Source organism: Thermodesulfitimonas autotrophica (assembly GCF_003815015.1).
GTDB classification, from domain to species: Bacteria; Bacillota; Desulfotomaculia; order Desulfotomaculales; family Ammonificaceae; genus Thermodesulfitimonas; species Thermodesulfitimonas autotrophica.
Genome location: NZ_RKRE01000002.1, coordinates 460,391 through 574,878 on the forward strand (window position 1 = coordinate 460,391; position 114,488 = coordinate 574,878).

Here is a 114,488-nt window from a genome sequence, read left to right on the forward strand (position 1 = left end):
CAGGCCAGCATCGCGATCGCCAGTTCCGGGATCATCGGCAGGTAAATCGCCACCCGGTCGCCAGCTCCGACCCCGAGCTCCTTCAGCACGTTAGCGAACTGGGTAACTTCCCGGTAAAGGTCCCAATAGGTGAGAACACGACTGTCTCCCGGTTCCCCTTCGAAGATGATCGCCGCCTTGTTCCGGCGCCAGCTTTTCAAGTGCCGGTCAACGCAGTTGTAGCAAGCGTTGAGCTTGCCGCCCACAAACCACTTGGCGAACGGTGGATTCCACTCCAGCACCCGGTCCCACTTGCGGAACCAGTCGAGCCGTTCGGCCTGCATGGCCCAATAGAGTTGGGGATTGGCCCGCGCTTCGGCGTAAATCTCTTTGCTCTTTACGTTCGCCTGGCGGGTGAACTCTTCGGGCGGGTAAAAGATTCTTTCTTCTTCAAGCAGAGTGTCGATGGTTGCCTCCTTAGCCATCCTGTTCTCCCTCCCAAGATTGCGTATCACATTACGGAACGGTGTGCTGAAATTATAGAATCTAAAGGGGAAGAACGGAAATGTTTAGCGGTTTAAAGGCAACAAATACGCGGCGAAAGGTCGGAAATGCGACTTAAACAGATGCTTGCGGGGAGGTAAAAGGTTAGATAACAAAGCTTGCTTATAGATTTCAAAATTGTTCCACAATATGAAACATTAGTTGAGCAACTCAGGAGCTAACGGCTACTCTAACACCGGTGGAGGCGGCACGCTCACGAGTCGATGGTTTCACCCTCCGGCAGGCCAAGTTCCCAGGCCTTAAGCGCCCGGCGGATTAGCTTACCCGTCCTGGTGTGGGGCAACGCCGGCCGGACTTCGAACTCTTGGGGTACCATATGTTCCGCCAAGCTGTTACGCACGAAACGCTGCAACTCCGTCCGGAGCTTCGGCGACCACTGGTAGCCGGGCCGCAGGACCAGAAAAGCTTTGACTACCTCACCCATCAAGAGATCGGGTTTTCCTATAACGCCCGCCTCAAGCACTGCCGGGTGTTCCATGAGCTTGGCTTCCACCTCTACCGGACCGACACGCCGCTCCCCTACCTTGATCACGTCGTCGGTCCGGCCCTGGTACCAGTAATACCCGTCTCGGTCGCGGTAAACAAGGTCACCGGTCAGGTACCAAGGCGAATAGCGGAAGTACTCCAAGTACTTTTTGCGGTCGTTCCAGATGTCCCGCATCATCGCCGGCCAAGGGCTCTTAATCGCGAGCTGCCCGATTTGCATCGGGCCGAGTTCCTGCCCGTTTGCGTCTAGCACCGTCACCTGTACCCCGGGGATCGGCTTCCCCATCGAACCGGGCTTCACGGGCAGGCAGCGGAAGTTAGCAATGATATGGCCCCCCGTTTCGGTCATGAACCAGGTATCGTACACATCGACGCCGAAGACCGCCCGCGTCCAGCGGAGAACGGCGGGATTTAAAGCGTCGCCTACACTCAGGATGTGGCGAACACTGTGGAGAATGAACCGGTAGGCTATATCCTCACCCGCCGCCATTAGCAGCCGCAGGGCTGTCGGCGTCGTGTACCAAACTCTAACTCCGAAGCGCTGGATAACCTCATACCACCGTTCCGGACTGAAAGAACCCGAATAGACGACTGTGGTTACGCCGTTAAGCAAAGGGGCCAGGAGCCCGTAAGCCATACCGGTAACCCAGCCGAGGTCGGCAGTGCACCAGTAAACATCCCCGGGCTGGAGATCTAACACCCACAGACCCGTATAGTAGTAGTGAATAAGCGCACTGTGAGGAAGTACAACCCCTTTCGGTGCGCCAGTTGAACCGGAGGTGTAGAGAAGGACAAAGGGCGCCTCGCGGTCAAGCTCGGCCACCGTCAGGGTGCCGCGCGCCGTCGCGACCGCCTCGTACCAGCTTCGTTCGTCCGCCTCCGCCCCAGCCCCCGCCAACCCCACGACAAAGACCTCTTTCAAGTGGGGAAAGCGGCGGCGATTAAAGCGCGACCGCAGCGCCGCCGTAGTGACCAAGGCTACCGCCCCGGAATCCTCAAGGATGCCGCCGAGCGCCTCGGTCATGTAGCCTTCAAAAACAGGAACGGCGACTGCCCCAACTTTGACACAGCCTAAAAAGCTCGCGTAAAACTCCGGCGCGGACGGTCCAAAAAGGACCACCCGGTCACCGATGCCGATGCCGGCAGCCTGGAGGGCCAAGGCAAATTTATCGGAAAGCTCCTTTAACTCCCCGTAAGTAACCCTTTGTTCCGCCACGCCGTTCCAGAAGGTAAAGGCGACGCGGTCGCGAAGTCCCCGCGCGCACTGGTTATCCACCGCCATTCCGGCAATATTGAACCGCTGCGCCGGCCCAATACCGAGCGCAACCGCCGCTTCTTCCCAGGTAAATTTCCGGTACGCAGCATCATAGTCACGCAGGTTTGGTTCCCTCATTTAGTAGCTACCACCCTTCGCCGAACGGCTCTTTTGCTCCTCACGCAACGGTTCCTCAACCTTGCCCCGCTGGTACCCCAGACGCAGCGAAATGGAGTAACAAGATTCCTGAAGGGCGCCAATCAAGCGATTTATCCGCTCTAGAGTCAGACGGCTCGCAGGACCAGCGATGCCGAGAGCCGCCACGGCCCGCCCGTGGCGATCGAAAACCGGGGCCGCTACCCCGCGCAGGCTGTCCGCGTACTCCTCGGCGCTTACCGCAAACCCCTGCATCCGGACCCGTTCGACGTGGAGGCGAAGCTGCTCAGGGTTAACGATAGTATTAATGGTGAACTGCCTGAATTGGTGGTTCTCAAGATATTTTCGCAGCCGTTCTTCTGGCAGGCACGCCAGGAGAACCTTTCCCTCCGCCGTGCAGTAGGCTGGAACCCGCAGGCCGAGATTTACCGTGATCGCTTCCTGAGAGTGACAGCGCTCAAGGTAAAGCACCTCACCACCTTCAAGAACGGCAAGCTGGGTGGTTTCACCCGTAACCTCCGCCAGTTCTCTAAGGTAAGGGAGGACCTCGCGGCGAAAATCAAGCTGGTTGAGAAAATTAAGGGCGAGCGAAACAAACTTCATCCCCAACCGGTAGCCCTCAGTAGCCTCATCCTGCTCCACAAACCCGTACTTGGCGAGCGTGGCCAACAGCCGGTGCACCGTGCTCTTATGCAAACCAACATCTTTGCCAAGCTTCGTAACACCCACGCCGCCGGGGTTCTGCCCCAGCGCTTCTAAAATGGCGAGTGCCCGTTCCACGGAGTGAACAGCGTAAAGCTTCTCTTCTCTGGACATCCCCCAACCCCGTTTTAAAAGCGCTTTTTAGGAGATTATAACACTTGAAAGAGCCCGTTGGGGAATAAACCTATCCGGAGGTAGGCGCGAAATGGAGATAATAGACCTGGGCAGCGCGGTAACCCGCGAAGATATCGGGCACGTGAGACGCCTGTTAGCGGAGGTTAAACCCGGCGAAGAAGTAAGGATTATCCTCGAAGCAGCCGACGCCCACGAGGCGGACGACCTTTTTACCCTCCTGCGCCACGAAGGATTCGACTACCAGCCGAAAGGAAGCGGCAACGGGCGGCGCTACTACGTCACCGCCCGCCGCCTGCCCCCGCGTTAACCCTTCGGGAAAACAACCACGCTCACCCGCTGGTCACCAAGTGTGGTGCCAACGGTTACGGAGTAAACTTTACCGCCGATTTTCTTTTCGAAGCAAAGGGTCTTGATCGCATTTTGCGAACCGTCCAGTACCAACTTGTAGCCCTGCGCTTCCAATTTCTTTTGAAGGGCACTCACATCTTCAATCCTGGTTTGCCGCTTCACAGCGTACGTAAAATGGCTGCCGCCACCACCACCCATCTGGGAACCCATCTGCCCCCCCATTTCAAAGAAAAGGAATAGCTTCGCTCCCCCAAAGACCTTCTCTAACACCGGCTGCATATCCCCGTGCAGCGCCGTAGCCAGTTCCCCGGCCGGTTTAACCTCCGCCACCTTATTATAATCCAGGGACTGAGGCTCGATAGGACGCGCCATCCCGGCGCCAGGGGATACCGGTTGGGGCGTCTCCTTTTTTCCACACCCGGAGAATACTAACAGCGCCAGAGATACCAGGACCAACCCCAAGAACCGCATTCTTCTTCCTCCTCCATGATCAAGGGTAGCTTAGCATTGGAATTCTTTGCGGTAACGGCAAATCCTTTTAAACCCCCCAAAAATTTTTTCGCGCGCAGGAGCACCCGCACAAACTTGTTTTTTCCGGGGCAAAATGGTAGGATGAGTCTTAGGTCATAAAAGGGAGGCTACGGTTATGCTACGCGCCGAACGCGGCCCGGCAGACATCCGGCCGGTCCGCATTATTCCAAACTATAACAAATACGCGGAAGGCTCAGCACTCATTGAAATGGGCGATACGCGGATCATCTGCACCGCCTCCGTAGACGACAAGGTACCGCCCTTTTTAAAGGGGACGGGCAAAGGCTGGGTAACCGCGGAGTACGGCATGATCCCGCGCGCCACCGAAGCGCGGGGCATTCGTGAGGCCGTAAAAGGCCGCCCAGGCGGCCGCACCCTCGAGATTCAGCGGCTCATCGGGCGGTCCCTACGGGCCGTCGTGGACCTGGAAGCGCTCGGCGAGCGGACCATCATCGTCGACTGCGACGTGCTCCAGGCCGATGGCGGCACCCGGACAGCATCGATTACCGGCGGTTTCGTGGCGCTTGTTTATGCCCTTGAGTGGCTCCGCAACGAAGGGGTCATCCCCTTTCTTCCCGTTACCGATTTCGTTGCCGCCATCAGCGTAGGCCGGGTCGGCGCGGACCTGCTTCTCGACCTTTCGTTCGCCGAAGATTCCCAGGCCGGTGTGGACCTCAACGTGGTGATGACGGGAAGCGGCCGCCTGGTAGAAGTTCAGGGAACCGGCGAAGAAGAAACCTTCTCCCGGGAAGAGCTCGACGCCATGCTCGACCTAGCCACCAAGGGCATTACCCGGCTCATCGAAAAACAGCGGGAGGCGCTCGGCAACCTGGCCACTTTCATCGGGGGGATCAGCTTTGAAGCGGATAGTGGTGGCAACCACCAACCAAGGGAAGCTTAAGGAGATCGAAGAGATCCTCGCCCCTCTGGGCTTAAGCGTTACTTCCCTCGCGGCATACCCTGGCTTTCCCGAAATCGAAGAAGACGGGGCCACCTTTAAAGAAAACGCCGTCAAAAAGGCCCAGTTCACAGCTACTTTTACCGGTGAAATCGCTCTCGCCGACGATTCCGGTCTCGAAGTAGATTACTTGGGCGGCGCACCGGGTGTCCGTTCCGCCCGCTTCGCGGGCGAACCCAAAAACGACGCGGCCAACAACGCCAAGCTCCTCCGGTTGCTCGCCAGCGTTCCCTGGGAAAAGCGAACCGCTCGCTTCCGCTGCGTCATTGCCGTAGCCACTCCCAACGGGGAAGTAGCCACCGCCGAAGGCACAGCCGAAGGATACATCTTGACCGCACCCCGGGGCACGGGCGGCTTCGGCTACGATCCCCTATTTTACTTTCCCGAATACGGCAAAACGTTCGCCGAACTCCCCCCGGAAGTAAAAAACCAGGTTAGCCACCGGGGCCGGGCGCTGGCAAAGCTTAAGGAAGTCCTGGCCACCTTGTTGGCAGGTGAAAAATAGCTACCCAAGCTAAAACCCTTCTCAGTTTTGACTTTCACCCGCTTATAGGCTATAATTTTGGATGTAACCGCTGACATCTCACCACCGAAATACGCGGGTGTAGCTCAGTGGCAGAGCACCGGCCTTCCAAGCCGGCTACGTGGGTTCGATTCCCATCACCCGCTCCACGTCCCGGTAGCTCAGCGGACAGAGCAGCGGCCTTCTAAGCCGCGGGTCGGGGGTTCGAATCCCTCCCGGGACGCCATTACTCGATCAACAGTTTCTAATTCCTACCGGGCATACTTTAGCCAGGAGGTGAATCTTATGGCTCATTTTATCGTTTATCTCCAACCAGCAGAAGAAGGAGGATATATCGCTTCTGTTCCCGCCCTACCGGGTTGCGTTACGCAGGGGGAAACACGGGAAGAAGCCCTCCAGATGGCACAGGACGCCATCCGAGGCTACATCGAAAGCTTAAAAAAACACGGGGAACCGCTACCGTTCGGCCTCGAGAAAGCGGAAGTGCAGACGGTCACTGTGGACGTGGCATAGGGTATAGGTTATATGGTTAAACTCCCGTATATGCTCCTGCTGCACCGGCAGCTCACCTTCGGCGCCCTCAACTATGAACCACTAACCGCCATCTGGGAAAACAAAAGCTACCGGGAGTTCCGCCACGCTTTCCTATCTGGCCACCTACCGGAAGCCTGCGCAATTTGTCCAAAGCTTTACGGCGAGAGCGTTTAGCAAATAATATTTTAAGTGGGGATAAGCGTCAGCCGGCAAAGGAGAGAAGAAACTTGGCCTTTACCGCCGCTTACCGCCGCCTGGGACCCGAAGAGCTGCGCCGGCGCGTTGCCGCGGCCTACCGGCGGCTTAAAAGCTGCGATCTTTGCCCCCGTCGTTGCGGGGTCAACCGCCTCAAAGGCGAGCGGGGCGCCTGCCGCGGCGGCCGGGAAGCCGTGGTTTCGAGCTACGGGCCGCACTTCGGCGAAGAAGCACCCCTCGTTGGCACCCGCGGCTCCGGAACCATCTTCTTCGCCTACTGCACCCTGCACTGCGTCTTTTGCCAGAACTACGAACTCAGCCACCACGGCGAAGGAGAACCAGTTAGTGTTACCCGCCTGGCCCGCATGATGCTAGCTCTCGAACTGATGGGCTGCCATAACATCAACCTGGTAAGTCCCACCCACTTCGTCCCCCAGATCTTGGCCGCGCTGGCGAAAGCAGCCGCCGAAGGGCTCAACCTCCCCATCGTCTACAACACCGGGGGTTACGAAAGTCTCGAAACCCTCAAGCTGCTCGACGGCATAATCGACATCTACATGCCCGACTTTAAATATACCGACCCCGAAAGCGCCGCTAAATACTCCGGCGCTCGCGATTATCCCCAGGTTGTAAAAGAGGCGCTAAAGGAAATGCAGCGGCAGGTCGGCGACCTCACGCTCAACGAGCAAGGGGTCGCCCTCCGGGGGCTCCTGGTGCGCCACCTCGTCCTCCCGGAAAACTTGGCCGGAACCAAAGAAGTCGTCGCGTTTCTCGCCCGCGAAGTTTCGCCGCGTTGCTTTATCAACGTGATGGCCCAGTACTACCCCGCCTACCGCGCCCGGGAATTTCCCCCGCTTAACCGGCGCATCACCCCCGCAGAATACGAGGCCGCCGTAAAGCTTGCGCGGGACGCCGGCCTCCGTGTCTACCGGGATTAGAGGTCGGATGCTTTACCCTGTTCACCCCGTCAGTCCCAGCGCCCGGCGGTAACAGTCGACTGCTTCTCCCTCCCGGCCCAGTTCCGCCATAATACTCGCCTTAAGACTCCACACCCGCTCGTCTTGAGGCGCAACCTCTTCCAGCCGCTCGATAATCTTCTGGGCCTCTTCAAACCGCCCCATCCCCGCAAGGCAAGCCGCCTGGTTGACAAGGAAAGTGTTGCGCTCCGGCCCCCCAATGGCCGCCGCCTTTTTATAGAGGGCAAGCGCTTCGTGGTGCTTCTCAGCCGCCTCCAGACACAGGGCCAGGTTATTCAGGAGCACCGGGTCCTCAGGATTCTTCTCCACTAACTCCTTCAGGAGCTGAATCGCCCTGCCAACCCGGCCGGTTTTGAAGTAGCAAAGCGCAAGGTTGGCTCTAACGGTATCCTGCGGCTCCATCGCTTGCGCCAACTCAAAGCAAGCGGTGGCTTCGTCGTACCGGCGCAGAAAAAAAAGGCTGAAACCTTTATTATTAAAAAGCTCTACCCCTCCGGCTCCCAGGCGCTGCGCCTCTTCGTAACAGCGGAGCGCTTCCGCGTAGCGCCCAAGCCGGTTCAAGGCTATCCCCATGTTGACCAGCAGACCGGCGCTGCGCCCCCCTGCCGCACGGGCGTCCTGGAAAGCTTTCAGCGCTTCTTCTGTCTGCCCTAACCGCAACAGACAGAGGCCTTTGAGGTTTAACACCGAGCTGTGGGTTAATCCGGCAGCGATGGCCCGGTTTATGTAGGAAAGCGCACGCCCCGGCTCGTGCGCGCCAAGCAGGTGGCTTCCGATGGCCGCCAGGATCCAAGCCCGCTCTTTAAAAAATGCGGGCGCCGCGCCGCGTAAAGGACCGGCTTCAAAGTCGAACACGCCCCGTTCAGCGCGGGAGCCCGGCCAGAGATGCCTGACGTGCTCCACCGCCCGGTCCATCCGGCCTAGTTTAAAGGATAACTCTCCCGCCTGAAGGTGCAGCTCCACGCGATGCGGCTCCTCACCGAGCGCCCGCTCAACCAGCGAAAGAGCGATTTCCTCGAACCCGAATCTGGCACACAACCGGGCACCGGCACTTAAAAGGCGGGCTTTCTTAAAACACGACCTGAGCTTCGGCACCGGGTTTCGGACCAAGATCAGCACAAGACCTCACCCCTTGTTACTTATTAGTGTTAAATACTAAACAGCCACCGGCAGCTGCAAGAGGAATTAGACGCCTGGTATGGTTTTTCCTCCCAGCGCTCCCAAAAATTTGCTGACAAATTTCTCCTTCATTTGACCACTGAAAAACTTGCCTCCGGCAAAAGTCACAGCTATCCTTTTAGTGAAGGGGGAATAGCAAGCGTGGTGCTAACGGGTTGAACACTGAACAAGCGCTCCGGGGAAAGGTGGCCATCGTCACCGGCAGCAGCCGGGGAATTGGGGCGGCCATCGCGCGGGAACTTGCCCGCTACGGTGCCAGCGTAGCCGTGAACTATCGCTCCTCCGCGGCCGCGGCGGCAAGAGTAGCAGCCGCCTGCCGGGAATACGGCGCCCGGGCGCTGGCCTTCCAAGCCGACATTGCCGACCCGGAAGCGGTGGAAAAGCTCTTTGCAGCGGTGGAGGAAAGCTTGGGACCGGTAGAGATTCTGGTCAACAACGCCGGCACGGGGCTCAGACGCCTGGTGGTCGAAACAACCGACGCGGAGTGGCATCAGCTCATCGCCGTAAACCTCTCCGGTGCCTTTTATTGTTCCCGCCGGGCGCTGGGCAGCATGATCCGCCGCCGCTGGGGGCGGATCATCAATATCGCCTCGGTCTTCGGCCTTACCGGCGCCGCCTACGAAGCCGCTTACGCCGCCGCCAAAGGAGGGCTCATCGCCTTCACCAAGTCGCTCGCCCGGGAAGTGGGCAGTGCGGGAATCACGGTCAATGCCGTCGCTCCCGGCCCGGTCGAAAGCGATATGCTCCGCGAAGGTCTCTCTCCGGAGGAGCTGGCGGCGCTGGCTGCGGAAATCCCCTCCGGCCGGCTTGGGAAACCAGAAGATATTGCAAGAGCCTGCGTCTTTCTCGCCTCGCCGGCCGCCAGCTTCATCAACGGCCAGGTCCTTTGCCTTGACGGCGGCTGGCTCCCGTAAGTCTCACTATTTTCTCTTGTCCAGCAAGGACGCATTATAAAGCCACGTGGTGCCGGAAGGTAACCCGCGCAATATGGCGTAACGCTTCATGCCAGGCTGGTCCCCGGTCAAAGACCATGCTGGCGACAAGAATCCCGATGAGCGCCCCGGCCAGAACCTCGTAAGGGGTATGACCTACGGGATGCTCGGGTAAATCCACAGGGTTTGCAGGGTTATCTTTTTCCCGGAGTAAGGATTTAAGCAGCCGGGAATGTTTTCCCGCCAACCGTCGCACACCCATCGCGTCGTGCAAGACAATAAGGGCAAAAACCAACGCCAAGGCAAACTCTTCCGAATCGTAGCCCAGAGAAAAACCGATCGCGGCTACCATTGCCGTAACCATCGCGCTGTGGGCACTGGGCATACCGCCATCGCTAATGAGCCACGACCAGCGCCAGCAGCGCTCTTTCAAGTACATGTGAACCCCTTTTACGAACTGGGCTACCCCGCAGGCAGTCAGCGGCGCGGTAATAAGCTTATGGTCGGCTAACCACCCTTTCAGGAGGTCCCAGAGCATAACTCTACCTCCAAAACAAAGCCGTTTTTTTTAGATAATCTTTCAGATAAATTATAACTTAGAAAGATGGCCCAAGCTACCAGGAAATAAGGTCGGTAGCGCCACCGCGGACCATCCCCTCGCCTTCAGTCCTTCCAGTACCCCCGGCAGAGCAGATAAGAGCACCCGCGGCCGGTGGGGGATGAAGCTTCCGTCGTGGCAGAGAACGATCCCCCCATCAAGGTCCGGACAGCGTAGCACCCGCTTTGTGACCTCTGAGGGTTTCACGCCCCACAGCCAGTCAAGGCTATCGCACGACCACAAGACAACCTCCATCCCCAGTTCCCGGGCTACCGCCAACGTCCACCGGTTTAAAAGCCCCCAGGGTGGCCGGAAGTAACGGGGCGGTTCTCCCGTAACGTCAGTCAGAATTTCTACCGCCAGCCTCATCTCGTAGCGCGTGGCCCGGTAGTTTAACAGGGGCTGGGGCCGGTGCGCAAAACCGTGGCTGGCGACGTGGTGCCCATCGCGCACAACAGCCCGTACCACTTCCGGATACCGCCGGGCTTCTTGGCCAAGAAGAAAAAGGTGGCCTTTGCTTCGTACCGGCGCAGCAGCGCTAATACTTTAGGCGTGTAGAAGGGGTCGGGGCCGTCGTCAAAGGTGAGCGCAACTTTGCCCGTACCCCTTGGACCGCGCCGCAACACCAGGCCTTCCGGAGAAAAACCTGGCGCAAAGCTCACCCGGCTACCCACTCCCGGCCCGTTCCCCCTTTTTCCGCCAAACCGGCGAGCAAAGCGGCAGCGGCTTTAGCCGCTTCCGGTCGCGCCAATTGCTTTATGCCCTGGCGCAGGGAACTCCCCACGCCGTCCTCGTCGCGCAGCACTTTCGTAACCCAGCACACCAGCTCTTCTAGGCTTTTCACCCATAAAGCACCGCCAGAGCGGACATAATAAAGGGCGTTCGCCTCCTCCTGCCCGGGGAGACACCGGTAAATGATAACCGGAAGGCCGGCCGCCGCCGCTTCTGCCAGCGTGAGCGCCCCCGCCTTTCCGACCAGAAGGTCCGCAGCGGCCATAAACTCCACCACGTTTTCCACAAACCCGTAAAAACGGAAACGGGGATCCTGGCCAAACCGCCCCGTCAACCGCCTCCAGACGACTTTATCTCTGCCCGTGACCACTAATACCTGGAGGGGAAGCGTGAGGTGGCGCAAGGCCGCACACATTTCTTCGATGGCGGCCACCCGGCTAAAACCACCGCCCATTACCAAAATCACCGGCTGGCCTCCGGCTAGGCCCAAACGCTGCCGGGCTACCTGCCGGTCGGGAACCGCCGCAAAGCACGGGTGGATGGGCACCCCAATGACTTCTATCTTCCCCGGGCTTACCCCGCGCCGGATGAGCGTTTGCCGCACACCCCCATCGGGAACAAGGTATAAGTCCACCCCCGGGTGGACCCACTCCGCGTGGGCCGTATGGTCCGTAAGCACCATCGCCACGGGGACCTTCAACTCGCCCCGCAGCCGCAGCGTGGCGGCCACCCGCCCCGGCGTAGGAAAAGTTGCCACCAGCAGGTGCGGCTGAACCTCCGCCAAGAGCCCCTTCAGAGCACTGCGACCGAGGGAATCCAAAACATAACCCTGCTCCCGCAAATGTTTGTCCGTTTGCCGGTAAAACCAACCGTAACAGCGGGGGAAACGCCGCACTAAAGAAAGATAGAAGTAGCGGGAAACAAGGTCGAAGAATGGGCTAACTAATTCGATAAAGTTATAAACGTGCGTTTCCCACGCCGGCCTGGTAATGGATATAGCGGCCTCAAGGGCCCGCGCCGCCTGCAGGTGACCGGCACCGTAGCCGGCACTCAAGATTAAGATGCGCGGCGAACCAGTCATTTACCTTCCCCTCCTATCTCTCCCTTACCCCTAGAAGCGGGGCAAGAAGGTTCGAAGGCCGCCGGTAAAAAGACCGTAAATTCACACCCGCCGCGGGGGCGGTTACGCACGCTAATCGTCCCCCCGTGCTCCTCTACCAAAAGCTTGCTAATCGCGAGCCCCAGCCCCGTCCCGGGGGATTCCCGGGCCGAAAGGCTTCCCGTATAGAAGCGGTCGAAGATGTAGGGGATATCCCCCGGCGGGATACCCGGACCTTCATCCCCTATCGTCACCCGCCATCCCTGCGCATCCCAGCAAGCGTTAACTTCGACTTTCCCGCCTTCCGGCGAAAATTTTACCGCGTTATCCAGGATATTCGTGAAAATCTGGGCCAACCGCCCCCGGTCTGCCCAAAGTTCCCGCTGGTCCCCCACCGCCGCAAAATCAATTTTCACCTTTTTCTCCGCGGCCAGAGGAGTGAGCATCTCCACAACTGCATCCAGCACTGCCGTAGGGTTTAGCCTCTCCCAGTGAAAGCGGAGGCGCCCGCCCCGAAGGCGCGCCAAAGTAAGCAGTTCGTCAACGATACCGCTAAGCCGGCCCACCTCTCCAAAGACGCGGGCCAAGTAAGCAGGCTGGTCTGGTGGGGCGATGGTTCCGTCCAGGATTCCCTGGATGAAACCCCGGATCGAAGTCAAGGGGGTACGCAGTTCGTGGGAAACATTAGCGAGAAAAGCCTGGCGCTCCTTATCCAGACTTTCAAGTTGCTGCGCCATCGCGTTAAACGCCGCCGCAAGGTCACCGATTTCATCCCGCCGCTTAAGCTCGACCCGGGCACCAAAGTCTCCCTGCCCCATACGCCGAGCGACCCGGCTCAACAATACCAAGGGATAACTGAAGTGGCGCGCGACAAAGTAAGTAGGCACAGCTCCCAACGCAAAAGCTCCCACCGCTGCCAACCAGACGAGCCCGATGCTCTCTTTGAGCGGTTCCTTCACGTCCGCAACCGGAAAAAATCCTACCAGCGCCCCCTCAGGCAAAGAAGTAGCGGCAACCATAAGGTCAAGGGAAGGATCCTTAGGATCGGTCAGGACGCGAGCGTACATACGCCCTTGTCTCAGGCAGGCAATCACTTGGTCCGCAAACCCCGGCTTGGGGAAGATCTCGAGATCGGGCGCGGTAGTAAAGAGTAACCTCCCCTGGGGGTCGAGAAGCCAAAAATGAACCCCTTCCAACCGGTCAATAAGTTTCAGCCCCCGCTCAAAGCCCGAACGGGACGTCCTCCCTGCAAAATGTTTCGCGGCCAGGACCGTCGCCTCCTGCAAGGCTTCCTCCAGGTTACGCCCGTATTCCCGGTAAAAGTAGCGCGTAAACAGGAAGGAAAGGAGGAGGCTTAGCGCCAGCGCAGTAAAAAGAACAATCGCCAGGTTTAATACCATCATTTTACTAAAAATCCGGTTCATTTTTGTCCCCCAGGACAAACTTATACCCTACACCCCATACCGTTTTGATTTGCCAGGAGTGCGCTAAACCCTCAAGCTTCTCCCGTAGCCGGTTAATGTGGACATCGACCGTTCTTGTATTCCCGGGAAACTCGAATCCCCACACCCTCTGCAAGAGTAATTCCCTGGTAAGTACCCGCCCGGGTTGCGAAGCTAAAAAATAAAGAAGCTCTGTTTCCCGCGGGGTCAGGTCCACCAGTTGACCGGCCACGGTCACGGTATAACTATCAAGGTCCACCACCAGATCGGGCAACTCAACCCGGCGGGACAAGCTCTTTGCCCGGCGGAGCACCGCCTTCACCCTGGCTACAAGCTCTAAAGGATCGAAAGGCTTGACCACGTAATCGTCCGCCCCAAGGTCAAAACCGCGGAGCTTGTCGGACAGCTCACCCTTCGCCGTAAGAATGATAATGGGCAGCGGTGACCCGCGGCGGATCTGGCGGCATACCTCCCAACCGTCGATTCCGGGTAGCATTAGATCTAAGATTACGGCCTGCAGGTCATTCACTTCTTTTTCCAATAGCCGCAGGGCATCGGCACCACTACCGGAAAGCACAACCCGGTATCCCTGATTCTCCAGGTACAACCGGATGAGCTCGGCAACATTCTGGTCATCCTCAACCACCAGAATGACCCCGCCCGTCTCAAGCCGCACTTTTCTCAACTCCCCGACGCCAATTATAACATACCGGAGAAACTCAGCGCCCCATAAAGGCGGAAACGGGGAGGGCGTCCGGCCTCTCCCCGTTTCTCCGCGATAGCGGAAGCTATTTCTTCGTTGCTGCTTTCTGCGGTGCTACCGGTACCTTGGTAGCGGAAACGCCCCGCACTTTCTTCGGAACATAGTGCTTCTTAGCTACGACTCTTTTCTTCGGAACATAGCGCTTCTTAGCCACGACGTGCTTCTTTTTCGCAGCAACAGTCTTCTTTGCGCTTGCCTTTGCCGGCGGAACAGCTGGTGTAGCTCGCTTAACGCCCGCCTTGGGCTGAGCGGGCCGGGCCGGTACGGCACCTTGCTTTGTTGTAGTAGTTGCCGGGCTGGGCGCAGTTGCTGCCGTGGCCGCCGCCAGCGGTCCGGTGACCAGGAAAGCGGCGAGGGACAAGGCCGTTGCCCCTTTGAGGAGTTTTTCCTTGAAACGCACACCACTTCACCTCCTTTCCCTTTCCTCCAGGATAGCCGGGAATTTTAAACGGGGTTTTGCGTTCTTGTAAATAAAATGTAAAACCACCCGGAACACTCTTTAAAATAGGTGCTAGCGCGATAAAATTTCAGAGAGGAAACTCCGGCATACCTGGACTTTGAGGATGCGGGGGGTAAACGTGAGCGAATTCCTGAAGGGAAGAAAAATGGTCGCTGGTACGGCTCTAGCCGCGCTTGTTATCCTTTACCTTCTGGCACCGGTGCTTATGGCCGCGTCAAAGGAAAAGCCGGGCTTGGCGTCACTACCAGCAAAAACGGTAGGTGCAGCGCATCCGGCTCCCCCTATCCCGTCGCGCCAAATAGATACAGCCGCGCGGGTCTATTACCACGGCAAAGTAGTCGTGTTGATGTACCATAACATAAGCCCTACTTACCACGGGCGCGGCACCATAACGCCGGAAACCTTCGCGGCCGAAATTTCCGCTTTGGTGCAGAGCGGCTACCATATTATCCCGGTGCAGGAGCTTGCCGCCTTTCTTCAGAAGCAAGCCCAGGTGCCGCCGAACGCGGTGGCCATCACCTTCGACGACGGCTATGAAGGCGTCTACCGCTACGCCTATCCCGTTTTAAAAGAGTTCCGGGCACCCGCAACGGTTTTCCTGATCGGCAGTTACATCGGGAAGAAGGATGGTTTTCTTACTTGGCCGCAAGTGCGGGAGATGGCGGCTTCGGGGCTTTTCACCTTTGGCGGGCACACCTTCAACGCCCATTACGGTGCCCCCACGGGACCCCACACCACCGCACCCGCCACCGTAGCCCGCATTTATGATTTTGCATCCGGACGTAAAGAAACGGCGGCCGCGTACCGGACGCGGCTGTTTGCTGACTCCCGGCAGGCACAGGCGCTCTTTATCCAGGAACTTGGCGCCCCCACCCCCTACTTCGCCTACCCTTACGGGGCCTTCACCCCGGCCCTCGACGAAATTCTCCGCACTGCCGGCTACCGCTATTTCTTTACCACTTTGGGCGGCGCTAACCAGCCCGGTCAGGACCCCTATCACATTTACCGCATAAACGCCGGCGCCCCCTGGGTTACGCCGGAACGTTTAGTCTATACGGTGCGCTACGTAGCCTGGCTCTATAATCTCCCCCACCGGATGCCCCACATGTGGCTGCCCCGCTGGGCCAAAGACCCAGCGCTTAACTTGCTCAGGACTGAACGTTCCGCCTTCCCACCAACGGGAATCACAACGAAAACTGGTAAATTTTAACTTGCAGCACGCGCGAATCCCAGACCGCGTCTCTCCGCCTGCCGCCACCATAAAGCAGTAAGAATTCCCAGAAAAAGCGCAGCCCCGCCGCCAACAGCAAAGGCTGCCGGGACGCCCCAGCGGTGCGCTATTGTCCCCACCAGGAAATTACCCACCGGCGTGGTGCCCACAAAAAAGATAACGTAAAGACTCATTACCCGGCCCCGAAACTCGTCCGCCACGGCAAGCTGAACCAGAGTGTTGGCGGTACTCGCAAAGGTAGTCATACCTAAACCGGCGAGAAAAAGAAGCCACACGGCCTGATGGTAGCCCGGCCAGCACCCAAGAACTACCTGCGCACCGGCAAGAGTGAGGGCGCCTACCCCCAGCCACCAGCGCCTGGGACCGCGGCGGCTCGCCACGGCAAGGATAAGGCCTCCGGCAACCGCACCCAAACCTTGCACGGCGAGCACGAAGCCGTAATCACCAACATTTTTGCCTAAGGTTAAGCGAATAAAAGCCGGCACCAGCACGTTGAAGTTTATGGCGAGGAGACTCAGCTCGGCCAGCAGCAAAAGGGGGAACAAGATCCCTGGCATCCGTCTCACGTAAGCCAGCACCGACCTTATCTCTACCCCCAGGGAGGCATTAAGGGAAGTTAACACGGCTCCGGAAGCGCGGATACGGAAAAGCTGGGCCAGCAGCACCGTAAAGGAAGCCGCATTGAGAAAAAAGCAGGCGGCCAGTCCCCACCGGCCAATAATGAGCCCCGCCAGCGCCGGACCGGCAATGCGGGCGCTATTAAAAAGGGCGGCGTGCAGAGAAAGCGCGTTCATTAAATCCCGGCGGTCAACCAAGCTGATGATGAAGGACTGGCGGGCCGGCATATCAGCAGCGTTTAAAAGCCCCAGAAAAGCAGCGCAGCTCAATACTTCCCAGTAACGCACGCGGCCCGAAGCAACCAGCAAGCCTAACAGAAAGGCGACAAGCATCATCCCCGTTTGGGTAGCAATAATCAAAGACTTTTTGGGAACGCGATCGGCAAGGATGCCGCCATAGAGGGAAAAGAGAAGCACCGGCAGAAACTGCACCGTACCGACGAGTCCCAGCAAGAAGGCGGAACGGGTGAGTTCCAGAACCAGCCAAGAAAGCGCCACCTGCTGCAGCCAGGTCCCGGTAACGGAAACAAGCTGCCCCGTCCAGTAGAGGCGGTAGTCCCGGTGGTAAAGCGCCGCAAAAGCCGGGAACCGTTGCCTTGCGACCCCGGTTGTTTCCGAAGGGGGAGTCACTGCGCCATCCATGGAGGTATTTTACCAAAGCCGTCTGAGGAGAAACAACACGTGATCCTGCCCGGCCCTCATCTATTCAAAGACGCGCCTAGGACTTGTAAGCCGAGGTAACGCCTGGTTTTCAATTCCTCGTAGGTAGGCTGGAAACCCTCATCCTCCTGCCCTTTTCTCTGCTCGTCTCGCTCGTTTCAATTCCTCGTAGGTAGGCTGGAAACCAGCGATTTCCTCCGGGCTCAGCTTATACGTGACCACGTTTCAATTCCTCGTAGGTAGGCTGGAAACCGCCTTCGTCGTGCGCGCGCTCGTGGAGACTGCTTCGTTTCAATTCCTCGTAGGTAGGCTGGAAACAAAAGTCACAAGCCGGTTCAAATCCGGCCACGCCCCGGTTTCAATTCCTCGTAGGTAGGCTGGAAACGATCATCGTCTTGCCTGAAGCGCCCGGGCCGTACCAGTTTCAATTCCTCGTAGGTAGGCTGGAAACTCTGCTGCGCCTTCCATAGCGCCTGTAGCCAGTCCGGTTTCAATTCCTCGTAGGTAGGCTGGAAACACCTGTTGGCATTCGTCACAGTTTTGTACAGGCACAGTTTCAATTCCTCGTAGGTAGGCTGGAAACGAATTTGACTTCGACGAATTCGCCCGCCAGCTTGGCGTTTCAATTCCTCGTAGGTAGGCTGGAAACCGTGCAGAACCAAGTCGACTTTGCCCGAAAGTATGCGTTTCAATTCCTCGTAGGTAGGCTGGAAACCTGGTGCTGGCCTTCGCGTTGAACGTAGACTTCTTGTTTCAATTCCTCGTAGGTAGGCTGGAAACCCTGACACCGGTAGTCTTGAATCTGGTAATAGGTGTGTTTCAATTCCTCGTAGGTAGGCTGGAAACAAAAGTCACAAGCCGGTTCAAATCCGGCCACGCCCCGGTTTCAATTCCTCGTAGGTAGGCTGGAAACGATCATCGTCTTGCCTGAAGCGCCCGGGCCGTACCAGTTTCAATTCCTCGTAGGTAGGCTGGAAACTCTGCTGCGCCTTCCATAGCGCCTGTAGCCAGTCCGGTTTCAATTCCTCGTAGGTAGGCTGGAAACACCTGTTGGCATTCGTCACAGTTTTGTACAGGCACAGTTTCAATTCCTCGTAGGTAGGCTGGAAACGAATTTGACTTCGACGAATTCGCCCGCCAGCTTGGCGTTTCAATTCCTCGTAGGTAGGCTGGAAACCGTGCAGAACCAAGTCGACTTTGCCCGAAAGTATGCGTTTCAATTCCTCGTAGGTAGGCTGGAAACCTGGTGCTGGCCTTCGCGTTGAACGTAGACTTCTTGTTTCAATTCCTCGTAGGTAGGCTGGAAACCCTGACACCGGTAGTCTTGAATCTGGTAATAGGTGTGTTTCAATTCCTCGTAGGTAGGCTGGAAACCGTCGAGTTCGTTGATAAGGTCGAATAACTCACCTTGTTTCAATTCCTCGTAGGTAGGCTGGAAACTGAATACAAGTATAAAGACGTATAAATACATACGTAGTTTCAATTCCTCGTAGGTAGGCTGGAAACCCGTTCGGGCGGCATGGCTCGGGCATCCGCCGCTTTTCCTTATAACCGGAGCGGTGACCGCTCGCGCTCTATTCGTTTCAATTCCTCGTAGGTAGGCTGGAAACCTTGCCGCCCGCAACGGTGTCGTCGGTCCCCCGGCTTTTTTACACTATTGGACACCGACGACAAAATTCCTGCTACCAGATCCATTCCTCCCCGCCCTTTTTTACCCCCATAAGTTCGCGCCTGGTGTAGCGCCAGTCGCCCAGGACGTAAAAGAGGACGGAGTCTTCGCGAAGGTCGATAACCCGGCTAAGATCGGCCTTGAGCTTGCGGAAGCCGGCCTCGGTGAGTTCACCCTCGAGCACCGAGTTCTGAACCCAGTGGAGGTATTTGCGCGCGGTTTTCAGGACTTTGGCGACGCGCTTAACGTTGACATCGTAAACCAGAATCAGGTACATTGACAGCCGGCCTCCTTTCTACCGGGGCTTTCACCAGCGACTGACGAAAGGTTCATACGGCTCTTCGCCGATCAGGTGCTTCTCGAGTTTGTAAAGCTCCAGGCGAAGCAGCGTCTGGTAGCTGACGTGGCGCTTGAGGCGCCGGTGGTAAAAGGTGCTCCGGAGCTTCTCTTCGAACTCCTGGACGTAGAGGCGGCGGCCCTCTTCGTTCAGGAAAACGGCGGGGCCCTGGCGGTCAAAATTTCCCGGACCGATCATTTTCTTACCGACCAGGGTGAAAAGAACCCGGTCCGCGAGGATCGGTTTAAAGATCTCGGCCACGTCGAGGTTGAGGGTGAAACGCCGGAAGTTGGTCGCGTGCAGGTAGCCGATCCGCGGATCGAGGTGGGTCTTGTAGATTTCGCTCAGGACCTTGACGTAAACGAGGGAGTTGCCGAAGCTGATCAAGGCGTTGAGCGGGTCGGCGGGCGGCCGCCGGCTCCGTCCGGCGATGGCGAAGGGAGAGCCGCTCAAAATCTCGTTGAAACTCTCGTAATAGTAATTCCGGGCGTTGCCCTCAATAGCCATCAGCTCCTCGACGGTGCCGCAGGCCGGGAGGTTGCCGGCAGCAAAGTCTTCTATGACCTGGACGGTTGCCGCGAGTTCCTTGCCGCGGTTGGCGTAGTATTTGACCACCTGAAGGATATTCGCGAGGCCGCCGGCGACGAACTGCCGGGCGAGGACCAGCCGTTTTTCCGGGTCGAGATAGTGCTCGGCCTGTTTTAGGATAAGATAGCCGGAGTTGTAATGCTCCCGGGGGTAGAAGCTGCCGACGTAGTTGCCGTGAAAGCCGAAAAAATGAACCAGGATCTCCTTTTCGTGCAGGAATTCGAGGGTTTTCTTGCTGAGGTCCACTTCGCCGAAAACGAAGATGTCCCGGACGTTTTCCACGGGAAAGTACCGGGTTTGCTCCTCCGCTTCAACGCATAAAGTGTTCTCTTTCCGGCGCAGGCGGCCGCTCCGGAAGAGGTAAAGACTTTTCTGCATTGCTTTTGCGGTACCTCCTCGGGTTTACGCCCAGCAGAAGTCGCTGTAGGCGCACCGGGTACAAAACTGGATCCGCGCCGGTGGCGGTGGCGCCGGCTGGCGGAGAAGCGTCTGGATTCTTTGCTTCAGCGCCGCCACCTCCGCAGCCAGGCTTTCGTCGAGCACCAGGCGCTCCCGCCGCCGCTCCTCAGGGAAGAGGAGCTCGCCTTGGGCCTCCAGACCCATTTGCCGGAGCTCGTAGAGGTAGAAGGCGAGCTGCATCCGGGCGGCCGCGCTGGCCCGGGAACTCTTTTTAACTTCCGCCACCACCAGGTTCTGACCGTCCCGGCGGACAAGATCGAGCGCCAGGTGGCCGAGATGGATTTCCTTGCGCTCCCGGCTGTAACTCTGGCGCTGGATGAGCCGGCCGAGCTGCAGGTAAATATGGTCCTCGTCGGGACAGATTTGGCGCGACATGAGCCAGGCCTGCCGGGGGCAGACCATATAGGCCTGGATAAAGCTCCCGATCACCTGCAAGCCGGTTGAAGCCGCGTTTTCAACGTCGGGAAGCTCTTTTTCCGCCATCTTCGCCACCCCAAAATACGTGGGGGTTTTCCGTTCGTAGCCAACCCGGAAAACCGCCGCCGGTTTTCAATAGATGAGGGCCCCCTCCTCCTCGACCCGCTTGAAGCCGGTCTCGGGGTCGTAAAACTCGTCCAAAAGGTAGGCTGGGATCACGAGCGGGCGCGTCTCCGCCGCCAGCCGGTCCAGGAGGAGTTCCCCCGGCACCGATATTAGGTAGCGCCGGAAGTCCCGCCGGATAGATAGAAAGGCCTCCCGGCGCCGCCACGGGTCCGCTTCTCGCGCCACGGTAGCCTGGTAGCGGGCCCAGACGGCTTCCGCCGTAGCGTCGGCGCAGACAAAGACATCCACGTAGCGCGGCAGGTCGCGGATAAGGGCGAAGTCGCTGATGGCGGCAGGTTCCCCAGTCTCTTTTCCTTTGCGGGTAAAACGCAGGGCGGCCATCGCCTGCAGGATTTTTTCGCTTTCTGCGGCCGATTTAGCCTCCCGTACCTTGCAGAAGTAGTCGGCCACGGCATCGAAGAAGTCCGGTTCGGCCAGGACGGGGCGTTCGGCAAAAAGTCGGCCGGCAACCCAGGTATGGGTTTTGCCGTAAACGAAGGAGGCCAAAGGCCGGTTCGTTTTTTCGTCCACCAGCTGAAAAAGGCGCACCCGGCCGCGCGCGCGGGAAAAGTGGCGGTTGCAACGCCCGGCCACTTGGACGACGGCGTCGACGGGCCCCAAGTCCCGCCAGACTTCGTCAAAATCCAGGTCTACGCCGGCTTCGACCACCTGGGTGGAAACGAGGACGGGCTTTTCGCCCCGCGCCAGGCGCCCGCGGATCTCACTCAGGCGCCGCTCCCGCTCGGCCGGCACGATGTTCGTGGAGAGGTAGTAGAGCGGCGGGCCCTGCGCGCCCCAGGTTTCCCGAAGCAGACGGAAAAAGGCGATGGAGCTTTTGATGGTGTTGAGCACCACCAAATACGAGTGCTCCGGCCGGTACTGCTCCAGGAAGGCGGCTGCTGCTGCCGCCACGGGGCACGGCGTGATCTCCGCCGTGAGGGTAACCCGGTCAACCGCGGCAAACTGCTGGCGCACGGTCTCGGGGTCGCCGGCTAATTCCAGGGCTTCGCCGGAGCCGAACCACTCGGGACGGGTGGCGGTCATCAGGATCACCCGCATCCCGAGGTGGGCGCAGGCCTGCCGAAGCGTCTCCTCGACCAGCGGCCAGTACTCCACCGGGATGCTCTGCACCTCGTCCAGGATCACCACGGCGCCGCCGAGCCGGTGGAATTTTTTGAGCATCCGGTTCTGGTAGCCGACCAGGGTGTGGAAAAACTGGACAAAGGTGGTCACGACCACCTCGGACTGCCAGGATTCGGTAAGTAGCAGCGCCTCGTCCAGAGAAAGCTCCTCCTCCCTACCGCTGCCGCGGTAAACCGGCTCGGCCAGGTGGTGGTGTTTCAGGAGCCAGGTGCTGGGGAGAGCGGTGCCCGGCTCCGGTAGAGCGGTACGCAGGATCGCTTCGGCTACGGCAAAGGTTTGGTCGACGATGCTGGTGAAGGGCAGGGCGTAGATGAGGCGCGGTGCCACCCCGCACGCACCGGCAAGGCGCTCCCGCAGGCGGCACGCGGCGGCCAGACCCGCCAAGGTTTTCCCGGCACCGGTGGGAGCGGTCAGGGTGAAGAGGCGCTGTTCCAGCGGCGCCTGCGCCGCCCGTGTTACGGCGCTGCGGTAGAGGTTTTCCCGCAGGTTTTCCATGGCGGTGCGCGGGGAACTGAAGCGCCTCGCCCGGTAGCGGTCAACCACATCGCCCGGGAGGGCGGCGCGTTCAGCCTCCGCCACCCGCGCGGCATGGATCTTGTCGGCGTCGATGAGGCTGGAAAAAAGAAGAAGCAGGTCGAAGTAGGTCCCGAGGGCTGTCCCTGCCGCTCTTTTTTGCCGGCGGTAGATACCGTAAAGGCTGCCGAAAGCCGCCTGCCAGTCTGCCAGAAACGCTTTAAGGAGGGGCCCCCAGTCGTTTAAGAGCCAGGCGGGAACCGCCAAGCCCCGGCCGGCAAGCAACCGCGCGGTGCGGCGCGCGGCCGCCCCGAGAGAGGCAGCTACTGCGCCGGCCTGGCTTTGCAGGTTAGCCACTTGCGCGGCAACCACCCGCAACCGCTCCTGAATGGTGGGCTCTAATTCCGCCCAGTCGCCCGCCAGCTCCCGCGGGGCGACGAGGTACTCTTCGGGATCGGTCAGTTCTTGGTGGTGCCGCGCCACGGCCAAAAAGAGCGCCAACTGCTGCTCCGGCGGAAGGGCGAGGCGCCCTGCCAAGTAAGCCGCCCAGAGGCCGGAGAGGAAGGCATGCTGCTTCTCGGGGCCGCCCCGGCCCGTCCGCAGGTATTCTTGGAAGTAGCCGGTATATTTACCGAAGTCGTGCGCCAGCCCGGCCACCAGGGCCGCCGGGAAAAGCTCGCCCCTTCCCGGTACGGCAGCAACCCGCTCAGCCGCCCCCGCCGCCACCCCGGCCAGGTGGGCACTCAGCAGATAAAACCGATTTTTGCTCTGGTGCGCGTAAAAGGGCACGGCTATCCCTCCAGGAAGGCTACCGTTTCCCCGTCACCGGCAGTGGCCAAGGAGAAGCGGTAGGCCGGGACGCGCAGACGAACCGGAAGGGGCTGCCCTCCGGCCTCGTAAACAACCGCGACCGGAGGCCGCAGCGTCCGGCCGGGGCCAAAGGCGTACGGCGCCCGCTCCCGTAGCAGGCGAGCCGCGCTCACCGCTGGCAAGTCCACTTTTTCCAGGTGGGCCGCGTTCAAGACCGAGGTGAGGGCGACCGGAGTGCCGGGAGGCAAGGGCTCGTAATCCCGCGGCCCGAAAAGGTTTACGTAGCTGGCGCTTGCCAGGCATTCGGTAAGGCCGAGGTATAGCGGGAAACAGGGCCGTCCCTCCCGCAGCCGCGCGGCGGCCTCCCGCACTAATCCCCCGTCCGGGTAGCCGAAGAATACCCGAAACCGCAGGGCGCGGTATTCCCCGCCCGGGAAAAGGAACTCTAACGGCGTCTGCGTTCCGGGAAGCCGTTGCAAACGCCGCAGCAGGGGCAGGTCTTCCCTTTTGGTACGCACGTAGTTCACCGTCTGAAACAACCGGCGCGGCGGCACCTTAACCGCCACGGCGAAGCGGCCGCGGTCCAGTTTTTCGTAATAAGAATCCCGTTCGAAGCCTAATACGGCGGCCACAATACCCATCAGCGCGGTTCGCGGCGGGAAGCCGTAGGTCAGGGCCGACGTATTAGTGTAGTATTTGCGAAAATGAGCCATCGGCCCGGTTAGGTCGAAAACCAGCACCTCGCCCAAGTTATCAGGTCCTTTCTATGGTTTTCACCTTATCCGCACCCAAAAGCTCCGCAAGCCAACCAGCCGCCTTAACTTCTCGCCCCGCCGCGGTAGTGCGAAGGTCCGCGTCCTGGAAGACGAGGACCCGCGCGATGCGTTCTTTGAAGCGCACCAGCCGTCCGCCCAGGGCCGTGAGGTCCAGGGTCAGCTCTTTAACGGAGCGTAGGTTCTGGTCGGGGTTCACTGTAAGGTCCTCCCGCGGGTCGCCGGCGAAGGTTTCCCCATCCGTGAAGACCACCCGCAGGTAGAGCCGCGGGTACTGGCCGATCTTCGACCGGGTGGCCGCGAGGGGGATGGCGTTCACCATCGCCTCATCCAGCAACTCAATGTCGGCGTCGCTGGTGGCGGCAGCTTCGTTCCCGTCGGCACGGGCCAGCATTGCTTGGGCGCGCCGGGCGCTAATGACACCGTGAAAACCGATGAGGGCGTAATAGATCCGGTAGTCCTTGCCGAAAGTCCCCTGCCCGGCCTGCTCCCGGGTGGCAAACTGGGACGAAATGGTGACCGAATCGACCATCTGCACGCGGTTGAGGGAATAACCCCAGGCGAACTGCACGGGGCCGGTCAGGTTGACCGCCTCGCCTTCCCCCTTTTTGGCCCCCTTGATCGGCATCGTCGCCCCAAAAAGCCGCACGTCTATCAGCCTGGCGAGCAGGGCCGGCAGGTCGGCGCCGCTTACGTCATCTTTGCCCAGCACCTGCTTTATCCGGTCGGTGGCCTGCACCACCCCCTCCGCCTTGGTGACGTAGATGGTATGCCCCTTCTCCTCCAGGTAGTCGCGGATGTAGCGTTTCAGGCGCACGTCAGAAACCAGGCAGCGCTCCCGGTCGGGGTCGAAGCGTGGCCGGTTTTCGTCGTCCGGATCGCCGTTCGGGTTGCACATTTTGGCGTCATAGAGAAAGAGGAGCTCGCTGTTTTGCGTGATGGTACCCATTAATCGTTGCCTCCTTTAGTATCGTTCTGTTTTTCCGCCCGGGCTCTGATGGCCGCCCGGGTAGCGTAGGCGTAACCCGAAAGGATGTAAAAAACGTTTTCCTCGGGCGAAAGCGACCAGTTATGCCGCCGGGCGTCGAGCAGCTTTTTCATAGCCGCGAACAGACCCTCGTTGTAGCGAAAGATGTCGTGCTGCCGGAGCTGGTCCACGAGGATGTTCGCCAGCCGGACCACTTTGGTCCAGGACATGCCGTTATAGTTGACTTTTTCCAGCACGGGTTTGTTCTCGTAACCGCGGTCGCGCTGTTTCTGTCCCACCTGGTTTAAAAGGTACCCTAACAGAAAGAGCGCCGCTTCCTCTTCGCTGTAAGCCATCGCCTTGAGGTACCTCCGGATATCCTCCGGCAGCTCCCGCATCGCCAAAGGTTCGCTCAAGAAACTCCCCCCTCGCAAAAGGTTTTCTTCCCGCAGGAATTGGAGAAAAAGGTTCGCCTGCAGCAGCCGGCGCGTCCACTCCCACTCCTCGGTACCCGCTTTAGGCTCCGGCACATTGGTGCCTTTATACTTACCGGTGCGATAAATATTGGCCAGAGCCACAAACTCCCGGATGAGCCAGGCGCGGTCAAGTGGCGCATCCGTCAAAAGGCCGTGGTAAATATGGAGCAGCTTTTTGTACTCCGCGCCGCGCGGCCCTTCGCTCAAGGGCACCAGCCGGTAAATGGCGGTAAGGTCCAGCCACCAGCGGTCGGGCCCCAGGAGCGCCGCCGCCCGGTTGGCCAGCCGGTGGCTGTGCTCTACAAGCCTCGTAATGCGGCTCGGCGCCACATCCTTCACCAAGGCGAGCACCCGAAACTCGCTCTTGCTCTTCCGGTAGAAGAGGAAGTTGAGGAGTGCGGCGTTATCGAAGGGCAGCGCCAGGTCTTCAAGGAAATCCAAAAGCTCGCTTTCCAGCCCGCCGCGGCCGCCGATCTTCTCGACCCAGCGACTTATGTCGGCCAGCACCCCGACGCGCACCTGCAGCCGTTCCGCCCAAGCCTCCAGGTCGGCCCGGGTCAAGCCCACTTCCCGTAGGAAGGCTGGCAAAACCAGGAAGGAAAGCGGCCCCACCTTGAGATTTAAGTTCTGCTGGGCGAAACTTTCGGCCCGGAGCAACCCCTGGAAGCAATCCTTACAGGCCTGGAAGTTGCGGGTAAACCCTTCTTCCACCAGACCTGAGGCTGCACCGAGCTTATCGGTAATGTAGTACTTTAGGAAGTTAAGCTGCGCGAAATCCCAAGCCACCGGCCGGTCTGCGGTACCGCAGACCGAGCACACGCCCGGCTCGCCTTTATCTACCGCCCCTTCCTTATCCCGGAGCACCACGGTAGCATAATCCGGGTCGCTTACCAACGGTGCACCGTTGTAGAGCACCGTCCAGAGCGCCGCTTCCGCCGCTTTCAGCCCCAGCTGCCCCAGCGCCCACTTTTTTACCGCTTCGGCCGCCGCCGCAACCACCGCCTTCGCCCGCTCCCGCGGCTTCCCCGCGCTTTCCTCCCAGGTAGCGCTCAAGAGGTCTTCTGTTGTTACCCCTAACCGCTGCGGATCGAGGACACGGCTCCCCTCCGGCAGCTTGCGAAAAAACGACTCCACGAGCGCTGACAGCCGCCGGTAAAGGCTGCCGTTTTCAAGCCCGGCTTCTTCGAGGCGCGCCAAAAGATTCTCCGGTGCCTGTCCCACCAGATATTCGAGCCGGTCAGTAGTCAGGTAAAACTGGGGGCGGCTGCCCACATTGTTGCCGATCCAGCGGTAGCGGCTAAGCACCGCGTCGTCGATCTCCTGCATCTCCACCGCCAGCGGCGCACCTGAATCCGCCCGGAAGTCAAGCTTAACCAAGTAAATGGTGTCAACCTTTGGCGGTTTGCGGACCGGCTTCACGAGGTCGGCCAGCGCGTCGTCTCCTTTGGCCAGCGTCCGGCCGATTAAGGCTACAGCTTCGAGCAGGGGAATCACCTCCTTGCATTCGCGTTCTAAATGATCATCAAAGGTGTCTTTTACCAGCTTACAGGATTTCACTTTCTTCGGAGAGAGCAGCAGCTACTGTTATAACTGGTAGAACAATACCAAAACTGCTTCGGCACCAAGGCCTGATCACATTTCGAGCAGTTCCTCCCGGGGGAGTTGGCGGCAGCGCGTTTTTACGCCGAGGGTTTCGAGCGCCTGCCGGATAAAGCCTTCGATAACGGTGGCGTATGTTTCGTAGTTTTCGCGGTGCAGCGGTTGCACGCCGTGGGCTAAAATCGAGCTGTTGCGGCCTTCAAGTGCCGCCACTATGGGCCTTTGGCTTTCTTGCCATAAGCGTCCTACGGGATCGCCGAGCTCTGCAAGAAGATCGTACGCTTTCCTCAGGGGTAAGCGGATGCGGCCATCTGCATCGGCTAACTGACTATACCGCGCGCGAAGATGCTCCGGCAGCTTTGCGAGCTCCACGTTACCCGTCTCGATTCCCCACTCTTTCTGGAGGCGGACCTGGGCCAGCATCTCCAATGCCCGGTATAATCTGGCAACGCAATCATCATACCGTCCTTGTGCCGCACGCCGGTGGGCGTTAAAGATAAGGTCAACCACCTGTTCGTATCCGGTAGCCCTCCCTTTACCGCTAATATCCAATAAGGCTTCAATAAACGGTGCACAACGCTTGCCCCCTGTGACCTGAAGCAGTTCTAAGGCCCGCACGTGGTCGAAAACATCCCAGGAGTGAAAGGCCTGGCATAACCGGCGCGCACGGAGCAGCTCGTCTTGGTAAGACCCTGAAAGAAGCTGGTTTACGGTAGCCTGCGCGAGAACCGCATCGGCCATATCGTAAGCGTAGCGTTTCAGGAATTCTCTGGCCTGATTTCGTAGCAATGTAAGGGCTACCGCCTGCTTACCGACAAGCACAGGCATATCCCCGGCCCTCACTTTAACAAGGTCGCGCCGGGGGCCCTTATTTAAGGTAAGATTCCAGTTTCCCTCGATAATAGCAAACAAAGCGAGAGCTACAGACATTGTTTTCGTGCCGCCGGTGTAGTTGGCAACCACCTCGGCGTCAGGACCGAAGCGGGCGGTGATTTCTGCGCTAACCTCTCTCACAGCCTTGTAACAGGCATTCAGATCGTCCGGGTCCGCCACCTCGATCTTTCTGTAAGCATCCAGTTGAAGACCTAACTGGTGCGCTATAGCCTTTTTCTCATCCCCACAAGGTTCCCCGGGACCATCAATGGTGAGCGAACTCCCTTTAGGGCCTTCCGAACAGACAAAGTAAATAAAATCGGGTTTGAGCTCCCGGCAGGCGTTAACCACCGGCTCGCAAGAGCCGCCAACTGATACCACCAGGATGCGGGTCATGTCTCATGATCCTCCTTAGCCACCCAATAATTCCGGCAACTTCAAAATGTCTTCGCGAGCGATGATGTGCCTGACCCCGTACTCCCGCGCCCGCTCGCGAAAGGGGCGCGGGATTTCGGCGGCAGGGCGGCTGGTGACGAAAATTAGCCGGGTGAAGCGGCCAAGCCGAAAACGCAGCGTAAGGTCACTACTCCGAGCCAGTTGCTGCAGCCGGTTTTGCCTCTTCAAGCGGCGTGCAGCAGCCGTAACCCTGCGAGTTTTTCGCGCCCAGACCGGCGTCCAGAGCTATCTGCAAAAGCGCCGGGTCGCCGGAAAGTTCGTAATCGCCCATCCAGCCCTTGATGACGGTTTTTTTATAGTAGGTCACCTTCTGGTCCCGGTCTTCCACCCGCACCGGCCGGATGGTGAAGCCCGCCGTGTCAGCGGGGCGGCCGTAGACCAAAAGGTGCTTTTTCGCCAGGTTGGCGCCGATGAGTTCTCCGAAACGCGGCTCGAAGGGCGAGTAGTAATAGGTGTAAGCACGCCCGCTGACGCCATCCAGGGTGCTGTAGGTGACCAACGGCGAGAGCATCCGCACCCGCAAAGTGCTTTGCCGCACCCGGGGCGCCGCTGTCGCCATCTCCTTCACCTCCAGGGAAGCCTCTCCAAGCCGGACCCGCCCCTGGCGCAAAAAACCGGTCCCGAGTTCCTGGAGGATGAAAGGGATGGGAGAGCAGATGACCAGACGCAGCGGCGGCGTGAGCACTAGCCGCCCGGCTGCCTGATCGTAACGCGCCGCCCGGCCCAAAAGTCGCGAGAAGGTGAAGAGCTTGAACCGGCGCTTCTCTAAGGCGAACCCCTGGTCATGCAGGTAGCTCCTGAGCACCGGGTTTTCCATCTGCCGGTAGATCAGCCCCTGCAGCAGGTGGCCGTACTGAACGGGAACAGCCACCGGCCCCGGGGCGGTAAAGAAGATGGTGAGCTGCATCGGAGTCCTCCCTGAATCAAATGTGTTTATGGATTGTCGTTAACGTAGTCATGCGGGCCGACGTGACGAAGACGTAGAGCCGCACCCTCAGCCCGGCAGGACACCCGCCAATCCTGGTTCAAACGGAAATGCCCGATCTCCTTATCGCCAAACCCTTGGTAATTCTTGTACTGAAGTCCCGAGTGCTCACGCAGGCCAGCTAGCCCGTTTTCTTTAAAAATCAGGGCTACCTGAGCCAGAGTAGCGAGGACATCTGCTCTTCGCGTTTTCTCCAGTCGTTCGAAGTCTTTAACGAAGCTTTTCTCGTAAATGAGTCCCTCGAAATCCAGCAACGGCGCTGCTTCCAGAATGCTTCGCTTGTTTTCCTCCCAGACAAGCAGCCCCCATTCGCTAAGCGTGCAAGACCCTGCTTCATCGCAGTCCAAATAAATCTCCGGTATGTCCTGCACATCGTCTCTTTGGGCAATGTAGCCATTCTCCAACAGAAGGAAAATTTTTGTCTTCTCTTGCAACACGGGTTGGACATCCATCCTTATCGGGAGACGCGGGATACGGATAAGATCGGCGGTCTCGGCTTCGAAGATATAGATAATCTCATCGGCGTAAAACATACCTAAAGTGTTCATGACACCTTGCAGGCTTTTAAAACCTCCTACAAGGTTAAAAACGATATGGTAACCGCGTTTCCTATATTCGGAAACTTCCTCCTTGCACCATTTAACAATTGTTTTAACCCCGGAAGTAAAGCTTCGTGAGTCCTTGGTACTTAGTCCCGGCGGGCCAAAAACTCGGACGTCTCGCCATCCTAAGTTCAGTAGATATTGCTTCACGATCCCGGATGTAATTTGGCCCTGAAACGTGTCGGTGCTAATAAGAAAATGGCTATCCTGGCTATTCGCCCTATCCCGTAATCCCGGACCGTAGTACATAAGAATGCCGTTAAGTTCAGCGCTACGGCGGCAAGCTTCGCTTACCGACGCCCCCAGGAGGATCGTTTCAGCCTTGGACGCCAAACCCTTGATCGCCTCTTTCTGCTCGTGATCCAGTTCATTTTCTCGCAAATTGGCAGTAGCGCAAAGAAGATGGCTGATTTCTGGCCCACTATCACGAGCTACACCAGTAAGCAGGCTGGTGCCGACAGTAGAAATAAAAAGTCGTGACATATTGCCTCTCCCCTTTACACACCAGGCACAGCGGAACGGTAAGGAGCAGCGACCGTAGTTGATCCCAGCCGCATAACCGTGCGACGGCTACCCTCTACCGGATACTTCATTCACCAAGGACTTTTTTGATCTCCGCAATCTTCGCTTTATTTTTCTTATTGGGCCTTCGCCATTGCTCACCCCGGTACATCAGGTACCACTCCTTTAGCAAAACGGCGATTTCTCTTTTCTCGTCCGGTATTGTCTGATCGTCTTGTAATTTCTTAAGCCACTTGGTAGTCAAAGCACTCATAAACCGATCAGGGTCGCGGTTATAACCGTCTTCCTCCATCTCTGCCCGAAGCGGACTCATTGCCGCAGGTGGCACATGTTTTCCGGACGGTACACCGGACAATTTGTCCGCCGCCGGCGTGAAGGTGACATCGTACGCGGTAAGGCCACGACGGATTTCGCTTTCCTCTTTTTCCTGGCGCACAAACCGGCCGTAACCGACAGCCGTCTTCGCCCCCGCACCGACGGCAGCCAGCGCTTCGGTTAGCCACTCCATCGCCCGCTGGCAGTCAGCACGACCTTGTTCGTCGTCCAGTCGGCGGGGCGCCAGGGCAAAAAGGAAGACTTGGCTTGGCGCGACGGTGAGGAAGGGAATCGGAACGGGATCATACCAGTCTCCAGGTGGATTTTCGGGTCTATCCTGCTGGTAATAGAGTGCGTAGTGGGGCGTCATAACGTCGGCTTCTAACCTAACCGGTTTAACCGGCAGGGCATCGAAAAAGATGACACTGCCGACGTGCTTATCCCGTACCTCTCCATCTGGGCCAAAGATCCGCCGCACGTCATCCGAAACTGGTGGGTCAATCCATGTTTCTGCCCAAGCACGCACGATACCCTTCACCGACGATCCCGGGAGGAAAGGCACCCCTAACGTGTGGTGCCAAGCGAAACCGTTCTCGACCGGATGCTCACGGCCCAGTCCGGTAACAAAGCGCCAGTCGGTCGTAAGGCAGCGGATTTCGCCACCCAAGGCAAGGACCAGAGTTGCGGTACGGTGTATGGCCTGATTCAACATCGCTTGGTCTCCCACCGGCGAGATAGCAGCCACTTCAATCCACTTGATTTTTCCGCTCTTTTCCCTGTTTTCTTTACCTTCCTCAACTGACCATTCATTATCCTTCCAATAGCAGAAAAACTTATCGTACCATAATCCGGCGTTAAATTCCGGCCGTCGAACGGGTAAAGGACGGACACCGGCGTATAGCGGTACACGCAATTTTAGCACCTCCTCTCCGTGTCAATCCTTCCCCTTCTTTTCCTTCAGGAAGGCCACAACGAACTTCTTAAACCACTCCAAATAGGCCAGCGCCTCGACCTGAGCACGGAGGTAAGCTGCGCGGTCGTGACTGACAATCGCCGCCATAAGGTCGGACTCTCCTTTATATGGCGCCTCAGGATCATTCCGGCAAAGCCAATCCTTTAAAGCATTGTAAAGAAGATAGTGCGCGCTTTCTTCCTTGTTCTTTGCTTGTGCCAGGAGCATCGCCATTGCTTGGCCGAGGCCGTTGGTGAGAATAGTTGCTGGTAACCTTTCAACGTAGGAAACAAAGTTCTCCTGTTGCTCGCCTCGGTAATTGTCCTTGATGTTACGTACTTTATCTAAAGCATGTTTGGCTCTTTTCTGTTCAAGGGTCTGCATCACTGCGCCTCCCCTCCAAAGGATAGCCAGGAAACGGCGCACCAACCTTGGCCTACCGTTTCGTTCCCCCCAACCTGTAAATAGGGCCGGGCTTTGAATATTCCAGCAAGGTCACTCAAAGCGTCCTCCTGTCCGAAACGAGCAAACAATAAGGCGTAAAAGAGAGTGTCTGCTGGGATTGTTTCTTCGTACCAGAGATTCTCGCTGGTTTTGGTTTTATCATCTAAGACGTTGCGCGCGTTAATTGCTAAGCCATGACGCGCGAAATAGACAAACTCGTCATCATTGACAACCACCACCCCGTCAGCCAGCCGCTCACGCACGGACGCGTGCCGGATCAAGGGGCTTATAATCTCAACCAGGGGCATAAGATTGGTAACAACAACATTGAAAGAAAGTTCTTCTAAAAAGAGCTGTCCCTGCTTTTGGCTTACCATAGCCTCCCCTTTTTCCGGCCGAGGGACCGAAATGTCCGCCGTCATCCCCGCTAACTTCCGATCGCGCTGGTAGCGCTCCAGAAGATAAGGGCACGTCACCCACTTATAGTGACCGCTAAGCGAACGTACCGGCAAGAGCAGCAGCCGCGCGTCAGTTACCGCCACAGCGCCAGCACTGTCCTGCTCACCAAAAATTTTTTTGACCCTCTCATTTTCAACCCCCAAAACTTGTTCCGCCCAGTCGCGCAAAGCGCCCTTCAGGCTTGAACCGACAATGACAGGGTAATCGGTTGGCTTCTCCCGCGCTACTGGAAGATCTACGGCCCCGACTACCTGGCCGATGCCTGGATGAAGACTAGTTTCAGCTAACAGACCAAGAATCGCGTTATTCATTTTTCTTCTCCTCCCATCTACCAATAGCGATTTGCCCAAAACCATAGGCTGCCCGGAAACCAAGACATTGTCCGTGGAGTCTGGCTACCTGGCCGGCATCTGTAGCGCCCGCCTCATAAAACCAGGTGCTTCCAGGCGGCAGAACCGGCATAAGAGGCCTTGGTTGTTGGTTTGCAAGGTCCCAACCGCCAACCTGTTGCACTTTGCCGATACAGGCTGAGACACAGCGGCCTGGAATGCCTGGTGGACCCTCGCGAATCACCCGCTGCACATCCTGCGGTTTACCGTACCAGCCCGGCGTAACCAAGGTTACAGTAAAACGTAGCTTGCCGTCCTCCCCGCAAATCAATGGCACCGACGGGAGGATTCCGGCCGGTTCTGCCGGTGTGATCTCTATGGCGGCCAGACGGCCCTCCCCACCAAGAGGGACCACCCGCCGGCCAGCCACCTGCCAGTCCGACGGGATACCGGATACGAATACCACCAGCTTCACGTTCGCAGCAGGTCGAACGTGGACGCAGTTATAAAGATGCCCTTCTAAGGCGGTGCGGGTACTGTCTTGACGTTCTATCCCAACCCGAACCTCTTCGGCCCAAAGCTCCTCCGCCTTTTTAATGTCTTCCGTAGATGGAATTACGCCATCCAAAACAGCGCACAGGCCATCCCGGGATAAGTAGTATCCTTCCGGCAGTTTCGCGCCCTCAAGGCGCCGCTCTGGTACCGGGAGACGGACACAGCCTAAGTCGCACGTAACTGGCTCCCCAGGCGTCAGCCTTGTAAAGTGGCCGGATTTCTCCAATAAAATGAGGGGCATAGGGAAATAGGGCTGATCTTCAAAGAGGAGGTAAGGGCCGCGTAACTCCAGTTCGCCCAGATCATCCGGACCACCTAGTTCCTTCGGCCACAACGCAACCTCACCCGGGCGCCAGCCCCGTTCCAGGGCCAGCGCGGTCCGGACGGCACCCTGCAGGGTAGTCATTGCTGGCGGGAAAATACCCTTAGTGGCTGTGTACCCACCTTCGCCAGCATTGAAGGGTAAGGCTTCGCGAAAAAAACAGGTATCCAGGATGGAGAAGGTCCATTGTTGCCAGTTCACCGTATCACCCCTTTCTGGACCAGAAACTTTACCAACAGCGCCCCGTCGAGAGTCAGAACGCCTTGCGCCTCATGAATTTTACCTTCTTCATCCCGCCAGGAACGGCGGCAGATCCGGAGTAGTCGCTCCATCCTTTGCCGTGCCGTTGCCCAATCGACTTCACGCTCGCGGTTTTTACGGTATTCGGCAGCCATAAGGTCAGCCATATCGTTGTTTGACCATTCGGAGTAAATGTTGCCTTCCTTATCAGCTAGCAGTTTAAATCGCGTTCGCAGGTTATAGAAGAACGTGTTGTTATACTCCCGCTCTCTGGTATCAGCAGCGGAGAAGGTGTTCGCCAATTGATCGATAATATTGCTTTCGCCGTCCACGATCACCTGCCAGGGTGCCGCCCAGGTCAGCACCTGGCCGGCACCTTTCCATACGGTAACAGCGAGGCTGTCCCGTCCGGTATCGGCTTTCGCTACCTTATCCAGCAGGCGGTGGGCTTCTCTAATTACTGCGGTCAGTGGCGTGGTAAAGTGGGCGTAGACAATGGCGCCGGAAATCGTAGCCTGCTCCGAGCCTACTTCCGTACCTTGGAAACTTGCGCCATAAGCGGCGCGGAGGGCAATGGCCGCTTTAATTGCCCCATCTAAAGGAAGCAGGGCCAGAACATCGTCGCCGCCGGCGTAGACGGTCACGCCGTTGTGTTCCCGGACAATTTTCGGCACCTGATGACTAAAGGTACTCAGGGCCTTGCTCACCTTACCAGGTTCATACGCCTGTAAAAGCGCGCCCAGCCGGTCGCCGTCCATCAACAGCAGGGCGTAGAAAGGTGAGGCCGGGCTGCCCAAGTCCTTTAATTTTTTAGCCAGTTCCCGGCGCAGGTTCTCGGTAGCGTCTTCTTTTTTCGTTTCGTCCCGCCAGAGGCGCGGGTTAGTAAGCGCAGCAGCAAAGAAGCAATTCCCGTCGAGAGAAGCAAACTCTCGCGCTTGCGGGCATTGCTCCAGGGCTTCTCGTAGCCCAGAGAAGCGGTCCGGATTCTCCCGGTATTTAGCCTGGGGAAGGCGGGCAGCCATAGCGGCATACTGGCGCGCTTCCTCGGGACGGGACTCGATCACTTTTTTAAGCCACGGCACAGCAGCGAGATACGGGGTCGAAGGGTAGCGCTGGCATTCAGGTAGTCTCCATCCAATAGCCTGCTCAGCCATAAGGGGAAAGAGACGTTTAACCAGCGCGATAGCAGAGAGGCGTTCTTTCTCGTCTAACTCGTGTCCGCCAACTTTTTCGCGCAGCGCCGCCCAGAAGGCGTCCTGTTTTTCTCGCTCCTGCGCGCGGATGAAACCTGAAAGCTCCTGTAGGTTACCCATTAGGCTGCACTTATCGCCCGGTTCCGCCGGAGGCACGTAACTGCGCCAGTTCTTGCGCCGGTCGAGTAAGGCGCTATCTTTGCCGATGGCCCAGCTTACCTCCCAGAAGTTGTTAACTTGACGCTCCCAGATTTCCCTGGTACCCCGGCCCTGGGCAGCGATAGGTGCAACGCAGCGCTCCCACACCACCCCGGCGAGGTTTTGCCACGCTTCATTCACGGCTTTAACACAGTCAGCGGGGTCGAACCCGTCGGGGACCATAGCCTGGAAACGGTTGGGTAGGGTAGCGACAGGCAGGGTAGCGACAAACGGACCGTCAACTACTCGTTCACCACCGCGGGATTTTTGAATAGCGGCTAATAAAGGATCGGTGATCCGGTTTACCTCATCGGCCACATACGGCAATATGATCTTGCCCCCGGCTTCAAGTACCTTTAACATCGCGCAACCGGCAAGGTAGGAAAGCAGAAAGGACCCCGCCCAAAAGTCGCGCGTTTTCCGGGCTTGAGCAACGAAGCCCTGCACAGGACCTATGGAGAAATGCAAAAGCATCTCTTCCTTCATGGCCACACCACCCTCTTCGCATTGAACGCAGGTCTTTCAAAGAAACAATTAATAACCTCGTAGTCAATATCTTGGTCAACATACACAGGTTGCAATCTTGCACGTCGATCTGGGCAATTAATCGCAATCTGTTCTCCTTCAGGCAGAAACGCTGCTGGCAGTAAGGTCATCACAGCAGCATAGCCGTTACGGTCTAAAGCATGGATATGGATGAAGAGCGGGCTCGCCCGCCGCGTGTAGTTTTTCGCCTCTACCGCAGCCTTCTGTTTAATACTCTGAAAAAAGTAGTTATGAGGCAGCCCGAAGACTGCACGTCTGGGATGACGCGTTATTCGTCGGCCGTTGAGATACTCCTGGATAATATCGTGGTCACCCGCAAAGTTTTGCTCGGCATCTTCACCCCAAGGAAGCACATGCTTATCTCCCTTACTACGTCCGTAGCTACGGTAGCGCAGAAGTTCTTTCCCAATTTCGTCCAGGAGTTGGAACGCATCCCGCCCGGTTTGGGTGATACATATTCTTGCTTTCGGGCTAAAAGCTGTATATGCTGGTATTTCCTCGCGGGCTCTATCAATACCAATTTCACGGAAAAATTCCCTTATCACCTGGCATAGACTTGCCGCGTCGGTCGGTGGGCACCATGTCTCCCGCCCGTTTAACCGTAGCGATTTCAAGGAAAGCGAGCCAAACCCCTTGCGTGAGCGCGCGCCTGCGCCGCCGAAGAGCCCAAGGGCTTTCAACGCCTGAATGAGAAGTGCAATATCCTGTTCCGACACGCCTTTCTTTAAGACCAATCGGACTGTGAAGCTGCCGTCTGGCTTTAGGTAGGGTCGTACCGTCTTACCTTTGTCAACCACCCCGTAACCTAGGTAGGCCGCGCCATGTTTGTGCCATTGCTCTCCAACAGGAACAACGGTGAATTTGCTTTGGTTATTTACCGACAGGGAAAAGGACGCTTGCCCTGCAGTGCTGCCAAACAAACTACGCTCTGCCTCCCACACTGCCGGCCAGGTATTAAACTGTGGTAGTGCTACAGCGCGGAACCAGAACCGTAGCAAACCCTTCAATGCCGGCGGGCGAAGCTCGGGATTTTTCTCCTCAACATTTGCGCCGCCCAGAAAAAGAGGCGTTATCACCTGGTAAGTGGCTTCTACTATTTTCACTCTAAATCCATCCCTCCTTGCTCAGCGTTATCCGCAACATCAGTCCGCCTTTCCCCGCCGCTCCTACCGTTTCCCCCGGGCGCGCTCGCGGATGGCCTGCAGGTTGAGGATCTCGGCCACTTCGAAGCGGGGTACCAGGCTGCCGGGCACGGGGCGAAGGCGGAGTACCGGCGGGAAGTGGCCCGTGCGGCCGTGCAGCTGGGCCAAAAGACAAGCGGCGCTGTAGTTCAGCGCGGGCAGGTTAATGATCAGCGGCGCCGTCTGCCACTCACTCGCCGTCAGGCCGAGCCCGTCTAAGAGCGCCTCGATCTGGGGCGCCAGGGGCTGGTGGGGGTCAATCTGTGACGGGACGTCTTTCACCTCCTCCACTTTAACGCCGGTCAGGGCCTCGATCTGCCCAAGGTTCTCTGCCGTCAGCGGGTGGGAGAAGTTGATAATCCGCACGTTATCTCTCGGCCTCCGTCAGCGAAAAATAGGGCGCAAACTCGGCGATCAGCACGTTGCGGTCTACGTTGTGCGGCGGGTGACCGAGCCATTCCCTGAGTTTCTCGTAGACGCTCCTCAGCTGGTTGGCCACGGTCTGCTCGCTCTTGGAGAGAGCTCTGGCGATGGCGCCGTTGTCAAGACCCCGGCACGCCAACTGAACCACTTCGCGCTCGGCTCGGCTCAGCCAGCGGCGGATGAACTCTTCCTGCCGCTTTGTTCGGGCGTTCCGGTTCAACCGCTCGTACCAGGCCACCACCTCCGCCGGGTCGTCCAGTTCAGCCACCGTCCGCATCAGGGTGCCGGCCTCGCCCCAGCGCAGCACCGGCACGGGCACCAGCCATACCTTTTCCTCCGGCGGCAGGTGCAGCCGCCGCTCCACGCCGGGGTGCCAGCCTTCGGTCAACAGGTGCCAGACATGGTCCTCGGGACCGAAGAGGAGCTGCGCAACCACCATCCCCATGATGCCCATTACCTTGCGGCCGCCGGAGATGCAGAGGTGCACAATGCTGCCCCGCTGCCGGGCCCGGCGGACAACACCGTATAGGGTGCAGAGCAGACCCCGCAGGTCCTCCTCCGTGCGGAAGTCAGCCACTGGTCCCTTAGGTGAGACCACAGGAGTCTGCCGCAGCGTGATGCCCGGGTAAGTTCCACCGCTGAATTCACCGGCAATCGCGGCCAGCGCTTGGGCAACGCCTGGCGCTTCGGTATAAACCACGGTTACTTCCCTGACTCCCCGCCCCTGTTTGAGAAGCGCATCCAAAGTGATGGTGACAACCTGCGGCTCCACGCCCAAAGTCGCCACCAAAGCCTCCGTCCCATCATTTCTTGCCGCGTTACCCATCCTCATTTATCTTCCCCCGGTTTTCCTTTACCGCCAAGACCGCTATTTACCACTTTTTGTAGTAACGGCTTACCAATTTAAGCCCTTAGTGGCAAACATACCCTTTAGCAGGTATTTCGACAGGATAATCAACGTTCCTGCTTGTGACCCCACTATAAAGCAGTTTTTTGTTTCTAAATAATCAGAAAAGTAGCCCTTCTGAAAAATTTTTACCAAAAAGTAACATTGCAAGTGGCCGAAACATAAGATAAACCGGCGGGACACGCGGAACCCTCCGCTCCGCCCTTAACTATGACCGAGGAGTGGTTGTTATGGCTTCGTGTAAGGAGTAACCGTCGATCCTCTAACCGGGCAACGTCAAGCCCACTCTTTCCGCAGTGGGGGATCCGGTGCTCAGTGACGCCATCCTCACCGGCAAAGTGGTCGATTACGGGTGGGCATACGTTCTGCTAACGATCACCGGCATTCCCACACCGGTAAGCGCCCATTACACCATTCCGCTTCAAGGGTAGCTTCATCCATAACGCGGGCCTGGTGAAAAAAATCTACTTCCCCCGCGCGGTCTTGCCGCTTTCGGTGGTCTTCGCCAACCTGATAAATTACTGCCTGGGGCTCTGCGTCCTGCTCCCGGCGCTGCTCGCGCTTTTTACCGTCAGCATAGCCGCCTTTGACCGCCTGCAGCGCGCCGTCGCCGAGGAGATATAACCCTATCCGGGCTTAAACCAAGAAATTCTGCCGGCCCAGGAATATGATAAAATATCCTCAGGCAGGTGATAGCTATGGGATACGCTTTTCCGGTAATTGTAGAGCAAGACGAAACCGGAATGTTTGTGGCAACGTGCCCCGTGCTCACGGGCTGCTACACCCAGGGTCATACCATCGAAGAAGCTTTAGCGAACATTAAGGAAGCCATTCTTCTTTGTCTCGACGAGATACCGGCGGACGAACTGCCACGCTTAGAAAAGGTTTTCGTGGGGAATGTGGTGATTAACCCTTGAGCCCCAAGCTGCCGGTTGTTTCGGGACAGGAGGTAGTCCGGGTCCTTACAATGGTAGGCTACGAAGTGGTACGGCAACGCGGGAGTCATATGCGCCTAATAAACAGGCAGATACCTGAGCGGAAACCCGTAACCGTACCTGACCACGCAGAAATAGGGCCGGGGCTCCTCCGGAAAATTTTACGTGATGCAGAAATATCTCCCGCTGAATTCAGAAAGCTGTTGGAATCTTAGGAGGAAAAGTGACCGCCGTCGCGATAACCAACCTCTGGAAAAAGTTCCGCATCTACCACGACTCCAAACAAATGGACCGGGAGCATTACTATCGGGTCAACTTCTCCGGCACCCTGAACCTCTTCGAGGCCGTGCGCGAAGCCGCGCCGCGGGCCCGGGTGCTCTACGCCGGCTGGGCGCCCGCGATCCCCTTCCGCCAGACGCTCAGCGACCTCCTCGCCTGGTGGCAGGAAGCGCTCGCCCTTAACAAGAACGGGTAGCCCGGCGTGTTGCCCGCCCCCCCGGCAAAATGATACAATGGGAACAAGAAAAAGCCAGGAAGGTGACACCCCGTGAACTTGCCGCTCCAGGAAACCACTGCTACTGGCGGAAAAACTTACACCTACGCGGACTACCGCCAGCTCCCTGAAGGAGCACCTTACCAACTTATCGGGGGTGAACTCGTCTTGACGCCTGCGCCGTCCACCTACCACCAAATTATCGCGTTTAACATAGGGCTTCAACTCGGCAATTTCGTCATGCATAACCAGCGGGGAAAGGTTTTATTCGCCCCCGTAGACGTCTACCTCAGCGAAACCGAAACCTACCAGCCAGACATCATCTTTATCGCCCAGGAACGGCTGAGGATCATCGAGCCGGAGCGGATCAACGGCGCCCCCGACCTGGTGGTGGAAATCCTCTCCCCCGCCACCGCCTACTACGACCTCCGGAAAAAATTCAAGGTTTACGAGCGGTGTGGCGTTAAGGAATACTGGATCGTGGACCCCGGGGAGAAATCGGCGCAGCTTTTTACGCTCAAGGAGGGTAGGTTTGTCCTCGACCAGGAGGCGGAAGGAAAAGGAGAGATCGCCTCTCGCGTCCTTGAAGGTTTCACCGTTACGCTGGCCAGCATCTTCGAAGGTTAGCCGCCCTATAGCGGAAAGCTTAGCCTTCCCATCTCTTATCCAGAATACTGTTGACAGCCTGCCCTGGTACAAGAGCTTATCTAAGACAAGAATGTGGCTCAAATCCTCCGACCAAATGACCGCGCCGAGCTCTGGCACCTGGGCACTCCAGATGACCATCGCGTCCCAAAATGAGGTCCTGTTTCGCTGCTGAATCTCTACCGCCGCCGTTGCCTATCCCCCGGCAAAGTGATACAATAAAGCCGCCCGGAAGACCCGCGAATGTGGAGTTGATCCCTTTAATGGAAGCGGAAAAGATTTTCGCAGCAATCAAAGAGTACCTCCTGACGCAGCCGGACATCGCCGCCGCCTACGTCTTCGGCTCGGCAGCGCAAAATCGTCTGCGTCCGGCCAGCGATATCGACATCGCGGTGCTTTTCTCTCCCGGCACGGCTGCCAAAACCGCCCGGTTCGAGCGCCGGCTGGAGATTGCCGTAGCCATTGAAGAACTCCTGAAGCGGCCAGTCGAAGTAGTTGACCTGGAGGCGGCACCGCCTTTCCTCCAGCACCAGATCCGCAAATACGGCAAATTACTTGTAGACAGGGACCCGCAGCGGCGCAAAGCCTGCGAAGTGGCCTCACGCCGGCTCTATCTCGATATGCTTCCCTACCTCCGGTACCGCAGAGAAAGAGCCCTCAAAAGGCTGGGTTAGCGGAATGGTGGACAAAGAACTGCTAGCGGAAAAACTGCGTCTCCTAAGCGAATACATTACCGACCTTGAGGAGCAGAAGACCATATCTCTGACCGACCTGAAGGAAAACAAACTTCTGCGCCGCTACATCGAGCGCACCCTGCACCTCGCCGTCGAAGCCTGCCTCGATATCGGCAACCACATAATCGCGGACCTGAACCTCCGCGAGCCCGCGGACTACAAAGACGTTTTGGCCGTCCTGACCGAAGCGGGTTACCTGCCGTCCGCCAAATTGGCCGACTTTAAAAAGATGGCGCAGTTCCGCAACGTTATCGTCCACGACTACGCCCGCATCGAACCCGAAATCCTGTACGCCATCCTGCAAAAGAATATCGCGGACCTGCGCCTCTTCGCCCGCGCCATCAGGGACAGTTTCCTGCAACAGTAGAAGTTCCCGCACCCGCCGCAAAAGGCTACCGCTCCCGGCCCGCCGCCTCAAAAGGATTCACCACCCGCACCCCGTCGTAAGCCTGACCGTGGCTCAGATCCTCCGACCAGATGACCTGGCAGTCCAGCGCTTGGGCGCTCCGGCCACTTTTAAGCATTTCATCCGGTAAAGCCCGGGCAACTTCTTGCCCGCCGCCGCAAGGTACGCTATACTTCCCGCAAATCAGAAAAGAACGAGAATCCCTCCCCTCCCCGGCAGGAAAAATCCACCCGCCCGGCGAATCTTGCTGAAACTGGGGAGGTGTTCCCCGGTAATACCCGGTAATAAAAAGAATACGCGACGCGCCTTGACACCAACCGCAAAGAGGTTAGAAAATGAGCGCAAATCGACACCAAGAAACCAAAACCGTTTTAGTCACCGGCTGCGCCGGCTTTATCGCGGCGCGGGTGACGGAGATGCTGCTCCAAGACGGCTACCGCGTGGCTGGCATTGACAACCTGAACGACGCCTATGATGTCCGCCTGAAGAAATGGCGGCTCAACCGGCTGAAAAGCACACCGGGGTTCACCTTTTACCACACCGATATTAGCAACCTGGAGCAGTTGCGCGGAATCTTCACTGCCCACGCCGCCGGCAAAGCAACCGCTCCTTTCGCTGCCGTCATCAATCTTGCTGCCCGGGCCGGGGTGCGCCAGTCGGTCGCCAACCCTTGGGTCTACGTCGAAACGAACGTCACCGGCACCCTCAACCTCTTAGAACTCTGCCGCGAATTCGGGGTAAAAAAGTTTGTCCTCGCTTCCACGTCGAGCCTTTACGGGAAAGAAAACCCCATGCCCTACCGGGAGGATGCCGACACCAACCGGCCCCTCTCTCCGTACGCCGCTTCCAAAAAGGCAGCGGAGGCGCTCTGCTACACCTACCACTATCTTTACGGCCTCGACGTAACGGTGCTCCGCTACTTCACCGTCTACGGCCCAGCGGGAAGGCCGGACATGAGCCTCTTTCGTTTCATCCAGTGGATTAGCGAAGGAAAACCCCTAATCATCTACGGGGACGGGCGGCAGTCCCGCGATTTTACTTACGTGGACGACATTGCGCAAGGCACCATCGCCGCACTCAAACCCCTCGGTTACGAAATCATTAATCTCGGCTCCGACCGGCCGATAGTCTTAATGGATGCAGTTCAGCTCATCGAAAAATTAATAGGGCAAAAAGCCCGTCTCGAATTTAAACCCCGCCACCCGGCCGACGTGCCCGCTACCTGGGCCGACATCACCAAAGCCCGCCGGCTGCTTGGCTGGGAACCGCAGACGTCTTTTGAGGAAGGGTTGGCCGAAACCTGCGCCTGGTACCGAGAAAACCGGGACTGGGCGAAAGAGGTGAAGGTGGATTAGTCCATGGAAGATATGCCGTGCGTCGTTGTCGTAGGGCTCGGTTATGTGGGGCTCGCCTTAGCGACGGCTTTCGCCAAAAAGACGCGGACCATCGGGTTTGATATCAACCCCGGCCGGGTTGAGGCCCTCCGGCAGGGCATTGACGCCAACGGTGAGGCGGCGCCGGCGGACTTACAATCGCCCCACCTTACATTTACCGCTGACCCAGCAGCCCTGCGTAAAGCGCAGTTTATCATCGTTGCTGTGCCCACGCCGGTGGACGCCCACAAGCGGCCTGATCTGAGCCACCTAACAAACGCGAGCCGCCTGGTCGGGCAAAATCTCTCACCCGGAGCCATCGTTATTTACGAGTCTACCGTCTACCCCGGCGTAACGGAAGAGATCTGCCTGCCCATCCTTGAAGAAGCCTCCGGGCTTAAGGCCGGCAGAGACTTCAAAATCGCTTACTCGCCGGAGCGCGTCAATCCGGGCGACCCGGAACACACTCTCGAAAAAATCGTCAAAGTGGTAGCCGCTCAGGACAAAGAGACCCTCGAAAAGGTGGCGTGGCTTTACGGCCTGGTGGTCAAAGCGGGGGTTTACCGCGCACCCAATATCAAAACCGCCGAGGCCGCCAAGGTGATCGAAAACATCCAGCGCGACCTCAATATAGCGCTGATGAACGAGCTAGCGCTTATCTTCCACCGGCTCGGCCTCGATACCCGTGAGGTCCTGGCGGCAGCCCGCACTAAGTGGAACTTCCTGCCGTTCGAACCGGGCTTGGTAGGCGGCCATTGCATTCCGGTGGACCCGTACTACCTCACCTACAAAGCCGAAGAAACCGGTTACCACCCCGAAGTGATCTTAGCCGGCCGGCGGATCAACGACCAGATGGGGCTCTACGTCGCCCAGCAAACGGTCAAGCTCCTGATCCGGAGCGGCAAAGCCGTCCTTGGCGCGAAGGCCCTGGTCCTCGGCGTCACCTTCAAAGAAAACGTGCGGGACGTGCGCAACAGCCGGGTGGCGGATCTGGTGCAGGAAATAACGAACTACGGAGTCTCGGTGGTCGTTTACGACCCCCTAATAGAACCGGAAAAAATCCGGCAGTTGGGGCTTGAACCCGTAAGCGACCCCTTCGCCGGGAAAGAGCGCTACGACGCCGTCATCTTGGCCGTGCCCCACCGCGCTTTCCGCGAAAAGGGGCCTGGCGCCTACATTAAGCTCCTCGACAGCACGGCTGGTCCCGGCGTTATCGTTGACGTCCGCCGCGTTCTGCCCAAAGACGCTATCACCAGCGCCGGCGCCATTTACTGGGGCTTGTGAGAAATTTATTGGGGCTTGTGAGAAAATAGAGGTCGTGCAAAATTCCCTCAAGCCCCGGCAGGATTTAGCTCGCAGAACAAAGAGGAGTGCGCTTAAATAAGCTAATGAAGATCCTAATCGTTACCGGCATTTTCCCCCCGGATATCGGTGGCCCGGCAACCTATGTGCCGCTGATCGCCGGGGCGCTCGCGTCCCGGGGACACCAGGTAAAAGTGCTTACCACCAGTGAACCGGAGGACCTGGGTTACGATGACCGCCAGTACCCCTTTCCAGTGGTTCGGGTCAACCGCAGGCTTCCCCTGTGGCGGCGGACTTTTACCCTCATCCGCCTGATCATCCGGCACGGGCGGGAGGCCGACGTCATCTACGCCAACGGAATGCACCTCGAAACGGCGCTGGCTAACAAGCTTCTCCGGAAGCCGCTCGTGATGAAAATCGTCGGCGATGAAGCCTGGGAACGCGCCACCCGCAAGGGCTGGACTGAAGATAACTTCGAAGCGTTCCAGAGCAAGCGCCAGCCGTGGCCGGCCGAACTCAACAAATGGCTGCGTTCCTGGGCCACCCGCCAGGCGGACAGAGTGATCGTGCCGAGCCGGTATCTAAAGCAGATTATCGCCCGCTGGGGTGTACCCGAAGACAGGTGTAAAGTGGTCTATAACGCTGCGGAACCATTAGGAAGCGTTGAACCCGCAATGATACCGCTTGCCACACCCGCAAAGTTAATTACCGTGGGGCGTTTAGTCCCGTGGAAACACGTGGATTCAATAATCGAAGCACTCGTTGAGTTAAACGGTACCGGGCTGGTTGTGGTGGGCGACGGTCCCGAAAAACAGCGTTTGGAGGCTTTAACGCAATCACTGGGGCTCACCAAGAGGGTTTATTTTACAGGCCAGCGCAGCAAAGAGGAGACGCACGCCCTGATGGCCGCCTGTAACATCTTTGTGCTGAACTCTTCATACGAAGGATTGCCCCATGTTATTGTGGAAGCAATGCAAGTGGGTTTGCCCGTTATCGCCACCGCCGTCGGCGGTACGCCGGAAGTCGTGCAAGACGGCGAAACCGGCTTGCTGATTCCGCCAGACGATGTGCAGGCCTTACAGAAGGCGCTCGCACGCTTAATCAACAACCCTGACTTACGCCGAATGCTTATCGAAAAAGGCCGGCTTTTGGTACAAACAAAGTTCAACAAAGAGGGTATGATTGACCAGACTGAAGCTGTGCTCCTCAAAGTAGCAAAGAATTTTAGCCGCTCGAGTATCCACGCTGCGCCTGAAAACCATCGAAATTCACCTATAGACAGATAAAAATGATTGGCTAAGATACATGTGGCAGGAAGAGGAGAAGGTTAAATGGCCAAAAAGCAATTGTGTTGGCTCGTACAGACCAAGGAGGGTTATAAGAGGCTGCTTTGGTTAAAACCCCGGGCTGAGTTAAAAGGGTTGTGGGATAAAACCTGGGAAAGGCAAATCCAGCCCGAAAAGATGGTATCCTGGGTAAAACGACAACAAGTGTTTAAATTGATAATCCAACACCTCCCCAAGGGAGCAAAACTTTTAGAAGCCGGCTGCGGTTTGGGACACTGGGTTTTTGCCCTTTGCCAGTATGGCTACAAGGCATTTGGCGTAGACACCAGCGAGGTCGGTATCCAACGGGGACGCCAATTATACGGCTTAAACCATAATATTTTGAGAAAAGGGGATGTCCTTACCTTGGACTATGAGGAGAGTACCTTTGATGGTTACATCTCTTTGGGTGTAGTAGAACATTTTGAAGATGGCCCGGGTAAAGCATTAAATGAAGCGTATAGAGTCTTAAAGAAAAATGGTTTGCTATTCTGTAGTGTACCTTACCTCAACCCACTCCGATATCTTTTTTCGCCTCACGGAGATCTGGAATCTCTATTGAACACATCTGGGCATAGTTTCTACCAATGGAGTTTCAGCAAAAAAGAAATGCAGACCATGCTTGAATCAGCAGGATTTGAATTACTCCGAGCTTATCCCTACACAACCCTCAAAACCTTACAGGAAATAATCCCTGGTTTGGATACCATGACAAAACGCACCTTGGCCATAATTAACCCTGACTGCCCGGAAACACAAGAAAGCCTAGCAAAAAGCCGAAAACTACAATGGAAAACAATAAGAAGCACTATTAAACAGGGTCTTATTCTTACTTTAGAAAGCTCGCCTGTCAGAGTAGTAGCTGGGCATATGTGCCTTTATATTTGTAAAAAAGGATAGCTCATGAGCGAATCAGGGGAATTTAGAATCTGTTTCCTTGGCGGTACCCGCTACAGCCAACCGCTCGACGCAACCAGCGAAAAGAAGTTCCGGCTACTGGCCGAAGCAGCCGGCATCTTTGTTATCGGTTTCGCACAGAACCTGAAACCCTGCCGCTTCCGCCAGCATGCCCGGTTCTACCTCCTGCCGCGCCTGCCGCTTGCCGGACTACGCTACCTTCTGATGCTTACCGCCGGTGCGGCGCTGGCCCTTTGGCTTATCCTGCGGCACGGTATCCGCATAATCGTCGCCCAGAGCCCCTACGAAGGCTTTGCGGGTGCCGTGGCCAAGCGCCTCGCGGGGTTGTTGGGGCGGCAGGTAGCCCTCATCGTCGAGAGCCACGGGGACTTCGAGCAGAGCCTCTTCCTCCAGCGGCGGGTGAAGCTCCCCTCGCTCTACCGGATACTGATGCGGTGGACGGCTGGTTACGCCTTCAAGCACGCGGATATACTCCGGGCCGTCTCCGACTCGACGAAAGAACAGCTTAAGCGGTGGGCGCCCGGAAAGCCCATCGTTCAGTTTCCCGCCTGGACGGATATCGAAGCCTTCCTGAACGCCTCACCAGAACCGCCAGCCACCGCCGTGCTTTACGCCGGCGTCCTAACTCCGCTTAAAGGCGTTCACGTCCTTCTCGACGCCTTCGCCAAGGTGATAAAGCATCTGCCAGAAGCCCGGCTGTGGATCGCCGGGCGGGAGGAGAACAAGGAGTATGCCGCGGCACTAAGACAACAGGTGGTAGCCTTGCGCTTGAACGAAAGAGTCGAATTCACCGGCGAAGTCCCCCAGCAGGAGCTGGCGCGCTATATGGCGCGCTGCCGCGTCTTTGTCCTGCCTTCGCTCTCCGAAGCGCTCGGCCGCGTCGTCTTCGAGGCAATGGCCGCCGGCAAGCCGGTTATCGGCAGCGCGGTGGGCGGCATACCGGAAATGGTGCAGGACGGTGTGACCGGGTTTTTGGTCCCTCCCGGCGACCCCGAGACCCTGGCAGACCGCTTATCTTGGCTCCTCACCCACCCGGAAGAAGCGGCAGAAATGGGAAAGCGCGCGAAGGCGTTTGCCGAAAAGTTTTTCTCACCCGCCGCTTACCAACAGGCGTACCGCGAGCTATTCGCGAAGGCGATAGAAACGCTTCCATCCGGGCAATAGACAGGGCAAGCCCCGTAATGGTAGAATGACTTTGAAAGACACCGACTTTGACCGGACAAAGAAGGGGCGTGTGACACCTGATAAAATCGAGTGTTAACAGCAGCAGCCCCTCCCGCCTGGAGCAAAACCCGATGCGCCTTTTGCTTTTCAACCTCGCGACAGACGCTGACGACCCGATCCTGGGCTTCACCACCCGCTGGATCCAGGCGCTGGCCAAGCGGGTGGCGTCTGTTGACGTGATCACGATGCGGGCCGGCCGGATAGAAGTGCCCGGCAACGTCCGGGTTTACTCCGCGGGCAAAGAGAAAGGCTACAGCGAGCCACACCGCATCCTGGAGTTCTACCGGCACCTGTTCAGGATCTTGCGGGAGCGCCGGATTGATGCCTGTTTTTCGCACATGATCCCGGAATTCACCATCCTGGCCGCCCCGGTGCTCAAGGCAAAAGGCGTTCCTATCGTTACGTGGTATGCCCACCCGGCGCTTACCTGGAAACTGAAGCTGGCCCACCACCTCTCCGACCGGATGGTAGCCAGCCTGGCGAAGGCTTATCCCTACAAACAGGACAAACTGACGGTCGTCGGCCAGGGAATAGACACCGACCTGTTTGCCCCGGACGGAACGCCGCCCGAAGAACCGCCCATTATTCTCTGTGCGGGGCGCCTCTCGCCGGTGAAGGACCACCCGACACTGCTGAAGGCAGCAGCTTTACTCCGCGACCGGTGGGGACAACCTTTCCGCGTCGTCATTGTCGGCGGTCCTGCGGGCGCGGCGGGCGAAGCCTACGCCCGCTCCCTCCGTGACCTGGCGCAGGGACTCGAGCTACAGGATGTTGTCCATTTCGAGCCGCCGGTGCCGATGACGGCACTGCCGCCCTGGTACCGGCGCTGCACACTGCAGGTGAACCTGACCCCGACTGGCTCGGGGGACAAGGTCGTCCTGGAAGCGATGAGCTGCGGCCGGCCCTGCTTGGTCGCAAATGAAGGCTTCAGGGAAACGCTCGGCGAATACGCGGACCGGCTCCTTTTCCGCTGCGGCGACCCGGAAGATTTAGCTGCGAAACTGCACAAGCTTCTGCAAATGGAAGCGGCCGAACTGGTGCAGATGGGAAACTACCTGCGGAATAACGTCATAAGGCTTCACAGCCTCGAGGGCCTTGCCGGGCGGTTAACGGAGCTCTTTAAACAGCTTTCCGCCCGCCGGAAAGCAACTTTTTGAAAGACAAAACGGCGGCGGTATTTAACCTGCCAGGAAAAAGGCTCTTTTCCCCGAATAATTTAGTGTAGTATACTCAAAGAGGCGCGCGCCGGAGATCCCGGCGTGAGTTCGCTCCAGAAGTCTGACGGGGTGAGCAATGAAACGAGCTCTTATTACCGGTATTACGGGACAGGACGGCTCATACCTTGCCGAGCTGCTGCTTGCCAAGGGGTATGAGGTGCACGGTCTCATCCGGCGGGCAAGTACCTTTAACACCGACCGTATTGACCATCTCTACCGGGACCCGCACGAGCAGGACGTCAGGCTTTTTTTGCATTACGGGGACCTTTCAAACTCCGAACAGTTAACCAACCTGATTTATAACATCCAGCCGGACGAAATTTACCACTTAGGAGCCCAAAGCCACGTTAGGGTGAGTTTCGATATGCCCGAATATACCGGCGACGTGACCGGTCTGGGCACTACGCGTATCCTTGAGGCCATCCGGCGAAGCGGCATCAAAACAAGATTCTACCAGGCGTCGAGTTCCGAGATGTTCGGGGACGCGCCCGCCCCGCAAAACGAGTCAACACCGTTTCGCCCCCGCAGCCCGTACGCGGCGGCAAAGGTTTACGCCTACTGGATGACCGTCAACTACCGTCAGGGGTACGGCCTGTGGGCCTGTAACGGCATTCTTTTCAACCACGAAAGTCCCCGGCGCGGCGAGACCTTCGTCACTCGCAAGATCACGCGCGCCCTGGCGAATATCCTGGCGGGCAAGCAGAAGAAACTCTACCTCGGCAACCTCGAGGCTCGGCGGGACTGGGGCTACGCGCCGGAGTACGTAGAAGCGATGTGGCTGATGCTCCAGCAGGACGAGCCGGACGACTACGTGATCGGCACCGGCGAGTCCCATTCGGTGAAGGAATTTCTCGAAGAGGCGTTTTCCTATGCGGGGTTAGACTGGCGAGAGCACGTAGAAATCGACCCCCGCTACTTCCGGCCCACAGAAGTAGAATTCCTCCTGGCCGACGCTTCCAAGGCCCGGGAGAAGCTGGGCTGGTCGCCAAAGGTTACCTTCAAAGAACTGGTCCGGATAATGGTTGACGCCGATATCGAAGCCGCCGGGCTGACCCCGCCCGGCGAGGGAAAGCGCATTCTGCAAGAGAAATTCTCCGGCTGGCACCGCTGGGAAGGAGCCGTGACTGCTCTGCACCAAAATAATGATTCCCGGGGGTTCGACCAATGAGTTTCTGGCGCGATAAGAGGGTCGTGGTCACCGGTGGCGCGGGATTCCTGGGTTCCTTCGTAGTTGAGAAGCTGAGGGAACGCGGGTGCCGCGAAGTTTTCGTTCCCCGGAGCCGGGAGCACGACCTGCGCGAACGCGAAGTAATCCGCAGGCTCCTAAGAGAAACACGCCCGGACGTGATTATTCACCTAGCCGCGCGCGTCGGCGGTATCGGCGCCAACCGTGCCCACCCGGCCGAATTCTTTTACGACAACCTGATGATGGGCGTGCAGCTCATGCACGAATCCTGGCGGGCGGGCGTCGAAAAGTTCGTGGCCGTCGGAACGGTCTGCGCCTATCCTAAGTTCACGCCCGTGCCGTTCAAAGAGGAAGACTTCTGGAACGGCTACCCGGAGGAAACAAACGCACCCTACGGCCTGGCCAAAAAGATGCTGTTAGTGCAGGCGCAGGCTTACCGGCAACAGTACGGCTTTAACGCCATCTACCTGCTTCCGGTGAACCTTTACGGGCCCCGGGACAACTTCGACCTCGAGACCTCGCATGTTATCCCGGCGCTCATCCGTAAGTGCGTAGAGGCGAAGGAGCAGGGCCAAAGCCAGATCGAGGTGTGGGGCACCGGCTCCCCGACCCGCGAGTTCCTGTATGTAGAAGACGCCGCCGAGGGCATCCTCTTGGCTACGGAACGCTACAACGGCGCCGAACCGGTCAACCTTGGTTCCGGCCAGGAAATAAGCATTAAAGAACTCGTCGCGCTAATTGCCCGACTGACCGGTTTCGCAGGCCAAATCACGTGGGACACAACCAAGCCCGACGGGCAGCCGCGCCGCCGCCTGGATACCCGGCGGGCAGAAGAATACTTCGGGTTTAAAGCCCAAACGCCGCTGGAAGAAGGTCTGCGGCGGACAATTGATTGGTACCTCGAAACGAGGAGCCGGCTTGGGACCTGATATGGGGCAGGGGAAGGCGGCAGGGCCACCGGTAACCGTGATCAAACCCACCCGGGGCTGGCGGATCATCAACTGGCGCGAGCTCTGGGAGTACCGGGAACTGCTCTATTTCTTCATCTGGCGGGACATCAAGGTTCGCTACAAACAGACGGTTCTCGGAGCGGCCTGGGCGATCATCCAGCCCTTCTTCACCATGGTCGTCTTCAGCCTCTTCTTCGGCCACCTGGCCCGCCTGCCCTCCGACGGGCTCCCCTATCCCATTTTTTACTATACAGCCCTGCTCCCCTGGATGTATTTTGCCAACGCGCTGAGCAGCGTAACCAATACCATCGTCGAAAACCAGCGGGTGATCACCAAGGTCTACTTTCCCCGGATCATCCTCCCGGTCTCGGTGGTATTTTCTGGCCTTGTAGACTTTGGCATCGCCTTTACCGTCCTCATCGGGATGATGCTCTTTTACGGCGTCTTTCCCACAGCGGCGATACTCGCTATGCCCCTTTTTCTCCTCCTGGCGGTGGTGACCGCGCTCGGAGTAGGGCTCTGGCTGGCAGCGCTCAACGCCATCTACCGGGATGTCCGCCACGTGGTGCCCTTTCTCATCCAGTTCTGGATGTTCGCCTCGCCGGTGGCCTATTCGAGCAGCCTGATCCCGGAAAAGTGGCGGGTGCTATATGGCCTCAACCCGATGGCCGGCGTGATCGAGGGCTTCCGCTGGGCGGTGCTCGGCCAGGGACACCCCCCTACCCTGCTGGGTGTTTCAGTGGCGGCGGTATTGCTGGTGCTTGCCGGGGGGCTTTTTTACTTCCGGAAAATGGAGGGAACGATTGCCGACGTGGTGTAGCACCTGTTTGGACAGGCAAGGCGCTGGGAAGTTCTGTAATGAGCTCAGTGTGTTATAATTATAAACGGATATTCAGCATGGACTTGGTAGTGAGCGATATCGCTATCGTGTCGAAAACCTGAGCAAACGCTACCGCATCGGGCAGTGGGAACTCTAATTTATAATTCCGCAAAAAGGGCGAAAAGTATGGCAAACTGCAATCCGAGACTTATCCCCCCTTACGGGGGCAACTTAGTCAACCTTCTGGTTTCAAAAGAGGAGCATGCCCAACTGCTGGAACGGGCGAAAAACCTCCCGTCACTCCGGCTTACTCCCCGTTTGCTGTGTGATATTGAGCTCCTGGCTACCGGAGCCTTTTCGCCTCTCGACCGTTTCATCGGCGAAAGCGACTACACCCGTGTCCTCGAAGAAATGCGGCTCACAAACGGACTGCTTTTCCCCCTTCCTGTTGCTTTATCGGTTAAAGAAAACGACATCAGCACCGGCGACGAGATCGCGCTCCGGAGTCCTAAAAACGAAATAGTAGCAATTATGAAGGTTGAGGAGAAGTTTGAAAGGGACATTTCGCGCGAAGCAGCATTGATCTGCGGCACAACAGATCCGCGGCACCCTGTAGTGGCAGAAATGCTCTCTTGGGGCAGATTTTGCCTCTCCGGCCCCCTCAGGGTGCTCAATACACCGCGACATTACAATTTTACAGAGTTCTACCGGACCCCCGCGGAAGTGCGCGAATGGCTGAAATCTGCGGGATATTCGCGGGCGGTGGCCTTTCAAACCAGGGGCCTGATTTACCAAACCGAGGAAGAAACAATAAAAAAAATGGTGAAGGAAACTGGCGGCGCCCTTGTTCTCCAAGGGGTTGCTGACCCAACCCGGCCCGGTGAAATAGACATTTTTACCCGCCTCCGGACGTACAAGCTCCTGGCCGAAAAATACTACGACCGGAAGCGGACCATCCTTAATTTCCTACCGCTGGCAACACGGTTAGCCAGAGTGCGGGAAATCTTGTGGTACGCAATAATTCAGCGCAACTACGGGTGCGACCATCTTCTCCTGGCAGATGCGGCGTGTATAAACGGGTTAGATACCGAAAGCGAACGGTTTTTCGCCCCGGTGGAAATAGAAGAATTTTTCACCGAACATAGCAACGAAATCGGTGTAAAAGTATTGCTTTACAAAAGGCCACCCCGGGGGGCAATGCGTCCGGAAGTTGCCGCGATCATCGCCAACGCGTACCCGCCGCGCCACCAGCAGGGGTTCTGCCTCTGGTTTACTGGACTGCCGTGCGCCGGCAAATCAACAATCGCGGAAATCGTCACGCTAATGTTACAAGAGTACGGGAGAAAAGTTACCTTTCTGGACGGGGACGTTGTGCGTACCCACCTCTCCAAAGGGCTCGGGTTCACGAAAGAGGACCGGGATACGAATGTGCTCCGTATCGGGTTCGTGGCTTCCGAAATCGTCCGGCACAACGGCGTGGTAGTCTGCGCGGCTGTAAGTCCCTACCGTGCCGCGCGCAACCAGGTACGCAATATGGTCGGCAAGGACCGCTTTGTTGAAATCTTTGTCGACACGCCTCTGGATGTCTGCGAAAAGCGCGATACAAAGGGTCTGTACGCCAGGGCCCGAATGGGCAAGATCAGGGGCCTGACCGGCATAGACGACCCCTACGAAGTTCCGGTGGCGCCCGAGATCATTTTGAAAACAACAGACTGTTCGCCGGAGGAAAACGCGCGCAAAGTCATCCTGTATCTGATCGAAAAAAAGTTTTTGCCGGAGAAACCTGATAAGCAGACCTCCAAAGCGGCTGCGGTTTACCATCCGGCGATCACAATCAAGAACTGAGGGATCATGAGCGACATCGCCATCCGGGTTCAAGGTTTAAGCAAACGCTACCGCATCGGGCAGCGGGAACCCTACCGGGCGCTGCGGGACGTGCTGGCCCGCGGCCTGACGGCCCCGTTTCGCGCCACCGCCTCGGTTTTCCGCCGCTCGGGGCCAAACGGAAACGGAATCCGTGACGAAAATTACATATGGGCGCTCAAAGATGTTTCGTTCGAAGTTAAGCGCGGCGAAGTCGTGGGGATCATCGGCCGCAACGGCGCCGGGAAGAGCACGCTGCTGAAGATTCTTTCCCGCATCACCGAGCCCACCGAGGGCTACGCCGAGATCCACGGACGGGTGGGCTCTCTGCTGGAGGTGGGAACCGGCTTCCACCCCGAGCTGACCGGGCGGGAGAACATCTACCTTAACGGGGCCATCTTAGGGATGAAAAAGAAAGAGATAGACCGCAAGTTTGATGAGATTGTGGCCTTCGCTGAAGTAGAGAAGTTCATAGACACGCCAGTGAAGCACTACTCCAGTGGCATGTACGTGCGCCTGGCCTTCGCCGTGGCCGCCCACCTGGAGCCGGAGATCCTGCTGGTGGACGAGGTGCTGGCGGTGGGGGATGCGGCGTTTCAGAAGAAGTGCCTGGGGAAGATGGGCGATGTGGCAAAGGAAGGGCGGACAGTGTTGTTTGTGAGTCATAATATGGCTGCTGTTGAGCATCTATGCGGTAAGGCCCTACTAATGGAAAAAGGGAAAATCATCGAGCAAAGCGATTCCCAGTCAGTTATTAACTATTATCTTGCAAAGGTGCTTCCATCTGCTATAGGCAAAGTTCCATTGTCTGAACGAACAGACCGGTCGGGGAACGGAAGAATAAGACTGACGAGCTTTCATGTTGAAGATCACAAGGGGAATAGACTGGAAGTTGTCCGGAGCGGAATGGATCTCGTGTTCGTATTTGGGTTCCGATGTCAGGAGGGACAAATACCCACGAACGTTGATATAGGTTTTTCTCTGCACTCTGATAAAGACCAAATGCTCTTCGTCTTATATAGCTCATACGTTGGGCAAACCTTTGAAACCGTGCCCTCTGAAGGTGCCTTCCGTTGCTACGTCCCGCACTTTCCAATTTCGAGGGGGCGTTACCGTATAGGTGCACGTGTAACTGTTAATGGAGAGGAAGCTGACTGGCCGCAGGACGGAGTAGGCTATTTGGATGTTGAGGACGGTGATTTCTACGGCACAGGCAGGAAAGGCTTTGAAGGGAACACTCCTTTCCTGGTAAGCGGTAAGTGGGATGTTAAAAGGGCGAATGGAAAAGGCACAAAAGGGGTGTAAAATGATAAGCATCATTACTAAATTATTCGAGAGATTTCGTTTAGCTGCCGGACAGAAATCCTTTGCTCTTGACCAACTGGACCTGAAGCTAAGGCCCTATTTGAATTTTCGAAACGGTTTTTTCATTGAGGCCGGTGCAAATGATGGCGTATCACAAAGTAATACGCTGTATTTTGAGAGGTACATGAATTGGACTGGGATATTAATTGAGCCGATACCTGAGCTGGCTGACAAATGCAGAATGAATAGGCCTAGATGCATTGTCGAAAGTTGTGCGTTGGTTTCTTTTGACTACGAGAAAAGGTTCGTGGAAATGCGATATTGCAATCTTATGTCCCTTGTTAAAGGAGCACTAGGATCACCAGAAACAGAGCAACTCCACATTGAGCAAGGCTGCAAGTGCCAAGGTATTTCGACCTATGAATTGAAGGTGCCGGCGCGGACTTTGACTTCGATTCTTGATCAGCACTCAGTTGGTAAAATAGACTTCCTTTCATTAGATGTAGAAGGCTATGAGCTAAATGTACTCAAGGGTATCGATTTCGACAGATACAGACCTACTTTTATTCTTATAGAAGTGCGTTCTAAGGACGAGATAGAAAGGTTCCTGCGCCCTCTCTATAAGCCTGTGGCAATTCTATCTCATAATGATGCCTATCAGGATATCTTATATCGACTTGCTGATGCGTAACACCTAGTATTTTAAGAGGTCCCAGGAGGTCTAACGTTGGACGGAGACCATCCTAAGGTTTGTCTTGTAAGTTGGACATCTTTTATGCCCTCCCGGTGGCAGACTGTGTTATACATCCGGGAAAGGTATGACGTCGATTTTGCGGTCGTAGCCCCACCACGCGCGAAAATATCTCCTGTCTATGACGCATCCGGCTATCTGACCCCCGCTTCGGTTGGTTTAAAGGATTGTCCCGACTTTGTTACTTTAATCCCGTTGAAAGACGTTGAAAGGCCAGCTTCCGGATTCGATGAGACGAAGCTTAAAGCTTTTTTAGATCATTATAAGCCCGATCTATTATGGATTCACGGCGAGCCTCTACAGCAAGTTACGCGACAAATTTGCAGGTGGTACTTCTTTTCGTGCAGTCCCAGGATATACCAAGCCGCTGTTGACAACTATCAGCATCTAGGGAGAGGACCTCGTGCGATAAAGAATAGATTGTTGTTGCACCGCATCACCGGTTTCCTGGCAAGTTCAAAATCTACAGCATATGCATTGGAGAAAGATCTCAAGATCTCACGGAAAAAGGTCTTTGTAACTTACTTGCCTAACCTTCCTGTCGAGAGGGTCAGTAAGCCGCGTTCGACGAACCGCGAGTTCAGAATCGGTTTCGCGGGTAGACTGGCACCGGAAAAAGGGATTCTGATTCTTTTGGAGGCGCTTGATTTCTTGCCTTCAGAGATTAAACTATTTACGGCAGGAGCGGGAGAAGAATACATACTCCACCGTCTATTGGCAAATCCACGGGTTCACCATATGGGACTACTTCAAGGACTATCGGCATTATTCTCGGAGATCGATTTGCTAGTCGTCCCATCACTTACGACTCCCAGATGGAAGGAGCAGTTTGGAAGGGTAATCGCTGAAGCATTCTCGTGTGGTATCCCCGTCGTTGGATCTGATTCCGGTTCGATACCAGATGTTGTTGGAGAGGGAGGGCTTATCTATCCTGAAGGTTCAGCCAGGGCTCTCGCTAATAGGATTCTTGAAGTGTATTCGGATAATGACTTGTATCAGCGGCTTTCTACGAATGCTAGGGTGAGATTCGAAGAGCACTTCTCTGTTGCAGGCCACGCGCGACGATTGGCAAATATATTCAATCTGAGTCCAAGGAGATAGAACAAATAATATGGAAAGAACAGGGCTACTGGAAATCCTAAAAAAGGTTATTAATCCTTTGCAGAGTTTCTACCATCAAAAGCGAGACAAAAGGCTCTTCCAAGACCATCTGAGGCCTACGGATGTATTTTTGGTTGGGCATCCGAAGTCAGGAAACACCTGGCTAGCTTATATGTTAGCCATTGTTCTGTATAAAGATTTGGAACATCAAGTTACTTTAGCAAATCTGAAAGAATTCATCCCTGTCATCCATGGCAGCGATGGTGCGATAGCCCGCTTTGAAGATATCCCCAACCCGCGTATTTTTCGAAATGAATGGCCGCTTTACCCGGAACTGTACCCGAAAACAGTTTATATTCTTCGCGACCCGAGAGCTGTACTCACCTCCTATTACCACCACTACCGCGTTGTTACCGGAGATACGCAAACGAGTATGGAAGAGTTCGTCCGAGAATACCTGGTTAATGGTTGCATTAGAAGATTTGAACCCCAGCTGATCCGCTGGGACAAGCAAGTTTCAGAATGGCTAAAGCGTGCCGAAAAGAACGCTGTCAGGATCGTGAAATACGAAGAATTATTGAAAGATCGCCGAAAGGTATTAGAAGACTTAGCAACATTTCTCGAGATATCACCTAATCCTAACGTGATAGCGATAGCTGTAAAGCGTGGCGAATTCAAAGAAATGCGAGCTGAAGAAGAAAAATATGGTGCGGAGTCCTTTCCTGGGGAACTCGGTTTAAGAGGCCGCTTTATAAGAAAAGGCACGGCTGATGGATGGCGGGAAGAGATGTCTCCCAAGGTGGCTGAATTAATAGAACGCGAGTTCCGAGAAGCAATGAAAAAAGTTGGGTATATTTGAATGCCATTACCTCTCTACCCTGTTTGACGCCGGAGAGCCGTTATTTTCTTCTGATTTACGTCCGCCAGATGGACCCGTAAGACGTAAAGGGGAACGGTGATGGGTAAAGGTAAAGCTGCCGCCAACCAACAGAAAAAGCTACCCGTCCTCCGCTCGGCCCTAAAGGCTCTTTTACCCGCCTTCCTTCGCAACCAATGGCAGGCAAAGTGGCGCCGATTCAAGCTTGAGATCCCGGTAGGAGGGGTAAACTTCGGCGACCTCCGGCGTTCCGCGCCTGTTTGCCGGGTTTTCGGCCTCGACAGAGGCACGCCGGTCGACCGGCACTACATCGAGCAATTCCTAAGCAACCATGCTACCGACGTCCGGGGGCGGGTGCTGGAGGTTGGCGATGATTTTTACACCAAGAAGTACGGCGGCCGCCGGGTCACCCGCTCCGATATCCTTCACGTAACCGGAGACAACCCCAAGGCGACGATTGTGGCTGATTTAACCCGCTCCGATGATATTCCGGCGAATGCTTTCGACTGCGTCATTCTGACGCAAACGCTCCAATTCATCTATGACGTTAAGGCCGCCATCCGGACGCTTTACCGGATTCTCAAGCCGGGCGGTGTGCTTCTGGCCACGGTTCCGGGCATCAGCCAGATAAGTCGCTACGATATGGACCGGTGGGGAGAGTACTGGCGCTTCACCACTCTCTCCGTCCGCCGTTTGCTCACAGAAGTTTTTCCGCCGGAAAATGTTAAGGTGAATGCCCACGGGAACGTAACCGCCGCCGTTGCCTTCCTCCACGGGCTCGCAGCGGAGGAGCTTTCCGCGGCAGAGCTGGCTTTCAACGACCCGGACTACGAATTACTGATCACCGTGCGGGCGGTAAAGCCTCTGCCAAACTCCGAAAAAGGGGCGGGGCAATGAGGCTGAGGGGAACGGGGCATATCCGCCGGGGTATTAGCCGCTTCTTCCGGCGTGTCCGGCCGCAGGCGGTCATCCTGTTATATCACCGCGTTGCCGAAGTGGCTGCCGATCCCCAGTTGCTTTGCGTGAAACCCGCGCATTTCGCCGCTCATCTTGCCCACGTCCAGCAGAACTACCAGCCGGTAAGCCTCACCGCCCTGAGCGAAGCCCTGCAGCAAGGAGAAGTGCCAGACCGGGCGGTAGTGCTTACCTTCGACGACGGTTACGCCGATAACCTCCACCATGCCAAACCCATCCTCGAAAGATACGCGGTGCCGGCAACGGTTTTCGTTACGGCGGGGAAAATTGATAATCGCCGCGAATTCTGGTGGGACGAGCTGGAACGGTTGTTACTTTTGCCGGATGCCTTGCCGGAAAGGCTGGAATTAACCATCAACGGCAGGAAGTATTCGTGGTCCTTAGAAGGAACCGGAAGGCCGGAGAGATTCCGACCCGAACGGTATCGCTACTGGAATATTACCCTAAAAGACGATCCCACACCGCGCCATAAATGCTACCGGGAGCTCTGCGCCCTCCTCCGACCTCTGACCGAAGCAGCAAGGCAGGCCGTGCTGGCGGAGCTGGTGTCTATAACCGGCGCAGGTCCTCTCGGCCGGCCCGAGTACCGGCCATTGACAACTGAGGAGGTACGGGCGTTAGCAGCGGGAGGATTGGTGATGGTGGGTGCCCATACTTTAACCCACCCGGTGCTCGCCGCGCTGCCGCCCGAAGAACAGCACCGCGAGATCGCAGAAAGCAGGCGGCGATTAGAATCAATATTAGGGCAGCCAGTAACCAGTTTTTCTTACCCCTACGGCGCAAAAGGTGACTACACCCCGGAAACCTTAGCGATAGTCCGGCAGGCCGGCTTTGTCTGCGCCTGCGCTAACTTTCCGGAACCGGTTACACAAAAAACCGACCGCTTCCAGTTGCCCCGGTTCCTCGTCCGGGACTGGGACGGCCCGGAATTTGCCCGAAGGCTGAAAGGGTTTTTCTAAGGATGAGGCCAGTTATTTTACAGGTCAGTACCTCTGACACCGCAGGCGGCGCGGAAAGGGTGGCTTTGAACCTCCACCGGGCTTACCAGCTCCGGGGCTATCGCGCCTGGCTGGCTGTAGGCCGGAAAACGAGCGACAACCCCAGCGTGTTGTTAATACCCAATGATGATTACCGGAACCTCTGGGTAAAAACGTGGTTCCGCGTAAGAGACTTTGTAGCCGCTTGGGAGTTCGGCCCCAGCACTAAAACCCTTTACCGGCTCTTCCACCAGATAGGGCGCCTCGGCGAACCCTCGCGCCTATTGGACCGGTGGCGGGGGCGCGAAGATTTTCACTTCCCCGGCACCCGGCACCTGCTGGATACGCTGCCCCAGCAACCCAATATCGTCCACTGCCACAACCTGCACGGCGGCTACTTCGACCTGCAGGCGCTTCCGTGGCTCAGCCGGCAGGTTCCGGTGATTCTAACCCTGCACGATATGTGGCTCCTGACCGGCCACTGCGCGCACTCATTTGCTTGTGAACGCTGGAAAACCGGCTGCGGTAATTGCCCAGATCTCAGCATTCCTCCCGTCGTCAAGCGGGACGCCACGGCCCAAAACTGGCACCGCAAACGGGAGGTCTACCGGAAGAGCCGCCTGCACATCGCCACACCGAGCCGGTGGCTGATGGACAAAGTAAAAGACTCGATGCTGATGGAAGGTGCAGTGGAATGCCGGGTAATCCCGAACGGGGTTGACCTTTCAGTTTTCCAGCCAGCCGCCGACCGGCGGGAAGCGCGGGCTTCGCTCGGCCTGCCGCAGGAAGCAAAGATACTCCTCTTTACCGCCAACACCATCCGCGGCAACATATGGAAGGATTACGCAATGCTTCGCGCAGCCGTTATGAAGGTGGCCGAAAGCCTAAAGCAAAGACAGCTTCTGTTCGTCGCCTTAGGCGAAGAGGCCCCCCCGGAGCAAACCGGCGAAGCTCGTATAGTTTTCATACCCTTTCAGCAGGATACGCGGGTGGTAGCCCGCTATTACCAGGCTGCGGATCTATACATCCACGCTGCCCGGGCCGATACCTTCCCCAACACGGTGCTCGAAGCCTTGGCCTGCGGGACGCCGGTGGCGGCCACGGCGGTGGGCGGCATTCCCGAGCAGGTTAAGGGGTTAAGGCTCACCCCGGATACCGGGAAACCGATCGGACCAGAATTTAACGCCTACACCCCGGAAGAAGCGACCGGAATACTGGTGCGCCAAGGCGACGCAGTTGCTATGGCAGAAGCGGTAGTCACCCTGCTGAAAGATAAAGAGCTGCGGCAAAGACTGGGCGAAAACGCGGCCAGAGACGCCAGGGAACGGTTTGACCTTAACAAGCAGGTGGAGGCGTACCTTGCCTGGTACGAGGAGTTGGCCCAAGCAAGGAATACAGGTAAGCACTAAAAAGCCAATCTGCCGAAAGGGAAGTCTGTTTACGCTGGCGAAGTAATAAAAACGGGCCAGTTCAAAAGATGCCGGGGGGCCTTGGAGAAAACAGTTATGGAAAACCGGTGGCCGCGGATCAGTGTGGTGACGCCGTCATACAACCAGGGGCGCTTTTTGGAGCAGTGCATCCGCTCGGTGTTGAATCAAGGATACGCCAACTTGGAGTACATTATCATTGACGGAGGCTCCACCGACAACTCGGTAGAAATCATCCGGAAATACGAAAAGCACCTGGCGTACTGGGTGAGCGAACCCGACGAGGGACAATACCACGCGCTCAACAAGGGCTTTGCCCGCTCCACCGGTGAAATTATGGCCTGGCTTAACGCGGACGACCTGTACCCTCCCTGGACCCTGTGCGTCGTTGCGGATATATTTCGCAACTTTAGTGACGTAGAATGGATCTCAAGCCTCTACCCGCTCACCTGGAACGAAGAAGGCTGGGCGGTGCAGTGTGTGCCTTTGCCAGGCTTCAGCCGCCGGGCTTTTCTGTCCGGCCGGAAAATCCAGCAGGAATCAACCTTCTGGCGCAGAACCCTGTGGGAACGGGCTGGAGGATGCCTTGACGTGGGTTTTAGTCTGGCTGCCGATTTTGAGTTGTGGGCACGGTTCTGGCAGCACGCCGAATTGTACGGGGTTGCCGTCCCGTTAGGCGGGATTCGCAACCATGAGGGGCGGCGGGCAATCCGCCACCGGAAGGAATACGCGGCGGAGGCAAGAGAAGTCTTGAGGCGTTACGGTGGGCGGCCTCCTACCCGACTTGGAGTTACCGCCCGCAAATTCTTATCCTTTACCCAAGCTTTACCGGCAGACAAGGTGCCTAAACCTTTCCAGTTCCTCCTGCCACGCCTGGGCTTTTCTAAAGGAAAGGTTATTTTTTCCGATAACGGGGTATGGAGAAAACACGCCGTTTATTTCCTTTAGTGTACTGTTAGGAGGCTGCCTTGAAAGAGATCGTAAACCGCCTTGTGAAAAAGGCATTCTTACAAATGGGTTTCGAATTGCGGCGGGTCTCCCGCCAAGACCCTTTTCCCCGGAACTCTCTCCTCGGAGCACTCCACCAAGTACGGAAACAAGGCTGGCAGCCCCGTACCTGCATTGATGTGGGCGCGGCCCTCGGTGACTTCAGCCTGGCATGTGCGCGGATCTTCCCTGAGGCGCAATACCTCCTGATCGAACCGCTAAAAGAATATGAACCCTTTCTCACTGCAGCCGTACGCCAGCTTCCCGGGGCAAAGTACATCCCGGTGGCTGCTACCGTGCGAGACGGTTCTGTTGCCATTTATGTTCATAAAGACCTCGTAGGTTCATCGCTCTACCGGGAAAAAGAAGGACCAGCGGTAGACGGGGTCGCGAGAACCGTCTCTGCTATGACGCTGGACAGGCTCTGTCAGGAATACAACACCGCCGGACCGTATTTGCTCAAGATAGACGTTCAGGGTGCGGAATTGGAGGTGCTCAAAGGGGCGGAAAAGGCTCTGCAGGAGGCTGAGTACGTTATTCTCGAAACATCGTTCTTCCGGTTTTTCCACGGCGGTCCGGAGTTTAACGCCGTTATGAAGTTTATGGAGGAGCGGGGGTTTGTGCCCTACGACATCTGGGGCCTTAAGTACCGCCCCCTTGACCGGGCGCTGGCCCAGGCGGATGTCGCGTTTGTTAAGGAAGACGGAATCTTCCGGAAATCGCACATCTACGCCACACCAGAGCAGCGTGCCGCGCAGGACGCCAGTTTCCAAAGGGTGATCGCCGCGAGGCGCCAGAAGTTACCACGGCAAACGAAAACCGGGAGACGGCCGGAGGAAAAACAAACGTGACCGCACGAGAGCAGCTAAGGGTGGCGGTTCTTTACCCGGCAAACCTCGCGTCGCCCAGAGCAACACCAACCCGCGCCCGCATTAATATCCAGGCAATCGGGCAAAAGGTGGCTCTTCACGTCATCGCAGAGGCGGGAGATTCAGGGAGCCCGGCCTCAACAACCTGTTCCGGAGATAGAGGCGGGGACAGCAAGGGCCGGGAATTTTCCCGGTTAGGGTTTTTCCGGTACACACGCCGGGCGTTGCGACAGTTGGAAGCGATAAAGCCGGATGTTATCCACGCGATTACCACCGTCGCCGCGCTGCCGGCAGCGCTTTACAAGCGCCGTCACCCTTCCACCAGGTTTATATTCGAAATGCACGGTTTGGCTTACTTCGAACAACAGGACCTGCGAATAGGTAAACGGCTGGCGCTGGGATTTCTCGACTACTGGGGCGCTAAGCATGCCGATGCGATAATAGCGATGAGCCATACCCAGCGCGATTTGCTCCAACGAATATACCGCGCTCGTCCGGAGAAAATCCATGTCCTGTGGGGGCCGGTTGATCTGGACCTCTTCTCTTACAAGGAGCCCCGTCCTTCACCACCTTTCGTTGTCGGGTACTGCGGCAACGACTGCTTCTGGCAGGGTTTGGCGACCATCTTTGAAGCCTCCCGGATCCTGGAACCCCACCCGGAAATCCACTTTCTCCTTATGGGGTTCCCTAAGGAACGCTACCTGGGGATCGGTCTCCCCAACGTTACCTTTACAGGACCAATATCCCGCGCGGAGACCCCCGGCTACTTGAGTCGCTGCCACGTCTTACTTTCCCCGCGGATAGGGCATCCGGCCACGGAAACCCAGTACCCCTTCAAACTTTCCGCCTACTTGGCCGCGGGGCGGCCCGTTGTCGTTACGGCAGTTAACGACCAGCCAGCCGTGGTGCGGCAGGCGGATTGCGGTTTTATAGTACCGCCGGGAAACGCTCGTGCGCTAGCCGAAGCGATTCTCGACTTATACCGGATGCCTGAGAGCCAGAGACTCTTTCTGGGCCGCAACGCGCGCCTTTTTGCCGAACGCCATCTTTCATTGGGGCATCTATCCGATATGCTTTTACAGATTTACAGAAACTCGTAAACCTTAAATTCCACCTAACACGAGGCGGTTCTCCGTAGTATACTGAGAAGGTAAAACTTGCGGCATTCTCAGACAGAAAATTTGCGTGAAGGTGGAGCGGAGCCGAGATTGGCTGCAAAACATCTGCTCTTACTCAACACCAACCTTGCCGTTGGCGGGGCGGAGCGGCAGATGCTCCATGTGGCCCGGCACCTGGACCCTGCGCGGTGGGAAACCACCATTCTCTTGCTGGCTAAAGAAGGACTCTTCTGCCGTGACGTCCCTGCGGGCGTCCAGCTCGCCGCGCTTGCCCCTCAGCAGCCTGAGGGGATGGCGGCCAAGCTCACCTGGGCGGCGAAGTTGGTCCCTGCCCTGCGCCGCTTTCTCCGCCAGCACGCGCCTGACCTGGTGCTCACCTTCCTCTGGCTGCCGACGCTGGTATGCGCGCTCGCGTTCCGGGGCTTGGCGCATAAGCCGCAGCTCGTCTGGTCGGTCCAGTCGGACCTGGAGGTTGATTTCGCCACCAGGTGGCTCGGCGGCCTGCGGGCCGCGCTGGTCAAGCGTTTCATCCCGCCGCAGGTGGCCCATTACATAGCGATTTCCCAGGGGGTGGCGGAAAAGACGGCCAGGGTCCTGGCGGCGCCGCAGGAAAGGATCACCGTCATCCCCAACGCCATTGATTTAGCAACCATCGAGCAGCTGAAAAGTCAACCGGTGGCAGGGATACCCCCAAAACCGCCGGGGCGGCTGCGGCTCATTTCCGTCGGCCGGCTGGCCCCACAGAAAGCCCACCACGACCTGATAGCCGCCTTCGCGTTAGCAGCAAAGGAGGCGCCGCAGGATTTAGAACTGGTGATTTTGGGGGAAGGGCCCGAGCGGCAGCGCCTCGAAGCGCTGCGGGAAGAGTTGGGGTTGACGGACCAGATCCTGCTTCCCGGCGCGGTCGCCAACCCTTACGCCTGGTTAGCGCAGGCAGACATTTTTGTCCTCGCTTCCCACTGGGAACCTTTTGGCATCGTTATCACCGAAGCGCTGGCCGTTGGTCTACCGGTCATCAGCACCGCTACCGACGGCGGGAGGGACATCCTAGAAGGAACCCGCGCTGGCATTCTCGTCCCCGCAGGGGACGTGGCGGCGCTTGCCCAGGCGATCGCAGATCTGGTAAGCAACGCGCCGAAACGCGCTGCTTTGAGCCGCGTCGCGCGCTCGCTCGCAGCGCAATTCGACGTCAGTAGCGTCGTTCCTCGTTACGAGGCGGTCTTAAAACAGGTATTACCGCCGTAAGGCAGGATAATGAGTAAAAACAACGAACTCTACGTTCAGAAAAACGCACTCTGCGCTTTGAAGGCTGGAGATGATGGGGTGAAGGTTACCGTTATCGGCACCGGCTGGGTGGGTTTAACTACCGCAGCGGTCTTCGCTTTCTTAGGAAATGACGTGATCGGCTACGACGTGAACGAAAAACTGATTGAAGAGTTGCGGGCGGGGAGGGTGCCGTTTTTTGAACCCCACCTGGAGGAACTCACCCGCGAGGGCCTGGCTAACCGGCGGCTCAGTTTTACTACCGACATTGGCGCCGCCCTATCAACCGCAGAGATTATATTCCTCGCTGTTGGCACCCCGCCTGCCCCGGATGGACGCGGGGTGGAGATGAGCTTTGTCAGCCGCGCCGCTACCGTCATCGGCGAAAACCTGCGGCCTGGGAAGCTGCGGGTAGTGGTCAACAAGAGCACCGTTCCGGTTGGGTCGAACGGCTGGGTCGACTCCTTCATCCGCCAGGGGCTCGCGCAACAAGGAGATGCGGGCCCGGTGGATTTCGTAGTTGCCAGTAACCCGGAGTTTTTGCGGGAAGGATCGGCCATTGCCGACACCCTCTACCCCGACCGGGTGGTTATCGGGGCCACCGACGCGCGGGCGATAGAAGCGCTGACCCGGCTTTACCACCCCATTTTAACGCAGGACTTTACCCCACCCTCCTTTCTCCCCCGTCCGGCAGGCCGGGGAAAGGTGCCGTTAGTCGTAGTTGACCCGGTCACCGCCGAGCTAATAAAATACGCCGCCAACGCCTTTTTAGCCACGAAAATCAGCTTCATCAACGAAATCGCTAACTTGTGCGATTTCGTAGGGGCCAACGTGAAGGATGTTGCCCGCGGCATCGGCCTTGACCACCGGATTGGCGAAGCATTCTTGAACGCCGGTATCGGTTGGGGCGGCAGCTGTTTTCCCAAAGACGTGATTGCCCTTATCAGGGAAGCAGAGGCTTACGGGTACGAGGCGAAGCTACTCAAGGCAGCGTACGAAGTAAACGCCGCCCAGCGTTTCGTCGTGATCCGAAAGCTCCAGGAAGTTTTGAAAACTGTTCGCGGCAAGACCATTGGAATTCTCGGCCTCGCCTTCAAGCCGAACACTGACGACCTACGCGGCGCCCCCGCTCTGGATATCATCCGCAAACTCGGCGAACTCGGGGCGATTGTGCGGGCTTACGACCCGGTAGCGATGCACCGGTGCCGCGCAGAAGTGCCCGACTTACCAGCGAGCTATGCGAATGACATTTACAACCTCGCCACGGGAGCTGACGCCCTTGTCTTGGTTACTGAGTGGGAGGAGTTTACGCAAGCCAACTGGGCCGATATTGCGCGCTTAATGCGGACCCCTGTGGTTATTGACGGTCGAAATGCTTTAAACAAAAAATACCTGGAGGGATTAGGCTTTGTCTACCGTGGCGTGGGAGTTTGAGCCGGGAGACTATTTCCGCGGGAAAAAGGCCCTGGTGACCGGGGCTGCCGGTTTTTTGGGCAGCCACCTCGTTGATAAGCTCCTCGCCGCCGGCTGCCGTGTCGTCGGCGTGGATAACCTGAGCACCGGAAACCTTGCTAACCTGCGCGCCGCGCTGAAAAACCCGCTCTTTTCGTTTATAAAGGCCGATGTCACGGAAAATCTGGTTCTGGAAGAGGACTTTGACTTCATCTTCCATTTGGCCAGCCCCGCCAGCCCGGTGGATTACCGCCGCCTGAGCATCGAAACCATGCTGGTCAACGGCCTGGGGACGAAAAACCTCCTGGACCTGGCGCTCGAGTCCCAGGCCGTTTTTTTGCTCGCCAGCACCTCGGAGGTTTACGGCAACCCGCTGGTCCACCCCCAACCGGAAAGTTACTGGGGCAACGTGAACCCCATCGGCCCCCGGGCCTGCTACGACGAAAGCAAGCGCTTCGCCGAAGCACTGACGATGGAATACCACCGCCGCTACGGGTGTGATGTGCGCATCGCCCGGATTTTCAACACCTACGGGCCACGGATGCGCCTCAACGACGGGAGGGTCGTGCCGAATTTCATCAGTCAGGCGCTGCGGGGGGAACCGCTAACGGTTTACGGTAACGGGCGGCAGACGCGCAGCTTCGTTTACGTTGCTGATGAGATAGAAGGGTTGCTCCGCCTCGCAGCCGCACCGCACGCGGCAGGCGAAGTGGTGAACTTAGGGAACCCGGAAGAGAAAAGCATCCTCGAGTTCGCGCAGCTTGTAGCTCGTCTGGTGGGTGTCGAATGCGTCATTGAATACAAGGAGCTGCCCCCAGACGATCCAACCCGGCGCTGCCCAGACATCAGCAAGGCACAAAAGTTGCTTGGCTGGCAACCCAAAACACCTCTGGAAGAAGGCTTGCGCGCCACCATAGCTTTCTTTAAGCAGGAGCTCCGGCTCCCCGGCGAGGAGAATAAGGATGTCAGATAGGGTCCTTTCTGTGGTCATCCCAGTTTACAACGAAGCCAAAACTACCTGCCAAAATCCTCAAGCAAAAAGTAAGGTTTCGCGAGGTCCCCATTTCTTACAAAGGCCGCTCCTTCGCGGAAGGGAAAAAGATTAGTTGGCGGGACGCTTTCGCCGCCTGCTGGACGCTGATCAAGTACAGGTTCGTTGATTAAAGCATCCCCGCGAATAGGCAGGATGCTGGTGGGGCTTCCCGAGGCGGAGGCGCTCGCGGCCTCTTTCCCCTATCAGGGGCTGCGGGCTGGGGTTACCTCCGCCTGCGGGCTGGCGGCGGTGGCCTGGGAGGCGGCCGGCGGGCTGGCGGCGGATACGCGGGGAAGTTAGGTTTAAAATAAGGCTTGGAGGTGGGTTCAGTAGGCCTCCAAGTAAAGGGGCGCTGGTGCATACTGTGTAAAAGCCAAAAGGCGCTCCTTGAACCGTTGACACCGGAGAAGAAAAAGACTAAAATTGTACCGATAGGTACGCCTCTAAAGTTGTACGAATTCAGAGAGAAGGGGTAAGTGATGAAGGCCGCAAAAGTCCGGAAAAAGCCACCGGGTGAACGGGCGCACTTAGAGGCAAAAAGGACACAGTGGATCTTGAAGCTCAACCCTAAAGGGCAGGCGACTATCCCTTTGGAAGTGCGCCGGGTGCTCGGTGTTGGCGGCGAGTGCCGGGAATTGAAATTGGTGGCGATGGAAGACGGGTTTCGCCTCTTACCCCACAAGCCGCCCCTCCCGGTCCACCAGTATATCGGTTATTGCGCCGAAGAGCTGGCAGAGGTAGAGGACCCTGTAGCCTTCGTGCGGGAACTCCGGGGCCGCCCGGCCGGTACGCCGGAAGAATAGCCTTATGCAAACAGCCGTTGACACTAACCTGCTGATCATCCTGCTCCGGGGAAAACCCGCGGCGCAGGCGCAATTGGTGGCGGAAACACTGTTAGAGTATGACCGGCAAGGCCGACTGGTAATCTGCCCGGCAGTTTGGGCAGAGCTGCGGGTATTGATTAGTGAGCAAAAGCTAACTTCCTTCCTTAAGGATAACCGCATCGTAATTGACTGGGAAGTGCCACCGGATGTATGGGCCGCAGCAGCAGAAGCCTTTGCCTGGTACCTACAGCGGCGCCGGTCGGCAGGCGCACTTTATTATTGCGCCTGCGGTCAGGAAATCAGCCCGGCGTGTCCTCAGTGCGGCAGGCCTCAAGGCTTTCCCCGTCATATCTTGCCGGACTTCCTCATCGGCGCTCACGCCCTGCACCGCGCTAACCTGCTTCTCACCGCCGATAAGGGGATTCCAGGTAGGTATTTCCCCGAACTTAAAGTGATCAATCCGCTGGATAAGCCACTAAGTTGAAGAAAGATAACCTTGGAACATCACCGGGAAACCGCTGCGTTCATTCCTTAACAGCTAAGTCCGCCTCCCTCGGCACCCACCAGGCCGCCTTCGTCTCCGGCGGGATGCTGGTGGGGGTTCCCGAAACCCGGGCGCTCACGGCCTCTTTTCTCTACCAGAGGCTGCGGGCTGGGGTTACTTTTTTTGTTCGGCCTGGTTTCGCTGCTCCCGGGGCGAGCATCCAGGAGATAGTGACTGGACGCAACAAAACCTTCCTAAGAGTACAAGAAGCTGCGAAATATCCCGCCGGAATTGAATAAAAGTGGGTGACCTTACGGAAGAAGACGTGATAGGCAGGAATTTACCGGTTAGTGGGCGAAAATCTACTACAGTTAGGTAGTAGTATCGAATACGCAGAGGCTATTTCTTAATCAAGGATGACCATCTGGCAAATTTTTGAAGGGGTTTTGACTTCCGTACTGGCATCTGCCGTCATTGCCTTGGCTCTCTGGGCCAAGGCGCAGCTCAAGCGACGGCGGAAGCAGCGCATTCCCTACCACCTCGAATTCAGGATCGGCGACTGGTTCCCGGGAGTGCCCTTTATTTTGGCCGATGGGGTCGACCTTGATAAACCCCAGCAGCTCAGGGCAGGCAATATCCGCTGTGAAAAAGCCGATTCCAGTAGTTTCAAGCTCCCGGAGGAGTTGGCCCCATTCCGGAATGACATCGTAAAGGCGTATAACAGGGGGAGTTTTCTCGAGCTGACGGATGGCACGATCGCGCGTCTGGAATCATTTGCCATAGCGCGAGCTGGCGCCAGCGAGTTTCCGGTATGGGTCCTGAAGTTTGGTCCGCTGTCTTACTTCGATTTTATCTGCACAAATCTGGCATTGACTCCCACATTCAAACCGGTCGTCCTTCCGAAAGAAGTCTTAGAAGCCCTGGGAAGGCACCGCCAAATCATTGATTCCCTTGATCTGTCTTTCCACGAAATTTTAAGGTGTCAGAGGTTAGGAAACGGGCTCACGATCCATCTCAACATCATTGATACCAATGGCCATCTTTTAGTAGGGCGCCGGCCCCCGCATTTATCTATCTACGGTGGTAAACTCGTAACGTCGGTTACCGGAGCCGTAAACTGGCAAAAGGATCAACTGGGTAGCGCTCCGGATATTTTCCTTGCGGCCATACGCGAAACCAAGGAAGAAACCGGTATCAGGTTGAACCGGGAAGATATTGTTTTCTATGCTCTCGGGATGCAGGCCGACCAGCGCCATCCGCTTCTTTTGGGGGCCGCTAAGATAAAAGGAAACCTGGCGGAAGCCATGGGTCTCGGCCAGGATGCCTGGGAAAACGAAATCTTTTATTACCTCGACCTCGAGGATATTAAGACCGCCGCGGCGGTGCTCCGGTATGGCGATTGGATCCCGGCAAGTGCGGTTGCGGTAGCTTTATCGCTTTTAGATGTCCACGGCTACGAAAAGCTGGCGCGATCACTATCGAAAGCAGACAAAAGAAGCTTCCGGGCATGGTCACAACAAACCCCATGGTTATCGCGGCAGAAGCAAAAATTTCCTCTGTTCGCGTAGGTAGAAGTTTGAGACAGTCCCTGAACCCTGTTTATATTTATCGGGGTGGAAGACCGGCAATACTTCTCTTAGGGTAAAAGTTATCACAGGCGGGGTTACTGGTGGACGAGAAAACTTATCTTCTTCAGGTCAACAGCATGGCTTGCGCGGCGTGTGGCGCGCGGCTCGAAGCAGGCCTCAAAGAACTCGCCGGGGTCAAGGAGGCGGCGGCCAATGTCGCCACCGGCAGGGTGCGGGTCACGGCTGCCGCCGACCTCCCGCTTCACAGGGTGATCGAAAAGGTTGAAGCGCTCGGCTTCACCGTCCAGCGGGAAGAGTTACGGCTGGCGATAGAAGGAATGCATTGCGCCGGCTGCGCCGCGCGGCTGGAGCGGCGGCTGCAAGAGGTGCCAGGGGTGGTAGCGGCGGCGGTCAACTTCGCTACGGGAAGCGCCACCGTTACCTATCTCCCGGAGGCAACCGCGCCGGACGCTCTCACTGCGGCGGTGGCGGAACTCGGTTTTAAGGTAAAAGAACCGCTTGTACCGGCCCCCGAAAGAAAACCGGCGCGAGAAGCGCAGCCCTTCCCCTATCCGCTGCTTTTTGCCGCCCTTTTCACCCTCCCGCTGCTCTGGATGATGCTGGCCGAGCTTTTCAACCTCCCGTCTCCGGCGGTGCTGCATAACAAGCGCCTTCTCTTCGCCCTCGGAACGCTGATCCAGTTCGGGCCGGGGTTTGTCTTCTACCGGCAGGCGCTGGCTGCTGCTCGCCAGCGAAGCACCACCATGGATACTCTTGTCGTCCTCGGGACAACGGCGGCCTACTTTTTCAGCGTCGCCAACACTTTTTGGCTTGGTGGCCCCACCTACTATGAAACCTCCGGCACCATCATCACGCTCGTCCTTTTAGGGCGCTACCTCGAAGACCGCGCCCGGCGGCAAACCACCGCCGCCGTGCGGGAGCTTTTGAACCTCCAGCCCGCGACGGCCCGCGTTCTCCGAGACGGGCACGAGGTTGAAGTTCCGGCGCACACCGTCGCCGTCGGGGATACGGTTATCGTCCGCCCGGGCGAGCGGGTGCCGGTTGACGGAAGGGTGGTCGGCGGTGCCGCCGCGGTTGACGAGTCGCTCGTCACCGGCGAAAGCCTGCCCGTAGAAAAGAAACCGGGAGACGCAGTTGTGGGTGGAACGCTTAACCTCAACGGCGTGCTCCACGTGCAGGCTACAGGGGTGGGTGCGGCAACGGTGCTGGCGCGGATGATCCGGCTCGTCCACGAAGCCCAGGAGCGCAAGGCGAAGGCGCAGCGCATCGCAGACCGAATCATTGGTCACTTCGTGCCCGGAGTGGTCGCTTGCGGCGTCTTGACGCTGCTCGGCTGGCTGCTTCTGACCGGCGATGCCGCCCGGGCGGTGCTCCAGACGGCGGCCGTTTTGGTGGTAGCCTGTCCCTGCGCTTTAGGCCTGGCCACCCCCACCGCGGTCATCGTCGCCATCGGGCGGGGGGCGAAGGCGGGGGTTCTCTTCCGGGGCGGGGAGTTTCTCGAAACCGCCGCGCGGGTCGATACGGTAGTTTTTGATAAAACCGGGACGCTCACGGCGGGCAAATTAACGGTCACGGCGGTGGAAGCGGCACCAGGCTACACGACTGCAGAAGTGCTCCGTCTCGCAGCCGCCGCGGAAAGCCCTGACGCGCACCCGCTGGCGCGCGCAATCGTCGCCAGAGCAAGAAGCGAGGGCCTGGCATTGCCGGAAAGCGAAAGCTTCAGCGCCCTTCCCGGTTTTGGCGTTCGGGCGACGGTTGCCGGGCAGATAGTGGTTGTCGGGCAAGAGCGGCTCCTGAAGGAAGAAGGCATCGCCCCAACGCCCCTCCAAGAAAAGGCGGCAAAGCTCAGGGACCAGGGCAATACGGTAATCTTTGTGACCGTAAGCGGCAAACCCGCCGGGATCATTGGGGTCGCGGATACGGTTAAAGAAGATGCCAAGGCGGCGGTCGCCGCGCTCAAGCAGATAGGCGTCAGGGTGATCCTCGCCACCGGTGACCACCCCGCGGTGGCCCGGGCGGTAGCGGGAAAGGTGGGGATAGAGGAGGTTCGGGCCGGGATGCTCCCTGAGGAAAAAGCCGGGCTGGTAAAAGAGCTGCAAACACAAGGCCGGGTGGTGGCGATGGTCGGCGACGGGATCAATGATGCTCCGGCCCTCGCCGCAGCCGATCTCGGGATCGCTGTCGACACCGGAACCGACGTGGCCGGAGAGGTGGCCGGGGTGATCCTTTTCCGCGGCGACCTCCGGGGCGTACTCCGGGCGCTCAAGCTCGGACGGCTAGCCGCCCGGAAGATCCGCCAGAACCTCTTCTGGGCGCTCATCTACAACACCCTTGCCCTGCCTGCCGCCGCCCTCGGGGTTTTGACCCCGGTGGTGGCCGCCGCGGTGATGGCGTTAAGTTCGGTCTCGGTAGTAACGAGCTCGCTCCTGCTGCAACGGGCCAGGCTTTAAATTTTGATTTCCGGCTGCGGCTTCCCTAAGTAGAAGCCCTGCGCGTAGTCGACGCCGATCTCCTTCACCACTTCAAGAATCGCTTCGTTCTCCACCCACTCGGCCACTGTTTTCTTGCCGAAAGCCGTAGCCACGGTAGTTATCGCCTGAACAATACTCCTGGCAGAAGGCGTCTTCGCCGCATCGCGCACGAAGGTCCCGGCGATCTTAAGGTAGTCAAGGTAATCCGCCGCTAAAAGGTTGAAAAGCGAGAAGGAAGCGCAGCCCGTGCCGAAATCGTCGAGGGCGAAGCGACAGCCTAAGTCTCGCAGCGCCCGGAGCCATTCTTTCGCGCGCTCGAAATCTTTCATCACGGCGGTTTCGGTGATTTCAAACCCTAACTGCCGCGGGTCGATGCCGCTCTCCTTGATCGCCGTGATGATGCAGTCGAGAAGCTTATCACTGCCGATACTGGCGGCAGAAAGATTCACAAACAGGGTAAGCTCCCGGTTCGCCTGTAAGACTTTAAGCGCCGTCTTGACCACCCAGCAATCAACCTGCGGCATCAGGCCAAAGCGCTCCGCAACCGGGATAAAGCTACCGGGAGAAATCAAAGTGCCATCCTCCGCCCGCATCCGCAGCAGGACCTCATGGTAAACGATCTGCGCGTCCCCAACGCCCACCACCGGCTGGAAGAGAAGAACGAAGCCCTCTTCGCGCAGGGCCGCTTTGATGCGGCTCACCCAGTAACTGGCAGCAGAAGAAGCGGCAACGGGATCTTCTTCAGACCTTACGATTACGCAGGTGTTGCCGCCGTTTTCCTTCGCTGTGTAGAGCGCCGCGTCGGCCCGCCCAAGGATTCTCTGGATATCCATCTTTTCGTCGAGCAGCGTGATGCCAATGCTGAGGCTGAGGTTGAAAGTATGCCCCTCAAGCGTAACCGGGGTTTCGTCAACGATACGCCGCAACCGCTCCGCTATCGCCTTGGCTTCCTCACAACCGCTCCCTTCCAGGAGGACCGCGAACTCGTCCCCGCCGACGCGGGCTAACAAGTCCCCTTCACGCAAATTCTGCCGCAGCAGGTTAACCATGAACTTAAGCGCGGCGTCGCCGGCGCTGTGCCCCAGGGTGTCGTTAATGAGCTTGAAGTTGTCGAAATCGAGAAATAAAAGCGCGCTCTGGCGCCCCCGCCGCACCCGGGCCAGAGCCCGTTTAAGATTCAACTCTAAAAAGTAGCGGTTGGGCAGCCCGGTCAAAAAATCGTGGGTCGCCAAGAATTGCAGCTCTTTGCGGTGCATTAACCCGTAGGCGGCCAATGAAAGCCCCACCAAGAGCAGGGTTGATAGGAGTCCCATCCCGCTCGTCACCAGATTAAAAAGGGCGATGTTCTTGAGCTGCCTGCTGACCTCCGCAGGGGCGGCAGTCGCAATAACCTTCCATTCCCACACCGGTACGGTCCAGAACTGCGCCAAAACCGGTTCGTTTTTCTCATTCCGGTAGCTAACCCCCCCCTCAAAAGCACCGCGCACCTTCTGCCAGTTAGCCCGCAGGGCTTCGAGGTAATCCTGATCTCCCCGTACGCGGCGCCACGCCTGCGGCGAGGAGGAAAGGTTAAGCCCCACCAGGGCTTTATTAGGATGCATAAGGATGTAGCCCCGGCTGTCTGTTACCCATAAGTAACCCTCCGTCCCGAACTTGAGGTTGGCGATAAAGCCCTGCGCCGTCCTGAGGAAAATATCAAGGCCCAGCACCCCGCGCAACTCCTGCTGCTGATATACGGGAATGGCCAGGGTCAGGCAGAGCTCACCGGTAGCGGCATCACGGTAGGGTTCGGTAACGATGAAACCCCGCGCGGCCACCGCCTCCCGGTACCAGGGACGCTTGCGGGGGTCGTAGCCGGGCGGAAGCTGGGCGTTGGCCGAATCCAGGAACTTTCCGTCCCGTTCCCGGCCAAAATAGAAGTTATCAACCACGCTCAAACCGGCAATTTTTTCGGTGAGAAACTGGTCCACGGCCGCGTCGTCGTCAAGGTTCATCTTTGCTAACTGGGTTGCGGTAATAAAAACCAGTTCCCGGTACGGGCGCAGCACCTCGCCCAGGAGGAAGGCGGCGTTCCGCGCCGCCTCGCGCTGCTGCTGCCGCAGCACTTGAAAATACTTCTCCCGCTGTTCCGTGTAGTGACGGTAGCTATAGACAGCACTACCAACCCCGGCCAGAAGGAGGGCGGTGAGGACCAACGCCAGGAGAATGCGGCGTTTTTTCTCAAGTCTCACCCGGTGCTCCATCTGGGTAACGGACCTCCACGGGAAAAATGTCACGCCTTCACCATCTTAATCGGCTAAAAAATGCGGCGGTTTAAACGAAAAATAAAATAGGGCGGTGCGGGGCCTGGGGAGGTAAGAAACCAGCTGTACTACCGGGCAAGCAGCACCCGTGAATTTTATGGTATACTGGTAAAAGCGTAGTGACGGGAGGAAATGGCGGTGGCCGGTGCCACTTTATACGGCGTCATCCTTGCCGGCGGTAGCGGCGAGCGTTTCTGGCCGGTAAGCTCCAAAGACCGTCCGAAGCAGTTCCTGAACCTCATCGGGGAGAAGACGATGCTCCAGCAGACGGTAGAACGGCTGGTGGGGTTCGTCAAACCGTCCGACATCTTTATTTTGACCGGCCGCGGCTACGGGAACTTAGTGCGGGAACAGGTGCCCGAAATACCCGCCGCAAACGTTGTCGAAGAACCGACCGGGCGGGATACGGCGGCAGCGGTAGGGCTGGCGGCCACCCTCCTCGCCCGGCGCGACCCGGAAGGGGTGATGGTGGTCCTTCCCGCCGACCACTACATTGCGGATGTAGAGCGCTTCCGCCGCGTGCTGGCGACTGCCGTAGCCGCAGCCCGGAATGGCGAGTGGCTGGTAACGCTCGGCATCACGCCGACCCGGCCAGAAACCGGCTACGGCTACATCCAGCGGGGAGAGCTCTTACGCACCGACGGTAGCCTCGCCCTTTACCGGGTCTTACGCTTTACGGAAAAACCTGATCTTGGCCGGGCCCGGCGTTTCTTGGCGAGCGGAAAGTACTTCTGGAACAGCGGGATGTTTGTTTGGCGGGTCGATTTGATCTGGGCGCTCATCGAGGAGTACCTCCCCGAACTCGCCGCCGGCCTCAAAGAGATAGGGGCCGCGCTCGGCTCGGCAGCGGAAGGCCCCACAATGGAGCGAATCTACCCCACCCTCCCGAAAATCTCCATCGATTACGGCGTTATGGAGCGGGCGAAAAACGTGCTGGTCATTCCCGCCGACTTCGGCTGGGACGACGTCGGTACCTGGCCAGCGTGGGCCCGCTACGGCGGCACTCCCGACGGGCAGGGCAACGTCATTGAAGGAAGAGGCGTGCTGGTCGAGAGTTCCGGCTGCGTTATTCGGACCGCCAACCACGTGATAGGCGCTTTGGGCATCCGGGACCTCGTGATTGTGGAGGAAGAGGGGCGGCTGCTGGTCTGCGCGAAGGAACGCGCGCAGGAAATAAAGCGGTTGGTAGCGGCGCTCAAGGAGGCGGGGTACGATGACGCGCTTTAACCCGCACATCTTCCGGGCCTACGATATCAGAGGCGTGGCGGCGCGGGATTTGACCGACGCGGTCGTTTTTGCCTTGGGACAAGCCCTCGGGACGTTTTTCTCCCGTGGTGAGGGTGATAAGGTGGTCTTCGTAGGGCGGGACAACCGCCTCAGTTCCCCGCGATTGCGGGACGCCCTGGTGAAAGGGCTGGTCGCTAGCGGGTGCGACGTGTGCGATATAGGCGAAGTAGTGACGCCGGTGCTCTACTTCGCGTGCGCGTCCCAGGGAGGCGGCAACGGCGTGATGATCACCGCGAGCCACAACCCGCCGGAGGAAAACGGCTTCAAGATTGTGGCCGGTGGGGCGGCGATCCACGGGGAAACTATTCAGCAACTCAGAAAGACGGTGGAGAGCGGCCTTTTTGCCTCCGGCAAGGGAAGCGTTCGCCAAGAAGACGTTGTTTCTGCTTACCTCACGATGCTCCGGGAAAAGATTAGCCTCGGGCCGCGCCGCCTTAAAGTCGCGGTCGACTGCGGTAACGGCGCCGCCTCGCTTTTCGCCGCGGAAGTCCTCCGCCGCTGGGGCTGCGAAGTGGTCCCGCTCTTCTGCGAACCGGACGGCACCTTTCCCCACCACCAACCGGACCCGGTGAAGACCGCGAACCTGCGCGAGCTGCAGCGTGCCGTCATAGAAGAGGGCTGCGACCTTGGTGTGGGCTATGACGGAGACGCCGACCGGTTAGGGGTAGTGGACGAGAAAGGCGGCATCATCTGGGGCGATAAGCTGATGATCCTCTTCTGGCGCGAGATCCTCCCCCGCTACCCGGATAAGCCCTGTATTGTGGAAGTGAAGTGCTCACAGGCGCTGGTGGACGAAATCCTGCGGTTGGGCGGCCGGCCGTTTTTCTGGAAAACCGGTCACTCGCTCGTTAAGGCGAAAATGAGGGAGGTAGGCGCCGTTTTCACCGGGGAGATGTCCGGACACCTCTTCTTCGCCGACGAGTATTACGGTTTTGACGACGCCTTTTACGCCACCGGCAGGCTCCTGCGTATCCTTTCGCATACGGATCAGCCGCTATCGGCGCTGCTTGCCGATGTGCCGCACTATTACGCCACCGCGGAAACCCGGATCCCCTGTCCCGACGAACGGAAGTTTGCCGTGGTGGCAGGACTGGCCGCCCATTTCCGGAAGACCAACGAAGTTATCACTGTTGACGGCGCGCGGGTCCTTTTTGTAGATGGCTGGGGGCTCGTGCGGGCCTCGAACACCCAGCCGGTGCTCGTCGCCCGGTGCGAGGCTAAAACACCGGAGGGCTTGGCGCAAATCTGTAACGTGATGCACAGCGCGATCACCGCTGCTGTCGGAATCCCCGGTTTCGCCTGGGAGTTTTAAGTTTTCTTGAGGTAAGACTTGTTTTACGCCATCTTTTCGATGATCGCCGTCGCCATCTCGCTGGTCCTGGCGCTGCCGCCCAAGTCGTAGGTAACGGTTTTCCCTTCCGCCAGGACGGCGGTCACACCCCGCATCACCCGCTCTGCCGCCGCGAACTCCCCTAAGTGCTTGAGCATCATTACTCCCGAAAGAATGGTGGCGAGGGGATTTACTTTGTCCATACCCGCGTACTTCGGGGCGCTGCCGTGTACCGGCTCAAAGACCGCCATCTCGTCCCCGACGTTCGCCCCGGGCGCCACCCCGAGACCCCCCACTAAGCCCGCCGCCAGGTCGGAGAGGATGTCGCCGTAAAGGTTAGGCATCACCAGGACGTCGTAGTTCTCGGGCGCTTGGACGAGCTTCATCGCCATCGCGTCCACCAACATCTCTTCGAACTGGATGTCCGGGTAATCGCCCGCCACCTTCCGGGCGCACTCTAAGAAAAGGCCGTCGCTGAGCTTCATGATGTTCGCTTTCGTCACCACGGTAACCTTTTTGCGCTTTTCGCGCCGGGCAAGCTCGAAGGCGAAGCGCGCAATCCGCTCGGAGGCGGCGCGGGTGATGATTTTGATGCTTTCCGCCGCGTCTTTCCCTACCCGGTGCTCGATGCCCGCGTAAAGGTCCTCGGTGTTCTCCCGGACGATGATTAGATCCACATTCTCGTAGCGGGTCTTGATCCCGGGAAGCGTCCGTGCCGGCCGGACGCAGGCGTAGAGGTCGAGCTCCTGCCGGAGCGTCACGTTAACGCTCCGGAAGCCCTTCCCTATCGGCGTAGTGAGCGGCCCTTTGAGCGCCACGCGGTTGCGTTTAATCGATTCCAGAACGTGGTCCGGGAGGGGCGTGCCGTAAGCCGCGATAACCTTCTCCCCGGCCTCCACGACTTCCCACTCGATCCGCGCGCCGGAAGCATCTAACACCCGCCGGGCAGCCGTGGTGATATCCGGCCCGATCCCGTCGCCCGGAATGAGCGTCACCCTGTGCATTAACCTTTCCTCCCCGCAAAGCTTCTATCCGAAGTTGAAGCCGCCGTGCTTCTTAAAGTGCGCGGCAAGGCCCCCATCCTGCAAAATCCGCAGCATCACTTCCGGCAAGGGTTTCACCGGGATGGTAACGCCCCGCGTGCGGTTTTCGCACACCCCGGCGGCTAGGTCCAGCACTATCTCGTCGCCCGCCTCAATCTGGTCGGTGTCGCACTCCACCACCGGCAGGCCGGTGTTGATGGCGTTCCGGAAAAAGATGCGGGCGAAGGACTTCGCTAAAACGGCACCGATGCGGGCGTGCTTGATGACGAGCGGCGCCTGCTCTCTTGAGGAGCCACAGCCGAAGTTCGTCCCCGCAACGATGAAGTCCCCGGGCCGGATCTTTTGGTAGAAGTCGGGGTCCAGGTCCTCCATCACGTGCTTCGCCAGCTCGTTCATGTCGAGGGTTTTAAACTTGTACTTGCCGGAAATGATGTAGTCAGTGTTGATATCGTTACCGAACTTATGTGCTCTACCCTGTAAGCGCATACGTCCCACCCTATTTCACAAATTCGCGCGGGTCAACAATCTCCCCGGCCACCGCCGCCGCCGCGACCGCCGCCGGCGAAGCGAGATAAATCTCTGCGTTACGGTTCCCCATCCGGCCCCTGAAGTTGCGGTTCGCCGTCGAGATAACCACCTCGCCGTCCGCGGGCACACCGTTATGAGTGCCAACGCACGGTCCGCAGCCGGGCGTAACCACCGCGGCCCCCGCCTCAACCAGAGTCGCCAGGATGCCCTCCCGGAGCGCCGCAAGGTAAATCCGCCGGGAAGCGGGCGCCACAATCAGGCGCGTCCGCGGGTGGACCTTTCTCCCGGCGAGGATCCCGGCCGCTACCCGCAAGTCCTCCAACCGGCCGTTGGTACAGGTCCCGATGAAGGCCTGATCGATCTTTAGCCCCGCTACGCTGCTGAGGGGCGCCACGTTATCCACCCGGTGGGGTTTCGCCACCTGCGGCTCAAGACCCGCCACGTCGTACTCCTTTACCGCCGCGTAAACCGCGTCCGGATCCGCGTTCACGGGCGCAAAATCGCCCGGGTTCCCGCCGTGCGCCGCAAGCCAGGCGAAGGTCTTCTCGTCCGCCTCCATTAACCCCGCTTTGGCCCCCATCTCCACGGCCATATTGGCGATGGTGAAGCGCCCCTCCTGAGAAAGCGCGCTAATCGCCTCGCCCACATACTCCACCGCCTTATAAGTGGCGCCGTCGGCGGTAAGGTCACCGATCAGGTAAAGGATGAGGTCTTTGGCGTAAACGCCACGCGGCAAGACGCCGTGGCAGATGATCCTGATCGTCTCCGGCACCTTGAACCACATCTGCCCGGAGATAAGGGCCGCCGCCAGGTCGGTGGAACCGACGCCGGTCGCGAAGGCGTTGAGCGCCCCGTAGGTGCAGGTATGGGAGTCGGCGCCGACCACGACCGAGCCGGGCCCGAATTTCCCGCTCTCGACCATTACCTGGTGGCAGACGCCATCGCCGATATCGTAGAGGCGGCACCCGTGCTCCCGCGCGAAATCGCGCATCAGCTTGTGGAGGTTGGAAATCCCTTCGGTGGGACTCGGCGCGCTGTGGTCGATGACGAGGTTCACCCGCTCCGGGTCAAAAAGCCGCTTCCCCTCCATCCGCTCGAAGGACTGAATCGCCAGCGGCGCCGTGCCGTCCTGAGCCATCACGCAGTCGACTTTCGCCACGACGATCTCGCCGGCCGTCGCCTTCTTGCCACTCGCCCGGGAAAGGATTTTTTCAATAATCGTCTGCCCCAAAACCCTATCCCCTCTTTCCGAAGTAGTCCTCGTAAATCTGCACCAGCTCCTTGTCGAAGAGCGGCCGCTTGAGGTCCACCGCCGCGCGGCGGATTTCCGGCAGGAGCTCCTCCGCCTGGTGCTTCGTAAGTTCGATGCCGTACTCCGCAAATTTGGCCCTGACGGCCGCCGTGCCCGAGTGCTTGCCGATGACGATCTGCCGCGCCAGTCCCACTTCCTCCGGCTGGAAAGCCTCGTAGGCCTTCGGGTTTTTCAGCACCCCGTCGGCGTGGATGCCCGATTCGTGGGCGAACATGTTCCGCCCCACAATTGCCTTCCAGGCGGGAAGCTCCCGGTGCGCGGCCCGGGAAACATACTCGGCAATCTCCCGGAACATCTCTGTTTTGAAGCCGAGATCGTGCCCGTAGAGAATCTTCAGCGCCATCACTACCTCTTCGAGGGCGGCGTTGCCGGCCCGCTCCCCGAGACCGCAGACGGTGACGCCGATCCAGTCGGCCCCGGCCTTAACCCCGGCCAGCGCGTTGGCGGTGGCCATGCCGAAGTCGTTGTGGGTGTGCATCTCCACCGGAATGCCGACCTCGTCGATGATCCGCTTGATATTCTCATAGGTGGTGAAGGGGTCGAGCACGCCCACGGTGTCGCAGTAGCGGAGCCTGTCGGCTCCCGCCTCCTTGGCCGCCCGCGCAAAGGTGAGCAGGAAATCCATGTCGCTTCGGGACGCGTCCTCCGCGTTTACCGAGATGTAAACGCCGTGCTTCTTCGCAAAGGCCACCGCCGCCGTCATTTTCTCTATCACCCACTCGCGGGAGGTCTGCAGCTTGTACTTGATGTGGATGTCGGAAGTGGAAATGGATATGGCCACCGCATCGACCCCGCAGGCAAGCGACGCCTCGATATCCTTGATGACGGGGCGGTTCCAACCCATGATGCTCGCCTTCAAACCCGCCCGGCAGATCTCCTTGATCGCCTCGGCCTCGTCCCCGCCCATTACCGGGATGCCCGCCTCAATCTGGTGCACACCGAGCTCATCTAAAAGCTTCGCGATCCGCACCTTTTCCCGGTTGGCGAAGACCACCCCCGCGGTCTGCTCGCCGTCGCGGAGGGTGGTATCAACGATCTTGATTTCTCTCCCCGCAAACAAAATGTAACACCTCGCATGGAAAAATTTTTTAAAACAGGGCTATGACGGTTAGCGCTTCTGGTGCGCCCGGATGAAAGCCTCAACCGACCGGTCATAGGTCCGCTCCGCCTCGGGCGGGAAGAAGCATCCCGGAAGTTCACCCCGCCCCCGGTGGTAGGCAACGCACTCGCAACAGATTCCCTTTTTATCGCAATGGGCGTAGGTGCAGGTGCACAGCTTCAGGTTCTTCTCCTTACGGCACTCCATACGATCACCTCCCGCTAACGTATGCGACAGCCGGCCCCGGCGTAAACTGCTATGCAACCTTTAACCCAACGTCCGCGCCCAAGCCTAGTAGCGCTAACCATCACGCAGGTTTTCCCTCAAGAGCTTGTTCACCAGCGCGGGATTCGCCTTCCCCTTGGTCGCCTTCATCACCTGGCCCACCAAGAAGCCGAGCGCCTTTTCCTTCCCCTGCCGGTAATCGGCCACCACCTTGGGGTTGGCCGCGATAACTTCCCGCACCACAGCCTCAAGCGCCGCCGCGTCGCTGATCTGAACCAGCCCCTGCTCCGCCACGATCTTTTCCGGGTCACGGCCGGAGCTGAACATCTCCTCGAAGACCGTCTTGGCAATCTTCCCGCTGATCGTCCCGCTGTCAATCAGCTTCAAGAGGGAAGCCAACTGCTCTGGCTTCACCGGCGACGCCGTAATCTCCGTATTCGTCGCGTTCAGCAGGCGCAGGAGCTCCCCCATCACCCAGTTGCTCACCGTCTTCGGTTGGGGGTAAAGCTTGACGCAGGCTTCGAAATAGTCGCCGATCTCCCGCGTGGCGGTGAGCACCCCTGCGTCGTAAGCGGGCAAGCCGTAGTCCCGCATGTAGCGCTCCCGCCGCGCATCGGGTAACTCCGGCAGGCTCCGGTAAATTTCCTCGACCCATTCCCGGCTGATCACCAGGGGCGGCAGGTCCGGCTCCGGGAAGTAGCGGTAATCGTGCGCTTCTTCCTTGCTCCGCAGCGGCAGCGTCACGCCCTTCCCCTCGTCCCAGGTTCGCGTTTCCTGGACCACCGCGCCGCCCGTTTCGAGAAGCTCAATCTGGCGCTCAATCTCGTAGGCCAGCGCCCGCTGGAGCGCCCGGAAGGAGTTAACGTTCTTTATCTCCGTTTTTACCCCGAACTCCTTCGTCCCGGCAGGGCGCACCGAAACGTTGGCGTCAACCCGCAGCGACCCCTCTTCCATCTTGCAGTCCGAGATGCCGGTAAACTGGATGATGCTCCGCAGCTTCTCGGCGTAGGCCCGCGCTTCTTCCGGCGAGCGCATGTCGGGGGCCGAGACGATCTCTAAGAGCGGTACCCCCGTACGGTTGTAATCGACCAGCGAGTAAGGGGTAGTCGTTACCGTGCCCTGGTGCACAAGCTTTCCGGCGTCCTCTTCCATGTGGATGCGGATGATGCCCACCCGCTTGCGGCCGTTCCCGGTATCGATCTCAAGGTAGCCGTTCTGCGCTAACGGCAGGTCGTACTGGGATATCTGGTAGTTTTTCGGCAGGTCCGGGTAATAGTAATTCTTCCGGTCGAACTTACAGAAACGGGCTACCTCACAGTTGAGCGCCAGGGCGGCACGGATACCGTACTCAACCACCTTTTTATTCAAAACCGGCAGCACGCCGGGTAAGCCCAGGCAAACCGGGCAGATGTGGGCATTCGGCGCGCCGCCGAAATGGGCGCTTGAAGCGCAAAAGATCTTGCTTTCCGTCTTGAGTTCTACGTGGATCTCCAGGCCGATTACGGCTTCGTAGGCATTCACGCTTCCGTCTGCCTCCCTTATTAAAGCGGCGGCCGCCGCGTTCCCACTCCCGCCTCCTGCTCCAAGGCATAGGCCGCCTGGAGCAACCGTCCTTCCGCGAAAGGCGGGGCGATAAACTGGACGCCCACCGGCAGGTTACCGGCAAAACCGGCGGGAACCGAGATGGCCGGCAGACCCGCGAGGTTAACCGCCAACGTGCAGATATCGGATAGGTACATCGCGAGCGGATCAGCAATTTTTTCGCCCATTTTAAAGGCCGGTGTCGGCGATGTCGGTGAAAGCAGGAGGTCGAACTTTTCAAAGGCCGCGTCAAAATCGCGGCGGATCAAGGTGCGCACTTTAAGCGCCTTCAGGTAGTAAGCATCATAGTAACCTGCCGAGAGCGCGTAGGTCCCAAGCATAATCCGGCGCTTCACCTCCGCGCCGAACCCCGCGCTGCGCGTCTTTTTGTACATCGAAATCACGTCTTCGGCGGGCACCCGCAGGCCGTAGCGAACACCATCGTAGCGCGCCAGGTTGGAGGAAGCTTCTGCCGGCGCGATCAGGTAGTAGGTCGGTAGGGCGTACTTCGTGTGGGGCAGGGAAATCTCCCCCACGGTCGCCCCAAGGCCCGCCAACAAGTCAACCGTCCGGTCGAGCACCGCCCTTACTTCCGGCGCGATACCCTCCCCGACGTACTCCCGCGGGATGCCGATCCGCCAGCCCTTGATATCGGGAACCAGAAACCCAGTGTAATCGGGAACCGCGTAAGGCACCGAGGTCGAATCACGCGGGTCATGGCCGGCAATGGCGTTTAAGAGCAGCGCGCAGTCCCGCACGTCCCGCGTGATGGGTCCGATCTGGTCGAGCGAGGAAGCAAAGGCCACCAAGCCGTAACGGGAAACCAAGCCGTAGGTGGGTTTGAGCCCGACCACGCCGCAAAACGCCGCTGGCTGCCTAATCGAACCGCCCGTATCGGAACCGAGCGCCATTACCGCTTCTCCCGCAGCTACCGCGGCCGCCGAACCGCCGCTCGAGCCGCCCGGAACCCGCTCCAAGTCCCAAGGGTTAGCGGTGGGGAAAAAGCCGGAGTTCTCCGTGGAAGAACCCATCGCGAACTCGTCCATGTTCGTCTTGCCCGTGAAAAGAACGCCTTCCTTCTTGAGCCGCTCGATCACTGTGGCGTCGTACGGCGGAACAAAGCCTTTCAGGATCTTCGAAGCGCAGGTGGTTTCGACGCCCAACATGCAGATGTTGTCCTTCACCGCTACCGGGATGCCCGCGAGCGGCGGCACTTCCTCTCCGGCCGCGATCCTATCGTCGACCGCGCGCGCCTGCGCCCGCGCCTCCTCCCGCAGCAGGCAAAGATATGCCTTCACCTTCAGCTCGACGGCGTCGATGCGGTCGAAGACCGCGTCGGCAAGCTCCACCGCCCCTATTTTTCTTTCCCGCAAGAGCCGGCCAAGTTCGTGCGCCGGGGTGAAAAAGAGCTCCAAGGCAACTCCTCCTTGGTTACGTTCAACGTTCAACGTTCACAGTTCAACGTTCAAGGTTCGAAGGGCAAAGCTAAAAAATCAAGTGTCACGGTGCCGCGCCCAAAACCGGGAGCCCACCCGCATATCTTTGCCGCAGTGGCTCGGGTAAAATCCAAGCACCGCCGCAATATTATACGATGCGGGGAACGCGGAAAAAGCGCTCTTCCCTGTCCGGAGCGTGGGCCAGCACGGCCTCAGCATCGAGGTGCGTACCGACTTTATCCTCGCGGAAGACATTCTGCAGGGGCAAAACGTGGGCAAGCGGAGGCACATTTTCCGTATCCAGCTCTTTCAAGACCGAAGCGTACTCGAGAATCTTCGCTAACTGCCCCGTGTACAGCTCCTTCTCTTCCTCCGTGAGCTCGAGCCGCGCTAGTAGCGCGACATGCTCCACGTCTTTCCGCGTAATCATTTCTTTTCTCCCTTCTGCACAAACCACAGCAAATTATATCAAACTTTGGCCGCCACTAACAAGCCCTCGCTCTCAAAACCGGCCGCTCCGGGAAAAGCCTAATCTGCGCCTCAACCGCAAAAGCAGGAGCGGCGCGGAACTTGTAAATCATAAAAAAATTGTGCTAAAATCAAGTAACCGTGCCGTCTGTCAGCCTCAACTATTTTTAGAACGGAGGGTGCCCTGTGGAACTCGAAAAACTGCTTGGCGAACTCGCCCGCCCGGCTGCAACCAAAATGGTCCTGGTAGTTCTCGACGGCATCGGCGGCCTGCCGGTGCCGGAATGCGGCGGCAAAACAGAGTTGGAAGCCGCCCACACGCCGAATTTAGATGCTTTGGCCCAAAGATCGGAGCTGGGGCTCGCCCACCCGGTTCTCCCCGGTATCACTCCCGGGTCGAGCGCCGGGCACCTGGCCCTCTTCGGCTACGATCCCCTGAAGTATATCATCGGCCGCGGCGTGCTCGAAGCCTTAGGCATCGGTTTCCCCCTTGAGCCGCAGGATGTGGCGGTGCGGGCAAACTTCGCCACGGTGCGGCACACCCCGGAAGGGATCGTGGTTACCGACCGGCGGGCCGGACGCCCCGCCACCGAACACACCGCAAAAATCTGCGCCCTCCTGCAGGAAAACATCCCCGAAATCGAAGGCGTGCCTGTTTTTATCCGGCCGGTGAAGGAACACCGCTTCGTCGTCGTTTTTCGCAGCCCGGAGCTAGGGGAGCAGGTGGCCGATACCGACCCGCAGGCCGTTGGCGCCCCGCCGCTCCCACCACGGGCGCTCACCCCGGAAGCGGCCAAGACCGCAGCCGTCGCCGCCAAGTTTTTAGAGCGGCTGGCCGCGCTCTTGAAGGACGAGCCGGCCACCAACTACGCCCTGCTGCGCGGTTTCTCCCGCCGGCCGCAGCTCACCCTTTTCCCGGAACGCTTCAAGGTTCGCGCCGGCGCGATCGCCGTCTACCCGATGTACCGGGGTCTCGCCTCTCTTACCGGGATGGAGCTTCTCCCCGTAGCCGGCGAAACCATCGCCGCCGAAATGGCCAGCCTGAAGGAAAACTGGGACGGCTACGACTTTTTCTTTCTCCACGTGAAGGGAACCGATTCCCGGGGCGAGGATGGCAACTGGGAGGGGAAGGTAAAGGTAATCGAAGAGTTCGACCGGCTCCTCCCGGAAATCCTGGCGCTTGGGCCCGACGCCCTTGTTATCACCGGCGACCACAGCACCCCCGCCGTGTACCGGGGCCACAGCTGGCACCCGGTACCTTTTCTCGTCCACTCGCGCTGGGTCCGGCCCCGCCGGGAAACACAAGGTTTTTCCGAAGCCGCATGCGCCGCCGGGACCCTGGGGCACTTCCCCCTTCTCTACACCATGAACCTGCTCCTGGCCCACGCCGGCCGTCTGACCAAGTTCAGCGCTTAAGACATGGAAACGGGAAGCCCGCCTCCCGAGGCGGTCCCCGGGAGGCACCGCCGGGTCTGTTTGCCTTTGCCTTTGCCTTTGGAAGCGGGTCAGACTACCTTAAAGAAACGCCTTTCCGGGACGAATATACTTTTACACAGCGAAAAGTTAGCGCCGCGAAAACCAGCCCCTTCCCGCGGCGAAAAGATAAGGAGGTAGCGCGGATGTTCTTTTTCCGTTCGCTCGCCGTAATGCCGCCGTTACCGCCGGCGCTCGCTAAGCTGGCGGTGCTGGCGAAAAACTTCTGGTGGTCGTGGGAGCCGGGGGCCGATGCCGTCTTCCGCTGGCTCGACGAGGAGCTCTGGGATAACCTCCACCACAATCCCGTCGCCTTCCTGCTGTCGCTCCCCCCGGAAAAACTCGCCGAGGCGGCCCAGAACCCGGAGTACATGGAGATTTACGAGGAGTGCTGCGCCCGCTTCGAAAAGTATCTTAACCAACCAACCTGGTTCGACCAGACCTTCCCGGACAAGAAAGAGCGGGTGATTGCCTACCTTTCCGCCGAGTTCGGGATTCACGAATGCCTGCCGATCTATTCGGGCGGCCTGGGGCTGTTAGCCGGCGACCACCTGAAGGCGGCCAGCGATCTGGGCCTCCCGCTCGTGGCCGTGGGGCTGCTCTATAAATTCGGCTACTTCAACCAGGAGATCAATCCCGAAGGGTGGCAGGAGGCCCGCTATCCGCTGCTTAATTTCTATAAAATGCCCATCACCCCCGTTACCGACGGGGAAGGTCGCGAACTCGAAGTGCAGGTCGAGCTTTCCGGCCAGAATATCTGCCGGACAGTCTCGCTCCGGATCTGGGAGGCGACCGTCGGGCGGGTGAAACTCTATCTCCTCGACTCCGACACCCCCCGGAACCGGGTGGAGGACCGGCAGCTCACCGGCCGGCTTTACGGCGGCGACCACGAGATGCGCCTCGTCCAGGAGATCCTCCTCGGCATCGGTGGGGTGCGGGCGTTGCGCGCCATGGGGATCGAACCGGTGGTCTGGCACATTAACGAAGGACACGCCGCTTTTTCCGTTCTCGAACGCCTCCGGGAGCTCGTGAGCGAAGGACTGGAGCTCGAAACGGCTCGCGAGGTAGTGCGCGCTTCAACCATTTTTACGACCCATACCCCGGTGCCCGCGGGCCACGACATCTTCCAGCCGGAACTTCTTTCCTGCTATTTCGAACACTTCTATCACCAGGGGAGCTTGAATTGGAATGCCTTTGTCGCCCCGGCCTACGATCCGGACCGCCAGGGATACAACATGACGCTTTTAGCCCACAGACACGCTTCCTACACCAACGCGGTGAGCCGCCTGCACGGCGAAACCACCCGGCGGATGTTTTTCCACATCTACCCCGGCATCCCGGAGGCGGAGATCCCGGTAACCACGGTGACTAACGGCGTTCATATCGAGACGTGGGTGGCCCCGGAGTGGGTGGAGCGCTTCAACCGCGTCGCGGGTGACAAGTGGCGCACGCCTTATAACAGCCCGGAGGTCTGGGAAAAAATCGCCAAGATGCCGGCCGCGGAGATCTGGAGTGTCCGCAAGGAGCTTAAAGCCCGGATGTTAGAAAAATGCCGGGCGCGCCTCTTGGCCCAGCGCCAGCGCTATTTTGCTTCGCCCAGTCAGCAAGAGGAGATTGAGACTTACCTGCCACCTGACGTGCTGACCGTCGTTTTTGCCCGGCGTTTCACGACCTATAAACGGGCCTACCTCCTGCTGCGCGACCGGGAAAGGCTCGCCAGGCTGGTCAACGACCCCGAGCAACCGGTCCAGTTCATCTTCGCCGGGAAGGCCCACCCCGCAGACCGCAGCGGCCAGGAAATCATCAAGCAGATCTATGATCTGAGCCAGGAAGAACCGTTCCGCGGCAAGGTTACCTTCGTTGAAGAGTACGATATTGAGTTGGCGCAGTGCCTGGTGCAGGGCGCCGATGTCTGGCTCAATACGCCGCGCCGGCCGCTTGAAGCCAGCGGGACCAGCGGCCAGAAAGCGGTTTTGAACGGTACCGTGCATTTGAGCATTCTCGACGGCTGGTGGCCGGAGGCTTACAACGGCAAAAACGGCTTTGCCGTTGGCCGGGGGGAGGTCCTGCCGGACGACACGACGCAGGATTATTACGACAGCCTCTCCCTTTACGCCGTGCTCGAAGACGTGGTGATACCTGCTTACTACCGGCGGACCCACGGCGTCCCCCGCGATTGGATCGAGATCATTAGGGAAGGGTGGCGCTCCATCCCCCACTATTTCAATACCGGGCGGATGGTAAAGGAGTACGCGGCGCGCTTCTACGTGCCGCTTATGGAGCGATACGACCAGCTAGTCAAAGATAATTACGCCGCCGCCCGGCGGGTGCGGGATTTCAAGGAGTACCTGACGCAGAACTGGCCGGCCGTCGCCGTTCTCAGCGTTACCGCGGAAAGACCGGCGCTCCCTGTCGCCGGCCAGACGATCGCCGTGGCGGCCACCGTGCGTCTCGGGGCCATAAAACCGGAAGACGTGGTGGTGGAAATAATGCTCGGCAGAAGCAAAGACTGGCAGCTCACCGAAATGAACGGGGTCCGGATGGAACTGACCGAAGCCTTAGGGGACGCCACTTACCGCTTTTCCGGGACCATCACCCTGACCCAAGGAGCACTCGGCTACACCGTGCGGGTAAGACCGGCAGACTCCATGTTCGTGCACCCCTTTGAGCTGCCGCTTATCGCCTGGGCGCCGGAGTTTTAAGCCTGACCGGGAGAGACGCGGTAAATGAGATCTTGGCACCGGCTTCTCGTTTTCTTTGCCTTGTGCGCTACCACCGCTGGCATCGCTTTGGCGACCGCCACGCCAGCTCTTGCCATCCCGGTCGCCATGGTCGTCAACGGGCGGCCCGTCCAGCCCGACGTCCCGCCGGTTTGTGAGAACGGGCGCCTTCTCGTGCCGCTCAGGACGGCCGCCGAAGCCCTAGGCGCCACCGTGACTTACGACGCCGCCGCCCGCACCGTTACCGTAGACAGGAACGGGACCCTGATTACCCTCGGCGTAGGCGCGGCATGGGCCCGGGCAGGCGACCAGACCCTCACCCTCGAGGTGCCCGCCCAGGTCGCTGGCGGGCGGGTCTTGGTCCCCTTGCGCTTTCTCGGGGAAGCCCTCGGCGCGTACGTCTCCTGGAATCCCGTAGCGCAGGCGGTTTACCTTAGCGACAGCCTTCTCGGCCTGCCCGGCTGGAGCCAGCCTCTGGGCAGCACGCCGCCGGTGGTCTACCGGGACGGCGAGGAGGCCAGGGTAAGGCTCCTCTGCCCCGCGGCCGGTTTGGTGACGGCCGAGGCGTGTGTGGATATCACGGCGCGGGTGCAAACCGCCTTCGCGGAACTCGTCGCGGTAGTGGAAAAAGAGGGCGAGCGGAGCGACCAGCCGCTGACGGTCCGCAACGGGCTGGTAGCCGGCCGCGTCTGGCTGCCCTTCGGCCCCGGTGACTACCGGGTCACCCTCTGCAGCCCGCCGCAAGACGATACCCTATCAGGGCTGGTGCAGTTCAGAGTTCGTAACCTCGGCCGGACGGAACTCCGGTACCTGGCGCCCACCGACTGGATCGACTGGGATCACCCGGAAATCCTCAAGCTCGCCCGGGAGTTAAAGCGGGATAAGCCCTTGGAAACCGTCCTGGCCGTTCACGACTGGGTGGCCAAGGAGATTACCTACGACATTGCCGCCGCCCGCTTGCCGCGGATCCCCCATAAGCGGGCCTCGGAAGTCCTTCTTACCCGCAGCGGCGTCTGCGAACATTTCAGCCGCCTCTTCGCCGCCCTTTGCCGCGCTAACGGCATCCCGGCAGCCGTTGTGCGCGGCTTCGCCCGCCAAGAAAACGAACCCTGGCCCCTCCAGCCGAACCATGCCTGGAACGAGGTCCTAATCAACGGCCGCTGGATCACCGTCGATGTCACCTGGGACGCCGGCCACCTTGATGACGGCCGGTTCAGCCGCGAATTCAGCCGGGACTACTTCGATCCTGACCCGGCCCGCTTCGCCCTAACCCACCGCAAGAGCGCCTCATAAAGTAACCTCTTTTCCCACCGACCAGTAAAAGCTTTTGGGAGCAGGAAAACGGACCGGGTTTATAGAAGTAATCCTTGTCGAACAACAGAAGAGGCTGTCAAGTGCCCGCCTGGGGTTGTCGCAGCGCCTGCTTCTTCAGGGCGTTCTCGCGGCCCGGGCGGCCTAAAGGCGAAAGTCATGTACACCTCTAACAACTGGAAATTCAAGCTGGTGCTCTTGCTGCTCCCCATCGTCGGCGTCGCTTTTTTGGGCTCCATAGCCGCCATTTTTCTTTCAAAAAGCGACATTTACAAGCTTGTCGAGTCGAAACTGAGATCCGACTTAGCTATCGGTTACACCCTCATAGACCAGCTTTATCCCGGCCCCTGGGTAGCAAAAAACGGTAAGCTTTACAAAGGCGACGTTTTGATGAACGGCAACTATATGCCGGTAGATTTGGTATCGCACCTTACCGGTGACACAGCCACCATCTTTCTCGGGGACGTGCGGGTAACCACTTCGGTACGGGACGAGACCGGTAAGCGGCTCGTAGGGACCAGAGTGGCCCCCGCCGTAGCCGAAAGGGTCCTGAAGCAGGGGCAGAACTACTACGGCCGGGCGAAGATTGTAAACCGGTGGTATTTGACCGCCTACACGCCGCTACGTGACACCACCGGGAAAGTGATCGGTATCTGGTACGTGGGGGTACCGCTTTCGCAGGCGAATACGCTTGTAGAGAAGGCCGCCCTAAGTATTGTGGTTACCGGTTTAGTTTCCGTTTTTTTCGGAACGCTACTCCTGCTACCGCTGTTACGAAGGGAACATTACCTGGCCACGCATGACCCGATGACCCGCCTGCCAAACCGCTACGCCCTTGAAAGGAAGCTTACCAAAGCAATAAGCCGGGCGAAACGGGGCCAGAGAAGCGCCCTGCTCTTCATGGATATTGACAACTTTAAGTTTATCAACGATGCTTTCGGCCATAGTATAGGAGATAGGCTGCTGACCGCCGTGGCCGCCGCGCTCCGGAAAGAACTACGGCAACAGGACTTCCTCGCCCGGTGGGGCGGCGACGAGTTTGTGGTGCTGGTGGAGGTAAACGGCGATGTGGAGGCGAAAGCGGTGGCCGAAAGGTTGCGCCAAGCCGTGGAAGGTCGCGACTTCCACCTTTCCCCGCCCAATTACACGTTCCAGCTAAGCCTCAGCATCGGCTTGGTGATGCTTAACAAAGAGAGTACCACCGACCCGCAAAAGTATCTCTCTGCTGCTGATATCGCCCTTTTTATGGCCAAGGAAGAAGGTAAGAACAAGGTCGTCTGCCTGACCGGTTTAGACGATCCGGCAAGTGAGCTAAACAAAATAAACCGGACCGTGGCCCTCATCAAACAAGCCCTTAAAGAGAACCGCTTCGTTCTCTTCCTACAGCCCGTAGTAGAACTCAGTACAGGTAGGGTGGTTCATTACGAAGCCCTTATCCGCCTAAACGGAGAAGACGGGGCGTTGATCGCTCCCGGAGCCTTCCTGCCGGTGGCGGAACGCTTTGGCCTGATCTCCCAGATCGACCATTGGGTGATCAATTCGGTCTTCAACATCCTCCAGGCGCACCCCGGGCTGACGATTTTTGTAAACATTTCTGGTATCAGCCTGGCCGATAACAGGCTGTTAGAGTTTGTGGAAGCGATGCTCCGCGAAAAAGGCGTCAGCCCTTCCCGCATCGGTTTCGAAATCACCGAAACCGCCGCCCTGCGGAACTTTACGCAGGCCGAGCTCTGGATGCGCCGGCTCAAGGCCTTAGGTTGCCACATCGCCATTGACGACTTCGGCTGCGGCTACTCCTCGTTTTGTTACCTGCGGGCACTGCCGGCGGATTACCTAAAGATCGATGGTAGTTTCGTCCGGGACATAGATACGAACCCTACCAACCGGGCCATCGTCGAGGCCATGAAGACGGTAGCCCACGCCCTCGGCAAAGAGGCCATCGCCGAGTTTGTGGAAAACGAGTCGGTACTGGCAATTTTGCAAGCTTACAGCGTTCGTTACGGCCAGGGCTACCACCTGGGCAGGCCCGCACCGCTTGCCGAAGTTCTCACCGCCAGTCCGCAGGAAAAGTCTTCAGCCACGTAACCGTCGTTGGGGACGCATGAGAGCCAGCTCCGCTTCCGTCCGTAAGCGGAGTGATTTCTAACTCCGGAGGAAAGGTACCGGGTCGTAAGGGGTGCCGTTTACCCGCACCTCGAAGTGGAGGTGGGGGCCTGTTGAGCGGCCGGTATTCCCTACCGTGGCAATGACTTCGCCGGCTGCAACCGTCTGCCCGGGGACTACATAAACCTCGTTACAGTGGGCGTAGTAGGTTGTGCGCACGTCGTCGTGCTGGAGAATTACTAACAGACCGTAAGTTCCTGCCGGGCCGGCATAGACTACCCGTCCCCCCGCGGCGGCCCGTACGGGCGTGCCCGCCAGGGCAGCGATGTCTATCCCCTCGTGCGGCCGCCCGTCCCGCAAACCGAAAGGCGAAGAAACCGGACCCAGCACCGGCCAGCTCAAGGGTTCGCGATCCCCACGGTCTTGAGTCTCCGGTGCGTCCAGGGATACGGGTACCAGCAACTCGGTGCCGACAAGCAGGGGCGCGCCGGCATCAAGACCGTTCGCCCGCAACAGCTCTTCGACCGGCACCCCGTAACGGCAGGCAATATCCCAGAGAGTGTCGCCCGGAACGACCCGGTAGGTAAGCCCGCCCGCAGGCACCACTAGATACTGGCCTGCATAGATCGGGTCGGAAAGCGATAAGCCATTCGCCTGCGCGATGAGCGCCGCACCAACGCCGTAACGCCTGGCAATCCCGCAAAGGGTGTCACCTGCCGCAACCCGGTAGTAGGTTGGCAGACTTAAAACAGGCGCCGCCGGCTCGGGCGCCGCGCCTAACCACTCGTCAGGCTGGGCAACCGCCCGGCCGCTTAAGACTACCCCCGTGAGCAAAAGAAGAATAACAACAATAAAAACGCTGCTCCGGCGCATGACTACCTCCGTAATGGCAAAATATGCTAAGAATAAAATTGCCGGAACAGCCCAATTTTATACCTTCTGTAGCTCCGTTAGCAGGGGTTTTCTCAGGCAGGAACCCGTTTTTAATCAGCCCAGGTTAGCATCACGGCGCGGGGCAATGAACTCCAGGTCAACCTTATCGCCGCTCACCTGCTTAAAAGCCTGGAAATTCCGCAGCAGGTCGGCGTTGCTCCGGGTGCGCCTGATCTCCTCAAGAAGGTGCTCCATCGCCTCCCAGGGCGTCATCTGGTTGGTAGCCCGCCGGAAGTACCAGACGAGCTCTAACTCCTCCCGCGAAAGCAACAGCTCCTCCTTGCGCGTCCCGGACCGCTGCACGTCGATCGCCGGAAAGACCCGGCGCTCCGCCAGGCGCCGGTCGAGAACCAGCTCCATGTTGCCGGTTCCCTTAAACTCCTCAAAGATGACGTCGTCCATCCGGCTGCCCGTTTCGATCAGCGCCGTGGCTAAAATTGTAAGGCTGCCCCCCTCCTCAAGTTTCCGCGCAGCCCCGAAGAAGCGCTTCGGCTTATGCAGCGCTGCCGGGTCAACGCCGCCCGACAAGGTGCGCCCGCTTGGCGGCACCACCAAGTTGTGCGCCCGCGCCAGGCGCGTGATGCTGTCAAGCAAAATCGCCACGTCGTGCTTGTGCTCGACGAGGCGTTTGGCGCGCTCGAGGACCATCTCCGCCACCTTGACGTGGTTTTCCGGCGGCTCGTCGAAGGTGGAGCTCACCACTTCGGCCCGGACCGAGCGCTCGATATCGGTAACCTCCTCCGGGCGCTCGTCGATGAGCAGGATGATGAGGTGGATCTCCGGGTGGTTTGTAGTGATGCTGTTGGCGATCTCCTTTAAAAGCGTGGTTTTGCCCGCCTTGGGCGGCGCCACGATGAGCCCGCGCTGACCCTTCCCGAGAGGGGAGATCAGGTCGATGATCCGGGTCGAGAACTTGTGGGGTTCGGTCTCCAGGCGAATCCGCTCGTAGGGGTAGAGGGGGGTGAGGCTGTCGAAGTGAATCCGCTCGGCAAGTGCGGCGGGATCGGTATCGTTCACCCTCTCCACCCGCAGGAGGGCCAGGTACCTTTCGCCCTCCTTGGGGCGCCGCACCTGCCCGGCCACCAGATCCCCGGTACGCAGGTCGAACTTCCGGATCTGGGACGAAGAAACGTAGATGTCTTCGTTCGAAGGAAGATATTTAAAAGGCCGCAAGAAGCCGTAACCGTCGGGAAGAATCTCAAGGATCCCCTGTGCGTACATCACTCCCTCTTTCTCCATCCGCGCCTTCCTTATCTCGTAAATTAATTCCTGTTTCCGTAGCCGGTAGTAACCGGGAATCTCAAGTTCCTTCGCTATCTTGTAAAGCTCGGCCACGGTTTTCGACTCGAGGTCGTTACCTGGATACAACTCTTTTCACTCCTTGCTCTTAGTCTTTACCGGCGGGGAACAAGCCTTACACGGCAGCCACAAGGGAGGAGACTTTCCCCGGAAAGGAAGCCTTCACCCGCGCAAGATAACGCGCATCCTAATTCCTGGTTCAAGGCCTTTAAACCGACCGCTTGGGTGCAGAACAGCCTGCAGAACTTTCCAGGATCATTCGGGGAGATACTGAAGGAATTGACTCACCCTAAAAAACCAATTTCTGGTCTCCGGTAATAATTTTAGCCCTTCACACCGCGAAATATACTTCGTCCGGCCTACTTTTTCATCCCGGCCCAGTCGGCCATAAACCGCCTGATACCCTCATCGGTCTGAGGATGTTTGATCATCTGCAGCAAAACCTTATAGGGAATCGTGGCGATGTGCGCCCCCGCCCTGGCGGCCGCAGTGACGTGAAGGGGGTGACGGATGCTGGCCGCAATGATTTCGGTAGGGAGATCGTAGTAGCCAAAAATCTCGGCAATCTCGGCTACAAGGGCTATCCCGTCGTGGCCTACATCATCAAGGCGCCCTACAAAAGGACTCACGAAAGCCGCCCCGGCGAGCGCTGCAAGCAGAGCCTGGTTGGCCGAAAAAACAAGGGTAACGTTGGTCCTGATCCCCTTGGCCTTAAGCGCCTTAACCGCCTGCAGCCCTTCGGCAGTAATCGGGATCTTGATCACCACGTTAGGGTGAATTGCGGCCAGCTCTTCGGCCTCGGCAACCATTCCCGCTGTGTCGAGACTTAAAACTTCCGCGCTGATCGGCCCGTCGACGATAGCGGTAATTTCCCGGATTACTTCCTTGAAATCGCGCCCTTCTTTGGCAATCAGAGAGGGATTGGTAGTTACGCCCTGAATCACCCCGAGGGATGCGGCATGGCGGATCTCATCTACGTTTGCCGTGTCAAGAAAAAGCTTAATCGTCCTTCACCTCACCCCAAAGTAAAAACCCGCGCCTTCATTATACCTCGTTTGCCCGGTTTGCGCTACCGAAAATGCGAATTTTTTCCCGGATTATTTCTACCGCCGCCTCCCGCGCCGGCCCCAAAATTTTCCGGGGATCGATCTCGTCGGGGGCAGCAGCAAGAACCGCCCGCACCTTTTCGGTGAAGGCCTGCCGGATATCGGTATCGATGTTCACCTTCCGAATGCCGCGCCGGATCGCCTCCCGAACCGCATCCGCCGGAACGCCGGACGAGCCGTGCATCACCAGCGGGATTTTAACCTTCGCCGCAATTTGGCTTAAGCGCTCGAAGTCGAGACGCGGCTCCCCTTTATAGCGGCCGTGTGCCGTACCGATAGCCACAGCGAGGGCGTCAACCCCTGTTTCCGCCACAAAGCGGGCCGCCTCGTCCGGGTCGGTAAAGAAAGCCTCCGCCTCGGCCACCGAAATGTTGTCCTCGGTGCCGCCGATGCGCCCGAGCTCCGCCTCAACCGAGATGCCCACGGCGCGGGCAACACTCACGACCTGCTTGGTAAGCGCTACGTTCTCGGCAAAAGGAAGGCGCGAACCGTCGATCATTACCGAACTGAAACCGGCGGCCACGCAGCGGACTACCTGCTCGAAGCTTGTCCCGTGGTCGAGGTGCAGGGCCACCGGCACCCTGGTCCGCCCGATAGCGGTCTTCGCCAGCGCAGCGATGAAGTCAAGCCCGGCGTACTTGATCGCCCCCTGGCTGGCCTGCAGGATGACCGGCGCATTCTCCGCCTCCGCCGCCGTAATGATTGCCTGCACAATCTCCATGTTATTGCAGTTAAAGGCACCGACGGCATAACCGCCGGCCGCCGCCGCCTGCAAGAGGTGCGCCGTCGTCACCAAGGGCATCCTGTATATCCCCCGCTTTATATTTTTATCGTCCTACTTATTATCGCGCTTAATCCCTTTTTTCTTACCCCGCACCTTTCTGTCCAGGTTAGAAAAGCCACGGCGGGAAAGTTCGATCGCGGGAAGTTCCTGAAGGCGGAGATAGTCCTCCTCGGTTTCGGCGTAGATCACTTTCATCCGCTCGCAGTGCTTGCACCGCAATTCCAAACGGTCGGGCAGAACCTCAAGCTCGATCTTGTTCTTGCCGCAGGGGCAGAATACCCCGCCCTCATCGGCCATCTCCTGCACGTAGTTAAGGACCTCGTACATCACGTCCGGGTTGACAAAATAGCTCGGCCCACCGAGCTCCTCGATCAGTTCCTCTAATTCCTCCTGGTAGGAAGGGATGGCCGCCCGCACCTTATCTCGCGGCCCGATGCTTCCTAACTCAAGCCCCGTCTCCAAACATAAAAGCGGCGTTACCTCTTGAGACCAGAGCCTCTTTCCCGATAGCTGGTAGGTGTGCTGCAGATCACAGATGGTGCAGTTAACTTCGAGGGTGTACGCCGCGTAATCTCGTGTTGTAACCCGGGCCTTCTCCACGCCGCAGGAGCAGATCACCCTCCCAGGTTTTCGCTTCGAAACCGCAAAACGCGAGAGGTGAAAAAGCTCTAGCCGGCCACAGTCGGGACACCGGAGCATTATCACCGTATCGGTGGGCACGATCATAAGTTTACCTCCTAAACGCCAGGCTTGGTGACTAATCCTGCCGCTCGCTCATGAATGCGGCTCGCCGTTCAAATGTTTTCTTCTTGTAGTTCGCCGTACCCTACGGAACTCCTGCCGTGGAGGCCCCTTTTTCTATCCTATTCGGGCAAGTAATTTATGGTTTGCCTGACAGCGGCACCATTTCTTGCACCAGCCGGCGCAGGTCGCTCAAGTCAAAAGGTTTCCGCAGCACAAAGGCAGCCTGCGGGACAGATACCTCCCCGGGCTCGCCCGTAATCAGCACCCCCGGGACTCCGGGAGCCAAGCGCGCCAGCTCGTCAAGCACCGCAACCCCGCTTTTCCCCGGCAGCTTCAGATCTACGAGGACCAGAGCCGGAGCCTCTTCCCGGGCAAGAGATAACCCCTTCTGCCAGTCGGGCGCCGTTTTCACCCGGTAGCCGCTCTCGCGCAGAGCCTCTTCAACCAGCCAGCAGATAAGCGGTTCGTCGTCGATCACGAGGATGTAAGACATGGTACCCTCAGAACTCAGCCTAATGAAAATGACGGGAGGAGTGCACCGGCGGAAACCACTATGCCGATAACAAAAATCACGAAAAGGCAGACCAAAACCGCAAGCGGCAGCAGCACCGTAATGACCGCACTCCCCGTAGTAAAGCGGTGCACCTCCCGCAGGCCGATCACCAGGAGAATAACTTCCCAGACAAGAACGCCGAGCCCTACTAAGCCCCCCAGGGCGGCAGCCGGCACCGCGGCGACCTTCAGGATGTCCAGCGCCAGCTCAACCGGCACCAGGAAAATACCCGGTAACCCCGCCAGGGCGCAGACCACAAGCGTTCCCCGCGGGTTGCCCCGGCCACCTAAGAGCCCTGCGAGGAAGTGGAAAAGGGCGCTGTACAGAAACCATTTCGCCGCGGCAAAGACTATCGCTATAAGAACAAAGGCGGGCAAAAGCCCGGTAACCACCCGGGTTACCTCCGTAACGTTGGCACCCGGTATGCCCGCAAAGTTTGAACGCAGCAGAAACGACCCGGCGAGGGAGTTGCCAAGCGTCAGCAGAAAAAAGATAAACGCCGCCTCTTTCAAAGGCGGTGCCCCACCGACGGCCCTGAAAGTAGCAGCAGGGCTGAAAAGAACACCGTGAACCAGTTCCAACAGGCCCAGCCGGCCTGTTCCGTTACCGATCTCCATAGATTATACCCCTCTCCGGTGCGAGTTGGGGACCCAAGAGCCAGACCGGTAGCATGCGGGAAGAAAAGAAGGAGTCACCGGTAACGCCCCGCAACAGGCTTTCCCAGGGGAAGCGGCCGGGGCCCAGGTTAACGACTTCCGGCTCACCTTTTATTCCGGCCAGCCGCCCGGCGTAACGGACCGCGTCGCGCAAGTCGCCGAGCTCATCGACCAGTCCGACCTCTTTCGCCTGCCGGCCGGTGAACACCCGCCCGTCGGCTAAAGATAAAACCTTTTCCCGGCGCATTTTCCGTCCTATTGCCACCCGATCGATAAACTGCGCGTAGATGTCATTCACCATCCCCTGAAAAATGGCCCGTTCCTGCGGCGTCATCGGCCGGCTCTCGGAGCCCATATCCTTGTACGGGCCGCTCTTGATCGTTTGCTTACTAACGCCAAGCTTCCCGTAAAGCCCGGTCATCTCGAAAGTCTCTATCAGGACCCCGATACTGCCGGTTATGGTGGCGGGATTAGCGAAAATGCAGTCGCTGCCGGCCGCCACCCAGTAAGCCCCCGAAGCGGCCACGTCCGCCATCGAGGTCACCACCTTTTTGCCGGCTCGCTTTACCCGCTCGACCGCGCGGGCCACCTCCTGGGAAGCAGCCGCCGTCCCACCGGGGCTGTCGATCCGCAGCACAACGGCCTTCACGCCCGGATCCTCTTCTGCCCGGCGCAGGGCGTCGAGGATTCCGCCGGTACCCGAAGTCCTGCCGCCGAACAGCCCTCCGTCCGTCTCGCCGGCAGTTATTATCCCTTCGATATAAATAATGCCGATCTTCCCGCCGCCCCCCACACCTCTCGCTCCGGGCGTCCGGCCACCGCTCACTGCGGCAGCCACCACCACAGAAACAATGAGGAGCCCTAAAACGAGCGCGCCGATCAGCTTTTTCATCATCTACTCACAGGTCCCCTTCGCCGCCGCCAGCGCGGCGCCTACGAAATCGCGAAAGAGAGGGTGCGGCCGTGACGGCCGGGATCTAAACTCGGGATGGAACTGGGTCGCCAAAAACCAGGGGTGGTCCCGCAGCTCCACGATCTCCACCAGGCGGCCGTCGGGCGAAATACCGCTACAGGTGAGCCCCGCCCTGGTAAAGGCTTCCCGGTACGCGTTGTTAAACTCGTACCGGTGGCGGTGGCGTTCCCAGACTTCCGCCGTCCCGTAAGCCCGGTAGGCTAAGGAACCGGGCACTACCCGGCAGGGGTAACGCCCCAGGCGCATTGTCCCGCCCAGGTTGGTTACTCCTTTCTGCTCCGGCAGAAGATCGATTACCGGGTGCAGCGTTGCGGGATCGAACTCGGCACTGTTCGCCCCTTCAAGGCCGAGGACCGAGCGCGCGAACTCCACTACGGCTAACTGCATCCCCAGGCAGATGCCTAAGAAGGGGATGTGCTTCTCGCGGGCGAAGCGGATCGCCCGGATTTTTCCCTCCGTGCCCCGCTCACCAAACCCCCCCGGCACTAAGATACCGCCGACCCCTGCTAACAGCAGCGCAGGCTCTTTTCTTTCTAATTCCTCGGCATTGACCATTCTAACGTTTACTTTGGCGTTATGGGCAATGCCGGCGTGGCAGAACGCCTCGAGGATGCTAAAGTAGGCGTCGCGCAGTTCCACATACTTCCCCACCAGCGCAATCGTCACGCTGGTACGAGGGTTTTTCAACCGGTGGACAATCTCCTCCCAAGCCGCGAGGTCGGGCGGACCGCAGCGAAGATTAAGCCGTTCAACGATAAAGTCGCTAATCCCCTGTGATTCTAACAAAAGGGGCACCTCGTAAATTGTCTCGGCATCAACCGCCTCGATTACCGCCCGCGGCTCGACGTCGCAGAAAAGCGCAATCTTCCGCCTCATCTCCGGAGATAACGGCATCTCCGACCGGCAGACGATGATGTCAGGCTGAATTCCGATCCCCCGCAGCTCCTTCACGCTGTGCTGCGTCGGCTTGGTTTTGAGTTCGTTCGCCCCTTTCAGGTAGGGAACTAGGGTGACGTGAATGTAAAGCGTTTCTTCCCGCCCGAGATCAATCCGGAGCTGGCGGATCGCCTCCAAGAAGGGCAGCGACTCGATATCGCCGACCGTCCCGCCGATTTCAACGATGACGACGTCCGCACCCGTCTCCCGCTCGAGGACGAGGATCCGCTCTTTGATCTCGTTGGTGATGTGCGGAATCACCTGAACCGTATTCCCGAGGTAGTCGCCGCGCCGTTCCTTCGTAATAACTGACCAGTAAATACTCCCGGTAGTGACGTTGCAGAGGCGATTCAAATCGGTGTCGATAAAGCGTTCGTAGTGCCCAAGGTCGAGGTCCGTTTCCGCGCCGTCCTCCGTGACAAAGACTTCACCGTGCTGGAAAGGGCTCATCGTTCCCGGGTCCACGTTGATGTACGGGTCGAGCTTTTGAACGATCACGCTCAAGCCCCGGCTCTTCAGAAGCCGGCCAACCGAAGCCGCCGTGACCCCCTTACCCAGAGAAGAAACCACGCCGCCGGTGATAAAGATGTACTTGGCCATATTCTCCCCCACAAATTTAACTGATCATTGCTACATGCGTTCCGGCGCCCGCACGCCCAAAAGCCGCAAGCCCTGGCGCAGGACGATCCCGGTCGCCTGGACCAGGACGATGCGGGCCTCCTCCAGACCCGGGCCGGCGCCGATTACCCGGTGGACGTTGTAAAAAGAATGAAAGAGGCCGGCAAGGTTGTAAATATAGCCGGTTAAACGGTGCGGCGCCAGACCCAACGCGGCATCCGCCACTTCCTCCGGGAAGGCGGCTAACTGCTTCATTAACCGCTCCTCTTCCTCCGTGGCCAGGAGACTAAGATCGACCCGCGCGGGATCCGGCAACGGGATTCCCCTATCCGCCAGCTGTCTGAAGATGCTGGCGATCCGGGCGTGAGCGTACTGGACATAGTAGACCGGGTTCTCCATGCTCTGGGCCCGCGCCAGATCGAGGTCGAAATCAAGGTGGCTGTCCGCGCCCCGGAGCACAAAAAAGTAGCGGGCTGCATCCCGCCCGACTTCTTCCAGTAATTCTTCGAGGGTGACAAACTCCCCCGTGCGCTTGGACATCCGCACGATTTCCCCACCGCGGAAAAGCCGGACCAACTGCATAATGACCACCTGCAAGCGCTCGGGGTCGGCCCCGAGGGCTTTGAGCGCCGCCTTTAGCCGCGGCACGTGGCCGTGGTGGTCGGCGCCCCAGATGTTGATCAGCCACGCAAAGCCCCGTTCGAGCTTGTTGACGTGGTAAGCGATGTCCGCAGCGAAGTAGGTAGGCGCGCCGGTGGACCGGATGAGCACTTCGTCCTTCTCGGCGCCGTAATCCCGCGCTTTAAACCAGAGCGCCCCATCAAGCTCGTAAGTCGCCCCCCGCGCGGTAAGTTCCCTGATCACGCGCTCAACCGCGCCGCTCTTGTGCAGCTCTTCTTCGGAGAACCAGACGTCGTAACGGACGCCGAAATTCTCGAGCGCCTGCCGGATCGCGGCGATCTTTTCCGCCACCCCGAACCGGGCCAGCGCCTCACGCCGGACGGCCGCCGGCACATCCCGGTATTGCGTGCCCGTCGCCGCGATAAAACGCTGGGCGGTCGCAATAAGGTCACGGCCGTGGTAACCGTCTTCCGGAACCGGCACGTTCTCGCCAAACTGCTGGAAATAACGGGCTTCGAGGGAGGCGGCGAAACGCTCGATCTGGTAACCCGTATCGTTAATGTAAAATTCCCGGGTCACGTCGAAACCGCAAAAAGCGAGTAGCGCCGCGATGCTGTCGCCGAGCGCTGCGCCACGCGCGTTCCCCATATGCAAAAGACCGGTGGGGTTGGCGCTGACAAACTCGACGTTAACCTTCCGCCCGCCACCGATCTGCGACCGGCCGTAATCCTCACCCCGGCGTACTACCTCCCGGAGCGCTTCTTGGAGCCACGCCTTACGGAGATAGAAATTGAGAAAACCCGGCCCTGCCACCTCCACCTTCTCCACCCAGGGACACAGCTCCCCAGACCAGCGCTCGCGGATGAGAGAGGCCACCTCCCGGGGCGAGCGGCGGGCGGGCCTAGCTAATTGCAACGCAATGTTGGCGCTGAAATCACCGAATTTCTCTTCCCGAGGTGACTCGACGGTGAAATCAGGAACCGCAGTTCCCTCTGGAAGGTTTAGCTCCTCCCGGACGGTTTCGACCACCTGCTGTAGCGCGCGGGTGATCGCCGCCCGGATTTCGCTTTTCAGCGATTCCATTACTTGCCTCCCCAGGCGCCCCGTTCCGACTCCGGAACCAAATTCCGGACGTGCGCCGCCAAACTATATTTTAAATTAATCTTTTTCGAGCGCCCCTGTCAAGTAAGGAGCTTCGGCCCCGAGTAGCCGGGGAAACCCTCGGACCGCGGCACCAATTCCCTATTTCCCCGCCATAGTTACGCCCGCAGAACAGAAGCGCTTGCCGGTTTGCGTAAACGCTGCAGGAAATTCCCCATGCGCCGGAAGGCCTCGGTGAGATTGGCCACGGAAGCGGCGTAGGAACAGCGGATGAAGCCCTCGCCGCTCGGGCCAAAGGCGGTGCCGGGCACGACGGCCACCCGCTCTTCCCGCAGGAGCCGCTCGCAAAATTCCTCCGCGCTTAAGCCTGTATGCCTGATGGAAGGAAAGGCGTAAAAGGCACCTCCCGGTTCCACGCAGGGGAGGCCCAGCTCTTTGAAGGCGTTCACCACCAGCCGGCGCCGGTAGTTGTACTGCCGGACCATCTGCCGCATCTCGCCGAGGCCGTTTCGCAGCGCCTCAATCGCGGCCATCTGCGCCGTGATCGGGGCGCAGAGCATCGTGTACTGGTGGATCTTGGTCATGGCCCCGATGAAGGCCTCGTTTCCCGCCGCGTACCCCAGCCGCCAGCCGGTCATGGCGAAGGCCTTAGAGAATCCCTGCAAAACAACGGTTCGCTCCCGCATTCCGGGGAGCCTGGCGATGGAGACGTGTTCCCCTTCGTAGGTGAGCTGGGCGTAAATCTCGTCGGAAACCACCACCAGGTCGTGCTCCCGGACCACCGCCGCGATATCCTCAAGTTCCTGCCGGTTCAAAACGGCTCCGGTAGGGTTGTTCGGGTAAGCGAGGAGGAGGACCTTCGTTTTCGGGGTGATCGCCTTTTCCACCTGCGCCGCGCTTATCCGGAAGCCGTTCTCCATCCGGGTCGGCAGCGGCACCGGAACCCCACCGGCGAAAAGGGTGCACGGGATGTAAGAAACGTAGGTTGGCTCGGGAATTAGCACCTCGTCACCCGGAGCTACAAGGGCGCGTAGCGCCAGGTCAAGCGCTTCGCTCACCCCAACCGTGACGAGGATCTCTTTCTCCGCGTTATAACGTAGCCGGAAGGCCTGGCTGAGATACCGGGCAATCTCCTCCCGGAGCTCTTTGAGCCCTAAGTTGGAGGTGTACATCGTATAGCCTTTTTCCAGCGCGTAGATGCAGGCCTCGCGAATCCGCCAGGGCGTCACGAAGTCGGGCTCCCCGACGCCTAAGGAAATAACCCCCTTCATCTCGGCGGCAAGGTCGAAAAAGCGCCGGATGCCCGAAGGTGGGATGGCGCGCACGACCGGGTTAAGAAATTCCTCGGCAGCTTTCACGGTGAGACCACCAGCCTTGCCGCACCCTCTTCCTTACGCTCCAAGAGGATGCCGTGCTCTTTGTAGCTTTTCAGAACGAAGTGCGTCGTGGTACTTACTACTCCCTCAATGGTAGCCAGGCGGGTGGCCACAAAGAAGGCCACATCCTGCATCGTCCGGCCGTGCACCTCAACCGCCAGATCGTAGGTTCCAGACATCAGGCGCATCGTGCGCACCTCCGGAAAACGGGCGATCCGCTCCGCGACGGCGTCGAAGCCCACATCGCGTTGCGGGCTCACCTTAACCTCGATGAGGGCGATGACGTTTTCGGAACTGATTTTATTCCAGTTAACTAAGGCGTGGTAACCGATGATGAGGCCCTCTTCTTCCATCTCCCGGATGGCCTGCTCCACGTCCGCCGGCTCCATATTGAGCATGACGGCAATCTGCTGGGGCGTGTAACGCGCGTTGGTTTGCAACAGTCCAAGGATTTCTTTTCTCCGGTTTTCCTCCACAATAAACACCTCCTTAAAGCCTGCTTGGGTACGTGGCCTATAAAACCGAAACCCCGTCCCGTTTAAGGACGGGGTCTTCCACCCGCGGTACCACCTTAATTGACGCCCCGTTCGGGAGCGCCCCCTCTTCCCCGGTAACGGCGGGAACCGGAGAGGCATACTCGGTCCCGTCACCTTTCCGCCTCCCTGCTCCAGGGGGGCCAGGGCAGCGTCCTACCGCCGGGCTCCCACCGACCCCGGCTCGCTGGAGGAGGTCCATCCACCCTTCTTCCCCTTCATCGCTTTTGCGCTTTAATTCATTTTTACTACGTATCGGGAGATAAAGTCAATGACTTGAGAACTTTTTGCCATTGCCGGCTAAAGTTACGCACCCGCAGCGAGCTGCTCGGCAATCAGTTCCGCAACTTTCTTCCCGGAAAGGACCATCCCGCCAAAAACAGGCCCCATCCGGTAGCCGCCGGCCACCGCGTTAGCCGCCATCCCGGTGACGTAAAGGCCGGGATAAACCTCCCCGGTATGTTCGAGGATCTGGCGCTCTCCCACTTCCGCCCAGAGCGATTTCTCCCCCCGGATGCGCCCACCCGGCACCTTGAGCACCACCCCGTCCTTATCTGCCAGGATGCGGACCACCCGGGCATCGTGGCCGGTGGCATCGACCACGCAGCGGCAGCGGACGGCGAGGGGGTCAACGTGCAGCCCGGCCATCTCTACCGCCGTCCAGTTGAGCACCAGCCCCGCAACCACATCCTCCCGCAGCACCACATCCTCTACCGTAATCAGATTCATAATCTGCGCGCCAGCGCGGCAGGCCGCGTACGCAAAGCCGGTAACCGCTTCTACCGCATGGGCGGTATAGTAGCCCGGCGCGAACTCTTCGCAGCGGACCCCCACTTCTTCGAAAACGCCGCGGGCCGGATCTTGAAAGACAATCCGGTTGAACATCATCGCGCCGCCCCACATCCCGCCGCCGACGCTCAGCCGCCGCTCGAAAACAACGGTCTTGAGCCCCCGGCGGGCCAGGTAATAAGCGGCGGCAAGTCCGGACGGCCCAGCACCGACCACCGCCACGTCGCACTCTAACAAGGAAAGCAGGTCCTGGTGGTAACGCGTGATTATCGCCCGGGAGATGGTGCGCTCATCAAGGGGGAAATTGTAGTCCAACGAAGCCAGCTCCTCTCACCCGCAAGAAAATGGATTTAACAAATTATTATACCGCGGCAGGCCCGGCCGTCAAGGGCTGAAACACTCCGGGAGAACCCGCTTTTTTCCACGGTTGATCCAGCCGGCCCTCTGGCAATATATAATAGGGTATGGGTTTAAGGAAACTTTCGGCGCTAACCATCGCCGCATCCTACATCGGCACCGTTGTAGGGGCAGGCTTCGCTTCCGGCCAAGAGGTACTCCAGTTCTTCACCTTCTTCGGGCTTAAGAGTATCCCGGCTTTGGCCCTCGCCACGTTCCTTTTTATCTTCTTCGGGGGTACCGTTTTGCGCCTCGGCCGGCAGCTCCAGGCGAGATCTTACGTTGCGGTCGTTACTGCCGCCGGGGGGCCTTTTCTCGGCAGGGCCGTCGACGCCATCATTACCTTTTTCCTCTTCGGCGCTTTGACCGCAATGGCGGCCGGCGCCGGCGCCATCTTTGCCGAACAATTCGGCCTCCCCAGGCTCCTGGGCAGCGCCCTGATGGTGGCGGCCTCCCTCGTCACGGTTCTGGCCGGCTTTTACGGCGTGGTCCTTTCGATCAGCTTCGTGGTCCCGGTGCTTCTCCTCTCCGTGTTTGGCCTGAGCCTCGCCACTCTCGCCACCACCCCTCTCGACCTCAGGACCATCGGCCTCTGGGCGCGGGAGGCGAATCCCGCCATTCCCTTCTGGCCAGCCGCTGCGCTGGCCTACGTCTCCTACAACCTGGTCCTCGCCATCCCGATCCTCGCCCCTCTCGGCGCTGCGGCGGCCGGCACCACCGCCGCGAACAGGGGCGCGCTGCTAGGTGGCCTGGGGCTAGGGCTCGGGGCGCTGGCGATCAACCTCGCCATTCTCACCGTCCCCTTCGCCGCCGCCCGCTTCGAAATCCCGATGGTCTACATCGCCGGACGCTTCTCTCCCGTAGTGCAACAGGCTTACGGGCTTGTGCTCCTCGCCGAGATCTATACCACCGCCGTCGCGAACCTCTACGGTTTCACCACCAGGGTGGCCGAACCCGCGAGCCCCCGCTTCCGAAAAACGGCGGTGGCGGTCGCCGTCGCAGCCTTCGTAGCGAGCCTGTTAGGTTTTGCGCTGCTGGTGCGTTACCTCTACGCCGCCGTGGGCGTTGCCGGCTTCCTCCTTTTGGCCGGCCTCACCCGCGCCTACTTGCGGGAAAAAAGCAAGCGTAACCGGTAAACTCCCTGTACCTCACTTACATTTCCGTAACCCAAGGTCCTGCCACCACCAGAAAGCAAAAAATTTTAGGTCCCTACAAAGACCCGCCCAAGCAGTATAATTAGAGCAGGTAAGAAGCGGCAAGAAGGTGGAAGCAGTGCGTTCCCTCACGCTCGGTTTCGGGCCCCACCGGGTGGAAATGCTTGACGTTATGGAAGAGGAGATGCGCCGGCACAAGGTCGTCATCCTTGAAGAGCCCGCCCACCCCGACTTTTACCGGCTGCTCGCGGGAAAGGCCGGCATCCGCCGCTACCTCGTGAGCGGCACCTTTCAGTTCCCCCGCTTCGTCCTGCGCGCCTGCCGCCGCTACCAGCAGCTCTACGCAAAGGAGCAGATCGCCTTCTTTCAAGCCGACCCCTATGTGGCCGTGGCCCAGAGCCTCGCGGCGGGAAGGCCGCCTTCAACCGAGATGGAAGAGAAGGTCTGGGAATGTGAACACGGCGCGGCACGGGCTCTGCTCACCTATTACGAAGCCGTAGCTAACAACAACTTCGACGCGATGGTTAAAGCGACGCTATCCTTCGCCCGGACAGATGCCCACCGGATCCGCCTCCGCGAAGAACTGCGAGCGGAAGAAATCTTCAGGATCGTGCAGCGGACGGAAGGCGATGTCTACGTCGAAGCCGGTTACATCCACCTCTATCTTTACCCGCTTCTCAAACAAAAGGCTGCGCCGCAGGTGCGCCCCCGCATATGTTTCCTTCTCCAGGAAGCCATCCGCGGGCGGAGCAACCTCCCGTGGCGGCAGCACCTCTCCCCCGGTGACGTTTTGACCCTCCGCTACATCAACGGGAAGCGGGAAAGACCAGGCGACCTCCTTCTCGCCGCCCAGAGCCTCATTTACGTGAGCCTCGTTTCTAAAGAAGAAAAACTGCCTTCCCCAACCGACCCCTTCCCCCACCTCAGCGAAGAACTCTACCTCTGCCGGTGGGTCCGCCGGCTCTCCTACGCGGAGTGTGGGGAATTCTACCGGCAGCTGCGGACGCAGGGAGCACAGAAGTAAACTGGAAAAAGGTAAGGCGGAAACAAAGGAGGGGACGAATGATGCAACTGGACCCGAGTTTGAAAGAAGAATTAGAACGGGAGCTGCTCTTGCGCCTGAAAAGGATCGAAGGGCAGGTGCGGGGAATCGCCCGCATGATCCAGGACGGACGCAGTTGCGGCGAGATAGTCCTGCAACTTGCGGCCGTTAAGGCCGCCATCAATCAGGTGGCCGTGAACACCTTGGTCTGCCATCTTGCCGAAGCGTTGACCTCAGCCATGGCTCAGGGCAGGGACCCAAAAGCATCCGTAGCCGAGTTCGTTGAGCTCTTCAGGAAGTTCGCGTAGGGCAGACTCCCCGCGGCAAAACCGGGCGAAAACCCTTCGTGCGGCCAGATTCTGTGCGTGAGACCGGCAAGGAAGCCCGATAGAAAGCTGCTTAGCGCTGCATCAACGTACGGGTTCAGCTCCGGCAGGTAAAGCTGGAAGAAAATATCAACGCCAACCGAAATGCCCCCGTCGATGGCGGCAGCGGTTATCTCTTCAGGCGTGGGAAGGCGCCCTTCCGCCCCCAACCGGTGCCCAAAAAGGAAGGCAAAGATGCCGAGCCCCTCGAGGACGGCCAGTTCGATCACGGGCGGCAAGGGCTGGACCGGACCGGCCGGAACCGGCGCCCGGGCCGTCCTGTTTCTATTCCGGGTTGTTTCCGCCACGCGCAAGGTCACCCCTAACCCGCTTCTCCTTTTATAATACGGCGGAACTCCCGGCTCTGACGTAAGAAAAGAAAAAGGCGGCTGCCTCCCTTGATCACGGCCCGCCGCCCCGAAACGCTCCCGGATAGAGCTACTTTCTCCGGTTAGCCAGTTCCCCAAAAACCTCGCGCACGTCAACCCCTTCGGCGGCTAACAGGACCATCAGGTGGTACATAACGTCAGCCGCTTCCTTGATCACCTCGTCCCGCTGCCGGTTCTTAGCCGCGATTAAGACTTCGGTAACCTCCTCGCCTAACTTCTGCAGAATCGTATCTACGCCCTTGTCAAACAGATAACTGGTATAGGCGCCCGGAATTCTGGTCTGCTTGCGGTCTAGAATCACCCCGTAAACCTCTTCGAGGATCGTGCTGCCGCAAACGCAAACCGGCTTCGGCGCGTCTTTTTTCCGCGGCGGTGCCCCAGCGGGTTTCCCTTCCCCTTCCTTGTAGACATCCGCCGGGTTGAAAACCATCTCCCCCACGAGGCCCACCCGGCCGTCCTTCTCGATCCGGTAGTGGAAGCAGCTCTTATAACCCTCGTGGCAGGCTGCGCCGTGCTGCCGGACCTTGATAAGCAAGGCGTCGGCATCGCAATCGAAGTAAATCTCATCAACCTCCTGGATGTTCCCGGAGGTTTCCCCCTTATGCCAGAGCTGCTGGCGGCTCCGGCTGTAAAACCAGGTCTGCCCGCTGCTCAAGGTTTTGGCCAGCGCCTCCCGGTTCATGTAGGCAAGCATCAGGACCTCATTCGTCCGGTTGTCCTGAATGATCGCCGGGATAAGGCCGTCGGCGTTAAACTTGAACCGATCGAAGTTGAAGGCCAAGTTTCCCCCTCCTGAAACCGCCAGGCACCCCGTTGCCTGCGCCTTATTTACAGTCTATGCTCCTAAAAGAGGCAATCGGCACGGGCTGCGCCGTTATTTAGAGCCGAACGTGAAAAACCGGGGTCTACAGGTTAAAAGGCGGCGGTACCGCCTTAAAGACGTACCGGTATGCCCCGCGCGGCCAGGTACTCTTTGACCGCGCGAATGGAATACTCGCCAAAATGGAAGATCGATGCGGCCAACGCTGCATCGGCGCCGCCGGCGGTAAGCCCCGCAGCGATATGCTCAGGTGTGCCGACGCCCCCCGAAGCGATTACCGGGATTCGGACGGCGTCTACCACCGCCCGCGTGAGGTCGATATCGAAGCCGTCTTTGGTGCCGTCCCGGTCCATGCTGGTAAGGAGGATTTCCCCCGCCCCAAGCGCCTCCACCTCCCGCGCCCACGCGAGGGCGTCGATTCCGGTGGGCGTCCGGCCCCCGTGGATGTAAACCTCCCAGCGCCCCGCCGCTACCTGCCGGGCGTCAATCGCCACCACCACGCACTGGCTGCCGAAACGGGAGGCCGCCTCCCGGATAAGCTGGGGGTTTTTTACCGCTGCCGTATTGAGCGAAACCTTGTCGGCACCCACCGATAGCATGCGCCGGATGTCTTCGAGCGTTCTTAAGCCCCCTCCTACGGTGAAGGGAATGAAAACCTCTTCTGCCGTCCGGCGGGCCACCTCGAGCATGATTTCCCGCCCCTCGGCGGAAGCGGTGATGTCGAGAAAAACGAGCTCGTCCGCCCCCTCCCGGTCGTAAAGCGCGGCAAGTTCGACCGGGTCGCCGGCGTCCCGCAGATTGACGAAGTTTACCCCTTTGACCACCCGCCCCCGGTCCACATCAAGGCAGGGAATGATCCTTTTAGCTAACAATCTCTTTCCCCTCCGCCGCGGCAATGGCCTCTGCCAACGAGAGCCGCCCGTCGTAGAGCGCCTTGCCGATGATCACCGCTTCGACGCCCGCTTCCTCGAGCTCCCGCAGCGCCCGGATATCCTCCACTCTTGAGACGCCGCCGGAAGCGATCACCTTCAGCCCCGTCACCCGCGCAAAGTCGCCTACCGCCGCAATGTTGGGACCCATCAAGGTCCCGTCGCGCGCGATGTCGGTGAAGACCACCCGCTCCACACCGCACTCTTTAAGCTGCCGCCCGAAGGCCGCGGCTTCGACGCCAGATAGACTTTCCCAGCCGCGCACCGCCACCACCCCGTCGCGGCAGTCAACGCTCGCCAGCACGCGCGCCCCGAAATCGCGGACGAGCTCCCGCAGCAGCGATGTATCGGTAACGGCCGCCGTGCCGAGGATGACCCGCGCCACCCCGCAGGCGAGCGCCGCTTCAACCGCCGCGCGGTCCCTGATGCCACCACCAACCTGCACCGGGATCGCGACCGCCGCAACTATTTCCCGGATCAGCGGCAGGTGGGCCGGCCGGCCAGCAAAGGCGCCGTCCAGATCGACCACGTGCAGCATCTTAGCCCCGGCCGCCTCCCAGCGGCGGGCTACAGTTACCGGGTCCCCAGAGTAAACCGTTTCTTTATCGGGACGCCCTTCCACCAGGCGGACGCACCGGCCCCCGCGCAGGTCGATTGCCGGGATTACAAGCATTCGGCCACCAGCCTCCCGAAATTCCCGAGGATTTTCAGCCCCCACGTGCTCGATTTCTCCGGGTGAAACTGAACGCCAAAAACCTTACCCCTACCCACCGCAGCGGCAAAGCGCACGCCGTACGCCGTTTCGGCCAGCACAATTTCCTTTTCCGCCGGGTCAACGTAGTAGGAGTGCACAAAATAAAAGTGGGTCCGGTCCGGGATGCCGGCAAAAAGCGGTGACGGTCCCGAAAACTCCACCTCGTTCCAGCCCATGTGGGGCACTTTTACCCCCCCAGGCAGGCGCCGCACCCGCCCTTTGAAATAGCCGAGACCCGGTGTCTCGCCCCACTCCTCGCTCACCTCAAAAAGAAGCTGCATCCCCAGACAGATGCCGAGAAAAGGCTTCCCTTGGCTCAAAACCCGGTGCAGGGCGTCGAGTAACCCGGTGCTCTTCAGGTTGGCCATCGCGTCGGCGAAGGCACCTACCCCGGGCAGGATGACGCCGGCAGCCCCCGCCACCACTTCCGGCTCCCGCGTCACCACCGCGGCAAAGCCGGCTTTCGCGATACCTTTTTCGACACTCCGCAGGTTCCCCATCCCGTAATCCACAATCGCAATCACTGCCGTGCCTCCCACAAAGAAAAAGCCCGCAATGCCTCTCGCCGCAACGTCCCGCTCCCGCCAACCCCTCACTCTTTCAGGAAGCGGGAACTTATGCCCCACAAACTGCGGTCACAATGTCCCTTTCGTCGACGGGACACCCTGCACCCGCGGGTCCCGGGCTACCGCGTCGCCGAGCGCCCGCCCGCAGCTCTTGAAGAGCGCCTCGCAGACGTGGTGGGTATTCCGTCCGGCGAAGACCCGGAGGTGAAGCGTGATCCCCGCGTTGACCGCAAAGGCCCGGAAAAACTCGGGCACCAACTCCGTGTCGAAATCCCCCACGCGGGCAGCCGGCAGCTGGCCCTCGAAAAAGAGTGCCCCCCGCCCGCTGATATCAACCGCCGCGAGCGCCAAAGCCTCGTCCATCGGGATAATCGCGTGGCCAAAGCGGCGGATGCCCTCCTTGGTCCCTATCGCCCGGGCAAAGGCCTGCCCGAGGGCGATACCCACATCTTCCACCGTATGGTGGGCGTCGACGTGCAGGTCTCCCTGCGCCGCCACCTCGAGGTCGAAAGAGGCAAAGCGCGCTAACAGCGCCAGCATATGCTCGAAAAACCCTACCCCGGTGTTGATAGCCGCTCGGCCGCCGCCGTCAAGGGCGAGGCTTACCCGCACCGCCGTTTCCGCCGTTTCCCGCGCCACACTCGCCTTTCGTTCAGACACCGCTTGAACCCTCCCCTTCCGCTACCACCTCGGCTAAGGCCTGTAAGAAGGCCTCGTTCTCCGCCGGCGTCCCTACCGTCACCCGCAAGCAGCGCTCAAGCCCTGGCCCCGCCACGTTCCGGATGAGCACCCGCCGCGCCAGCAGTCCCGCATAAACCTTCTCCGCTGGCAGCGGCGTCCGGAAGAGGATGAAGTTTGCCCGGGACGGGAAGACTTCCACGCCTCCTATCTGCTTCATGCGCCGGTAAAGCTCCTCCCGGTTGGCAATGATCTCCTCCATCCGTTGCCGGAAGAGCGGCTGGTATTCGAGAACCGTAACCGCCGCCAACTGGGAGAAGCTGTTGAGGTTAAACGGCTGTTTCACCTTCAAGAGGCCCGCAATGACCGCCGGGTCCGCTACCAGGTAGCCTACCCGGAGACCCGCCAGGCCGAAGGCCTTCGAAAATGTGCGCAGCACCACCAGCCGGGGGTAGCGGCGCACCAGGTCGCAGCAACTTTCGCCGGCAAACTCCGCGTAAGCTTCGTCAAGCAGCACCAGGCCAGCCGCCTCCGCCGCCAGCGCCTCAACCGCCTCCCGGGGCACCGTATTCCCTGTCGGATTATTTGGCGAGCAAACAACGACCACCCGTGTGCCCGGGGCCCGCGCCTCGCGCAGCAGGGCCGCAAGGTCGAGGGAAAAATCCTCCCGCCGCGCCACCGCCGCCACCGCCGCGCCAGCGATCCGGCTGTGGATTGCGTACATCGAAAAGGTCGGCGGCGTGATCACCACCCGCCCACCGCCGCCGAAGGATAGGAAGAGGTTGA

General features: G+C 58.8%; 113 protein-coding genes, 2 tRNA genes, 1 pseudogene, 1 CRISPR repeat array and 1 other annotated feature (2 of these 118 running past the window's edge). Of the genes and pseudogenes, 55 read left to right on the forward strand and 61 right to left on the reverse strand.

The annotated features are described in order from the left end of the window. From acs to EDD75_RS06040, 3 genes are all read right to left on the reverse strand, one after another. Positions 1–464 carry the start of an acetate--CoA ligase gene (gene acs / locus EDD75_RS06030; protein WP_123929528.1) on the reverse strand. It extends 1,516 nt beyond the left edge of the window, so 464 of the gene's 1,980 nt are visible here — the first part of the coding sequence; its start codon is at positions 462–464; its stop codon lies beyond the left edge, outside the window. 272 nt (positions 465–736) lie between these two features. After that, complete coding sequence (locus EDD75_RS06035) at positions 737–2,422, reverse strand: AMP-binding protein (protein ID WP_123929532.1); 1,686 nt, start codon at positions 2,420–2,422, stop codon at positions 737–739. Then, positions 2,423–3,256 (reverse strand): IclR family transcriptional regulator, encoded by an 834-nt coding sequence (locus tag EDD75_RS06040; RefSeq protein ID WP_123929535.1) that lies wholly within the window; start codon positions 3,254–3,256, stop codon positions 2,423–2,425. It lies immediately after the preceding gene. Positions 3,257–3,347: 91 nt separating this feature from the next. Between EDD75_RS06040 and EDD75_RS06045 the strand changes: the two genes are divergently transcribed. Further along, positions 3,348–3,584 (forward strand): hypothetical protein, encoded by a 237-nt coding sequence (locus tag EDD75_RS06045; RefSeq protein ID WP_123929539.1) that lies wholly within the window; start codon positions 3,348–3,350, stop codon positions 3,582–3,584. On the opposite strand, the gene EDD75_RS06050 is transcribed toward EDD75_RS06045, so the two are convergent. Next, positions 3,581–4,096, reverse strand: a complete 516-nt coding sequence (locus EDD75_RS06050) for a hypothetical protein (RefSeq protein ID WP_123929542.1) — start codon at positions 4,094–4,096, stop codon at positions 3,581–3,583. The genes EDD75_RS06045 and EDD75_RS06050 overlap by 4 nt on opposite strands. Positions 4,097–4,271: 175 nt before the next feature. Here EDD75_RS06050 and rph point away from each other — a divergent pair, with 175 nt between their 5' ends. The 7 genes from rph (at position 4,272) to EDD75_RS06085 (ending at position 7,304) form a co-directional block, all read left to right on the forward strand. Beyond that, positions 4,272–5,057 (forward strand): ribonuclease PH, encoded by a 786-nt coding sequence (rph, locus tag EDD75_RS06055; protein WP_123929545.1) that lies wholly within the window; start codon positions 4,272–4,274, stop codon positions 5,055–5,057. After that, on the forward strand, positions 5,014–5,619 hold the full coding sequence (locus tag EDD75_RS06060) for an XTP/dITP diphosphatase (protein WP_123929548.1): 606 nt from the start codon (positions 5,014–5,016) through the stop codon (positions 5,617–5,619). The genes rph and EDD75_RS06060 overlap by 44 nt, the downstream gene beginning before the upstream one ends. A gap of 93 nt (positions 5,620–5,712) precedes the next feature. After that, positions 5,713–5,786 (forward strand) — tRNA-Gly (locus tag EDD75_RS06065). 1 nt (position 5,787) lies between these two features. Beyond that, positions 5,788–5,863, forward strand: a tRNA-Arg gene (locus EDD75_RS06070). Between the two features lie 59 nt (positions 5,864–5,922). Further along, positions 5,923–6,150 (forward strand): type II toxin-antitoxin system HicB family antitoxin, encoded by a 228-nt coding sequence (locus EDD75_RS06075; protein WP_123929551.1) that lies wholly within the window; start codon positions 5,923–5,925, stop codon positions 6,148–6,150. 12 nt (positions 6,151–6,162) lie between these two features. Continuing rightward, positions 6,163–6,345 (forward strand): SPASM domain-containing protein, encoded by a 183-nt coding sequence (locus EDD75_RS06080; RefSeq protein WP_123929554.1) that lies wholly within the window; start codon positions 6,163–6,165, stop codon positions 6,343–6,345. 53 nt (positions 6,346–6,398) lie between these two features. After that, entirely contained in the window at positions 6,399–7,304 is a 906-nt protein-coding gene (locus tag EDD75_RS06085) for a radical SAM protein (RefSeq protein WP_123929558.1), read from the forward strand. 21 nt (positions 7,305–7,325) lie between these two features. Here the strand turns inward: EDD75_RS06085 and EDD75_RS06090 are convergent, their stop codons facing one another. Continuing rightward, positions 7,326–8,462 carry a tetratricopeptide repeat protein gene (locus tag EDD75_RS06090; RefSeq protein WP_123929561.1) on the reverse strand — a complete coding sequence of 379 codons (1,137 nt, stop codon included), beginning with the start codon at positions 8,460–8,462 and terminating at the stop codon, positions 7,326–7,328. Positions 8,463–8,677: 215 nt separating this feature from the next. Between EDD75_RS06090 and ymfI the strand changes: the two genes are divergently transcribed. Further along, entirely contained in the window at positions 8,678–9,436 is a 759-nt protein-coding gene (ymfI, locus tag EDD75_RS06095) for an elongation factor P 5-aminopentanone reductase (protein WP_123929564.1), read from the forward strand. Between the two features lie 34 nt (positions 9,437–9,470). On the opposite strand, the gene EDD75_RS06100 is transcribed toward ymfI, so the two are convergent. The 6 genes and pseudogenes from EDD75_RS06100 to EDD75_RS06125 all read right to left on the reverse strand — a co-directional run bounded on the left by EDD75_RS06100 (position 9,471) and on the right by EDD75_RS06125 (position 14,488). Further along, complete coding sequence (locus EDD75_RS06100; RefSeq protein ID WP_123929567.1) at positions 9,471–9,992, reverse strand: divergent PAP2 family protein; 522 nt, start codon at positions 9,990–9,992, stop codon at positions 9,471–9,473. 51 nt (positions 9,993–10,043) lie between these two features. After that, positions 10,044–10,726 (reverse strand): annotated as a pseudogene (locus EDD75_RS06105) (polysaccharide deacetylase family protein). Continuing rightward, positions 10,711–11,865 (reverse strand): MGDG synthase family glycosyltransferase, encoded by a 1,155-nt coding sequence (locus EDD75_RS06110; protein WP_123929570.1) that lies wholly within the window; start codon positions 11,863–11,865, stop codon positions 10,711–10,713. The pseudogene EDD75_RS06105 and the gene EDD75_RS06110 overlap by 16 nt, the downstream one beginning before the upstream one ends. Next, positions 11,862–13,307, reverse strand: coding sequence for a sensor histidine kinase (locus EDD75_RS06115; protein ID WP_123929573.1), 1,446 nt, complete (start codon positions 13,305–13,307; stop codon positions 11,862–11,864). Before EDD75_RS06115 ends, EDD75_RS06110 begins: the two co-directional genes overlap by 4 nt. Next, positions 13,291–14,001 (reverse strand): response regulator transcription factor, encoded by a 711-nt coding sequence (locus tag EDD75_RS06120; protein ID WP_123929576.1) that lies wholly within the window; start codon positions 13,999–14,001, stop codon positions 13,291–13,293. Before EDD75_RS06120 ends, EDD75_RS06115 begins: the two co-directional genes overlap by 17 nt. Before the next feature lie 112 nt (positions 14,002–14,113). After that, positions 14,114–14,488, reverse strand: a complete 375-nt coding sequence (locus tag EDD75_RS06125; protein WP_123929579.1) for a hypothetical protein — start codon at positions 14,486–14,488, stop codon at positions 14,114–14,116. A 178-nt stretch (positions 14,489–14,666) separates the two neighbouring features. On the opposite strand from EDD75_RS06125, the gene EDD75_RS06130 reads away from it, so the two are divergent. Then, positions 14,667–15,758, forward strand: coding sequence for a polysaccharide deacetylase family protein (locus EDD75_RS06130; RefSeq protein ID WP_170157744.1), 1,092 nt, complete (start codon positions 14,667–14,669; stop codon positions 15,756–15,758). Here EDD75_RS06130 and EDD75_RS06135 read toward each other — a convergent pair. The 20 genes from EDD75_RS06135 to EDD75_RS06230 all read right to left on the reverse strand — a co-directional run bounded on the left by EDD75_RS06135 (position 15,755) and on the right by EDD75_RS06230 (position 38,399). Next, positions 15,755–17,026, reverse strand: coding sequence for an MFS transporter (locus tag EDD75_RS06135; RefSeq protein WP_170157745.1), 1,272 nt, complete (start codon positions 17,024–17,026; stop codon positions 15,755–15,757). The two genes, EDD75_RS06130 and EDD75_RS06135, sit on opposite strands and share 4 nt — an antisense overlap. A 118-nt stretch (positions 17,027–17,144) precedes the next feature. Next, positions 17,145–18,666: a CRISPR direct-repeat array (repeat unit 30 nt; unit sequence GTTTCAATTCCTCGTAGGTAGGCTGGAAAC). Between the two features lie 72 nt (positions 18,667–18,738). Then, a complete protein-coding gene (gene cas2 / locus EDD75_RS06140) occupies positions 18,739–19,002 on the reverse strand; it encodes a CRISPR-associated endonuclease Cas2 (RefSeq protein WP_123929587.1) in 264 nt (87 codons plus the stop codon). 30 nt (positions 19,003–19,032) lie between these two features. After that, the gene (cas1b, locus tag EDD75_RS06145) at positions 19,033–20,028 is read right to left on the reverse strand and encodes a type I-B CRISPR-associated endonuclease Cas1b (RefSeq protein ID WP_123929590.1); all 996 of its coding nucleotides are present in this window, start codon (positions 20,026–20,028) and stop codon (positions 19,033–19,035) included. 24 nt (positions 20,029–20,052) lie between these two features. Next, positions 20,053–20,592, reverse strand: a complete 540-nt coding sequence (cas4, locus tag EDD75_RS06150) for a CRISPR-associated protein Cas4 (RefSeq protein ID WP_123929592.1) — start codon at positions 20,590–20,592, stop codon at positions 20,053–20,055. 66 nt (positions 20,593–20,658) lie between these two features. Further along, positions 20,659–23,136, reverse strand: a complete 2,478-nt coding sequence (gene cas3 / locus EDD75_RS06155) for a CRISPR-associated helicase Cas3' (protein WP_123929595.1) — start codon at positions 23,134–23,136, stop codon at positions 20,659–20,661. A gap of 2 nt (positions 23,137–23,138) precedes the next feature. Then, entirely contained in the window at positions 23,139–23,897 is a 759-nt protein-coding gene (gene cas5 / locus EDD75_RS06160) for a CRISPR-associated protein Cas5 (protein WP_245963119.1), read from the reverse strand. A 13-nt stretch (positions 23,898–23,910) separates the two neighbouring features. Next, entirely contained in the window at positions 23,911–24,879 is a 969-nt protein-coding gene (gene cas7b, locus EDD75_RS06165) for a type I-B CRISPR-associated protein Cas7/Csh2 (RefSeq protein WP_123929601.1), read from the reverse strand. Then, entirely contained in the window at positions 24,879–26,930 is a 2,052-nt protein-coding gene (locus EDD75_RS06170; RefSeq protein ID WP_170157746.1) for a TIGR02556 family CRISPR-associated protein, read from the reverse strand. The genes cas7b and EDD75_RS06170 overlap by 1 nt, the downstream gene beginning before the upstream one ends. Positions 26,931–27,005: 75 nt before the next feature. Next, positions 27,006–28,241 carry a TIGR02710 family CRISPR-associated CARF protein gene (locus EDD75_RS06175; RefSeq protein ID WP_123929608.1) on the reverse strand — a complete coding sequence of 412 codons (1,236 nt, stop codon included), beginning with the start codon at positions 28,239–28,241 and terminating at the stop codon, positions 27,006–27,008. A 15-nt stretch (positions 28,242–28,256) separates the two neighbouring features. Further along, entirely contained in the window at positions 28,257–28,469 is a 213-nt protein-coding gene (locus EDD75_RS06180; RefSeq protein ID WP_123929611.1) for a hypothetical protein, read from the reverse strand. Beyond that, a complete protein-coding gene (cas6, locus tag EDD75_RS06185; protein ID WP_123929614.1) occupies positions 28,429–29,208 on the reverse strand; it encodes a CRISPR-associated endoribonuclease Cas6 in 780 nt (259 codons plus the stop codon). The genes EDD75_RS06180 and cas6 overlap by 41 nt, the downstream gene beginning before the upstream one ends. Positions 29,209–29,234: 26 nt before the next feature. Beyond that, positions 29,235–30,371 carry a putative CRISPR-associated protein gene (locus tag EDD75_RS06190; RefSeq protein WP_123929617.1) on the reverse strand — a complete coding sequence of 379 codons (1,137 nt, stop codon included), beginning with the start codon at positions 30,369–30,371 and terminating at the stop codon, positions 29,235–29,237. A gap of 106 nt (positions 30,372–30,477) precedes the next feature. Next, a complete protein-coding gene (gene cmr6 / locus EDD75_RS06195) occupies positions 30,478–31,437 on the reverse strand; it encodes a type III-B CRISPR module RAMP protein Cmr6 (RefSeq protein WP_148087042.1) in 960 nt (319 codons plus the stop codon). Between the two features lie 222 nt (positions 31,438–31,659). Continuing rightward, a complete protein-coding gene (gene cmr5 / locus EDD75_RS06200; protein ID WP_123929622.1) occupies positions 31,660–32,061 on the reverse strand; it encodes a type III-B CRISPR module-associated protein Cmr5 in 402 nt (133 codons plus the stop codon). Next, complete coding sequence (gene cmr4, locus EDD75_RS06205; RefSeq protein WP_123929624.1) at positions 32,061–32,891, reverse strand: type III-B CRISPR module RAMP protein Cmr4; 831 nt, start codon at positions 32,889–32,891, stop codon at positions 32,061–32,063. Before cmr4 ends, cmr5 begins: the two co-directional genes overlap by 1 nt. Continuing rightward, positions 32,884–33,987, reverse strand: coding sequence for a type III-B CRISPR module-associated Cmr3 family protein (locus EDD75_RS06210; RefSeq protein WP_123929627.1), 1,104 nt, complete (start codon positions 33,985–33,987; stop codon positions 32,884–32,886). The genes cmr4 and EDD75_RS06210 overlap by 8 nt, the downstream gene beginning before the upstream one ends. After that, positions 33,984–35,903 carry a type III-B CRISPR-associated protein Cas10/Cmr2 gene (gene cas10 / locus EDD75_RS06215; protein ID WP_123929630.1) on the reverse strand — a complete coding sequence of 640 codons (1,920 nt, stop codon included), beginning with the start codon at positions 35,901–35,903 and terminating at the stop codon, positions 33,984–33,986. Before cas10 ends, EDD75_RS06210 begins: the two co-directional genes overlap by 4 nt. After that, positions 35,900–37,066: a type III-B CRISPR module RAMP protein Cmr1 gene (gene cmr1 / locus EDD75_RS06220; RefSeq protein ID WP_123929633.1), complete on the reverse strand. Its 1,167-nt coding sequence runs from the start codon at positions 37,064–37,066 to the stop codon at positions 35,900–35,902. The genes cas10 and cmr1 overlap by 4 nt, the downstream gene beginning before the upstream one ends. Before the next feature lie 63 nt (positions 37,067–37,129). Then, positions 37,130–37,510, reverse strand: a complete 381-nt coding sequence (gene csx15, locus EDD75_RS06225; protein ID WP_123929636.1) for a CRISPR-associated protein Csx15 — start codon at positions 37,508–37,510, stop codon at positions 37,130–37,132. A 1-nt stretch (position 37,511) separates the two neighbouring features. After that, positions 37,512–38,399: a CRISPR-associated ring nuclease gene (locus tag EDD75_RS06230; protein ID WP_245963088.1), complete on the reverse strand. Its 888-nt coding sequence runs from the start codon at positions 38,397–38,399 to the stop codon at positions 37,512–37,514. Positions 38,400–38,782: 383 nt separating this feature from the next. Here EDD75_RS06230 and EDD75_RS11435 point away from each other — a divergent pair, with 383 nt between their 5' ends. The 8 genes from EDD75_RS11435 (at position 38,783) to hepT (ending at position 41,648) form a co-directional block, all read left to right on the forward strand. Then, positions 38,783–38,905, forward strand: coding sequence for a hypothetical protein (locus EDD75_RS11435; protein WP_281277470.1), 123 nt, complete (start codon positions 38,783–38,785; stop codon positions 38,903–38,905). A 22-nt stretch (positions 38,906–38,927) separates the two neighbouring features. After that, entirely contained in the window at positions 38,928–39,098 is a 171-nt protein-coding gene (locus EDD75_RS11295; RefSeq protein ID WP_211328116.1) for a hypothetical protein, read from the forward strand. A gap of 74 nt (positions 39,099–39,172) precedes the next feature. Beyond that, complete coding sequence (locus EDD75_RS06240) at positions 39,173–39,391, forward strand: type II toxin-antitoxin system HicB family antitoxin (protein WP_123929639.1); 219 nt, start codon at positions 39,173–39,175, stop codon at positions 39,389–39,391. Beyond that, entirely contained in the window at positions 39,388–39,624 is a 237-nt protein-coding gene (locus tag EDD75_RS11505; protein WP_123929641.1) for a type II toxin-antitoxin system HicA family toxin, read from the forward strand. Before EDD75_RS06240 ends, EDD75_RS11505 begins: the two co-directional genes overlap by 4 nt. A gap of 8 nt (positions 39,625–39,632) precedes the next feature. Then, a complete protein-coding gene (locus EDD75_RS06250) occupies positions 39,633–39,884 on the forward strand; it encodes a hypothetical protein (RefSeq protein ID WP_123929644.1) in 252 nt (83 codons plus the stop codon). 72 nt (positions 39,885–39,956) lie between these two features. Further along, the gene (locus EDD75_RS06255; protein ID WP_123929647.1) at positions 39,957–40,529 is read left to right on the forward strand and encodes a Uma2 family endonuclease; all 573 of its coding nucleotides are present in this window, start codon (positions 39,957–39,959) and stop codon (positions 40,527–40,529) included. A 281-nt stretch (positions 40,530–40,810) separates the two neighbouring features. After that, a complete protein-coding gene (mntA, locus tag EDD75_RS06260) occupies positions 40,811–41,221 on the forward strand; it encodes a type VII toxin-antitoxin system MntA family adenylyltransferase antitoxin (protein WP_123929650.1) in 411 nt (136 codons plus the stop codon). Between the two features lie 4 nt (positions 41,222–41,225). Next, complete coding sequence (gene hepT / locus EDD75_RS06265) at positions 41,226–41,648, forward strand: type VII toxin-antitoxin system HepT family RNase toxin (RefSeq protein WP_123929653.1); 423 nt, start codon at positions 41,226–41,228, stop codon at positions 41,646–41,648. Positions 41,649–41,673: 25 nt separating this feature from the next. On the opposite strand, the gene EDD75_RS11440 is transcribed toward hepT, so the two are convergent. Further along, positions 41,674–41,805, reverse strand: coding sequence for a hypothetical protein (locus EDD75_RS11440; protein WP_281277471.1), 132 nt, complete (start codon positions 41,803–41,805; stop codon positions 41,674–41,676). Between the two features lie 217 nt (positions 41,806–42,022). Here EDD75_RS11440 and EDD75_RS06270 point away from each other — a divergent pair, with 217 nt between their 5' ends. The 28 genes from EDD75_RS06270 (at position 42,023) to EDD75_RS06400 (ending at position 73,347) form a co-directional block, all read left to right on the forward strand. Further along, complete coding sequence (locus EDD75_RS06270) at positions 42,023–43,042, forward strand: GDP-mannose 4,6-dehydratase (RefSeq protein WP_123929656.1); 1,020 nt, start codon at positions 42,023–42,025, stop codon at positions 43,040–43,042. Between the two features lie 3 nt (positions 43,043–43,045). Continuing rightward, entirely contained in the window at positions 43,046–44,344 is a 1,299-nt protein-coding gene (locus tag EDD75_RS06275; protein WP_123929659.1) for a nucleotide sugar dehydrogenase, read from the forward strand. 86 nt (positions 44,345–44,430) lie between these two features. Further along, positions 44,431–45,648, forward strand: a complete 1,218-nt coding sequence (locus EDD75_RS06280; RefSeq protein WP_211328117.1) for a glycosyltransferase family 4 protein — start codon at positions 44,431–44,433, stop codon at positions 45,646–45,648. 45 nt (positions 45,649–45,693) lie between these two features. Beyond that, a complete protein-coding gene (locus tag EDD75_RS06285) occupies positions 45,694–46,587 on the forward strand; it encodes a class I SAM-dependent methyltransferase (RefSeq protein ID WP_123929662.1) in 894 nt (297 codons plus the stop codon). Positions 46,588–46,590: 3 nt separating this feature from the next. Further along, complete coding sequence (locus EDD75_RS06290) at positions 46,591–47,769, forward strand: glycosyltransferase family 4 protein (RefSeq protein WP_123929666.1); 1,179 nt, start codon at positions 46,591–46,593, stop codon at positions 47,767–47,769. Positions 47,770–47,900: 131 nt separating this feature from the next. Beyond that, a complete protein-coding gene (locus tag EDD75_RS06295; RefSeq protein ID WP_123929669.1) occupies positions 47,901–48,986 on the forward strand; it encodes a glycosyltransferase family 4 protein in 1,086 nt (361 codons plus the stop codon). 136 nt (positions 48,987–49,122) lie between these two features. Further along, a complete protein-coding gene (gmd, locus tag EDD75_RS06300; RefSeq protein WP_123929672.1) occupies positions 49,123–50,214 on the forward strand; it encodes a GDP-mannose 4,6-dehydratase in 1,092 nt (363 codons plus the stop codon). Further along, positions 50,211–51,161 (forward strand): GDP-L-fucose synthase family protein, encoded by a 951-nt coding sequence (locus EDD75_RS06305; RefSeq protein ID WP_123929675.1) that lies wholly within the window; start codon positions 50,211–50,213, stop codon positions 51,159–51,161. Before gmd ends, EDD75_RS06305 begins: the two co-directional genes overlap by 4 nt. Next, complete coding sequence (locus tag EDD75_RS06310; RefSeq protein WP_211328118.1) at positions 51,151–52,002, forward strand: ABC transporter permease; 852 nt, start codon at positions 51,151–51,153, stop codon at positions 52,000–52,002. The genes EDD75_RS06305 and EDD75_RS06310 overlap by 11 nt, the downstream gene beginning before the upstream one ends. A 186-nt stretch (positions 52,003–52,188) precedes the next feature. Then, positions 52,189–53,847 carry an adenylyl-sulfate kinase gene (cysC, locus tag EDD75_RS06315; RefSeq protein ID WP_123929678.1) on the forward strand — a complete coding sequence of 553 codons (1,659 nt, stop codon included), beginning with the start codon at positions 52,189–52,191 and terminating at the stop codon, positions 53,845–53,847. A 6-nt stretch (positions 53,848–53,853) separates the two neighbouring features. Continuing rightward, the gene (locus EDD75_RS06320) at positions 53,854–55,170 is read left to right on the forward strand and encodes an ABC transporter ATP-binding protein (protein ID WP_123929681.1); all 1,317 of its coding nucleotides are present in this window, start codon (positions 53,854–53,856) and stop codon (positions 55,168–55,170) included. Between the two features lies 1 nt (position 55,171). Next, positions 55,172–55,861, forward strand: coding sequence for an FkbM family methyltransferase (locus EDD75_RS06325; protein WP_123929684.1), 690 nt, complete (start codon positions 55,172–55,174; stop codon positions 55,859–55,861). Between the two features lie 36 nt (positions 55,862–55,897). Next, positions 55,898–57,022 carry a glycosyltransferase family 4 protein gene (locus EDD75_RS06330; protein WP_123929687.1) on the forward strand — a complete coding sequence of 375 codons (1,125 nt, stop codon included), beginning with the start codon at positions 55,898–55,900 and terminating at the stop codon, positions 57,020–57,022. Between the two features lie 10 nt (positions 57,023–57,032). Further along, positions 57,033–57,881, forward strand: coding sequence for a sulfotransferase domain-containing protein (locus EDD75_RS06335; protein WP_123929690.1), 849 nt, complete (start codon positions 57,033–57,035; stop codon positions 57,879–57,881). Positions 57,882–57,980: 99 nt separating this feature from the next. After that, a complete protein-coding gene (locus tag EDD75_RS06340; RefSeq protein WP_123929693.1) occupies positions 57,981–58,796 on the forward strand; it encodes a methyltransferase domain-containing protein in 816 nt (271 codons plus the stop codon). Continuing rightward, on the forward strand, positions 58,793–59,833 hold the full coding sequence (locus EDD75_RS06345; protein WP_123929696.1) for a polysaccharide deacetylase family protein: 1,041 nt from the start codon (positions 58,793–58,795) through the stop codon (positions 59,831–59,833). The genes EDD75_RS06340 and EDD75_RS06345 overlap by 4 nt, the downstream gene beginning before the upstream one ends. 2 nt (positions 59,834–59,835) lie before the next feature. After that, positions 59,836–61,260, forward strand: a complete 1,425-nt coding sequence (locus tag EDD75_RS06350; RefSeq protein ID WP_123929700.1) for a glycosyltransferase — start codon at positions 59,836–59,838, stop codon at positions 61,258–61,260. Between the two features lie 96 nt (positions 61,261–61,356). Further along, complete coding sequence (locus EDD75_RS06355) at positions 61,357–62,226, forward strand: glycosyltransferase family 2 protein (RefSeq protein WP_123929703.1); 870 nt, start codon at positions 61,357–61,359, stop codon at positions 62,224–62,226. Positions 62,227–62,246: 20 nt separating this feature from the next. Next, a complete protein-coding gene (locus tag EDD75_RS06360) occupies positions 62,247–63,116 on the forward strand; it encodes an FkbM family methyltransferase (protein WP_123929706.1) in 870 nt (289 codons plus the stop codon). Next, complete coding sequence (locus tag EDD75_RS06365) at positions 63,113–64,234, forward strand: glycosyltransferase family 4 protein (protein WP_123929709.1); 1,122 nt, start codon at positions 63,113–63,115, stop codon at positions 64,232–64,234. The genes EDD75_RS06360 and EDD75_RS06365 overlap by 4 nt, the downstream gene beginning before the upstream one ends. 108 nt (positions 64,235–64,342) lie before the next feature. Further along, positions 64,343–65,497, forward strand: coding sequence for a glycosyltransferase (locus tag EDD75_RS06370; RefSeq protein WP_123929712.1), 1,155 nt, complete (start codon positions 64,343–64,345; stop codon positions 65,495–65,497). A 9-nt stretch (positions 65,498–65,506) separates the two neighbouring features. Next, positions 65,507–66,949: a UDP-glucose dehydrogenase family protein gene (locus EDD75_RS06375; RefSeq protein ID WP_245963089.1), complete on the forward strand. Its 1,443-nt coding sequence runs from the start codon at positions 65,507–65,509 to the stop codon at positions 66,947–66,949. Further along, positions 66,933–67,940 carry a UDP-glucuronic acid decarboxylase family protein gene (locus EDD75_RS06380; protein ID WP_123930430.1) on the forward strand — a complete coding sequence of 336 codons (1,008 nt, stop codon included), beginning with the start codon at positions 66,933–66,935 and terminating at the stop codon, positions 67,938–67,940. Before EDD75_RS06375 ends, EDD75_RS06380 begins: the two co-directional genes overlap by 17 nt. A 219-nt stretch (positions 67,941–68,159) precedes the next feature. After that, the gene (locus tag EDD75_RS11210; protein WP_170157748.1) at positions 68,160–68,300 is read left to right on the forward strand and encodes a hypothetical protein; all 141 of its coding nucleotides are present in this window, start codon (positions 68,160–68,162) and stop codon (positions 68,298–68,300) included. Positions 68,301–68,479: 179 nt separating this feature from the next. Further along, the gene (locus EDD75_RS06385) at positions 68,480–68,803 is read left to right on the forward strand and encodes an AbrB/MazE/SpoVT family DNA-binding domain-containing protein (protein WP_123929715.1); all 324 of its coding nucleotides are present in this window, start codon (positions 68,480–68,482) and stop codon (positions 68,801–68,803) included. Between the two features lie 4 nt (positions 68,804–68,807). Continuing rightward, complete coding sequence (locus EDD75_RS06390; RefSeq protein ID WP_123929718.1) at positions 68,808–69,308, forward strand: type II toxin-antitoxin system VapC family toxin; 501 nt, start codon at positions 68,808–68,810, stop codon at positions 69,306–69,308. A gap of 584 nt (positions 69,309–69,892) precedes the next feature. Further along, positions 69,893–70,876, forward strand: coding sequence for an NUDIX hydrolase (locus EDD75_RS06395; RefSeq protein ID WP_123929721.1), 984 nt, complete (start codon positions 69,893–69,895; stop codon positions 70,874–70,876). Positions 70,877–70,977: 101 nt separating this feature from the next. Then, a complete protein-coding gene (locus tag EDD75_RS06400; RefSeq protein ID WP_123929723.1) occupies positions 70,978–73,347 on the forward strand; it encodes a heavy metal translocating P-type ATPase in 2,370 nt (789 codons plus the stop codon). On the opposite strand, the gene EDD75_RS06405 is transcribed toward EDD75_RS06400, so the two are convergent. Next, positions 73,344–75,611: an EAL domain-containing protein gene (locus EDD75_RS06405; protein WP_123929725.1), complete on the reverse strand. Its 2,268-nt coding sequence runs from the start codon at positions 75,609–75,611 to the stop codon at positions 73,344–73,346. The genes EDD75_RS06400 and EDD75_RS06405 overlap by 4 nt on opposite strands. 198 nt (positions 75,612–75,809) lie before the next feature. On the opposite strand from EDD75_RS06405, the gene EDD75_RS06410 reads away from it, so the two are divergent. Further along, positions 75,810–76,898, forward strand: coding sequence for a mannose-1-phosphate guanylyltransferase (locus EDD75_RS06410; RefSeq protein WP_245963090.1), 1,089 nt, complete (start codon positions 75,810–75,812; stop codon positions 76,896–76,898). Beyond that, the gene (locus EDD75_RS06415) at positions 76,885–78,270 is read left to right on the forward strand and encodes a phosphomannomutase/phosphoglucomutase (protein WP_123929729.1); all 1,386 of its coding nucleotides are present in this window, start codon (positions 76,885–76,887) and stop codon (positions 78,268–78,270) included. The genes EDD75_RS06410 and EDD75_RS06415 overlap by 14 nt, the downstream gene beginning before the upstream one ends. A gap of 23 nt (positions 78,271–78,293) precedes the next feature. Here the strand turns inward: EDD75_RS06415 and EDD75_RS06420 are convergent, their stop codons facing one another. The 8 genes from EDD75_RS06420 to gatC form a co-directional block, all read right to left on the reverse strand. After that, the gene (locus EDD75_RS06420) at positions 78,294–79,292 is read right to left on the reverse strand and encodes an isocitrate/isopropylmalate dehydrogenase family protein (protein ID WP_123929732.1); all 999 of its coding nucleotides are present in this window, start codon (positions 79,290–79,292) and stop codon (positions 78,294–78,296) included. A gap of 24 nt (positions 79,293–79,316) precedes the next feature. Next, positions 79,317–79,817, reverse strand: a complete 501-nt coding sequence (locus EDD75_RS06425) for a 3-isopropylmalate dehydratase small subunit (protein WP_123929735.1) — start codon at positions 79,815–79,817, stop codon at positions 79,317–79,319. A 10-nt stretch (positions 79,818–79,827) separates the two neighbouring features. Then, the gene (locus EDD75_RS06430; protein ID WP_123929738.1) at positions 79,828–81,090 is read right to left on the reverse strand and encodes a 3-isopropylmalate dehydratase large subunit; all 1,263 of its coding nucleotides are present in this window, start codon (positions 81,088–81,090) and stop codon (positions 79,828–79,830) included. A 4-nt stretch (positions 81,091–81,094) separates the two neighbouring features. After that, positions 81,095–82,231: a homocitrate synthase gene (nifV, locus tag EDD75_RS06435; protein WP_123929741.1), complete on the reverse strand. Its 1,137-nt coding sequence runs from the start codon at positions 82,229–82,231 to the stop codon at positions 81,095–81,097. Positions 82,232–82,279: 48 nt separating this feature from the next. Further along, complete coding sequence (locus EDD75_RS06440) at positions 82,280–82,477, reverse strand: DUF6485 family protein (protein ID WP_123929744.1); 198 nt, start codon at positions 82,475–82,477, stop codon at positions 82,280–82,282. Positions 82,478–82,570: 93 nt separating this feature from the next. Beyond that, positions 82,571–84,016 carry an Asp-tRNA(Asn)/Glu-tRNA(Gln) amidotransferase subunit GatB gene (gatB, locus tag EDD75_RS06445; RefSeq protein ID WP_123929747.1) on the reverse strand — a complete coding sequence of 482 codons (1,446 nt, stop codon included), beginning with the start codon at positions 84,014–84,016 and terminating at the stop codon, positions 82,571–82,573. 20 nt (positions 84,017–84,036) lie between these two features. After that, the gene (gene gatA, locus EDD75_RS06450; protein WP_123929750.1) at positions 84,037–85,491 is read right to left on the reverse strand and encodes an Asp-tRNA(Asn)/Glu-tRNA(Gln) amidotransferase subunit GatA; all 1,455 of its coding nucleotides are present in this window, start codon (positions 85,489–85,491) and stop codon (positions 84,037–84,039) included. Positions 85,492–85,660: 169 nt separating this feature from the next. After that, positions 85,661–85,942 carry an Asp-tRNA(Asn)/Glu-tRNA(Gln) amidotransferase subunit GatC gene (gatC, locus tag EDD75_RS06455; RefSeq protein ID WP_123929753.1) on the reverse strand — a complete coding sequence of 94 codons (282 nt, stop codon included), beginning with the start codon at positions 85,940–85,942 and terminating at the stop codon, positions 85,661–85,663. A gap of 224 nt (positions 85,943–86,166) precedes the next feature. Here gatC and EDD75_RS06460 point away from each other — a divergent pair, with 224 nt between their 5' ends. From EDD75_RS06460 to EDD75_RS06475, 4 genes are all read left to right on the forward strand, one after another. Continuing rightward, a complete protein-coding gene (locus tag EDD75_RS06460; RefSeq protein ID WP_123929757.1) occupies positions 86,167–87,396 on the forward strand; it encodes a 2,3-bisphosphoglycerate-independent phosphoglycerate mutase in 1,230 nt (409 codons plus the stop codon). Between the two features lie 203 nt (positions 87,397–87,599). Next, entirely contained in the window at positions 87,600–90,155 is a 2,556-nt protein-coding gene (gene glgP, locus EDD75_RS06465; protein ID WP_123929760.1) for an alpha-glucan family phosphorylase, read from the forward strand. Positions 90,156–90,179: 24 nt separating this feature from the next. After that, positions 90,180–91,466 (forward strand): stalk domain-containing protein, encoded by a 1,287-nt coding sequence (locus EDD75_RS06470; RefSeq protein ID WP_123929763.1) that lies wholly within the window; start codon positions 90,180–90,182, stop codon positions 91,464–91,466. 177 nt (positions 91,467–91,643) lie between these two features. Then, entirely contained in the window at positions 91,644–93,569 is a 1,926-nt protein-coding gene (locus tag EDD75_RS06475; protein WP_123929767.1) for an EAL domain-containing protein, read from the forward strand. Between the two features lie 57 nt (positions 93,570–93,626). Here the strand turns inward: EDD75_RS06475 and EDD75_RS06480 are convergent, their stop codons facing one another. The 13 genes from EDD75_RS06480 to EDD75_RS06540 all read right to left on the reverse strand — a co-directional run bounded on the left by EDD75_RS06480 (position 93,627) and on the right by EDD75_RS06540 (position 106,924). Further along, positions 93,627–94,460, reverse strand: coding sequence for a peptidoglycan DD-metalloendopeptidase family protein (locus EDD75_RS06480; RefSeq protein ID WP_123929770.1), 834 nt, complete (start codon positions 94,458–94,460; stop codon positions 93,627–93,629). A 114-nt stretch (positions 94,461–94,574) separates the two neighbouring features. Then, positions 94,575–95,888, reverse strand: coding sequence for a transcription termination factor Rho (rho, locus tag EDD75_RS06485; protein ID WP_123929773.1), 1,314 nt, complete (start codon positions 95,886–95,888; stop codon positions 94,575–94,577). A 290-nt stretch (positions 95,889–96,178) separates the two neighbouring features. Beyond that, complete coding sequence (fsa, locus tag EDD75_RS06490; RefSeq protein WP_123929776.1) at positions 96,179–96,823, reverse strand: fructose-6-phosphate aldolase; 645 nt, start codon at positions 96,821–96,823, stop codon at positions 96,179–96,181. 40 nt (positions 96,824–96,863) lie between these two features. Then, positions 96,864–97,727 (reverse strand): class II fructose-1,6-bisphosphate aldolase, encoded by an 864-nt coding sequence (locus EDD75_RS06495; RefSeq protein WP_123929779.1) that lies wholly within the window; start codon positions 97,725–97,727, stop codon positions 96,864–96,866. Positions 97,728–97,760: 33 nt separating this feature from the next. Then, positions 97,761–98,435, reverse strand: coding sequence for a hypothetical protein (locus tag EDD75_RS06500; RefSeq protein ID WP_123929782.1), 675 nt, complete (start codon positions 98,433–98,435; stop codon positions 97,761–97,763). A 154-nt stretch (positions 98,436–98,589) separates the two neighbouring features. Further along, positions 98,590–98,946 carry a response regulator gene (locus tag EDD75_RS06505; protein ID WP_123929785.1) on the reverse strand — a complete coding sequence of 119 codons (357 nt, stop codon included), beginning with the start codon at positions 98,944–98,946 and terminating at the stop codon, positions 98,590–98,592. Between the two features lie 14 nt (positions 98,947–98,960). Continuing rightward, entirely contained in the window at positions 98,961–99,623 is a 663-nt protein-coding gene (locus EDD75_RS06510; RefSeq protein ID WP_123929788.1) for a Yip1 family protein, read from the reverse strand. Beyond that, complete coding sequence (sppA, locus tag EDD75_RS06515) at positions 99,610–100,557, reverse strand: signal peptide peptidase SppA (RefSeq protein WP_123929791.1); 948 nt, start codon at positions 100,555–100,557, stop codon at positions 99,610–99,612. Before sppA ends, EDD75_RS06510 begins: the two co-directional genes overlap by 14 nt. Then, positions 100,558–102,171 (reverse strand): CTP synthase, encoded by a 1,614-nt coding sequence (locus EDD75_RS06520; protein WP_123929794.1) that lies wholly within the window; start codon positions 102,169–102,171, stop codon positions 100,558–100,560. A gap of 30 nt (positions 102,172–102,201) precedes the next feature. Then, positions 102,202–103,893 carry an arginine--tRNA ligase gene (gene argS, locus EDD75_RS06525; RefSeq protein ID WP_123929797.1) on the reverse strand — a complete coding sequence of 564 codons (1,692 nt, stop codon included), beginning with the start codon at positions 103,891–103,893 and terminating at the stop codon, positions 102,202–102,204. 176 nt (positions 103,894–104,069) lie between these two features. Then, the gene (locus EDD75_RS06530) at positions 104,070–105,269 is read right to left on the reverse strand and encodes an aminotransferase class I/II-fold pyridoxal phosphate-dependent enzyme (RefSeq protein WP_123929800.1); all 1,200 of its coding nucleotides are present in this window, start codon (positions 105,267–105,269) and stop codon (positions 104,070–104,072) included. Next, the gene (locus EDD75_RS06535) at positions 105,266–105,763 is read right to left on the reverse strand and encodes an Lrp/AsnC family transcriptional regulator (RefSeq protein WP_245963091.1); all 498 of its coding nucleotides are present in this window, start codon (positions 105,761–105,763) and stop codon (positions 105,266–105,268) included. The genes EDD75_RS06530 and EDD75_RS06535 overlap by 4 nt, the downstream gene beginning before the upstream one ends. A gap of 61 nt (positions 105,764–105,824) precedes the next feature. Continuing rightward, positions 105,825–106,051, reverse strand: a binding site (T-box leader). Between the two features lie 75 nt (positions 106,052–106,126). Continuing rightward, positions 106,127–106,924 (reverse strand): sulfide-dependent adenosine diphosphate thiazole synthase, encoded by a 798-nt coding sequence (locus EDD75_RS06540; RefSeq protein ID WP_123929804.1) that lies wholly within the window; start codon positions 106,922–106,924, stop codon positions 106,127–106,129. Positions 106,925–107,073: 149 nt separating this feature from the next. On the opposite strand from EDD75_RS06540, the gene EDD75_RS06545 reads away from it, so the two are divergent. From EDD75_RS06545 to EDD75_RS06555, 3 genes are all read left to right on the forward strand, one after another. Continuing rightward, on the forward strand, positions 107,074–108,141 hold the full coding sequence (locus tag EDD75_RS06545) for a YkvI family membrane protein (RefSeq protein ID WP_123929807.1): 1,068 nt from the start codon (positions 107,074–107,076) through the stop codon (positions 108,139–108,141). Positions 108,142–108,268: 127 nt separating this feature from the next. Beyond that, positions 108,269–109,183: a hypothetical protein gene (locus EDD75_RS06550; protein WP_123929810.1), complete on the forward strand. Its 915-nt coding sequence runs from the start codon at positions 108,269–108,271 to the stop codon at positions 109,181–109,183. A gap of 38 nt (positions 109,184–109,221) precedes the next feature. Beyond that, positions 109,222–109,509 carry a metal-sensitive transcriptional regulator gene (locus tag EDD75_RS06555; protein WP_211328119.1) on the forward strand — a complete coding sequence of 96 codons (288 nt, stop codon included), beginning with the start codon at positions 109,222–109,224 and terminating at the stop codon, positions 109,507–109,509. Here EDD75_RS06555 and EDD75_RS06560 read toward each other — a convergent pair. The 7 genes from EDD75_RS06560 to hisC form a co-directional block, all read right to left on the reverse strand. Continuing rightward, positions 109,446–109,886 (reverse strand): hypothetical protein, encoded by a 441-nt coding sequence (locus EDD75_RS06560; protein WP_123929814.1) that lies wholly within the window; start codon positions 109,884–109,886, stop codon positions 109,446–109,448. The two genes, EDD75_RS06555 and EDD75_RS06560, sit on opposite strands and share 64 nt — an antisense overlap. Positions 109,887–110,004: 118 nt before the next feature. Continuing rightward, the gene (gene hisI / locus EDD75_RS06565; protein ID WP_123929817.1) at positions 110,005–110,736 is read right to left on the reverse strand and encodes a phosphoribosyl-AMP cyclohydrolase; all 732 of its coding nucleotides are present in this window, start codon (positions 110,734–110,736) and stop codon (positions 110,005–110,007) included. A 152-nt stretch (positions 110,737–110,888) separates the two neighbouring features. Next, positions 110,889–111,647 carry an imidazole glycerol phosphate synthase subunit HisF gene (gene hisF / locus EDD75_RS06570; protein ID WP_123929820.1) on the reverse strand — a complete coding sequence of 253 codons (759 nt, stop codon included), beginning with the start codon at positions 111,645–111,647 and terminating at the stop codon, positions 110,889–110,891. Beyond that, positions 111,637–112,377 (reverse strand): 1-(5-phosphoribosyl)-5-[(5-phosphoribosylamino)methylideneamino]imidazole-4-carboxamide isomerase, encoded by a 741-nt coding sequence (gene hisA / locus EDD75_RS06575; protein ID WP_123929823.1) that lies wholly within the window; start codon positions 112,375–112,377, stop codon positions 111,637–111,639. The genes hisF and hisA overlap by 11 nt, the downstream gene beginning before the upstream one ends. Next, entirely contained in the window at positions 112,368–112,982 is a 615-nt protein-coding gene (gene hisH / locus EDD75_RS06580) for an imidazole glycerol phosphate synthase subunit HisH (protein WP_123929826.1), read from the reverse strand. Before hisH ends, hisA begins: the two co-directional genes overlap by 10 nt. A gap of 111 nt (positions 112,983–113,093) precedes the next feature. Beyond that, entirely contained in the window at positions 113,094–113,684 is a 591-nt protein-coding gene (gene hisB / locus EDD75_RS06585; protein ID WP_123929829.1) for an imidazoleglycerol-phosphate dehydratase HisB, read from the reverse strand. Further along, positions 113,677–114,488: the 3' portion of a histidinol-phosphate transaminase gene (hisC, locus tag EDD75_RS06590; protein ID WP_123929832.1), read on the reverse strand. It continues 277 nt past the right edge of the window; only the last 812 of its 1,089 coding nucleotides appear in the window; the start codon falls outside the window, past its right edge; it ends in the stop codon at positions 113,677–113,679. Before hisC ends, hisB begins: the two co-directional genes overlap by 8 nt.

Bases quoted from the DNA above. Each gene is read 5' to 3' on its own strand.
- EDD75_RS06545 (WP_123929807.1), top strand. From the start codon at position 107,074: ATGGGTTTAAGGAAACTTTCGGCGCTAACCATCGCCGCATCCTACATC.
- EDD75_RS06355 (WP_123929703.1), top strand. From the start codon at position 61,357: ATGGAAAACCGGTGGCCGCGGATCAGTGTGGTGACGCCGTCATACAAC.
- cas7b (WP_123929601.1), bottom strand. From the start codon at position 24,879: ATGGGTACCATCACGCAAAACAGCGAGCTCCTCTTTCTCTATGACGCC.
- EDD75_RS06325 (WP_123929684.1), top strand. From the start codon at position 55,172: ATGATAAGCATCATTACTAAATTATTCGAGAGATTTCGTTTAGCTGCC.
- EDD75_RS06415 (WP_123929729.1), top strand. From the start codon at position 76,885: ATGACGCGCTTTAACCCGCACATCTTCCGGGCCTACGATATCAGAGGC.
- EDD75_RS06115 (WP_123929573.1), bottom strand. From the start codon at position 13,307: ATGAACCGGATTTTTAGTAAAATGATGGTATTAAACCTGGCGATTGTT.
- EDD75_RS06505 (WP_123929785.1), bottom strand. From the start codon at position 98,946: ATGTCTTACATCCTCGTGATCGACGACGAACCGCTTATCTGCTGGCTG.
- EDD75_RS06305 (WP_123929675.1), top strand. From the start codon at position 50,211: ATGAGTTTCTGGCGCGATAAGAGGGTCGTGGTCACCGGTGGCGCGGGA.
- EDD75_RS06080 (WP_123929554.1), top strand. From the start codon at position 6,163: ATGGTTAAACTCCCGTATATGCTCCTGCTGCACCGGCAGCTCACCTTC.
- EDD75_RS06470 (WP_123929763.1), top strand. From the start codon at position 90,180: ATGAGATCTTGGCACCGGCTTCTCGTTTTCTTTGCCTTGTGCGCTACC.
- EDD75_RS06340 (WP_123929693.1), top strand. From the start codon at position 57,981: ATGGGTAAAGGTAAAGCTGCCGCCAACCAACAGAAAAAGCTACCCGTC.
- hisA (WP_123929823.1), bottom strand. From the start codon at position 112,377: ATGCTTGTAATCCCGGCAATCGACCTGCGCGGGGGCCGGTGCGTCCGC.
- gatC (WP_123929753.1), bottom strand. From the start codon at position 85,942: ATGATTACGCGGAAAGACGTGGAGCATGTCGCGCTACTAGCGCGGCTC.
- EDD75_RS06040 (WP_123929535.1), bottom strand. From the start codon at position 3,256: ATGTCCAGAGAAGAGAAGCTTTACGCTGTTCACTCCGTGGAACGGGCA.
- EDD75_RS06495 (WP_123929779.1), bottom strand. From the start codon at position 97,727: ATGCCCTTGGTGACGACGGCGCACCTCTTGCAGGCGGCGGCGGCCGGC.
- glgP (WP_123929760.1), top strand. From the start codon at position 87,600: ATGTTCTTTTTCCGTTCGCTCGCCGTAATGCCGCCGTTACCGCCGGCG.
- cas6 (WP_123929614.1), bottom strand. From the start codon at position 29,208: ATGCAGCTCACCATCTTCTTTACCGCCCCGGGGCCGGTGGCTGTTCCC.
- cas1b (WP_123929590.1), bottom strand. From the start codon at position 20,028: ATGCAGAAAAGTCTTTACCTCTTCCGGAGCGGCCGCCTGCGCCGGAAA.
- gmd (WP_123929672.1), top strand. From the start codon at position 49,123: ATGAAACGAGCTCTTATTACCGGTATTACGGGACAGGACGGCTCATAC.
- cas2 (WP_123929587.1), bottom strand. From the start codon at position 19,002: ATGTACCTGATTCTGGTTTACGATGTCAACGTTAAGCGCGTCGCCAAA.
- cas4 (WP_123929592.1), bottom strand. From the start codon at position 20,592: ATGGCGGAAAAAGAGCTTCCCGACGTTGAAAACGCGGCTTCAACCGGC.
- EDD75_RS06500 (WP_123929782.1), bottom strand. From the start codon at position 98,435: ATGATCGTGCCCACCGATACGGTGATAATGCTCCGGTGTCCCGACTGT.
- EDD75_RS11440 (WP_281277471.1), bottom strand. From the start codon at position 41,805: ATGCTTAAAAGTGGCCGGAGCGCCCAAGCGCTGGACTGCCAGGTCATC.
- cysC (WP_123929678.1), top strand. From the start codon at position 52,189: ATGGCAAACTGCAATCCGAGACTTATCCCCCCTTACGGGGGCAACTTA.
- EDD75_RS06190 (WP_123929617.1), bottom strand. From the start codon at position 30,371: ATGTCACGACTTTTTATTTCTACTGTCGGCACCAGCCTGCTTACTGGT.
- sppA (WP_123929791.1), bottom strand. From the start codon at position 100,557: ATGATGAAAAAGCTGATCGGCGCGCTCGTTTTAGGGCTCCTCATTGTT.
- EDD75_RS06295 (WP_123929669.1), top strand. From the start codon at position 47,901: ATGCGCCTTTTGCTTTTCAACCTCGCGACAGACGCTGACGACCCGATC.
- EDD75_RS06420 (WP_123929732.1), bottom strand. From the start codon at position 79,292: ATGCACAGGGTGACGCTCATTCCGGGCGACGGGATCGGGCCGGATATC.
- mntA (WP_123929650.1), top strand. From the start codon at position 40,811: ATGGAAGCGGAAAAGATTTTCGCAGCAATCAAAGAGTACCTCCTGACG.
- EDD75_RS06075 (WP_123929551.1), top strand. From the start codon at position 5,923: ATGGCTCATTTTATCGTTTATCTCCAACCAGCAGAAGAAGGAGGATAT.
- EDD75_RS06275 (WP_123929659.1), top strand. From the start codon at position 43,046: ATGGAAGATATGCCGTGCGTCGTTGTCGTAGGGCTCGGTTATGTGGGG.
- EDD75_RS06175 (WP_123929608.1), bottom strand. From the start codon at position 28,241: ATGACCCGCATCCTGGTGGTATCAGTTGGCGGCTCTTGCGAGCCGGTG.
- EDD75_RS06475 (WP_123929767.1), top strand. From the start codon at position 91,644: ATGTACACCTCTAACAACTGGAAATTCAAGCTGGTGCTCTTGCTGCTC.
- EDD75_RS06510 (WP_123929788.1), bottom strand. From the start codon at position 99,623: ATGGAGATCGGTAACGGAACAGGCCGGCTGGGCCTGTTGGAACTGGTT.
- EDD75_RS06425 (WP_123929735.1), bottom strand. From the start codon at position 79,817: ATGCGCTTACAGGGTAGAGCACATAAGTTCGGTAACGATATCAACACT.
- hepT (WP_123929653.1), top strand. From the start codon at position 41,226: ATGGTGGACAAAGAACTGCTAGCGGAAAAACTGCGTCTCCTAAGCGAA.
- EDD75_RS06110 (WP_123929570.1), bottom strand. From the start codon at position 11,865: ATGACTGGTTCGCCGCGCATCTTAATCTTGAGTGCCGGCTACGGTGCC.
- EDD75_RS06390 (WP_123929718.1), top strand. From the start codon at position 68,808: ATGCAAACAGCCGTTGACACTAACCTGCTGATCATCCTGCTCCGGGGA.
- cmr5 (WP_123929622.1), bottom strand. From the start codon at position 32,061: ATGCAGACCCTTGAACAGAAAAGAGCCAAACATGCTTTAGATAAAGTA.
- EDD75_RS06335 (WP_123929690.1), top strand. From the start codon at position 57,033: ATGGAAAGAACAGGGCTACTGGAAATCCTAAAAAAGGTTATTAATCCT.
- EDD75_RS06045 (WP_123929539.1), top strand. From the start codon at position 3,348: ATGGAGATAATAGACCTGGGCAGCGCGGTAACCCGCGAAGATATCGGG.
- EDD75_RS06405 (WP_123929725.1), bottom strand. From the start codon at position 75,611: ATGGAGCACCGGGTGAGACTTGAGAAAAAACGCCGCATTCTCCTGGCG.
- EDD75_RS06270 (WP_123929656.1), top strand. From the start codon at position 42,023: ATGAGCGCAAATCGACACCAAGAAACCAAAACCGTTTTAGTCACCGGC.
- argS (WP_123929797.1), bottom strand. From the start codon at position 103,893: ATGGAATCGCTGAAAAGCGAAATCCGGGCGGCGATCACCCGCGCGCTA.
- cas10 (WP_123929630.1), bottom strand. From the start codon at position 35,903: ATGAAGGAAGAGATGCTTTTGCATTTCTCCATAGGTCCTGTGCAGGGC.
- EDD75_RS06555 (WP_211328119.1), top strand. From the start codon at position 109,222: ATGATGCAACTGGACCCGAGTTTGAAAGAAGAATTAGAACGGGAGCTG.
- EDD75_RS06350 (WP_123929700.1), top strand. From the start codon at position 59,836: ATGAGGCCAGTTATTTTACAGGTCAGTACCTCTGACACCGCAGGCGGC.
- cmr6 (WP_148087042.1), bottom strand. From the start codon at position 31,437: ATGTTGAATCAGGCCATACACCGTACCGCAACTCTGGTCCTTGCCTTG.
- EDD75_RS06050 (WP_123929542.1), bottom strand. From the start codon at position 4,096: ATGCGGTTCTTGGGGTTGGTCCTGGTATCTCTGGCGCTGTTAGTATTC.
- EDD75_RS06385 (WP_123929715.1), top strand. From the start codon at position 68,480: ATGAAGGCCGCAAAAGTCCGGAAAAAGCCACCGGGTGAACGGGCGCAC.
- EDD75_RS06100 (WP_123929567.1), bottom strand. From the start codon at position 9,992: ATGCTCTGGGACCTCCTGAAAGGGTGGTTAGCCGACCATAAGCTTATT.
- EDD75_RS06440 (WP_123929744.1), bottom strand. From the start codon at position 82,477: ATGGAGTGCCGTAAGGAGAAGAACCTGAAGCTGTGCACCTGCACCTAC.
- EDD75_RS06375 (WP_245963089.1), top strand. From the start codon at position 65,507: ATGAGTAAAAACAACGAACTCTACGTTCAGAAAAACGCACTCTGCGCT.
- EDD75_RS06520 (WP_123929794.1), bottom strand. From the start codon at position 102,171: ATGGCCAAGTACATCTTTATCACCGGCGGCGTGGTTTCTTCTCTGGGT.
- EDD75_RS06480 (WP_123929770.1), bottom strand. From the start codon at position 94,460: ATGCGCCGGAGCAGCGTTTTTATTGTTGTTATTCTTCTTTTGCTCACG.
- EDD75_RS06345 (WP_123929696.1), top strand. From the start codon at position 58,793: ATGAGGCTGAGGGGAACGGGGCATATCCGCCGGGGTATTAGCCGCTTC.
- EDD75_RS06230 (WP_245963088.1), bottom strand. From the start codon at position 38,399: ATGAGGATGGGTAACGCGGCAAGAAATGATGGGACGGAGGCTTTGGTG.
- EDD75_RS06240 (WP_123929639.1), top strand. From the start codon at position 39,173: ATGGGATACGCTTTTCCGGTAATTGTAGAGCAAGACGAAACCGGAATG.
- rph (WP_123929545.1), top strand. From the start codon at position 4,272: ATGCTACGCGCCGAACGCGGCCCGGCAGACATCCGGCCGGTCCGCATT.
- EDD75_RS06290 (WP_123929666.1), top strand. From the start codon at position 46,591: ATGAGCGAATCAGGGGAATTTAGAATCTGTTTCCTTGGCGGTACCCGC.
- EDD75_RS06035 (WP_123929532.1), bottom strand. From the start codon at position 2,422: ATGAGGGAACCAAACCTGCGTGACTATGATGCTGCGTACCGGAAATTT.
- cmr4 (WP_123929624.1), bottom strand. From the start codon at position 32,891: ATGAATAACGCGATTCTTGGTCTGTTAGCTGAAACTAGTCTTCATCCA.
- EDD75_RS06320 (WP_123929681.1), top strand. From the start codon at position 53,854: ATGAGCGACATCGCCATCCGGGTTCAAGGTTTAAGCAAACGCTACCGC.
- EDD75_RS06285 (WP_123929662.1), top strand. From the start codon at position 45,694: ATGGCCAAAAAGCAATTGTGTTGGCTCGTACAGACCAAGGAGGGTTAT.